Below are 115,343 nucleotides of genomic sequence, written 5' to 3' on the forward strand. Positions count from 1 at the left end.
TTGATGCGTTCTTTACGGAATCGACCCGTCTCGGCACGCTGATGATCGCGGGCAAGGTGCTGATGGACCGCAACGCCCCTGACTACCTGCGCGACACGGCCCAGCAGGGATATGATGAATCCCTGCGCCTGATCGAACGCTGGCACGGACGCAACCGGCAGCATTATGCCGTAACCCCCCGCTTTGCCCCCACCAGCACGCCAGAACAGCTTGATCTGGCGGGCGCCCTTCTTCAGCGCGACGATACCCTGTTCATGCAGACCCACCTTGCCGAAAACAGGGCGGAGGTGGCGTGGGTATCAGAACTGTTCCCTGACAGCCGTTCCTATCTGGATGTGTATGACCGCGCCGGTCTGGTCCGTCCGCGCAGCGTGATGGGCCACGGTATCTATGTGGATGAACACGATTTATGCCGCTGCCATGAAAGAGGCTGCGCGCTGGCGCACTGCCCCACATCCAACCTGTTTCTGGGCAGCGGCCTTTTCCGGCTGCATGATGTAACCGATCCCCGCCGCCCGGTACGCACGGGACTGGGCAGCGATGTAGGAGCTGGCACCAGCCTGTCGCACCTGCAGACCATGAACGAGGCCTACAAGGTCGCACGCCTGGGCGGAAACCGGCTGCACCCGGTACAGGCATTCTGGCTGGCGACGGCAGGCGGTGCGCACGCGCTGCATCTGGATGACCGCATTGGCATGGTAGCGGCGGGCATGGATGCGGATCTGTGCATTCTTGACCCGCGTGCGACACCCATACAGACGCTGCGCGCGGAAATGTGCGAAAGCACGGCGGACCTGCTGTTCACACTTATGATGCTGGGCGATGACCGCAGCATCCGCGCAACCTATGCAGACGGAAGACTGGTTCATGACCGCAACAGCGAAACAGCGATTTAGGGAAACATCACACGCGATGCAGTGGCGGAGAGGGTGGGATTCGAACCCACGGTACGCTTGCACGCACAACGGTTTTCGAGACCGCCCCGTTCGACCGCTCCGGCACCTCTCCAACTGCACGCGGTGATGCAGCGGCTTATAGGGGGCAGATGTAACGGGCGCAAGGGGTCTTTTTTGCCCTGTTCCACGCACCATAAAAAATATTGACCTGCGCCCCGCCACCCAGTAAAAGCCCGCATTCACCCCGCGCGGACGGGGAGCCGCTGCAATTGCGGCCAATATAAAAAAGCGACTGGGCCGTGTCGCCTGCACCCCTGAACCGGTGCCGCACACGCCAAGAGATCGGAAAGATAGATAGAGAATGTTTGCAGTTATCCGTACCGGCGGGAAGCAGTACCGTGTTTCCAAGGATGCCGTCCTGAAGGTTGAAAAGCTGGAAGCCGAAGCCGGCGCCACCATCACGTTCGACCAGGTCCTGGCCGTTGGCGGCGAAGGTGGCACGACCATCGGCGCACCGACCGTGGCAGGCGCCACCGTCACCGCAACCGTGATCGCGCAGGACCGTCTGGCGAAGATCATCATCTTCAAGAAGCGCCGCCGGCAGAACAGCCGCCGCAAGAATGGCCACCGCCAGCCGGTGACCGTGGTGCGCATTTCCGCGATCAACGCCGCCTGATCCCCGCCCGGTCATACAGGCCGGGCAGGTTTGATCAGAGATTTCAGTTTTAAGGAGTTCAGGCAATGGCACAAAAAAAGGCAGGCGGTTCGTCCCGTAACGGACGCGATAGCGCCGGACGTCGTCTTGGCGTCAAGAAGTTTGGTGGCGAAAGCGTCATCGCTGGCAACATCATCGTCCGCCAGCGCGGCACGAAGATGAAGCCGGGCGTGAACGTTGGCGTTGGCCGCGACCACACCCTGTTTTCGCTGGTTGACGGACAGGTGAAGTTCGAGCGCCGTGCAGAAGGCCGCGTGCATGTTTCCGTGCAGGCCCTGCCGCTGGCAGCCGAATAAGGCACGCGCCTTATCACTACGGGTTTTCCCGAATTGAGGGGGGCGGTCATTCTGGCCGCCCCCCTTTTTCGTATGATGCCGGGCAGCATTCTCTGGTATCATGCATGCATACGGGGCGCGCATTCAGGCCCCTACCGGATCGCAGGCAATGAAGTTTCTTGACCAGGCCAAAATCTATGTAAAATCCGGCGATGGCGGTGACGGTGTCGTCGCCTTCCGCCGTGAGAAATATATCGAATTTGGCGGTCCGGACGGGGGCAATGGCGGGCGCGGCGGGGATATCATCTTCGAAGCGGTTGATAACCTGAACACCCTGATCGATTTTCGCTACACCCAGCATTTCCGTGCCCGTAAGGGCGGCAATGGCGCGGGCTCCGACCGGACGGGGGCCGCGGCGGAAACGGTTGTCATCAAGGTGCCGATCGGCACCCAGATTTTCGATGAAGACCGCGAAACCATGCTGGGCGATCTCGACACGGCGGGCATGCGCCTGCTGCTGTGCCGTGGCGGGGATGGCGGACGCGGCAATGCCCATTACAAGACCAGCACCAACCGCGCCCCGCGCCGGGCGGACAAGGGCTGGCCGGGTGAGGAACGCTGGGTCTGGCTGCGCCTGAAACTGATCGCCGATGTCGGGCTGGTTGGCCTGCCCAATGCAGGTAAATCCACCTTCCTGTCCACCGTATCGGCAGCACGGCCAAAGATCGCTGATTACCCCTTCACCACCCTGCATCCGCAGCTTGGTGTGGTGCGGCTGTCGGTTACGGAAGAATTCGTCATTGCGGATATTCCCGGCCTGATCGAAGGCGCGCATGAAGGCAGCGGGCTGGGTGACCGTTTTCTTGGCCATGTCGAACGCTGCGCGGTGCTGCTGCACCTGATCGACGGCACGGCGGAAGACGTCGTCGAATCCTGGTGCACCATCCGCCACGAACTGTCCGAATATGGTGGCGGTCTGGCGGAAAAGCCGGAAATCATTGTCCTGAACAAGATCGACGCCCTCCTGCCTGAGGAAATCGACGAGCGCCGCACGGCCCTTGAACAGGCAAGCGGACAGACGGTGATGTGCATGTCATCCGTCGCGCATATGAATGTGGATACGGTGCTGCGCCAGTTGCAGGATTACGTAACCCGCAACCGCGCTGAAAAGGCCGAACAGGAAAAGGGGGAGATCCCCGCCACATGACGGATACCCCCCTGCCCGCCCTGCGCACCGCACGGCGCGTTGTCGTCAAGATTGGCAGCGCGCTGATTGTCGACCCGGCCGAAGCCGCCCCCCGGCAGGCATGGCTGGACAGCGTTGCCCACGACATCGCCAGCCTGCGCGCACAGGGTACTGAAGTCGTGGTCGTGTCTTCCGGCGCAATCGCACTGGCGCGCCATCAACTGGGGCTGACACGCCCGGTGCTGCGGCTGGAAGAAAAGCAGGCCGCGGCTTCGGTCGGCCAGATCCGGCTGGCGCAGGCATGGACCAATGCCCTGTCGCGCCATGAACTGACGGCGGCGCAGCTTCTGCTTACCCCCGATGATACCGAACACCGCAACCGGTATCTCAATGCCCGGGCCTCGCTCAACACGCTTCTGGCGCTGGGCTGCGTGCCGATCATCAACGAAAATGACGCCATCGCCACGACGGAAATCCGCTTTGGCGACAATGACCGCCTTGGCGCGCGCGTGGCGGAAATGATCAATGCGGACCAGCTTGTCCTGCTATCCGACATTGACGGGCTTTATACCGCCGATCCGCGCAATAATCCCGATGCCCGTCACCTGCCGGTCGTGGCCGCCCTGACCGACAGTATCGAAGCCATGGGGGGCGCACCACCGCCGGGCTATTCATCGGGCGGCATGCGCACAAAGCTCATGGCGGCGCGCATCGCCACACAGGCGGGCTGCGCCATGGCAATCGCCCGCGGTCAGGGCCTGCATCCGCTTGCGCGCCTGCGTGATGGCGCGCGCTGCACATGGTTTCTGCCCGCCCCCGATGCCCGTTCCGCCCGCAAGAACTGGATTGCAGGCAGCCTGACCCCGGCGGGTCATGCCGTGATTGATGATGGCGCCGTGCAGGCCCTGATAATGGGATCGTCACTCCTGCCCGCAGGCGTGACCGAAGTAACGGGCGATTTCGACCGGGGCGACCTGATTGCGGTGCTGGACCGGCAGGGCCAGAAGATTGCCTGTGGCCTTGCGGCTTACGCGGCGGATGAAGCCCGCAGGATCGCGGGACATCAGTCTGAACGGATTGAGGCCCTGCTGGGCTGGCAGGGCACGGATGAACTGATCCACCGGGACGATCTGGTGCTGTTTGCAAAAACCGAAAACACACCCAACTGCTAGGTTCCACCCGGACTAGTCGGCCCGGGGCGGCCAGCGCAGGGTTGGTTCCGTGCGCAGCCTGCGTTCTGGTGGCCAGACGGAAGCACGCACGGGCCGATTCGTAGCTACAGGCCCGGATTCAGCCCGTCCGTTACGGCTCCATTCCGACAGGCTGGGGCCATGATCCCCGCGCCTGTTGTCCTGCCCCCCTGCCGGAAGTTCGGCTTCAGGTGGACGGGGAACGTAGGGCCGCGCGGGACGGGGGGGCTGCGGTGACCAGTCATCCCTTTCCACCTCACCATACTGGCGGGTGCGCACGGGGTCGGGCTGAACCTGACGCTGTGGCGTGGCAGCCGGGGGCTGTGGCTGAACACGGGCCGCGCGGCGTTCATAGGCAGGTATGTCACGCTCTTCTTCCGCACCGTCACGGTCAGGCGTGACGGGAACGGGTCCGCCCCGTGGCGTTTCGGGCTCCCATACGGGCACGGACGGCGTAGGAGATGCCTGCATGGACGGACGTGGATCGAGCATGTCGGGCAACGTCTCGCCCGCGGCAGGCGGCGCGCTGTTCAGTCCCATCGCCATGACACGCAACTGGGCCTGAAGGTCGTCAAGCTGCACGGCCAGATTATCCAGCCGTCCCTTCACGCCAAATACCGCGAAGGGCACCAGCAGCCATACCAGAGCGAACAGCATGCCGCCCACCAGCAGCGCGGCCTGCGCCCATGGCGGCATCCATTGCGGGAAAAGGGACGACAGCATGTATCATGCGCCCTGAACTGAAGTTACCCGGCGGCACAGGCCCGTTGCCCGCGCCGCCAGACCATTACATGCCAAGCGCGCGGCGGTAGATGTCAAGCAGGGTTTCCTGCTCCTCCACTTCCGCGGGTTCCTGCTTGCGCAGGCGGATGATCTGGCGGATCACCTTTACATCAAACCCGGCGGACTTCGCCTCGGTAAAAATATCCTTGATGTCGCCTGCAAGCGCCTTGCGCTCTTCTTCAAGGCGCTCAACGCGTTCGATAATGCTGCGCAGGCGGTCGGCTGCGATACCGCCGACCGCGGCAGGCTTGTCGTCCGCCTCGAAATTGTCAGCATTCATGGCAGGTGTCTCCAGATATCGTGATTGTGCCGTTCCGCGCCCGCCGGCACATATGAAATTAATGTCACTAGGCGACGGGGTGGAACGGCGGGATTATCGCGCCGCTGTCCGATGGTCAATGCCAACTTGACAGCGCGAAGAAGCGGGCCGTAATCGGACGGCAGCAACAGGCCGCTTTCGCGTCATACCCCATTCATGCCGCATGCGTCCGCACGGCATGCACGATACCAGAGATCAGGCAGGAGGCCGACTTCCATGGCACATCTTCCCCCCGTTGATACCTTTGACTACATCGTTTTCGGCGGGACCGGAGATCTGACCATGCGCAAGCTGCTGCCTGCGCTTTACCACCGTTACCGCGATGGGCAGATCCCGGAAGATTCCCGCATTATCGGCACTGCGCGTTCCCCCCTTTCGCGGGCGGAATACCAGCAGCGCGCCCAGGCGGCGCTGGGTGAACACGTCAAGCCCGATGCGCTGGATGATGCAACGGTGCAGCGTTTCCTGAACATGGTGTATTATGTCAGCCTCAACGGGGCGGAAGCCGACAGTGACTGGCCCGCGCTGAAGACGCTGTTCGGTGATGCCTCGACATCCCGTATCCGGGTGTATTATCTGGCGACCTCGCCCGCGCTGTATGGCCAGATATGTGAAAACCTCAGCCGCGAAGACCTGATTACCGCGCAGTCGCGTGTGGTACTGGAAAAACCCATCGGCACCGACCTCGCCAGTGCGGAAGCGATCAATGACAGCGTTGGCCGTCATTTCCCCGAAAATCATATTTTCCGTATCGACCATTATCTGGGCAAGGAAACGGTCCAGAACCTGATTGCGCTGCGCTTCGCCAATCCGGTGTTTGAACGCCTGTGGTCGTGCGATGCAATCGACTATGTGCAGATCACCGCCGCCGAGACCGTGGGCGTGGAAGGGCGTGGCGCGTATTACGACCGCTCCGGCGCGCTGCGCGACATGATCCAGAACCACCTGCTACAGGTGCTGTGCCTTGTGGCGATGGACCCGCCCGTATCGCTGGAAGCCGATGCGGTGCGTAACGAGAAGCTCAAGGTGCTGCGCGCACTCAAGCCCATTTCCGCCGATGACGTGGCCATCTACACCTCACGCGGGCAGTACGCGCGCGGCACCATCGGGGACAAGACCGTTGGCAGTTATCTGGAAGACCTTGGCGAAGGCGTGACCAGCGAGACCGAAACCTTCGTTGCCCTCAAGGCGGAAATCCTGACATGGCGGTGGGGCAACGTGCCGTTCTACCTGCGCTCGGGCAAGCGCATGGCGGAAAAGTGCAGCGAGATCGTGATCCAGTTCAAGTCGGCCCCGTGGTCCATTTTCTCCAACCGGCCCGAACCCAACCGCCTGATCATCCGCATCCAGCCCGATGAAGGCGTGATGCTGTGCGTATCCACCAAGGACCCGACACCGACCGACAGCCTGACCCTGCGTGACGCGGACATCAATGTAGAGTTCGAGAAAGCCTTCAACATCCGCTATCCCGACGCGTATGAACGCCTGCTGCTGGACGTGGTGCGTGGCGACCCGATCCTGTTCATCCGCCGCGATGAAGTGGCCGCCGCATGGCGCTGGATCGATCCCATCCTGCAGGGATGGAAGGAACGCAAGGCCCCGCTCGAACCCTATGCCGCAGGTACATGGGGACCGGAAGGTGCCCGCAACCTGCTGTCGCAGTCAGGGCATCTGTGGCACGAGGACATGAAAAAATAATCCCACATGAATGATACAACACAGGCCACCCCACCGCGCCTGACCCGCAGGCGCGCGCCCCTCAGCCTGAAACAGCGCATCCTGCGCCGGGTCATGATGATCGTGCCCATGGCCGCGCTGGTTTTTCTGGTCGGCCGGATGGGCTGGCTGGATCAGGCTGCGGACAAGCTGACGTTTTCACGCACAAGCTGGTTCGACAATACCGCCGTAGTCGAGCATTTCCGCACCATCGTCACCCATAACGGCATGACATCGGACGCCAAGGACTGCCTGCTGTTCGTCATCAATGGCAACGACCCGCCAGACGCCACACGTCTGGAGGTTCTGGAAAAACATTCAGGCAAGTGCCCCGGAGACCGGAATACCCTGCCGCACCTGTTCACCATCCAGATCGACCGCCTTAACCAGACCGCCCAGACGGACTGGCAGTCGCCGGGAATGTTCCATCCCCTGCCCCGTTAGGCACATCTTTATCACGCAGGGTACGCCGCAGCGCACGAGCCCCATAGCGGATGGCCTCGCGTCCGGCGGGCAGGAATGAATAGAAGTTCAGGAAGCCATGCACCGTTCCCCGCCATGTCCGGGTTTCGGCATGGCTTCCGGCCCGCCGCATTTCCGCTGCGTATCCCGTTCCTTCATCATGCAGCGGATCGCACTGCGCCAGCGCGATGGTCGCAGGCGGCAATCCCGCGAGCGACGGAGCAAAAATCGGCGCCAGTTTCGGATCACGCAGGTCATCGGGCGTGCGGATATACTGCTCCGCGTACCATTCCATAAGCCGCGTCGACAGGACGTAGCCATGCGCATAGGCCTGCCGCGAAGGGACATCACGTTCCCCGAACAGGGACGGATAATACAGCAGTTGCATGGCCAGTTCGGGACCACCCGCATCCCGCGCCATCTGGCTCAGCACCGCCGCCAGCGTGCCCCCGGCGCTGTCGCCCGCCACCGCAATGGGACCGCCCCAGCGATGGGCTTCCCCCGCCAGCCACCGCAGCGCAGCCCAGCAGTCATCCACCGCATGGGGAAAACGGTTTTCCGGCGCCAGGCTGTAGGATAGCGACAGAACCGCGGCACCTGACTGCCGCGCCAGCCTGCAGCAGATCCCATGGTGGGAATTGAGCCCGCAATGCACATACCCCCCACCATGCATGAACAGCACCACGCCATGCACCCGGCCATAAGGCACGTATAAGCGGGCGGGCAGCAGGCGATCACGCCCCGGCGCGTGGCAATCCATCACACGCCGTACCTGTAGCGAGGACAGCGCCATGGGAAAACATGGGCGATCCAGCTTGCGGCGCAGGTCTTCCAGCGTATGGGGCGCTTCCGGCCTGCGGGAAGACAGCCACTTCATTCCCCCCAGCAGCACACGGGTCAGCAGGCCGGGGCGGGATGGGGTGGCCAGATCAGGCATGATGCACGTCGTACGGGACAAAACGGACATAAAGGGCGATAGCGGATGGCATGATTTCATTTATAGCTTGACGCAGCCCCCCTGCACCTCCAGTTTCCGCATGCCAGACGGTCGGACGGTCGCTGTCGCGTGGTTCTGCCATGTGATGGAGGAAAGTCCGGGCTCCACGGAAAAACGGTGCCGGCTAACGGCCGGCGGGGGCGACCCCAGGGACAGTGCCACAGAAAACAGACCGCCCTCACGGCGGTGTCCGTAGCAATACGGGCAGTGTTGGGGGCAAGGGTGAAACGGTGCGGTAAGAGCGCACCGCATCCATGGTAACATGGATGGCAGGGTAAACCCCACCGGGAGCAAGACCGAATAGGAACGGCGGATGGGCCGCAAGGCGCCATCGGGGGTTTTCCGCCCTGTCGTTCGGGTTGGTCGCGCAAGGTGTGTCGCAAGACTCATCGCAGAGGAATGACCGTCCCGCCCCTTCCGGGGCGGACAGAACCCGGCTTACAGACCGTCTGGTATTTACCCAATCCGCACCACAACGCGCGTAACGACAGCGTCGCACGCCGTGTTGTTAACAAGTATTACCCAAAAGAACAAAACATAAACCTGCCACAGCATCGCCATTTTATATGCAGATTGTGCGCTTTACCTGCCCGCACCTGTGTCTGTGCTGAATAACTGCGGTTTTCGGCCATCTTTCGCGCATCTTTAATTGACCGCCCATAAAATCCCATGTTATCCCATTCCTACACCGGGCAAAGGGCAGTCACCAGAATTCAGGCGTGACGGTCTGGGCTGAATACGGTCGGTTTCTGAAATACGTGCCAAGCAAGGGAGGGCATCGCGCAGCGTGAGTGTATTCCTGGGCACACACCAGAACCGGCTGGATGCAAAAGGACGGGTTTCCATCCCTTCCGCATTCCGCACGGCGCTGCGTGCCAGGGCCAAATCGGGCGAACCGCTTGCCATCCTGCGACCGTCCCATCTGCATCCCTGCCTTGAGGCATGGCCCGCCGATGCTTTTGCCGCACTGACCCGCCCGCTGGATGAGATGGATATTTTTTCCCAAGACCACGACGACCTCGCCACAGCGCTATATGCCGATGCGTACCCGTTCGAAGCCGACCGGGAAGGCCGCATCCTGCTGCCTGAAACCCTGCGTAGCCATGCCGGGCTTACCGATCAGGTGGCGTTCATGGGGCTGGGCCGCACCTTCCAGATCTGGGACCCGCAGGCCGCGATGGAACGCCGTCAGGCGGCACGCGACAGTGCCCGCCGTCTTACGGCCGGTCGTGGCACGGGCAGTGGGAGCGCGTCATCATGAACGCAGCTTTTCCCCCGCACGATCCGGGCCATGTGCCCGTAATGCTGGCCGAGGTCATGGAATATCTGGCCCCGCGTGATGGCGGGCGCTACGTGGATGGTACCTTTGGCGGTGGCGGCTATGCCCGCGCCATTCTGGCTTCCGGCAACTGCACCCTGTGGGGCATCGACCGCGATCCCGCGGCCATGGAGCGCGGCGCGGCACTCGCCCCTGCCTATCCTGATGGTAGCGGTGGATCACGGCTGCATATGCTCCATGGTGGCTTCGGGGACATGGCCGAATTACTGGCGGAAAACGCCATTACGGCGGTTGATGGAATCGTGCTCGACCTCGGCGTGTCGTCCTACCAGATTGACGAAGCCGATCGCGGATTCTCCTTCCGCATGGACGGGCCGCTGGACATGCGCATGGCCGATACGGGGCCCACAGCCGCCGATGTGGTCAACAACGCGCCGGAAGAAGAACTGGCCGACATCATTTATCATTATGGCGAAGAGCGCATGTCGCGCCGGGTGGCGCGCGCCATCGTGGCCGCCCGCGCCGAAGCCCCGCTGCTGCGCACGACCCAGCTGGCTGATGTGGTGCGTTCGGTCGTGCGGCCCGACCGTTCCGGCATTGATCCCGCAACCCGCACGTTCCAGGGGCTGCGCATCCACGTCAATGACGAGCTGGGACAGATCAGGCGCGTGCTGGAACAGGCGCCTGCCCTGCTGGCGCCTGGCGGGCGGCTGGTGGTCGTCTCCTTCCACTCGCTGGAAGACAGGCTGGTCAAGCAGGCCATGTCCCTTGCAGCCGGGCGCATGCCCGCCCCGTCGCGCCATGACCCGCGCGCCATGATGCTCCGCCCCGAGCGGACGCGCTTTACGCTCCTGACCGGACGCCCTGTTCGCCCCGGTGAAGATGAAACCCGCCGCAATCCGCGCGCCCGCAGTGCACGGCTGCGCGCGATGGAATGCACGGCTCCCCCAACCCCAGTATCGGAACCTGCCCGATGAGTCGGTTTGTTACGTTATTCTGCGCCGTCATGGCGGCGGTGTCTGGCCTGTTCCTGTATAACAAGAAGCAGCAGACAACCGCGCTGGACCACCAGATCGCCCAGATCGTGGGGCAGACGGAGCGCACGCGTTCACAAACCGCCATGTTGCGGGCCGAATGGGCCATGCTGAACCAGCCCGACCGGCTGGCAAACCTCGCCAGCCGCTATGACCGGAGCCTGCAGACCGTAGCCCCCGGCCAGTTCGTGCAGTTGTCCGCCCTGAGCAGCCACCTGCCCGCCGTCGGCAGTGCGCCGCATCATCCCGCGCCCGCCCCGCGCGCCGTCATGGTTGCGACCCTGGCAGCCGACCATGGCATGACGCCGGCACAGGCCGACGCCCCGGTGACGTCATCCCCCCGTATCGTCCCTGCTGTCAGCACTGCCATGGCAGCGCATGTGGATCATGCGGTTGCCACCGCTACGCCGCGCCATGTGGAAACACCGCGTGACACCCCGGTCAGGGCGATGGCGCAGAATGACGTACGCACGCCGCCGCATGTGGCGGCCCCTGAACATGTCCGCGCGCCGGAACGGGTTGCGGCGGTCGAACCGGCCCCTGTGGCCAGCAGCGTCCAGCATGACACTGTGGTGCCTGCCACCCGCATGCCCGCCTATCGCGTCCGCAGCCAGAACATTGCCGATGTGGCATGGCACCCGACGGCGGTGGCGCATATGGGAAGCACATCCCTTGGCAGCCCGCATGTCAGCGCCCTGCCGCCGCCGGTTCCCGTCAGCAACTGATTTTCCTTTCTACCGGCTTTCACGCCCGGAACGCGCATGAGCAACCCGATCCATGACCGAAATGGCAGAAGCGAGCAGGCTTCCCTCCCCCCGGGGGGAAGCCTGCGCACGCTTATGGCGCAGGACCGGATGCATGCGCGCCTGCTGTTTCTGGCGGGCGGGTTCTTCGTTCTTTTTTCGGCCATCAGTTTCAAGCTGACACTGGCCACGATCATCCGGCCCATGCCGCCACAGCAGCAGCAGATCGCGCCGCAGGTTCCCCCCATTCCCAAAAGCGACCCCAAGGGCATTATCGCGGGCGACACCGTCCTGCCGCAGGTTCACCGGGCATCGGTCATTGACCGCACCGGACAGGTGCTGGCCATGTCGCTGCCGGTGGCACAGGTCTATGCCAACCCGCTGGAGATGATCGACCCGACGGATGCGGCCCATAAGCTCAAGAGCGTGCTGCCAACCCTGAACGAGGCGGAAACGAAGCGCCGCCTGTCGCTGAACAAGCAGTTCGTCTATCTGGCGCGCGACATTACCCCCGCGCAGGAACTCGCCATCAATAATCTGGGCATTCCCGGTGTGTATTTCGAACCCGGAGAGCGTCGTCGCTACCCTATGGGCCGCGTGGCGGCACAGATTCTGGGCGGGGTTGATATCGACGACCACGGCGTGGCCGGGATCGAGCGTTATTTCGACAGGCGGCTGGACACTGACCGCACGCCGCTGCGCCTGTCGATGGATGTGCGCGTGCAGAACGTGGTGCATGATGAACTGCAAGGGGCCATGGACATGTTCCAGGCCATCGGCGCCTGCGCCATCGTGATGGACGTGCATACGGGCGAGATCATCAGCATGGTCAGCCTGCCCGATTATGACGCCAATGATTTTGGCAAGGCCCCCCCGGACTCACGCTTCAACCGGGCGGTGACGGGCATGTATGAACCCGGCTCGACCTTCAAGCTGCAGACCACCGCCATGGCGCTGCAGGAAGGGGTGGCCCATATCTGGGACCGCTTTTCCAGCATTCCCATCAAGATCGGCCGCTTCACCATATCGGACATGAAGTCCGACCATTTCGCGCCGTGGCTGTACCTGCCTGAAGTCATGGCCTATTCCTCCAACCCGGCGGCGGCGCATATCGCGCTGGATGCGGGGGCCGCGCGGCAGCAGGACTGGCTGCGGCATATGGGCTTTTTCTCCCGCGTGCCGGTCGAACTGCCGGAAGCAGGCCATCCGATCATCCCATCCCTCCATAACTGGGGCGTTTCAACCACCATGACCGTGGCGTTCGGCCATGGTGTGGCCGAACCCCCGCTATCCATCGTGCGCGGCACGGCAGCGACCGCCAATGGCGGCTTCCTGCTCAAGCCCACCCTGCTGGCCCATGACAGCGCACCTGCGGTGCCGGGAGCCGAACCGGCTGCATCCGACGCGGACATCCCGCCCGATGCGGAACGTGTGATCTCGGCCGCCAATGCGGATATCCTGCGTAAAATCCTACGCCTCGATGTCGTCAAGGGGACGGGGCAGAAGGCGGAATCGCCGGGTTACTATGTGGGCGGCAAGACCGGCACGGCGGAAAAAATCGGTCCGCATGGCGGCTATCTCAAGCACGTCAACGTATCGGCCTTTACCGGCATTTTCCCGATGAATGCGCCGCGTTACGCCATTTATGTCATGCTCGACAGCCCCAAGCCCACGGCGCAGACCCATGGCTGGACAACGGCGGGCTGGAACGCGGCCCCCACCGCATCGCACATGATCACGCGCATAGCGCCCATGCTTGGCCTGTTCCCCGATACGCAGCACACGGCAGCGATCGAGGCCGAACTGGCGATCCCGATGGAACCGGCTGTGCCGCGCGGCTATCGCGCGCTGGGACCGGATTACGATCCGGGCACCGCGCATCTGCACGAACATGACCATGAACACGATGCCCCGGCCCGTGCCGCACGCCACGCCCGCACGCCCCGTGATGCCACCGATACCGCGCAGATAACGGACCGCGCCCTGCACGCCCGCAACGACGTACGCCGCACACCCGCCCAGCACCCGCGCGACAGGGGATGAATGATGCACCTGCCTGAAGTCCTGCGCCATGCGGGGATGGACCTGTCATGCCTCGCCGGGGCAGAACACCTGAACATTACCGGTATTTCCGCTGACAGCCGCCACATTGGCCCCGGCATGATCTTCGCCGCGCTGCGCGGCACCCATCTGGATGGCCGGGCCTATATCGCGCAGGCCATGGCGGCAGGGGCTGCGGCGCTGCTGCTGGATACGGACCCGGCTTTCACCCCCCCCCCCGGCATAACCGTGCTGCGCGCGGATGACGCACGCCGGGCGCTGGCGCTGATCGCCCGTGCGCTGACACCCTGCCTGCCTTCACATATCGCCGCGGTAACCGGCACCAATGGCAAGACCAGCACGGTTGAATTCCTGCGCCAGATATGGACCCTGCAGGGCTTCAAGGCAGGCACGATCGGCACGCTGGGCGCCATTGCGCCCTGCCCGCTGCCCGATTGCGGCCCCGTGCTGACCACGCCCGACAGCGTGGGGCTTATGCACCTGCTGGATGCGATGGCCGAAGGGGGCGTAACCCATGTGGCGGCAGAGGCGTCCTCCCACGGGCTGGAGCAGCGGCGGCTGGACGGGCTCGCGCCCTATGTGGCCGGTTTCAGCAACCTGACGCGCGACCATCTGGACTATCATGGCAGTAGCGAAGCCTATCGCGGGGCCAAGCTGCGCCTGTTCGACACCGTCCTGCCCGAAGGCGGCATAGCGGCCATCAACGCGGATATGGACCCGACCACCTCCGCCGCCCTGCGCGATGTGGCGCTGCGGCGTAATCTGATCCTGCGCACGACCGGCACGCAGGGTGAGACGGTAAAGCTGCTGGAAGCACGTCCGACCCCCACGGGACAGGTGCTGCATGTCGCCACCCCCGCCGGACGGCGTGAGGTTACGGTGCCTCTGGTCGGGCGTTTTCAGGTCGATAACCTGCTTCTTGCCGCCGCCATGGCGGGGGAGACGGAAGCATCGGTAGACCATGCCATCGACCTGCTGCCGCGCCTGCATGGCGTCCGGGGCCGCATGGAGCGCGTGGCCGTCCTGCCCAGCGGGGCTGCCGCCTATGTCGATTTCGCCCATACGCCCGACGCCATTGAACGCCTGCTGCAATCCCTGCGCCCGCATACGCAGGGCAGGATCATTATTGTGATGGGTGCCGGCGGCGACCGTGACCGGGGCAAGCGTCCGGTCATGGGGGCGACCGCGACCCGCCTTGCCGACCGGGTGATCGTGACGGATGACAATCCCCGTTCGGAAACTCCCGCCGCGATCCGCGCCGACATCATGGCCGCCGCCCCCGGCGCGCTTGAAATCGGCGACCGTCGTCAGGCCATCGCCACCGGGCTGGACATGCTGGAAGCGGGCGACGTGCTTGTGGTCGCGGGCAAGGGGCATGAGCAGGGGCAGATCATAGGCCGGGAAATCCTGCCTTTTGACGACGCCACGGTAATCCGTGGCCTGACGGGGACTATATGACTTTGCTATGGAGCCGCGCGGACCTGCTGGCCGCGACATCGGGACATTTTCCATCCACCGTCCCATCCGATATCGCAGGCACGGGCGTTTCGATCGACACGCGTACCTTGCGGCCCGGTGATGTGTTCATTGCGCTGCAGGGGGAACGCAGCAATGGCCATGCCCATGTCCGCGCGGCGCTGGACGCGGGTGCGGCGGCTGTCATTGTCCATGAACGCTGCGACATTGCCGATCCGCGCATCCTGTCCGTTGCCGATACGCTGGTCGCCCTGCAGGACATGGCACGCTTTGCCCGCGCGCGTTTTGCCGGGCGCATGGTGGCGGTGACCGGCAGCGTGGGAAAGACATCGGTCAAGGACATGCTGCGTCACGCGCTGGAAGCCTGCGGGCCGACGCATTACGCCGTGGCGTCCTACAACAATCACTGGGGCGTGCCGCTTACGCTGGCGCGTCTGCCCGCCGGTGCCGCCTACTGCGTGTGCGAAATCGGGATGAACCATGCAGGCGAGATCCTGCCGCTGGCACGTATGGTGCGCCCGGATGTAGCGGTCGTGAGCACGGTTGCTTCCTCTCATCTGGGGCTTATGGGCAGCGTGGATGCCATCGCGCGTGAAAAGGCGGAGATCATGCGCACCCTGCCCCCCGGTGGCACCGGCATCATTCCCGCTGGCATAACGGGCGAGGACTATTTCGTGCTGAATGCCGCCGGATCAGGTGCCCGCCTGTGGCGTGCTGGATACGACGCCACCTGCACCGTAACGGTCGAAGTGACGCGGCATGACACGCAGGGCAGCGATCTGGACATCCGGTTGCCCGGCTGGCACGGGCAGGCCCGCATCAATGCGCCGGGACGCCACATGGCGGCCAATGCCATGCTGGCCCTTGCCGCGGCCGATGCCTGCGGCGCGGACATGACGCGCGCGGCAGATGGTCTGGCCACCTTCCGTCCCGGCACCGGGCGTGGCGCCATCACCCATGTGATGCACGATAGTGTTGCACTGCTCGACGAAAGCTATAATGCCTCGCCTGCATCCGTCCGCGCGGCACTTGACCTGCTCGGGCTTGTCGCAGCCGGTCGGCGGGTCGTCGTGCTGGGCGACATGCTTGAACTGGGCACGTTCGCGGGGCATGAGCATGCCTCCCTCCTTCCTGCTGTCCGTGAAAACGCGGATACTGTCTTCTGTTGCGGCCCGAATATGAAAATACTCTTCGACACCCTGCCTTCTTCCCTACAGGGGGGGTGGACGCCCGATTCCGAACTGCTGGCCCCCATCGTGCGTGCCAGCCTGCGCGCCGGTGACACCGTAATGGTCAAGGGCAGTCATGGCAGCCGGATGGACCGGATCGTTGCGGCCCTGCGGGCGGATACCGTGCAGGCGGGGCTGGCCTGATGCTTTATGACCTGTTCCAGCAGCATGCCACGTCCCATACTTCCGTGCTCAACCTGTTCCGCTACATCACCTTCCGTTCCGGCGCGGCGTGCATGACCGCACTGCTCATCAGCCTGTGTCTGGGCAATCCGCTGATTGCGCAGTTGCGTCGCATCCAGCGCGAGGGACAGCCCATCCGCAAGCTGGGTCCGGAACGCCACCTGATCGAGAAAGTGGGCACCCCCACCATGGGCGGCGTGCTGATCCTGCTTTCACTGTTCGGATCGACGCTGTTATGGGCTGACCTTACCAACGGATTTGTATGGGCGGTGATGCTGACCACGCTGGCTTTTGGCGCGGTGGGGTTCGCGGATGACTACCTCAAGCTGTCCCGCCGCAATACCGATGGCGTTTCCAAACGCATGCGGCTGGGGTGTGAGTTCTCGGCCTCGCTGATCGGGGGGATCTGGCTGGAAAGCCTCATGCCGCCCGACCTTGCCAATCATCTGGCCTTCCCCTTCGTCAAGGACCTGCTGCTGCCACTTGGCTATGCCTTTCCCCTGTTCGCCATGATCACGATTACGGGTTTTGGCAACGCGGTGAACTTTACCGACGGGCTGGATGGACTGGCCATCGTGCCGGTTATCGTCGCGTCCCTGGTCTTCGCACTGATTTCCTACCTTGTCGGCAACCATATCTTCGCTGACTACCTGCAGCTTCATGCCGTACCCGGCACGGGGGAACTGGGGGTATTCTGTTCGGCATTGGTGGGTGCCGGACTTGGTTTCCTGTGGTTCAACGCACCACCCGCGGCCGTGTTCATGGGGGATACGGGATCGTTGGCGCTTGGTGGGGCGCTGGGTGCCGTCGCCGTCGCCGTCAAGCATGAACTGGTGCTGTGCATTGTGGGCGGCCTGTTCGTGGTGGAAACATTTTCCGTCATCATTCAGGTGTTCTGGTACAAGCGCACCGGACGGCGCGTGTTCCTGATGGCCCCGCTGCACCACCATTTCGAAAAAAAGGGCTGGGCTGAATCCAAGATCGTAATCCGCTTCTGGATCGTATCCATCGTGCTGGGGCTGTGTGGTCTGGCCACGCTGAAACTGCGTTGAACGGCTCTTTTCCTTCTACCCTGTTCGCGGGCTACCATTACGGGGTGGCGGGACTGGGCCGTAATGGCAACGCAGCCGTTGCCGCACTGCTGGCCATGGGGGCCAGCGTGCAGGCGTGGGATGACAATGCCAGCGCGCGCGCCGCGCTACCCACCCATGAACGGCTGAAGATCGCCCCCTTTACCGGCATGCTGGGGCTTGCCGCCCTTATCCTGTCCCCCGGCATCCCGCACCGCCTGCCCGCGCCGCACCCGCTTGCGACCATGGCGATGGAAGCGGGCGTGCCCATCGTGTCGGATGCGGAAATCCTGTTCCGTGCCGTCCGGGCGGCAGGCAGCCGCGCACGTTTTGCAGGCATCACCGGCACCAACGGCAAATCAACTACTACCGTGCTGCTGGCCCATATGCTGGAAAGTGCTGGCGTGCCCGTGGCTGTGGGGGGCAATCTGGGGCCAGCCGCCCTCTCGCTGCCATTATTGCCCGATAACGGTGTCTATGTGCTCGAAATGTCGTCCTACATGCTCGAACGGCTGGAACGGCTGCATTTCGATGCCGCCTGCCTGCTGAACCTGACGCCCGACCATCTGGACCGTCATGGGGACATGACCGGGTATGTCGCGGCGAAACTGCATGTATTCGATCACCAGCATCAGGGCGACCTGGCCGTGCTGGGGGCCACGCTGCCCAATCTTGCCGACCTGCACCGCAGGCTTGCCGCATGCCACGCCCGTATCGCATACATCAGCGGCACCGATGTCGCGCAATGTGACCTGTACTGCACCACCACGGCATTATGTGACCAGCAGGGCGTCATCGCGGATCTACGTCCTGTCCATGACCTGCCCGGCACCCATAACCGTGAAAACGCGGCAGCGGCGAGTGCCATGGCGCTGCATCTGGGCGTGCCACGGACGGCGATAGAACCCGCGCTGGTATCGTTCCGCGCACTGGATCACCGGCAGAAAGTGGTGGGAACCATTGATGGCATCCGGTTCATCAATGACAGCAAGGCCACCAACGCCGATGCGACCGCCCGTGCGCTGGCCTGCCATGACCGGATGATCTGGATTGCGGGCGGCATCGCCAAGGCAGGCGGCATCGAGGATCTTGCCCCCCTGTTCGACCGCATTGCCCTTGCCCTGCTGATCGGGCGCGATGCCCCTGAACTGGCGCGGACGCTGGAACGCCACGATATTCCCTGCCGTATTGTCGATACGCTTGAACGCGCCGTGCCGGATGCGCTGGAGGCGGCACGCACACTGCACGCGGATGCGGTAATGCTTTCACCTGCCTGCGCCAGTTTCGACCAGTTCAGCGGGTTTGAGGAACGTGGAGCGCACTTCGCGGCCCTCGTGCGCGATCTGACAGCGCATGCAGGCGGAAGTCTTCGCCCATGAGTGGCCTGTCGCGCATAAACACCTCGCAGGCGGCGCGATGGTGGCGAAGCATCGACCGGGTCACGCTGATATGCGTCGGCATCCTGATCGGCTTTGGCTACATCCTGATGCTGGCGGCAAGTCCGGCGGTGGCGGTGCGTATCGGTGCGTCGCGCGACATGTTCATTTTCAAGCAGGTCTGCTTCCTGCTGCTGGCGGCGGGCATTGTCATCGCCACGTCGTTACTGTCCCTGCGCGGGGTGCGGATAGCCGCCTGGGTGGGCTTCGTGCTGGCGCTGGGGGCTACGTTCCTGACCCTTGTGCATGGGATCGAGATCAAGGGCGCGCGCCGGTGGATCGCGCTGCCGATGATGTCGGTCCAGCCATCGGAATTCCTCAAGCCCTGTTTTGCCGTTGTCACGGCCTGGCTGCTGACGGTGCGTAAGGAGCGGCGGTATTTCCCCGGCCTGCTGGTGGCGTTCGGGCTGTTCGGGGTCGTGCTGCTGCTGCTCAAGTCGCAGCCTGATATCGGGATGCTCAGCGTCATCACCACCGTTTTCCTGACCCAGCTTTTCATCGACGGGCTCAGCCTGTTTCTGGTCGGTGCAGGGGCCGCCAGCATGGTCGCGGCGTTCATCGGGGCCTATATGGTGTTCCCGCATGTGCGTTCGCGCGTGGAACGTTTCCTGCATCCCGCCGTGGGCGACCATTACCAGATCGATACCGCCCTGCGCGCCTTTGGCAATGGCGGGCTGCTGGGGCGCGGGCCGGGTGAAGGCCGGGTGAAGGACCTGCTGCCCGATGCGCATGCCGACTTCGTATTCGCCGTGGCGGGTGAGGAATTCGGCATGCTGATATGTCTGTTCATCATCGGGGTGTTTGCCGTAATGGTCATCCGCACGCTGCTCAAGCTGCTGCGCGAGAACGATCCGTTCATCGCGGTGGCCACGGCGGGACTGATGACGGGGTTCGGGTTGCAGGCTTTCGTAAACATGGGTTCGACCCTGCACCTGATCCCGACCAAGGGTATGACCCTGCCGTTCATTTCCTATGGCGGATCGTCCGCCATGTCGGTCGCCCTGACCATCGGCATGGTTCTGGCACTGACCCGCAGCCGACTGGGCGAAGGCCGGTTCGGACAGTTCGGGCAGGCCCCCTCTTCAAACCGGAAAGTACCGTCATGACCCGTCACTGCATTGCTGTCGCGGCCGGAGGGACCGGTGGCCATTTCTTCCCTGCCGAAGCCCTGTCCTGCGAACTGGTGCGACGGGGATATGACATCATCCTCATGACCGACCGCCGCGCGGGCGTGCGCGAAAGCGGCATATTCGCAAGCCGCCAGCAGTTTGTCCTGCCCGGCGGCGGCATTGCGGGACGCGGTGCAGTCCGGGCCGCGCGCGCGGCATTCGCGCTGGCACGGGGCACGATGCAGGCGCGGCGCATACTGGCGCGGCTGCGGCCATCCGCCGTCATTGGCTTTGGCGGGTATCCTTCCGTTCCGCCACTGCTGGGGGGCAGCCTGCTGCCACGGGCCATACGGCCGATGCTGTTCGTGCATGAAGGCAACGCTGTTCTGGGCAAGGCCAATGGCTTCCTGGCGTCGCGCATGGATGCGATCGCGACCTCCTTCCGCCTTGTCGCGGGGGTGCCCGCCGCCATTCCCACCACCCTTACGGGCATGCCGGTACGGCCTGACATCGCGGCACTGGCGGGAGAAGGGTACAGCCCGTCCAATGGGGTCATAAACCTGCTGGTCTGGGGCGGATCGCTTGGCGCGCGGGTGTTCAGTGATGTCGTGCCCACGGCCCTTGCTGCCCTGCCCCCTGCCCTGCGCGCGCGGATTCAGGTGACACAGCAGGCACGTGCGGAAGATGTGGCGCGTGTCAGCGCGGCATACGCCACGGCGGGAATTCCCGCCCACGTCGCGCCATTCCTTGATGATGTGCCCGATCGCCTGCGCACCGCCCATCTGGTCATTGGCCGTGCGGGCGGGTCGTCGGTTGCGGAACTGACCGTGGCGGGGCGTCCGTCCCTGCTGGTGCCGCTGCCCATCGCGGCCCGTGATGAACAGGGCGCCAACGCGCAGGCGCTGAGCGACGCGGGGGCTGCATGGATGATCCGCCAGCCTGATTTTACCGCCCCCGCCCTGACCGACCGCCTTACCGCCCTGCTGGGCGACCGTGACCTGCTGGCCCGCACGGCACAGGCCGCGGCCAGCCTTGGCCGTCCCGATGCCGCCACCCGTCTGGCGGACATGATAGAAGCACGCTTGCCTGAGCAGCCCCGCACCGCTTAATTCCCGCTGCGCGATTACGGAGACCCGGTTACATGAGAGCCCTGCCCCTTTCCATTGGCACCATTCATTTCGTCGGCATTGGCGGGATTGGCATGTCCGGCATTGCCGAAGTGCTGCACATGCTCGGCTACGTGGTGCAGGGTTCCGACATTGCGGAAAACGCCAATGTCCAGCGGCTGCGGGCCGCGGGCATTCCCGTGACCATCGGCCATGACGCGGCCAATCTTGGCAATGCGCAGGTGGTGGTCACATCCACCGCCGTGCAGCGCGACAACCCCGAAGTCGTGGCCGCGCGCGCACGGCTGATCCCGGTAGTGCGCCGGGCGGAAATGCTGGCGGAACTCATGCGCCTGCGCTGGTCGGTCGCGGTTGGCGGCACGCATGGCAAGACCACGACAACCAGCCTTGTCGCCGCAGTACTGGAAGCGGCGAAACTTGATCCCACCGTCATCAATGGGGGCATCATCGAAGCCTACGGCACCAATACCCGCATGGGCTCGGGCGACTGGATGGTGGTGGAGGCGGATGAGAGCGATGGCTCCTTCCTGCGCCTGCCCTCCGTCATTACGGTCGTGACCAACATGGACCCCGAGCATCTGGACCACTGGGGCACGGAAGAGGCCATGCAGGCGGCCTATGACCAGTTCGTGTCCAACATCCCCTTCTACGGCTTTGCGGTCCTGTGCATCGACCATCCCGCCGTGCAGCAGATGATCCCGCGCCTGTCGGACCACCGGATCATCACCTATGGTTTTTCCCCGCAGGCGGACGTGCGCGCGGAAAAGGTCATTACCGACAAGCTGGGCGCGACGTTCGAGGTCGTGATCACCAACCGCAACCGCAACCGTTCCCGCCGGGCGGGGCCGTTCCGCCTGCCCATGCTTGGCCACCATAATGTGCAGAACGCGCTGGCGGCGATTGCTGTCGGCACGGAGATGGAAATCGACGACGCGACCATCCGCTCCGCCTTCGCCGCGTTCCGTGGCGTCAAGCGCCGCTTCACCCGCACGGGGGAAACCGGCGGCATTACCGTGATCGACGATTACGGCCATCACCCCGTGGAAATCGCCGCCGTGCTGAAGGCGGCCCGGCAGGCGGGCGCGGGCAACGTGATCGCGGTGGTGCAGCCGCACCGTTATTCCCGGCTGCAGACCCTGTTCAACGAATTCTGCACCTGCATGAACGATGCGGGCACCGTCATCATCGCCGATGTCTATGCGGCGGGCGAACAGCCGATTGATGGCATTGACCGTGACGCGCTGGTGGAAGGACTGCGTGAACGCGGGCACCGTTCGGTCGTGCCCCTGCCCGGCCCGGAACATCTGGCGGAAATGATCAACGCCATCGCCCGCCCCGGTGATTTCGTGGTCTGCCTTGGCGCAGGCAGCATCACCAATTGGGCACAGGCGCTGCCGGGTCAACTGGCGGAACTCCAGTCCGGCACGCATGCAGCCCCCGCCCAGAAGGCGGAAGCCCATCAATGAGCGAGACGCCCCCTGCCATGTCCGCCCTGCCCCCGTGGGCGCGGGTTCTGGATACGGATGAATTCCATCCCCGTGGCCGCCTGACCGCGCAGGCAGCCCTTGGCCCGCGCACATGGTTCCGCGTGGGGGGACCGGCGGAGCTGCTGTTCCAGCCCGCAAGTGCGGAGGATCTGGCGCAGGTCCTGCGTCGCCTGCCGCTGGAGGTGCCGGTGCTGGCGCTGGGCGCGTGTTCCAACGTAATCGTGCGCGACGGCGGTGTGGACGGGCTGGTGATCCGTCTCGCACGCGGCTTTTCCACCATCACGCGCGATGGGGATGGCCTGATCGCGGGGGCCGCCTGCCTTGACATGACCGTTGCCGAACATGCGGCGGAAGCGGGACTGGCCGGGCTGGAATTCCTTGCGGGCATTCCCGGTTCCATCGGCGGTGCGGTGGCGATGAACGCGGGGGCCTATGGTTCGGACATGGCAACCGTCCTGGACTGGGTGGAGGTTGTCACCCGCGACGGAAGGCTGCTGCGCCTGCCTGCCGCATCGCTGGATTTCGGGTACCGCCATGCCACCCTGCCCGCACATGCGGTTGTCGTGCGCGCGCGGCTGAACGGGATTGAAGCTCCGCCTGCCGTCATCCGCCAGCGTATTGAGGAAATCCGCGCGGCGCGTGAAGCGGCCCAGCCCGTACGCGCCCGCACCGGCGGGTCCACCTTCCGCAACCCCGCTCCGGACGAATCCGACCGCAAGGCATGGGAACTGATCGATGCGGCGGGCTGTCGGGGCCTGCGGGAAGGCGGCGCGCAGATCAGCGAGAAGCACTGCAACTTCATGCTCAATACGGGGGATGCCTGCGCGGGCGATCTGGAGCGGCTGGGCGAAACCGTACGCAGGCGCGTGCATGACCATACGGGCGTTACCCTGCGCTGGGAAATCAAACGAATCGGTCGCCCTGTCACCAATGGAGAATGCGCATGACCCATCGGAAGATTTCCGTCCTGATGGGCGGCCTGTCCGCCGAGCGCGAAGTCAGCCTGAACAGTGGTCGCAACGTGGCAGACGCCCTGCGGGGTCTTGGTCATACGGTGCGCTGCATCGATACCGGCACAGACCTGCTGACAATCGTGCGTGACCTGCATGACCACAGGCCCGATGTTGTCTTCAACGCCCTGCATGGCCGCTTTGGCGAGGACGGCTCCATTCAGGGCGTGCTGGACTGGATCGGCATTCCCTATACCCATTCCGGCGTACGGGCATCCGCCACGGCCATGGACAAGGACGCCGCGCGGACGGTTTTCGCCGCCGCCGGCCTGCCGGTGGCGACAGGTCGGGTCATGACGCCCGCCGAACTGGAACCGGCGGACCCGCTGCCCGTCCCGTATGTGATCAAGCCGTTGAATGAGGGCTCGTCCGTCGGGGTCGAGATCATCCATCCCGGCAGCAACCGTCGCGCCATGGTCGCGCAGTCATGGTCATTTGGCACGCATATCCTTGTAGAAGAATTCGTGCCGGGTCGGGAACTGACCGTAGGCGTGCTGGAAGACCGCGCGCTGACGGTTACGGACATAACACCAGCGGGCAATGGAACCGGTTTTTACGATTATCAGGCCAAATACGCCGCAGGCGGATCATGCCATGAACTTCCGGCGCGCATTCATCCCACGGCCTTCGCGCAGGCGCGTGAACTCGCGCTGGCCGCGCACCGCGCACTGGGCTGCCGGGGGGCGAGCCGCACGGATTTCCGCTATGACGACACGACGGACCCGACCGGCCCCGGTCGTCTCGTGATTCTGGAAACCAATACCCAGCCGGGCATGACGCCGACCTCGCTCCTGCCTGAACAGGCGGCGGCATGTGGCATAGATTATGCCGCACTGTGCCAGTGGATGATCGACCACGCGACCTGTCGTACATGAAACGACCGACTGACAGCAGCCATCGCCCTTCCCGGCTTTCGCTTTTCCTGCGCAAGCAGAAACGGCTGCTGCGTCCATTGCTGGTCCTGCTCGTGCTGGCCGGGATCGTAGCAGGCTGCGTCACGGCATTCCGGCATTTCGGGTCGGACACCCGTTTCGCGCCCCTGCGCGCGCGCGTCATCAACATGCTGCCGCTGCGTATTACCGAAATCGACGTGACGGGCTGCGTGCTGACCAGTGAAACCGCCCTGCAGGAAGCGCTGGGCGTGCGGACGGGTGATTTCATCCTTGGATTTTCCGTCACCGCCGCGCGCAAGCGGATCGACGACCTGCCGTTTGTCGATCATTCCGTGGTGGAACGGCATCTGCCCCACACCATCATCATCCATCTGTTTGAACGCCGTCCGTTCGCCGTGTGGCAGAATCACGGCCATTTCTCCCTGATCGACCGCGACGGCAATCCGGTGCGTGACCAAGGCATGACCGGCAAGGATGCTGAAGCCTTCATGCAACTGCCGCTGGTCGTGGGGCCGGACGCGAACACAGCCGCCGCGGCGCTGATCGATGAACTGTCCGCCCAGCCCGAAGTACGCAGCCATGTGGTGGCCGCCGCCCGCGTGGGCCAGCGCCGGTGGAACCTGACCCTGCGCAACGGCACGACCATCCTCCTGCCCGAAGGACAGGAGGTCGCGGCGCTGAAGCGACTTGCACAAATGCAGGAAAACATAAAAATACTGGACCGGCCGGTCATCGCCATAGACATGCGCCTGCCTGACCGCCTGATCATACGTGAAAACCCCGCTGCCCCATCCGGCGACACGGACCGGGACAAAGGCGACACGCAACCGCAGGCGGCCCCTACGGGGGATCAGGCACCTTCCGCGCCATGGCTTTTACCTGATGCCGGTTCAAGACGGAGGCGGGCATGACATATCCAGTGCCGGGGCCGGTGAAGACGGTTCTTCCCACCCCACGCACATCCACACCGGGCGCGCCGGTCCCGGCCCTTCGCGCGGAGGGCAGGCCCGCGCGGACATCACGTTCCCGTCAGGCCACCGCACTGGTGCCGGCGGAAGAACGCGCCCCCGCGCGCAGGCTGCGTACGGGACCGTTCAGCGTGCTGGATATCGGTTCCACCAAGATCGTGTGCCTGATCGGACGCGGCGAGCCTGACAACACCATCCGGATTCTGGGCCACGGCTGGCGCCGGTCGCATGGCGTGCGGTCGGGCGGGATCGTGGACCTGCGCGAAGCAGAAAGCGCCATCCGCGCCGCCGTGGCCCAGGCGGAGGACATGGCGACGGAACGCCGCGACTCGATTTTCGTCAACCTGTCCTGTGGCCATCCCGAAAGCCGGCATATCAATGCGCGCTGGCCCATCGGCGGGCGCGAAATCACAAAGGGCGATGTCAGCCGCATCATCGCTGAAGGCCGGCTGCGGGCAGTATCGGAAGGGCGGTCCGCCATCCATACCCTGCCGCTGGATTACGCGGTTGATGACACGCAGGAAGTGCTCGACCCGCGCGGGCACCTGTGCGACCTGCTTTCCGCACGCCTGCATGTCATTGATGCCAATACGACCGCCCTGCGCAACCTTGAAGCCGTGCTGTCGCGCGTGGAACTGAATATCGAAGGCATGGTCTCATCCCCCCTCGCCTCCGGCCTTGCGGTCATGAACGAGGATGAGCGCAATCTTGGCGCGACGGTTGTGGATATGGGTGGGGGCACCACCTCCATCGGCGTGTTTGGCGAAGGGCGGCTGCTGCATACCTCCACGATTCCCGTGGGCGGGCTGCACATCACCCGCGATATCGCCCATGGACTGTCCACATCCATCGACAATGCCGAGCGGCTGAAAACCATGCACGGGTCGGCCGAACTGCTGGCAGGCGACGATCACGATCCGATCCTTGTGCAGCTTATTGGTGACAACGACCATCATTACGTCAGAATTCCACGTGCAAGAATTGTCTCGATCATCCATCCGCGTGTGGAGGAAACACTGGAAATGGTTCGGGACAGGCTGGAAATGGCGGGCGTCGGCCCCGCATCGGACGGGCGCGTCATCCTGACGGGGGGCGGATCGCTGCTGGAAGGGATCGGGCCGATGGCCGCGCGCATCCTGAACCGTCAGGTCCGCCTGGGCCGTCCGCGCCGGATCGTGGGGCTGCCGGAAAACGCGGCGACCTGGCCCATGTTCTCCACCTCGGCGGGGTTGCTGGCATGGGCGGCGGGTGCCGCTGATGAGATGGGCGAACCCGACATACGCGACGTACGCCCCGCCGGGCTTGTGCGACGTTTTATGGATTTCATACGCGAAAGGGTATGACATTGTGTCAAAACCCTTTATTGTACTTTAGCCGTTAATATGCCAGCCCGCATACCCCAAGCCATCGGGAGCCAAGCATGACCCTCAACCTGACCATCCCGCAGCAGAATCATTCCGATTTTACCCCACGCATCACGGTGATCGGGGTTGGCGGCGGTGGTACCAATGCGGTGGACAACATGATCCATTCGCAGTTGCAGGGGGTGGAATTCGTTGTCGCCAACACTGATGCCCAGCAACTTTCGCACAGCAGCGCCGACCGCCGCATCCAGCTTGGCCCGCATCTGACGCAGGGCCTCGGCGCGGGCGCGAAGCCCGAGATCGGTCGTGCGGCGGCGGAAGAGGCATGCGATGAGCTTTCCCGCCACCTTGATGGCGCGCATATGGTGTTCATCACCGCAGGCATGGGTGGCGGCACCGGCACGGGCGCGGCCCCCGTCATCGCCCGCATGGCGCGCGAGCGTGGCATCCTGACCGTGGGCGTGGTGACCAAGCCCTTCACGTTCGAAGGCGGACGCCGCGCGAAATCGGCGGATGCGGGCATTGCCGAACTGCAGCAGTTTGTCGATACGCTGATCGTCATCCCGAACCAGAACCTGTTCCGGCTGGCCAATGAGCGCACAAGCTGGAAAGACGCCTTCAAGATGGCGGATAACGTGCTGTACATGGGCGTACGCGGCGTGACCGACCTCATGATGGCGCCGGGTCTGGTCAATCTCGACTTTGCCGATATCCGCACCATCATGGCCGAAATGGGCAAGGCGATGATGGGCACCGGCGAAGCCGAAGGGGAAAACCGCGCCATCGCCGCCGCCGAGGACGCCATTTCCAACCCGCTGCTGGAAGATACATCCATGGCGGGCGCGCAGGGCCTTCTCATCAACATCACCGGTGGCGAGGACCTGACCCTGTTTGAAGTGGATCAGGCCGCCAACCGCATCCGTGAGGAAGTGGCCGAAGACGCCAACATCATCTTCGGTTCCGCCATTGATACATCGCTGAACGGGCGCATCCGCGTATCCGTGGTGGCGACCGGTATCGACAACCCGCCTTCCCGCGCCACGACCCAGCCGCCGCAGCAGCCTGAAGCCGCAGCGGCCCCGCAGGCGGCCCCCGCCGCCGGGCAGCAGCAGGCGGGCGCACCGACTGCCGCAGCACCGGCCCAGCCGACCACGCCCGCACCGGCGTCACCCGCTGCCGCCCAGCCGGCCGCCGCCACCGCGCAGCAGCCTGCGGCCCCGCAGGCCCCTTCCCCCAACGCGGTCCCGCCGCAGGTTGCACAGGCACAGCGTAGCGCTTCCCCGCGCTCGCCCCTGTTTACGGAAAGTGCGAAGGCCCCCGCTGCCGAACCGCAGCCCGCACCGCGCAGCCTGTTTGGAATCGTGACCGGCGCGCTCCGCCGCCATTCCTCCCCGCCGCCGCAGCACGAAGCGCCCGTGCGGAACGAACCCACCGCAGCCCCGCAGCAGGCCGCGCCACAGCAGGTACAGCCGCAGCCACAGCAGCCTGAACAGGCCGCCAGCGGCAACCCGACGCCGGATGACGGGGGGCTGGACATTCCCGCCTTCCTGCGCCGCCGTTCTTCATAATTCCTGTTCCACGCGGCCTGTTTCATGACAGGCCGCGTGTCCTTGCCGATAGGTAACAATAGGCAATAATCCTTGACTGTCCGAACGGGCGACAAGGCAGTAGCATTACGTCATGCCATCTACTGCGAGTTTTCCCACCCTGCCCTCAAGGATACAGGCGATGAACGCCGCATTGCCGCAGACAGGCGCTACCCTCATGCCTTCCCCCCAACATGACGGGCAGATGCAGCATACCCTCCGCCAGCCGATCCGTAGTGTTGGCACGGGCCTTCATACCGGCGCATGTATTGAACTGCGCCTTTCCCCTGCACCGGAAAATACCGGCATCGTATTCCGACGCACGGATATGGCCCTGCCGCCCATTACGGCACGCTATGACGCGGTGGTTGATACGCGGCTCAGCACGGTGCTCGGGCACGGCACGAACCCGCCGCAGGCTGAACGCATCGCCACGGTAGAACATCTGATGGCCGCCCTGTCCGGCTGCGGCATCGATAACGTGTTCATTGATGTAAACGGCCCGGAAATCCCGGTTTTTGACGGTTCTGCCGCCGAATTCGTCTTCCTGCTGGAATGCGCGGGCATCACGCAGCAGGCCGCCGCGCGCCGGAACATCTACATCCGCCAGACCGTGCGCGTGGAAGACGGCGACGCCTTTGCTGAACTTTCACCCACCACCCAGCCTGGCCTGTCGATTGACATATCGATAGATTTTCCCGCCGCGGCCATCGGCCAGCAGCGTTATGGGGCGCAGGTAGATGCCGCCCTGTTCCGCAGGCATCTGTGCACGGCGCGCACCTTCGTTCTGCAATCCGAAATCGACCACCTGCATTCCGTGGGACTGGCCCGGGGTGGCTCGCTTGACAACGCCATTGTCGTTAACGGGGATAATGTACTGAATCCGGCTGGCCTGCGCCATGCGGATGAATTTGTCCGGCACAAGGTCCTGGATGCGATCGGTGACCTGTATCTGGCCGGTGGGATGATCCATGGCCATTTCCGGGGTCATAAATCGGGACATACCCTCAATAACCGCCTGCTGCGCAAACTGTTTGCAAATCAGGAAAACTGGCGCACGACACGACCGGGCACCCGCACGCGCCTGCCCCAGATCAAGGCCGCATGATGGGAAGGGGCGAAATCCGCACGCGGAGACTTCACCCGCACCCGGCGCATGATATAAAGCTTCCGTAACTGGAAGAGCCGGCATGTTCGTACGCAGATCACGATATACCCCACAGCTATCGCGTAGTACCCGCCACATGGCGCGCTGGATGGCGTTCCTGCCCGCAGCGTGCATGCTGGCGGCGTGCGGCAACAACGCCAGCAGCATCAACGAACGTGCGCCCCGCGTCGGTTCGGCCGAAACGCTGTACAATAACGGCGTGGATGCCCTGCGTTCGGACCGTTTCCTGCTGTCGGTCAATCAGTTCGATACGTTGCAGCGCAACTATCCTTACTCGCCCTACACGGCCAATGCGCAGCTTATGGAAGGCTACGCCAACTACCTGCTGAACAAATATCCCGAAGCCGTGCAGCAGCTTGACCGCTTTCTGGAGCTCCACCCCACCAGCGCGGATGCTGCCTACGCCTTCTACCTGCGTGCGTTATGCTATTATGAACAGGTCGCCGACGTGCAGCGTGACCAGCAGGGCACGGTCGAAGCCATGGACGCGCTGGAGGAAGTCATCACCCGCTTCCCGCAAAGTCCGTACGCGCGTGATGCGCAGCTGAAAATCGACCTGTGCCGTGATCATCTGGCGGGTAAGGAAATGCTGGTGGGCCGCTATTACCAGCAGCAGAATGACTATCTCGCCGCCGCAGGACGCTATCAGCGCGTGGTGCAGGATTTCCAGACAACCAACCACGTGCCCGAGGCACTGGAACGGCTGGTTGAAGTCTATCTGGACATGGGACTGCTGGAACAGGCGCGCAAGACCGGATCGGTGCTGGCCTATAACTATCCCAGCAGCAAATGGTATCATGATGCGTATGACCATCTGCGCGCGCATAACCTGATCAAGGGCGTGGATGGCAAGGACCACAAGCAGGGGCGCAACGTAATCTCGCGGGCATGGCATTCGGTTTTCTGATTTCCGCCAACGACGTTTGCTGAACAGGAATCCTGCATGCTGACACAGCTCTCGATACGGGATGTGGTCCTGATCGAAAAACTGGATCTGGCGTTCCCGCCCGGACTGACCGTGCTGACGGGGGAAACCGGGGCCGGAAAATCCATCCTGCTGGACAGTCTCGGCCTTGCACTGGGGGAACGCGCCAGCGCATCGCTGGTGCGCGCGGGTTGCGAACAGGCCAGTGTCAGCGCCTGTTTTGAAATTACCCCCACCCACCCGCTGCATACCCTGCTGAATGAACAGGGCATCGTGCTGGATGACGTGCGCGAGCCTGTCCTGCTGCGCCGTGTCGTTACGACTGACGGACGTTCGCGCGCCTATATCAACGACCAGCCTGTCGCCGTAAGCCTGCTGCGTCGCGCCGCGACCCTGCTGGTGGAAATACAGGGACAGCATGAACAGATGGGGCTGGCCGATCAGGCCACGCATCTGGACCTGCTGGATGCCTTTGGCGTGGCCCCCGCCCTGCGCGGCCAGACGGGTGGAGCATATCGCAAATGGATCGAAGCCACGGCGGAACTGGCTGCGGCCCGAGCCGAAATGGAAAATGCCGCGCGGGAGGAAGACTGGCTGCGTCAGGCGGTGGAGGATCTGGGCACACTCGCCCCGCAGGAAGACGAGGAAGCCCATCTGGCTGGCCTGCGTCAGGCGCTGCAACAGGGGGAACGCCGGGCGGAAGCCATATCCGCAGCCCTTGCCGACCTCTCGCCGCGTGACCGCCGCGCCCCCGGCCCCGCATCGGCGCTGCGTAACGCCAGCCGTGCGCTGCAACGACTGCTGCCAGCACCTACCGACCTGAACCCGGACGCCATAGGGGCGGATGAACAGGCAGCCGCACAGGAAGCCCTGAACGCGCTGGAACGGGCGGAAGAAGCGCTGGCCGAAGCCGAAAGCCTGCTGTCCCGCCTTGCATCCGATGCACAGGCCGAACCACGCCTGCTGGAACAGACGGAAGAACGCCTTTTCGCCCTGCGCGCCGAAGCCCGCAAGCATGGCGTATCGGTGCCGGAATTGCCGGGCCTGCTTGCCGCCTTCACCGATCGGCTGGCCGCGCTGGATTCGGGCAATATCCGGATCGAGACTCTGGAAAAAACCGTGGCCGAAACCCGCGCCGCGTTCGAAGCCGTCGCCCTTGAACTGACGGGGGCCCGTGAAAAGGCGGCCCGCAGGCTGGAACAGGCCGTCATGGCCGAACTGAAGCCGCTCAAGCTGGAACGCGCCCGCTTTATCGTCTCCCTTGTGCCGCTGGAAGCTGAGGCATGGAATGCACGGGGCAAGGAACAGGCGTCTTTCCTGATCGCGGCCAATCCGGGCCAGCCGCCGGGACCATTGGCCAAGGTGGCGTCCGGTGGTGAACTCTCGCGCCTCATGCTGGCGCTCAAGGTGGTGCTGGCCGGTCGGTCGGCCATTCCCACGCTGGTATTTGACGAAGTGGATTCCGGTGTGGGCGGGGCCACGGCCTCCGCCATCGGGGAACGGCTTTATACCGTGGGCCGCAGCGTGCAGGTGCTGGTAGTGACACACAGCCCGCAGGTTGCCGCGCGTGGTGACGCCCATCTGCGCATAAGCAAGAGTGTGAGCAAAGGCCGGACGGAAACCCACGCCGCCCCGCTGGACGCGCAGGCCCGGCGCGAGGAAATCGCCCGCATGCTGTCCGGCGACACCATTACCCCCGCCGCGCGGGCCGCGGCGGACAGCCTGCTGAAAGGGGACTGACATGCCCCCCCTCGCCCCCCTGCAATCGCTTACGGAACAGGCCAGAATCCTGCTGGCTGATGCCGCCGCCACCGAACAGGACGCACACCATGCAGCACGCCTGCTGGAACGTCTGGCACAGGTGCTGCCTGCACTGGACGCCGCCTATCACCAGAATGATGCGCCCGCTGTCGATGATGCCACCTACGATGCGCTGCGCAGGCTGAATACCGAACTGGAATCCCGCTTCCCCGGCCTGCACCGCGCCGACAGCCCGACCGCACGGGTCGGCGCACCTGCTAGCGGCCCCTTCCACCGCCACCGGCACATGGTGCCGATGCTCTCGCTCGATAACGTTTTTTCACGCGAGGAATTTGACAGCTTCGTCAGCCGTATCGCCCGCTTTCTTGGCCTGACGGATGAACATGCCCACCAGCTTGCCTTTGTGGCGGAACCCAAGATTGACGGCCTGTCCATCAGCCTGACCTACGAACACGGGCGTTTCGTGCGCGGGACCACGCGGGGTGACGGGACGGAAGGCGAGGATGTAACGGCCAACCTGCGCACGATGGGCGATGTGCCTGAACAGCTACCTGCCCCTTTCCCCGATATCATCGAAATCCGGGGCGAGGTTTTCCTGTCCAAACAGGCATTTCTGGACCTGAACGCGGCACAGGAACGCGCGGGCGACAAACCGTTCGCCAACCCGCGCAATGCCGCCGCAGGGTCGTTACGCCAGCTTGATCCCAATATTACGGCCAGACGCCCGCTATCCCTGTTTGCCTATGCCGCCGGTTTTTGCAGCGCGCCGCTACCCGCGACCCATTATGCCTACCTCCGGCAGCTTGAGGACTGGGGTTTCCGGATCAATCCGCTCAACACGCAGGTCTGCAATGCGGCGGATGCCGAATCCTTCATGGAACGGCTGACACGCGAACGTTCGGCGCTGGACTATGACATTGACGGCATTGTCTACAAGATCGACGACCGGGCGCTACAGGACCGCCTCGGCTTCGCGGGACGTGCGCCGCGCTGGGCGGTAGCGTGGAAATTCCCCGCTGAACAGGCGATAACACGGCTGGAAGCCATCGACATACAGGTCGGACGCACCGGCGCGCTGACACCGGTGGCATTCCTGCAACCCGTCAATGTGGGCGGCGTGATCGTGACCCGCGCCAGCCTGCATAATGAAGATGAAATCACGCGCAAGGACATCCGTATCGGCGATCTGGTGCATATCCAGCGCGCAGGCGACGTGATCCCGCAGGTGACGGGTGTTGTCCTGCCGCGCGATGGCGAGCGGGAGCCCTACGCTTTTCCCCATATCTGTCCCGTCTGCGGTGCCCATGCCGAACGCCCCGAAGGCGAGGTCGTATGGCGCTGTTCCGGCGGGCTGACCTGTCCGGCGCAGGTGGTGGAACGTCTGAGCCATTTCGTATCGCGCGATGCGTTCGATATCGATGGCCTTGGCGACCGCACGATTACGGAATTCCATGAACTCGGCTGGCTGCGCACCCCGGCCGATATTTTCCGCCTTGAAGCCCATGAAACCGAAATCGCCAGTCGTGACGGCTGGGGCAAGGTTTCGGCCCGCAACCTTGTCACCGCCATCGCGGCAAGGCGCACCATTGAACTGTCACGGCTGATCTATGCGCTGGGTATCCGGCGCATAGGCATCAACAATGCCCGGTTGCTGGCGCGGCATTACCATTCGCTGGCGAACTGGCGCGAGCAGATGGAAAAGGCAGCCATAATCGGATCGGATGAACGGCTGGAACTGGGTTCCATCACCGGAATCGGCACGGCCATCGCCGATGAACTGGTCGCCTTCTTTGCCGAGGAACACAACCGTACTACGCTGGATGACCTGACCGCACAGCTTACGCAGGTTGTGGACGAGGAAATGGTGGCCGAAGGCGCACTGTCGGGCAAGACCATCGTCTTTACCGGCACGCTGACGACCATGACCCGCCCCGAAGCCCGCGCCGTGGCCGAGCGTCTGGGCGCCAGGGTCTCGGACAGCGTATCGAAAAAGACGGATCTTGTGGTGCTGGGTGAAAAAGCGGGCTCCAAGGCCCGCAAGGCCGCCGAACTGGGCGTCGCCACCATGGATGAAGCCGACTGGCGCACACTGGCTGGCATGCCGCCCGTGACGGCGCAGGAATGACGCACGCGGGTCGGGGCCGCATGGCTGTGGATGCGGCCTTGCATGTCTGTGTCGCGTAACGTTTACTGTCATATCGAACCAGTCATGAAGTAGCAGGAGCAGCCGCACGGGACCGACACGTCATGATGCCGCGATGGGATGCGGCATGGATTATCAGGGGGATAATATTTTATGACAGTTTCAGGACCGCGGGGGCGGTTACTGACAACGCGCCGGGGCCTGCTGGGCATGGCCGGGGCAGCCGGGTCCGGCCTGCTGCTGCCACGTCACGCCACGGCGGCGGACCAGCCCGCGTGGCGCAGGCCGCTGGCGGAATCGGATGCGGTCATTGCCTTTGGCCATACGGGGCCGATTACCGATGGTGGCTGGTCCATGGTGCATGACCGGGGTGTGCAGGCGGTGCGCAGGGCCTTCCCGCGACTGCGTACGATCTATGTCGAAAGCGTGCCCTATTCCGCCGACGCCACGCGCATTTTCCGCCAGTTCGTGGCCGAAGGCGCGCAGATGGTGTTCGCCACTTCGGAATATGGCGATTTCATCAAGGACGTGTCCGACCGCGCGCCCGATGTCGCCTTCATGGAATGTGACGGCAACAACGTAACCGGCAATCTGGGCTGGTATTACGTGGCGCACTGGTATGCCAGCTACATCATCGGCATTGCGGCGGGGCTTATGACGCGAACCGGCAAGCTGGGCTTTCTGGGGTCGTTTCCCATTCCTTCCGTCTATGCCAGCGCCAATGCGACGCTGCTGGGCGCGCAGTCGGTCAATCCATCCATCACGATGCAGGCCATCACCATCAACGCATGGTTCGACCCGCAGGCGGCCACGCAGGCGGCGACGGCGCTGGCCGATAACGGATGCGACTTCCTGTGCGGGATCATGGATGAACCCGCCTATCTGCGTGTGGCCGTGCAACGCGGCCTGAAGGCCGCGATGTGGAATACCGGCATGCTGAACTACGGGCCGGAAGCCTATGTCAGTTCCGTATCGCTGGATTTCAACGATTTCTATGTATCGCAGGTGCGCGACCTTCTGGCGGGCACATGGCAGCCGCAGGGGCGGTTTCTGACACTGGGCCACGGCGTGGACCGCGATGCCTGGGGGCCAAGCGTGCCCGAATCCGTAGCGCGCCAGGCCGATGACATGCGTACGCGCATTCTGGCGGGGTATGTCCCCTTCACCGGCCCGATACATGACAATCACGGGCGGCTGCGCGTGCCTGCTGGCGTCACGCCAAGCGATCTTGACATCTATCACAGCGATTGGGCTGTGGCGGGAGTATCCGGTCTTGAATAAACCGTCCAACCCGAACGGCAGGGCGCCGGGCACACCGCCTGTCCTGCAACTGCGTGGCATCGGAAAATTCTTTCCCGGCGTAATCGCCAACAAGGACGTGGACCTTGATGTCTGGCCGGGTGAAATCCATGCCCTGCTGGGTGAGAACGGGGCCGGCAAATCGACGCTGATGAACGTCGTGACCGGCATCTACCAGCCCGAGGAAGGTGAAATCATCCTTGACGGGTATGGCCAGACCTTTGCCTCTCCACAGGAAGCGATCAGGGCCGGGATCGGCATGGTCCACCAGCACTTCAAGCTGGTGGAAGCCTTCACCGTTGCGGAAAACATCCATCTTGGCTGGGACGAGGCCCCGCGTATCGCCTCCCCCGCCGTGATGGAAGCGCGCACGCAGGAAATTTCGGAGCGTTTCGGCTTTCCCGTCCGCCCCGATGCCCGCGTATGCGACCTGTCGGCGGGGGAACAGCAGCGCGTTGAAATCCTGCGCGTGCTGGCGCGCAAGGCCCGGCTGCTGATCATGGATGAACCCACAGCCGTCCTGACACCGGAGGAGACGCGCGAGCTGTTCCGCGCGCTGCGCGCGTTCCGGGCGCAGGGCAATGCCGTCATCATCATCAGTCACAAACTGGACGAGGTGATGGAGATTTCGGACCGCGTGAGCATACTGCGCGGTGGCCGCAAGATCGGCACGTTCAACACGGCGGACTGCAACCCGTCCATGCTGGCGGCGACCATGGTGGGGCGCGACATCGTGCGCCGCGACATGCGGACCCGACCCGAAGGGGCGGCCCCCATCGCACCGGAACCGATCATGCAGCTACGCCATGTGAGCGTGCGCGACGACCGCGGGGTGGAAACCCTGCGCGATGTCAGCCTTGACCTTCATGGCGGTGAGATCCTTGGTATCGCGGGGGTTGCGGGTAATGGGCAGCGCGAACTGACCCATGTGCTGACCGGCCTCATGGCCCGCACCTCGGGCGAGATCCTGCTTGATGGCGCGCTGGTGGACCGGGCGGACCCCGCCCTGTTTGCCGCAGCAGGCGTAGGCCACATACCCGAAGACCGGCTGCGCAGCGCGCTGGCCCCATCGCTGTCCATTACGGCCAACATGGCGCTGCGTGAATATGCCCAGCCACCGATTGGGCGGCACGGGCTGTATGACGCCACGGCGGCGGGTGCGCTGGCGCACGATATCGCCGGACTGGCGCAGGTGAACATTCCTGACTTCGCCATGCCGATCCGCAATCTGTCGGGTGGTAACCAGCAGCGTCTGGTCGCGCGGCGCGAAATCCGTATCGCCAGCCGGGTTCTGGTCGCGGCCTATCCCGCGCGCGGGCTGGATATCGGGGCCATCGCCACCATGCTGGGTTATCTTACGGACCTGCGCGATCAGGGGGTGGCGGTCGTTTTCATATCGGAAGATCTGGAAGACCTGCTGAATGTATCGGACCGGATCGGGGTCATGTTTCATGGTCGTCTCATGTCGGTGATCCCTGCCGCGGGCGCGGATATCGCTACAATAGGAATGCTGATGGGTGGCCGCGAACCGGCTGACATACAGGCGGGAGCAGCACAGTAATGGCAACACGTGCATTCCAGCGCCTGCCCACCGCCCCGGCCGGGCGCATCCTTATGCTGCGGCTGGTGGCCATTATCCTGTCGCTGTTCATCATCGCCTGCGTGCTGGCGCTATCGGGGCATAGCCCGCTGATGCTGGCGGAACTGATCATACATTCCACCCTCGGGTCGCGCTTCGGGCTGGAGGATCTGGCCCTGTTCATGTGCCCGCTGCTGCTGACCGGCGCGGCTGTTACCGTGTGCGGCACGATCGGGTTGTGGAATATCGGCGCGGAAGGACAGTTCTACGCCGGCGCCATTGCCGCGACGGGGGTGGCCCTTGGCGTGCATGGCTCCGCCCTTGCGGTTCTGCCACTCATGACCATTGCCGGTATCGTGGGGGGCATGGCGTGGATTACGGTACCCACGCTGGCGCGGGCCTATGCGGGGGTGAATGAAATCATCACCACCCTTCTGCTCAATTTTATCGCCTCCCTCCTGACCTATTATCTTACGACCGGGCCATGGCGGGACCGGATCAGCGGGGCGCAGGTTTCGACACAGCGGATTTCGGTCTCCATCCCCGAAATGTGGGGAATCGTGCATTGGGGCTTTCCGGTGGCGATCGTGATCGTGATCGGACTGGCGCTGGTGCTGTCGCGCACGCGGTGGGGGTATGAAATCCGTATTGGCGGCGCGAACCCGGAAGCCGCGCGCTATGCCGGGATCCCGGTCAGGCTGCGCATCATTTCGGTCATGCTGCTTTCCGGCGGTCTGGCGGGGCTGGCTGGCATGTTTGAAGTTGCAGGTACCGTGCACCGGCTTCAGGGCGGGATGGCCAATAATTTCGGTTATCTGGGCATTGTCGTGGCGGTGCTGGCGCGCGGGTCGTGCCTGAACGTGATCCCTGCCGCGCTGCTCATGGCCCTTATCCTTGATTCGGGCATTGTCATGCAGACCCAGCAGCTTTCGGCTTCGGTCATTCTGGCCATTACCGGGCTGATTCTGTTCATGATCGCCATTGGCGACGAACTGGCCCATTACCGGCCGCTGGCCCGGACAACGCCACGGGGTACTGCGGCAGGGAGTAAAGTATCATGATCACGCTGCTGACAGGGATGCTGGCCACCGCCGTTCTGGCCGGTGGCGTTCTGGCGCTGGCCGCCCTTGGCGAAGTGCTGGCCGAACGGGTGGGCGTGACCAACCTTGGTGTGGAAGGGCTGATGGCCCTTGGCGCCGTCAGCGCGGTCATTACCGTGTTTTCCTTCCACTCCCCATGGGTGGGCCTGCTGGTCGCCATAATGGTGGGGGCCGTGGGGGGCATGGTTTTTGCCTTTGGCGCCGTGGTCATGCGGGCCAATCAGGTACTGTGTGGTCTGGCCACGACCTTCATGGGGCTGGGTCTGTCCACCGCGCTGGGGCACAATTATGCCGGACAGCCGGTTGATGCGACATTCGGCCATGTGACCATTCCGCTGCTATCCGCCATACCGGTGATCGGGCCTGCGTTTTTTGCGCAGAATATCCTGATCGTGCCCATCTATGTGCTGCTGCCTGCCCTTGTGCATTTTGTGATGTTCCGCACGCGCCACGGCCTGAACATGCGCGCGGTGGGTGAAAACCCGGCTGCGGCGGATGCGGCGGGCATACCGGTCATGGCCATGCGGTTCTGGTACGTAACACTGGGTGGTGCGATGGCAGGCATGGCAGGCGGTTACCTGACCCTGACCTATGTGCCGGTCTGGTCGGAAGGCATGGTGGCGGGACGGGGATGGATCGCGCTGGCACTGGTGATCTTTGCAGGGTACCGCCCGATCATTGTTACGCTGTCGGCCCTTCTGTTCGGGCTGGTCACGGCCCTGTCCTTTGTCGGGCAGGCCCATAACTGGCCCATTGATCCGGCCTTCCTGAACATGCTGCCCTATCTGGGGACGATGGCGTTCATCATCGTGCCTGTCGTGGTGTGGCACCGCATGCGCCGGGTCATGGCGGCCCCGGCCGCGCTGGCCCAGCCCTATTACCGCGACGTGCGCTGAGGGGCTGTTTCAGTTCCCATGCAGCACACGCGGAGAAGGATTTCCTGATCCGCGACAGGGCATGGCGGGGCGAAAAGCCCCGTCAGACCCCACTGGTCGCACATGGAGACAGCATGATCGGTTATAAAGCCTGCATCACGGGCCAGTACCCTGACCGTGGTGCAGGACATCGGCTGAAATCCGGCGCGCGTAACCTGCCGAATCAAGGCTGTCTGGAAAAATGGCCAGTAGCTTGAGTTCATCTATGTAACGCGCAAGCTGGGTTTTAAGGTCGTTGCCGACAGGGCTGATCCCCAGCACTTCGTGACGCATCATCTGCAAGATTTCGTCCTGGCGCATGCCTTCCACCCTGCCATCCAGCAGGGTCGCGGCCTCGGCCATATGGGTGGGCAGCCAGTGCGCGGCATTATACAACGCCAGCACGAGGGCTACGGCAGCAGATGGGGTCTGTTGCAGCAGATCCGTCGCGACACCCAGCGCAAGATTGGTGCGCCGCGCATACAGGCCGCTGACGCTATTGACCAGTTCGACCAGATCCAGCGCCCGATTGCCCAGCAACTGCCATGCCAGCGGATCATGCACCGCCACGGCATCAACACTGCCCGCCATCAATGCATCATCAATCTGGTCGGGCGGCATGATGATCCAGTTCGGCGCAGTATCGGGATTAAGCCCCTTGCGCCGCAGGATGACGGAAAAGAACAGCCGGTCCGCCATGTCGGCGTTCAGGACCGCAATCCTGCGCCCGGCAAGATCCTCGATCTTGGCAAGCCTGAGCCGCCGCCGTGTCAGCAGGCGGAACGTGCCTGCCTGCAATCCCATGACCAGCCGGGCCGGCAGGTCCGCATTGGCCTGATAGGCCTGCAGCCATGTCAGCACCGGGGCGACGGCGGCCATGCAGCGCCCCGCCTGCAGATCGGCTATGGCGTCACGCCCCGTCTGCGCGCCGGTGCGCAGGATGACATTCAGCCGATACTGCGAAAAGAAGTCCTGCCTCAGCCCGACATTATAAAGCGTTGAAGCCGCGGCATTGGGCCATGACAGGGTCAGGTCATGCGGTTCGCCATCCAGCAGGGCGTCATCGCGCCGGACAAGACGGGCCTGCTGGCGGCTTTGCACCCATTGCGCCCCGACAACGGCGCAGCCTGCCCCGACCAGCAACGGCATGACCGCGCGGCGTAGCAGGCGTGGCGGCTTCGCGTCCGTGTTCCCATCTACCATTGGCTGCGGTTTCTCCTGATCTGCGAAGGTCTTACCGTTCTTTTTCCCGGCATGGTCTCCCTTATTTCCCTTTTTGAAAAAAAGTTCAAAAGGGGGGTTTACGCCCCCCCATCACTGTGGCTATAAGCTGCTCAACGCTGATCCCGAATAGCTCAGTTGGTAGAGCAAGCGACTGTTAATCGCTGGGTCGTAGGTTCGAGTCCTACTTCGGGAGCCACCTTTCCTCAAAATCAGTTTACGCATGTCGGTTAGGGATTTCCCCTATCTGGCCGGTGCGTTTTGTCGTGTACGCATGCTGACAACGGACCGGCAAGGACATCGCCAGCCGCGAAGCCCATGCACCGACTGCATGCTATCGCAATGCGTGGCGATACTGTTGGACTGTTGCAGTTTGTTCAGGACGCGCCACAACGCCGTGCGACGGACATGATGACTTATCGATAATAACCGAGGGCGCTTGTCGGCCTGCTCCAGAGCAAGGGTCCCTGTGCCTGACTTCAAGCGAACTGACGCACCGACATGGCATAATCGGAATGCAGATTCATTGCAGGGCACCAGCGCGGCTGACCACGCCGGTCGCCAGCCTGTCCTAGCGGAAATCAGCCCTGAATTTTGTTACCGCAGCCTGTGCGCAGGCTTCATCCTTGTCACCACCCGGCGCACCCGAAACCCCGATCCCACCGAGCACGGCATTATCCGACACCCGGCGCAGCGTGACCCCACCGGGCACAAACAGGACTTCCGGAATTGTATTGAGCGCCCCATTGGGCGGCCCACCTGCCTTGGCGGCGATCAGTTCGCTGGTGGTGTTCAGGTTGAAGGCCAGACCATAGGAATAAGCCGTATAGGCCTTGCGATAGGAAACGGATAGCGACTGCAACGGCACGCTATCCCCCTTGATGACGGCCTGCTGATGGCCTGTTGTGTCCACCACCGTCGCGGTGACGGAATACCCCTGCCCTGCGCAACTCCGCACAGCTTCCGCCGCCAGTTTTTCAGCCGTGCTCCAGTCAAGCTTGGGCGTAATGACGATATGGCCCTGTGCATGGGCGGATGCCGACATGCCCAGCCCCATGAAAGTCGCCGCACACCATAGCTGCCAACCGGATTGCACCATGCGCCCATTCCCTGCCCTGAAGGGAGCATGATGCAGAACCGTAAGAAAAAACCGCAACAGCAAAAGCGCCCGTACACATAATAGTGCCCACCCCGGCACGATGGAGCCGGGGCGGGTTCAGACCCTTACAGACCCAGCGTGCGCCGTAATCCCGCACAGTAGGCATCCATGAACCGGCGTGACAGTTCAGCCTCCGGCACGAACATGTCGAACACATGGTAGGCTCCGGGCACGACCATTACCTCCGTCGGGACGCCGGACGCCATGAGACGGCGGGCATATTCCAGATCCTCGCACAGGAACAGGTCCATCGACCCTACCCCGATAAAGGTGGGCGGCAGACCGGACAGATCCTTTGCCCGCGCGGCGGCGGCATAGGCGGACGTATCGTCACCCCCCGCCGCACTCCCCAGATAGGCTTCCCATGCGTATTTATTGGCCGAACGGGTCCAGACAAATTCCCCAAAATCCGGCGCAGGATCGACTTTCGTGGCCGTGCGGTCATCCAGCATGGGATAGATCAGCAACTGATAGGCCAGCCTGTATTCCTTGCGGTCACGCGCCATGAGGGCGAGTGCGGCACTCAGGCCGCCGCCTGCACTTTCACCCGCAACGGCTACCTTGTCTGGGTTGATGCCAAGCTGGGCGGCATTATCGTTCATCCATTTCAGGGCTGCATAGCAATCCTCGATCGCACCGGGATATTTGACCTCCGGCGCCAGACGATAATCGACGGACACGATCACAAAACCCATACGGCTGGCCAGAACCTGGCATTTGGGGTCATCGACCTCCGGATGGCCGGAAACCAGACCACCACCATGGATATAGACCATGGCGGGTGCATTCGGCTGACGCTTGCGCGGGCGATAGACAAGCACACGCACATCCGGCGCGCCCTTCAGGCCGGGCACGTATTCTTCCTGCACTTCCACATCCGGCAGGGGCTTGCCTTCGATCAGCCGCACGGATGTCATGAAGATTTCGCGCACTTCCGGCAGCGATCGCCCCGACAGGCCATCGAAAGAAGGCATCTTTTCCAGAATTGGCAGAAATTCGGGATTTACGACATTTTTGGGCATAATCAACAGAGTCCTCTTTTATCACAGGCAGCCACACGGGACGCCCTGATGCACAGGACCCTCACGCACGGAGCCGTGAACAACCATGATCGACATCAAATAATATTAGATACATTTGAATATAAAATATAAACATATAAGATTATCCCATCAAATATATTTAAAAACAAAATCATATTAAATATTTATAGGATACATTTGCGCCATTTATATAATAATATGCGAATCAATTTATGAATGAATACAAGGCATGTTATCGAATTATCAGAATTATCCATTCATTTATGATGATGAATTTTTCACATACGCACTGATCTGTTTTGTTTTTACCAGCACAACAAGAAGTAAAAAATAAATATCACAAGAATATCCGGCAGCTATCCATCACGCGGAATATGTAACGCACGATCTGAACCAGTGCTGCTGCGTGGCGTTCTATCCCAACGCAAGAACTCCGCAGGCCATTTGTCGCCGGAAGCAGAAACAAAAAGGCACAAAGAGCAGGAATATTCTTACATAACATATACTTCATGCAACTAAACAAAAATAAACCTTCCATACGGATTTTTTATATATAATATGCGCAGACTATAAATACGGAAGGATCACCATTGTCAGACATTACGGCGCTTATTCCTGATGTCGTCCTCTTTGTTATTTTTCCATGGGGGCTGTGGCGGCTGCTGAACCGGACAATACCGATTGTTGTCCTGCCCATCCTTCTGGGTATCGGGCTGGCCGTAATGCATGCGCCGGTGCAGGAACTGGGCATCCCCTCGACCTGCGGCAACAATATCGGCTGGCTGGCCGTGCTGGTTCTTGCCTTCACCGCCGGGCTAGAAATGTGGCAGTCACCCGATGCGCATGTTTCGGCCCATACCATTCCCGCCCCCGCCCTTGGGCGACTGCTTGGCGGCGCGTTGATGGCGCTTGGCGGACCGTTCCTGATCGGGTCATTCTTCGTATATTATTTCTTCCTGCCCCTGCATGGATGGCAGCCGCCCCATGTCGGACCGGTTATCGGCGCCATGGCCATCGGGCTGTGTATTGCCGTCAGTGCGCTGCCCGTGCTGATCGGAATCGTGCGTGAACTGCCGCCGGTCCAGCGTTCCATAGGGCAGCTTGCGCTCAAGCTGGCTGTGGTGGATGACGCGGCCCTGTGGATCGGGCTGGTCATGTTGCAGTTCGCCGCACGCGGTCCCGCCGCCCTGCATGGCTGGACGGGACTGGAACTGGTGGCGGTGGCCCTGCTGATTGCGCTGGCGATTGCCAGCAACTGGGCGACCCATAACATGCGCAATCCGCCTGCATGGGTCATATGGATGTCGGTGCCGGTATATCTGGCCGCCGGATCATGGGCGAGCATGCAACTCGGCCTGCATGAACTGATCGGGGCCTATTTCGCCGGGGCACTGATGCCGCCGCGTTGGGTAGCACGACTGCCGGTGGAAAAGGTGGGGACGTTCTCGCTCATCTGGCTTGCCCCCCTGTTCTTTGGCCATAGCGGCCTGCACATCAATGGCGATGCGCTGACATGGCCGTCAATCGTGGCGTCGTTCATGCTGGTGGTCATTTCCGTTCTGGCCAAGATGGGATCGGTCTACATCTTTCCACCCGCACCGGGCCTGACGCGGCGGCAGGCCCTTGGCCTTGGTTCGCTGCTGCAATGCAAGGGGCTTATGGAAATCGTCGCGGCCACGATCCTGCATGCACAGGGCATGCTGTCGGACTTTGCCTTCGCCTCCCTTATGGTGCTGGCCGTTATTTCCACGGCGTTGACCGGGCCGCTTTTCCGCCTGTTCGCACCCCGCACGGGCGCAAGCGACACAGTACGGTAAAGAGCGGGTTCACAACCCTAATCAGCCGTGAGGTCATCCAGCCGGTCCAGATGCCACAGGGCCGGAAACATCCGTATCCACGCGGCGGTGACGAGCAGCGTGCCAACACCGCCCAGCGCGACGGAACCCACGGGTCCGATCAGGCTGGCCAGCATCCCGCTTTCGAACTCGCCCAACTGGTTGGACGAACCAAGGAACAGCATGTTCACGGCCGAGACGCGCCCACGCATGCTGTCGGGCGTGCGCAACTGCACCAGCGCGCCACGAATGACGACACTGACCACGTCCGCCGCCCCCAGCACCGCCAGCGCGAGAATGGAAACCGCCATGGAACGCGACACGGCAAATATGATGGTCGCCACGCCAAATATGGCCACGGCCATGAACATGCGCGGCCCGGAGCGGCGGTTAAGAGGTCGCCATACCAGTATGATGGAACAGATCACCGCCCCGATGGCCGGTGCCGCCCGCAGCAGGCCAAGCCCCATTGGCCCGGCACGCAGGATATCGCTGGCATAAACCGGCAGCATGGCCGTCGCCCCGCCCAGCAGCACGGCAAACAGATCAAGCGAGATCGCCCCCAGCATGTCGGGACGCCCGCGCATGAACTGCGCAACCTCGATAATTGCGGCGCGGGAAAGAGGCACGCGCGGACGGGGCGTAAAGACCAGCGGAATGCACAATGTGCTTATGCACGCCGCCGCGAACCCGACCGCGCAGACCAGATAGCACACCCCTGCCCCGGCACCGTACAGCAGACCCCCGACGGATGGCCCGGTCACCGCCGCCGCCTGGAACAGTGATGAGGATACCGCTGCCGCCCGGGGAAACATATGCGCGGGCACGAGGGCGGGCAGGAAGGTCTGCTGGCTGGGCATCTCGAACGCGCGGGCGGCACCGAATATGATGACCATGGCATAGATCATCCATGGCGTCGTCCACCCACCCAACGCGCCAATGGCCATGAGCAGGGCGGAAACGGCCTCGACACACTGGCATATCACCACGATCAGCCGACGGTTGAAATGATCTGCCGCATGACCCGCAGGCAGAAGCAGTCCCACCATGGGCAGGAACTGCGCAAGCCCCACCAGCGCCAGCGCCGTGGTGCTGTGGGTCAGGGCGTAAATCTGCCAGCCCACCGCCACCGCCTGCACGCAGGCGGAAAAGGAGGACGCCGTGCGCGCCCACAGGAAGGCAAGCAGGCCCGGATGACGCCATAGCGACACCGGCTGCGGCGTAAGTTGCGTATTTTCCGTAGTGGGGGATGGGGGTGCGGAAGGCATGGTCGGCCATCCTAACAGCAGTCACGAAAAATATCCTATGGTGGCCCCTGAAATTTGCGTTCACCTGTTTGCAAATCCGTACCAACACGGGCAAAAGCTGTTCCATGACAGACCCTGCAAAGCATGCCGTCGTGCCCAGCACCCAAGGGGACACGCGTGACTGGCTTGATATCCGCGCCGGTACGGTCGTGGACGCCCACCCCGTGCATGAAGCACGGCAGCACGCCATGCGGCTGACCATCGATTTCGGCCCCCATATCGGGATGCGGTCGTCGGTGGTGCAGGTCAATCACCGCTATATCCCTGCCCGGCTGGTTGGCCGCCAGATCTGCGCGGTGATCAATATGCCCCCCCGACAGGTCGGATCCTTCCGCAGTGAAGTACTGACGCTGGGGATGCCCGACAGTAATGGAGAGGTCGTCCTGATACGCCCGGACGGCCGCGTTCCCGATGGAGGAAAACTTTTCTGATGGCTACAAGCTACGCAACCGTAACCTGGGACCAGCTTCACCGCGATGCCCGCCAACTGGCCAGCACGCTGATGACCCGGGGCCCGTTCAAGGGAATTGTGGCCATCACGCGCGGCGGCATGATCCCCGCCGCGATCATCGCCCGTGAACTGGACTGCCGTCTGATCGAGACGGTTTCCGTCGTGACGTATGACGAACAGAAGATGGGCCAGTCCAGCGTGGTCAAGAAGCCCGAGGCTGCGGGCGACGGCGAAGGCTTCCTGATCATTGATGATCTGGTTGATTCGGGCGTTACCGCCCAGATCGTGCGCAAGATGCTGCCCAAGGCCCTGTTCGCCTGCCTGTACGCAAAACCCGCAGGCCGCCCGATTACCGATATCTTCGTGGTGGAAGTCCCGCAGGATACATGGGTGCTGTTCCCGTGGGACACGGCGCCGCTGTTCATTCCGCCGCTGGCCAGCAAGTCCGCTGAAGAGGTCTGATCCACCAGCCGCTTCCCATTACACGACGTGTTGTTCGCCGCGCCCGCCAGACCTGCTTGCCGCAGGACCGGTGGGCGCGGTATTTTTTTTGCAAGAATGTGCTTGCCAGAACAGCAGTTGCCACATAGTTTCCCGCTCGTGGTCGCGGGGCGTGGCGCAGCCTGGTAGCGCGCGTGTTTTGGGTACACGAGGCCCCCGGTTCGAGTCCGGGCGCCCCGACCATATCCAGGGAGACGGATAGTAATGCGAGCCCGGATTTACAGGCAGTCAAAACCCGCCGGCCAGTCAGGTCAGGCCACTACCCATACATGGATACTGGATTACGGGCAGAACCGCCCCCGCCATGTCGATACCCTTATGGGCTGGACCGGCAGCGCGGATACCCCATCGCAGATACGCCTGCAATTCCCCGATCAGGACAGCGTCGTGGCCTACGCCACGGAACAGGGCATCGCCTTCGATATCGAAATTCCGGCGCCGCGCATGCGTCGCCCAAAGGCATATGCCGATAATTTCCGTCATGACCGTATCCAGAACTGGACGCACTAGGTTCGATCTGGCACAACGACATGCCCCGCGCCCTTAGCTCAGTTGGATAGAGCAACAGCCTTCTAAGCTGTGGGTCGCTGGTTCGAATCCAGCAGGGCGCGCCATTTTTCAATGGGTTAGCAGATTCAAAGTTTGCATGGTTTGCAGATGGTTTGCAGTGCACCATGGGTCACCGCAGAAGTGAATCAGCCCAGACGGCCGCGCGTGGCAGCGATCGAGACGACCTTGCTGGTCTCTCGATCCTGATGTTTTTCCCACAATTGCACACCAGCCACGGCGACTTCCGTGCGGCGGGCCAGATAGGTGTCGATGATCCGTTGATAATAATCGATACCGTGCCCGCTGATAGATGCGATTTGCGGCGTTGTGGCACCGGCCTCGGCCAACCTTACGATACCCGTCCGACGAAGGTCGCGGCGCTATCGATGACTCTCGACAAATCGCTCCCGGACTTCTTCTTTCGAGAAACCTTCCCGAAAAAGCTGCCTAGGTTCTATTGACAAAAAGTTTTCTCAGACTGGCCTGGACGTGATTCAACGTTGGTCTTTGCGGAGACCTGTGAATGCGTGGCGACCTGACGGACGAGGAATGGGCGATCATTGGCGGCCTGCTGCCGCCTGAACGTGGCCGTTGGTCACGACCGGCACAGGATAACCGTCTGTTTCTCAATGGAATGCTTTATGTGCTGCGTGTTGGTTGCCCATGGCGGGACATGCATGAGCGCTACGGAAAATGGAACTCGGTCTATGTGTGGTTCCGTCGATGGGCAGAACAGGGCGTCTGGGACGCTCTGCTGGAAACGCTGGTTGAACTCGGTCTGACCGATGACTGGCAGCACATGATCGACAGCACGGTCGTTCGGGCTCACAGCCAGGCGGCTGGCGCAAAAGGGGGACGCATAAGGAAGGCTTTGGTCGAAGCCGCGGCGGCTTTACGAGCAAGAACCACGCCCGTGCTGACGGTCAGGGACGCCCTCTTGGCTTCGACCTGACGGGGGGTGAAGTTTCTGATTATTCCGGCGCTGATGCCCTGATGGACCTGCCGGTCGTGACACCACGCCGACTTCTGGCCGACAAGGGGTATGATAGTGACAGGATACGAGAGAACCTGCTTTTTCGAGGCATTCTTCCCGTAATCCCACCGCGTTCAAATCGCACAGAGGATATTCCCTGCGACTTTCGTCGTTATCGGGATCGAAACCGTATCGAGCGGATGTTCAACAAACTGAAGCAGTTCCGACGTATCGCCACACGATATGACAAGACAAGAAAATCGTTCCTCGCCTTTCTTAACCTCGCAGCCGTGAAATTGTGGCTACTGTCTTTTGTCAACAGAACCTAGACCCAAGCACCAACAGAGGCAGCGTGCGCTAACATGGCTATAGTCAGGGGCTTAGGACCTAGCCGAGGACGCTTTCTATTCACAAAGCCGAACAACAGTGCACCTATGATTCCTTCACCTTCTTCTGGGAAATATTTTTCGAAATCAAAATTTTGAGCACTGACATCAAAGTACTCAAAGTAACGGTGCATTAGGTTCTTAGCGTCGTCGTTGTACATACGAAGATCGCCTCGCAGTGTCGTATTTTCTGTCAATTCGCGTGGTTTCGGGCCCGGAACTTGTTCAGAAATAAATGACAAGATTTCAGATAACGCGTCTTCGTAAGATTTTACCATGCCATTTTGTCCTCCGGCTTGACTAAAGCGTTATAGCGTCGAACTGATTTCAAGATGATTTCAGTAACGTCCTTCGTCATGACGACATAACCAACAAATGGGATGGTTCGCCCTACCCATGCTCCTAAATGTCTTGTCATAGCAATACGAAGAGTGAATAACGATTTTCCGGTAAACATCGGAAGACGAAAAGGTAGCTGAACGTCAATAGCTTGCCGAGAAGCCAAATATGCGACTGACGTCCCTTTGGTAGCGCCCGAGGACTTCCCCCGTGTCGAGATTACTGGCTGCTCACTTATAATCGCGATAGCCTCCACAATATAATCAATACATAATTGTTATTTGTAAGCATCGATTAAAATACAAACAAACAAAATCTCTGCATTTATACCGCAAAGACGGTTGCATTAATACGTTTTCATAGCGACCTGCTTGAGTGAATATTTTGAACGAGGCATGGAGATATTCTCTCTAGGTAAGCAATTATGCCGCTTCAATGAACAAAAAAATGTGTATTTTTGTAAAAATGTACAAAAATAACAAGTTGTCTGGAAGCGGCGCAAAAATACGACCACCTTACCTTCCGAGGCCTTATGCCTTTGAAGGTATAAAACCATATCGTTCTTTATTTGTTCCGAATTCTGCGCGCAGTGTCAACGATGCATCCTGTGTGCGGGATTGTCTGAACCAATGTCTGCTTTACGAAAAGTAACAGATAAGAGCGAATGACCGACATGAGGCGGCAGTCGCCTGTCTCCTCCTGGAACGCTGAACCGATTCGCAATCTTGGCGAGATTTTTACCCACCGGCCCTTCCCAGAGATAAGGTATAAACTGCTATCATAACGGACCTCCTCATGGAGTTAATATGCCGCCGCCGATCACAGTAAGACTTGTACCTCACGATCCAAGGTGGGCAGAAAGCGCCTCACGCGAAGCGCGGCGCCTTCAGGAGAACGTCTCAGCAACCCACGCTGTCCACCACATCGGATCGACATCAATCCCAGGGATTGTCGCAAAGCCCATACTCGACCTGATGCCAGTGGTTTCATCATTGGATGCTCTGGACTTACAACGTGCAGCGATTGAAGCACTTGGTTATCAGTGGCATGGTGCGTACGGCATAGAGGGGCGGCGTTACTGCACCTTGGATGATCCAGAAACCGGCCAACGATTAATTCAACTGCATTGCTTCGCTAATGGTGACCAAAATCTCCGCCGCCACCTCGCCTTCCGAGACTATCTGCGCAGTTCACCTGAAATGGCGCAACATTACGAGCGCGAGAAACTCCGATGCGCTGGCCGCCATCCCACAGACAGCCATACCTATTCCGACTGCAAGAGCGCACTGATCAAACGCATCGAAGCTGAGGCTTTGAAGTGTTATCCTTAAAATTAGTTTAATAAGGCCAACACTCAATGTAGCTGCGAGCACCAGATATCTATTGTCTGCTTTGCAGCATAAGGTCTTGCTGACCGGATGACTGAGATGAGGCGAAACCAGTCATCTGTGTCCGTGGTCGAGTGACCCGAGGTTTGCGGTTCATGCGATGCTGCGGCAGATTGGGGCATGGTCCGTATTTTCATCGATTCTGATGCCTGCCCCGTGAAAGACGAAGTGTATCGTGTGGCCGGGCGCTATGGCTTGCATGTTTTCGTTGTCTCCAACCGGATGATTGCGGTGCCGGAATCGCCGTTAATCGAGCGCGTAGTGGTAAATTCAGGACCTGACGTCGCAGATGACTGGATTGCCGAGCGCACCTTGGACAGGGACATCGTCATTACGGCGGATATTCCACTGGCGGCGCGCTGCATTGAAAAAGGCTCGTACGTTCTCGAACCGAAGGGGCGCCGTCTGGACCGTGATGCGATTGGCATGGCGTTGGCGATGCGCAATCTGATGACAGATCTGCGCTCGGTGGGCGTTATGACCTCGACCGGGACTGCGTTTGGGAAAGCTGATCGATCTCGCTTCCTCTCGGAACTCGATACGTTGGTTGTAAGGGCACGCAAGCCGTGACGTGGCCGGAATAGCGGCTGATGCGTTGCAGTTCGTTTGAAATTTGAAACGGGAATATCCGGTTTCGGGTTGGCAGGATAATCCGTTGAGTGCCTAAAATGAGGCGACTACCGCCTGTCTGCTGGATGTTCACTGAACAGACAGGCAACGGGCGTGTCGTCAGTTAATTCCAATGATGGCGAAGACGAATTGCACGGCTATGAGGAAAGTTGACTTCAGCTTGTCGTAGCGTGTCGCTATGCCTCTGAACTGCTTCAGTCTGGCGAAGAACCGTTCAATGATGTTTCGTTTTTTATAAATTGAAAAACGGGTTTTTCGTAGAAAGATACGGTTTTTCCTTGAGGGGATAACCGGTGTGATCCCCCGCTCTTCGCGTTTTTCGATGAGGGGACCGGCGTCATAAGCCGTGTCGGCGATGAAGACCTCGGGATCGACTTCATCCAGGAGAGGCTCTGCTTCAGTGATGTCCGTCCTTTGCCCGGGTGTCAGGGAAAGAGCCACAGCCTTTCCCGCGGCATCGACAATGGCATGGATTTTGGTAGTCAGTCCGCCACGGGATCGGCCGGCGGCCTGATCCACCCCCTTTTTTATAGACGCCCGCACTATGCTGGTGAGCGCGGACAATCGTGCTGTCGATCATCATGTATTCGTTGTCATGGTCAGCAGCCAGATGCCGGAAAATCCGTTCGATCACACCGCTTTCACACCAGCGACGCAGCCGCCGGTGCACGTTCTTCCAGTCCCCAAAGCGGACAGGCAGGTCACGCCAGGGAATGCCTGCGCGATAACGATACAGCACGGCTTCGATAAGCAGACGGTTATCCGCAGCCGTCCCGCCGACATGACCTTTGCGACCCGGGAGAAGGTCCTTTATCTGCTCCCACTGACCGTCGCTCAGACCATACCGTCGCATTCACACTCTCCCCGAAAAACAGGGAGAAAACATCACAGATCAGGCAGGAGTACAAGCGGCATAATCCTCCCGCTTAACTGACGACACGCCCTAACCCGTTCTTTCCTTCGCACCCGACGGAACCGTGGCCACGACCGGGGATATATCTTCAACCGGCCTGCGACCGGGGGCGACGCGGCGGAACCACATCACAACAGGGCGCAGGCAGATGCACAGCATGATCAATGCCGCGACATCGGCGGCCGCAGCAGCCCCCTCCAGATGCCACAGCGTTGTCATGCCATAGACCAGCGGTAGGTAGGTCAGCGTTACGATGATGCGCCCCTTCAGCACCTGCGAGACCTGCCCGATAACGGTCAGCAGCGGCTCAAGCGGCACGACGCCAAGACCCAGTATCGCGCTGCCCAGCATCAGCATGATCAGGTGCCGCCCCCCCTGCCAGTGAACATGCAGCATCCATGTCAGCAGGATATTGCCAATCGCCATCGCCACGCCCATGAGCAGGATGGAAAATCCGCCGATCATAAGGAACAGCTTGGTCGTGACACGTTTGATGCCGTACCAGTCCTGCTTTTCGCGCAGGCGGATGAATTCGGGGTAGAGTGCCGGCATCATAAGCTGCGCGGGCTTGGCGATCCCTTCACCAATCTGGCGGGACACGCGATAGACGGCGGCATCGGCCGGCCCCAGCAGCCCCCCCACCAGCAGCGTGCCGAACTGGTTGAAAACCGATCCCAGCACATGATTGCAACTGGTGGAAAGCGTGAAGCGCCAGATACCCGGCGCATCGCCGGACTTGAGGCGACTAAACAGGCTGAAACCTGCCAGCCCCCCTGCCCGCCTTATCTGCAGCCAGCCCAGCGTGGTGCTGCTCATGAACATGACAAGCTGCGTCCCGCTCCACACCAGCAGGTAGTAATCCAGACCCATATGCCACATGAAGCCAAGACCTGACCCCACCGTGCGAACCAGCACGCCCGACAGATCGGTCAGCGTTGTCAGCCAGAAGGAATTGCACAGCCGGAACACACCCGCCGACCAGCTTGTATTGGTATAGGAAATCGTCACCATATAGATCAGCGCCGCCGTCTGATCGGCGGCAGGCCAGCCCATATAAGTGCCGAAAAGCACCACCCCCAGCGAGCCGACAAGCCAGCCCACACTCCCGCTGATATAATCGGCCCGCATACAGAACGCCAGCACGCGGGCGAACTGCGCCCGCCTGCCACGGGTAAAGGGATCAGTCCCGAAATGCAGCAATGGCTGCCATGACTGCAGATGCGTTGCGGCGGATACGGCGGCGCCGAATGTCGTCACCAGCATCAGCACACCGAACTGCTGCAATCCGAGTGCGCGCACGGCCCACGCGACGTAGACAAAGCTGCACACCGCATTCGTCGCCCGCCCGGCGATCAGGAAACCGGTATTGCCAAAAATACGCCTGAGCGCATCCCGTTCCTCACTGGACATGGGCGCTCACACGTACCAAAGCCCGCGCACGGCAAAAACCCGGACACGTTCCCTCTAGACCACCGGCGAAAACGATAGCGCAAGCCCCCCTGGCTGAACTCAGGCGCGGGTTATGGCCAACAGGCTGTCGTCCGCGATATCTGGCATCAATGCCCATGGCTTCATACTTTAATGCGCCGGGCCGGTTGCCGCTAGCCCCCTGCCCCCACGCGTTGCAAACGATTCGTAACCGGCGATGCCGCCAGCGCCCAGCCAACCGCCATGAACAGCCACCCCGCCGTGGGCTGGGTCAGGAACGAGCTGGATGACTGAACAGGCCAGAAAACCAGAAAACAGGTAATGGCCATCATCATCCGGCCCGGATCGCGTGCGGGAGACAGGTCCGTGCAGGCCACCCGCAACCAGCATAGCACCAACACCACATACAGACCGATGGCAGGCAGCCCGCCCATGGTCCCGATCAGCAGATAGTAGTTATGGGGGTGCAGATTACAGCCCGCCGCCCCGCCATGGGCACCTTCCGCCACGCCAAGCCATGGCAAGCCGTGGAAATAGGCCGGATCGGGACAGGCATGGCGAAATCCGTCAAATCCCAGCCCCAGCCATGGATGATGCCAGACCATGACACCCGCGCGGATAAACAGCATTCCGTAAGGACTGTCGGCAAAACCGTGCAGATGTGCGATGAAATTCACGACCAGCTTCTGATACGCCTGCGGCGCCAGCAGGGGTGACAGCACAACGCCCACCGCCCCCAATCCGGCAGCCACCAGCATCCCGCCCCGCAGACGCGGGATCAGAACGCCCACTATCCCCATCGCCATCAAAAAGTGCAGCAGCGGCATGCGCTGGGCCACCAGCACCATGGTCAGCATCAGGCCCATCAATATGGCTGCCGCCATGGTGCGCCCCCGCCTGCCTTCTCGCATGGATAACGTCATGGCCAGCGGGAACAGGGTGGGAAGTGCTGTCATGACCAGCGCATGCCCCGCGCGTGGTGCCCATAATGGACCAAGCAGCGCGCCATCAGCCCACCGCCCATACCCCATGAAGTTACGCCCACACAGATACTGCTGCCAGCACCCGGCCACCAGCCACACGGCCACCGCAGCATAAGCCTGCCCCAACATCCGCCGCGTGCGGGCATCGGGCAATATCCATACCTGCAGGGCCGCAACGAACAGGAAATAGCGCACGAAACACAGGGCCTGCACACCCGCATGAATGCCTCCCATTACGCCGGATGCAACAACAATGTCACCGCACAGCAGTGCCGCCACCACCACCCATGCCTGCCGTAACCAGCCCCAGTCCCGGCATAGCAGGCAATGCACGACAAACAGCACGGCCACCACCGTCATGACGGCTTCCGCCGGAGCCAGCGCGTACAGAAGCAACAGCGGCATGGGAATGACAAGGCCGGTTACACCCCGCCGCATCCAGTGCTCCACCCGCTGCATCAATCCTGTGTCCCACATGCCATCATGCACCGCATATGATACGCAGCCCGTCCCCATGAAAAGTGTAATGTCCAGGAAGAGGCCCGATAGCTGTCACTGCCCCTACGCGGCCTCGTGTATGTTTGTCGTCCCGTTCATTCATCAGCGGGGCCCTCCCATAACTCAGGCCGTCATGAGGCCTTGTGGGCGGAACGAACCGGGATGGAATGTGTAAAAAGTCTGGATGAACGGGAGCCATATAATCGCGGCAACAGGGTGATTGCCCGTACTTTTCTTCCTGCGTCACACCCTTGCCGTCGATAGCACATACATCTTACGGGCGTTTCCTGTCTCCCGTCATCTCAACGCTGAACCACCCCATTATCCGTCCCTGAAGGGCTTCGGATACCCTGAAACATATGAAAAGACCCGCGTGATACCGTCGCCCGTTGCGGGACGTTATGGCGGGCCTGTATCGAAAAAGGGCAGCAGGACAGAAACCGGGAGCAGCACCCGTAAACCGTTACGCATGATCCACGTTGAGCCTTCACCCGCAGGAGGCCTGCCATGCGCCATACCTTACAGTTCCTCACCATCCTTGCCCTAAGCCTTTGTGCCACAGGCTGCCACCACCCATCGCATAACCGCCCTGTCTACTGGCATGAAAATCAGGACCCGTACAGAAACCCCGACCAGCACTGGAGCCGGGGGCCGCATACGGATCACTGACGCCGCGCAGATTCAGGCTGGAGAAAACGCAGGGGTCAGGCAGTCAGGGGCGATTGCACCGCGCGATCATCGAGATTACGACGCACATCCTGCACGAAACGCGAATATCTGACTGCCGTGAAGAAGATATCCATCAGGACACGGGCAGGCCATCTGCATGGACGCCTGACCTGAATCAGCAGGACATAGCGGGTATCGTCCGTATTGTTCCAGACTTCATGGTTATAGGTATCGTCAAACAGGATAGACTTGCCCGCGCTCCATGGATGGACGTGCATCTGTCCGTGATCTTCAATCTGTATCCAGCATTTTTCCCGGTCACGCGGAACATGCAGGGCCAGATGGTAGGTTAGCATGGCCTTCGTCATGCCCCTGTGCCGGGGGATATGACAGCCCGGTTCCAGCACGGAAAACGTCGCCGTGCACAGATTGGGAATCCGGTCGATCAGGGCGCTGGTGACAGGAACGCGCGCGCGGTTTTCCTGTCGCTGGTAGCCATACCCCTCCAGAAAGAAGGACCGCCAGCGTCGGTCGGCTGCGATGCGGCCATGGTCGGGTGATATGTCCCCAAGGGAGGGGATGTCCTCCCCCCCAAGCCGGATGGCCTCATCGCGTATCCTTTCCCAGTTCTGTTCCAGTTCCTTGACCCAGAACATGACATGCGGGTCAAAGACCGCCAGATCGGGAAGCAGGGAAAACCGCATGATGAAAGCATCAAGCCGGTCCCGGATGCCTTTGGTTAAATGATAGATCGATTTCCTTGTCGACATTTTTACTTTCTCAGAACACAGGCAGGATCAGGCCATATTATTTCGTGAGATAGCGCATGAACATGCCTGCATTTCGGCATGTACACCTGCGCTGACAGCATATCACACCAGCAACAGAGGAAAATAATCAGGATTTCTGGTATTTATTGATACTTATTGTCCTTATTTTCTGGATCAACTTTCGGAAAAACGGAAATTTTTCTCCCAACATCACCTGATAGCATCCACCGTCTTTCCATTACGCTGCGATGGTCCACCGTGTTCTGTGGAATACCAGATGCTGAATAGAGCATTACCAATGGGACAGTTCATGACCTTCCCATCCCGTCCGTTGCCCTTGTGGCACCGGCCATGCTAGATTTCTGTCCAGTAGCGCCCGTTCGATACCTTTTACGATGACGATCCGGACCTCGCACCTCCGGTACAGGGCTTCATCGCGACGGGACAGTTTCTGTCCCGCAACCGGTATATCGAAGGGCCCGACATGACTGTCGATCTCCTGATAACTGACGCCTATATCTATGTTGACCATGGCCATGAAATTGCAGGCGGCTGGATCGCCATAAAGGACGGACGCATCCATTCCCATGGACAGGATGCGCAAGCCGCGCCACAGGCACACAGGACCATATCGGCCCATGGCCAGCTTGTGACACCCGGCCTGATAAACGCCCATCACCACATGTACCAGAACCTGACCCGGTCCTATGCGCCCGTTACGAACGGAACCCTGTTTGAATGGTTGCAGGGTCTCTATCCCCTGTGGGCAGGACTGGATGAAGAATCCGTCTATCTTTCCACTTTCATTGCCATGGTCGAACTGCTGATGGGTGGCTGCACGACCTCGATGGACCATATGTATGTCCACCCCAAGCCATTCCTGATCGACGCGCAGTTCCGGGCGGCGCGCGAGATCGGCTTCCGTTTCCATGCAACGCGGGGTTCCATGACCCGCTCTGTCGACGATGGCGGCCTTCCCCCCGCATCGGTAGTGCAGGACGAAGATACCATTCTGGCGGATAGCGAACGTCTTGTGGCCAAATTCCATGATGCGTCGCCGGGTGCCATGGATCGCGTCGCTCTGGCGCCATGTTCGCTGTTCAGCGTTTCCGAACGGATCATGCGGGAGTCCGCCATGCTTGCGGACAAGCACGACCTGCGCCTGCATACCCATCTTGCCGAAGACCCCGACGAAGATGCGTATTGCGCGGAAATATATGGCTGCACCCCCACGGAATATTTCGAGCGCGTCGGCTGGGCCTCTCCCCGGTCATGGGTCGCGCATTACATCTATCCCTCCAGCGCGGAAATAGACCGGCTGGCCCATGCGGGTGTCTGTACGGCCCAGTGTCCGTGTTCAAACATGATGATCGGCGGCGGCTCCGCCGATGCGATGGACCTGCGCCGACGCGGCATGCGGGTGGGCCTTGGCTGTGACGGCTCGGCATCGACCGACCATGCGTCCATGTGGCTTGAAACCCGCATGGCGCTTCTGCTTGGGCGTTTTCGTCATGGTCCGCACTCCATGTCCGCGCGCGATGCGCTCGACATGGCGACACGGGGCGGGGCTGCCTGCCTTGGTCGGGAAGACGAACTCGGCCACCTCCACCCCGGTGCCTGCGCTGATCTGGTGATCTGGAAAATGTCGGACATCGCCCTTGCCGGTGCCCTGACGGACCCTGTCGAAGCATGGTTGCGCTGTGCGCCCGCCGTGGCTGGCACCACCATTGTCAACGGTCGGATACTGGTTGAGGACGGCGTGCCACTCATGTCCAATCTCAACGACATCCTGCGCGCCCATACACGCGAAGCCCGCCGCATCCAGCGCCTGTCTGACCAAATCTGACCGACATTCGCACCATCCAGATCATGGCAGGTCGCGTAACACCAACAGTGCCTGCCTGATACGATTACATAGCCTTCAGGCGACGGGATCGTGCGGGATGAGAACTTACGCGGAGTGTCAAGGGATGACGGCCCGTGCCTGTCCCGTGAATGAGGGGATATAATCATTACTGTCATAGTTTTATCGACCATGACGGCACTTCCCCACCCTCGAGCACTGAAGAAGGCCACCGACCAGCCAGGCCGTGACAGCCCGGAGGGATGCATTTCGCATCCTTCCGGGCGCAGGCCAGAAAAGATCATTATCCATGCGCATGAACGCGACAGTTTTGTCAGGGTAGTATCTGGACGAGCGCGACAGACGTAGCTAAACAGTTCCTATGGAGAGGTGGCCGAGCGGTTGAAGGCAGCGGTCTTGAAAACCGCCGTGCGTGTGAGCGTACCGTGGGTTCGAATCCCACCCTCTCCGCCATCTCATTTCAACTTACCCGTTAGGCGTTGGTCCGTTATGGTCCAACTGCATCTTACGGCGTGCAGTTTGATTTTCTTCAAGACTATTTGAAACAGTCTGTCCGGCAAACATCCAGAAATCATAAAGAAGTTTTTGACGTAGCTTTTTTTCAAAACGCTTCGGAAGACGTTGCCTTTTCGCAAAAAGGCGACACTTAAAAAGCGCACCTGTTTTTATAACACATTACTTTTGAACAATATCTTATATAAATAATATTTTTTAATTTATACTTTTTGAAAGTAATCACTCCTTAAACGACAGCTACAATCATTCAGAAACACAAGAAATGAGGCATAAGGTAATATGCCCGTTCATAAATAAAAAAAGCACCCGACCGGCATGGTCGGGTGCTTTCCTTATGAAAGGCTTTGCGCGCTTACGCCCGCCGAGACGGGCCGAAAGCGGCAGGGTCAGACCGCGCGGCGGCCTGCACCACCTGAACGCTGACCGCCACCGGGGCGGCCCCCACGGCCACCTGCGGGAGGACGGCCACCGCCACCAGCAGGACGTCCGCCGCCACGGCCACGACCGCCGCCGCCACCCAGAACGGGCGGACGCATGGTCGAGTTCTCGGCCGCTTCCGAATGGTAGGGATGTTCGGACACAACCGGGATGGCCTTGCCGATATTCTTTTCAATATCCCGCAGCCATGCACGCTGTTCCGCATCGCACAGTGACACGGCCCAGCCTTCACGCCCGGCGCGCGCCGTACGACCGATGCGGTGCACGTAGCTTTCCGGCACATTCGGCAGGTCATAGTTGAACACGTGGGTCACGTCATCCACGTCGATGCCACGGGCCGCTATGTCGGTCGCCACCAGCACCTTGACGTTACCGGAACGGAAGCCCGACATGGCGCGTTCACGCGCACCCTGCGACTTGTTGCCATGGATGGCTTCGGCGGTGATGCCATGATCACTCAGGAAGGCTGCGACCTTGTTGGCTTCATGCTTCATGAGCGTGAACACCACGGCGCGCTCGACCTTGGGCGAGTCCACCAGCAACTTCAGCGCCTCGCGCTTATTGCCCGTATCGACGAACATCACGGCCTGACGGATACGGTCAACCGTGCTGGACGGCGGCGTCACCTGCACGGTGGCCGGGTCGCGCAGCAGACCATGGGCCAGGTCGGAAATGCTCTTGGGCATCGTGGCCGAGAACAGCAGCGTCTGGCGGTCGGTCGGCAGGGCCGCGACGATCTTGCGGATGTCGCGGACGAAACCCATGTCGAGCATGCGGTCGGCTTCATCCAGCACCAGCACTTCAAGGCCGGACAGGTCCACATGCCCCTGACCCATCAGGTCCAGCAGGCGACCGGGGGCTGCAACCAGCACGTCCACGCCACGGCGCAGGGCTTCGATCTGACGCCCCTGCCCCACGCCACCGAACACGACAGCGTAGCTGAAGCGCATGTGGCGGGCATAGGATGCAAAGCTTTCCCCGATCTGGGAAGCCAGTTCACGCGTGGGCGCCAGCACCAGCGCACGGGCGCCCTTGGGGTGTGCACGGCCCTTTTCACGGAACAGGCGGTCAAGGATGGGCAGCGCGAAAGCCGCGGTCTTGCCCGTGCCGGTCTGCGCCAGACCAAGCAGGTCGCGCCCTTCCAGCAGGTAGGGGATGGCGCCGGCCTGAATGGGGGTCGGGGTGGCGTAGCCTTCCTCGTCCAGTGCCCGCAACAGCGGCTCTGCAAGATGAAGATCGGCAAACGTTGTCATGAATGGCGCCTCCTGGCGCAAAAAATCGGGGCCGCAGGCCGTAAGGCTGGCGGCGGACCCGGATGGCGAACCGACAGATATGCCCGTCCCTGTCCCTTGGTGGCACAGGGGCGCGTATTCTGGCGTCGCAGGGATATCATGTGAGGAATAAAGGCCGGTCCAGTCTGCGTTTCTGCGTGTCCCCCGCGTCAAGGACACGCGCAATCAAACCAGCACGAGGAACAGGCGCGGTCCGTTCCCAAGCGCGATGCTGTATCGCGTTGTGGATGCGGGCGCAAGCTTTTTCACGCCCGCATGCCCTGCCATATGTTTACAGGATATTCAGGCGGAAGGGAAACGGTCGGTCAGGATGACTTCGCTATCGGGCAGTTTACCAACCCGCGGCAGGGCCGGGGCCAGGCCCTTGCCAATCACCACGAACATCGCCACCACATGGTTGGGCGGCAGGTTGATCAGCCTGCCCACCGCTTCGTAATCAAAACCATCCATGGGACAGGACTGATAACCCATGTCGGCCGCCGCCAGCATCAGGGTCTGCGCGGCCAGACCGCTGCTGCGCATGGTCTCGTCCTGCTGGACCCATTCGCGGCCTTCGTAATAGGCCTGGATTTTCTCCGCCATCATCTGCTGCACGTCTTGCGGCGCGCCATTGAAGTAGCGAGCCGGATTTTTCTTCCATGCATCACGGTCGGCACACACGACAATCAGCACCGATGCGTCGGTTACATGCGCCTGATCCCACGCGACCGCGCGCAGTTCACGGCGCAGGGCGGGGTCCCGGACCACCACGAAGCGGCAATGCTGGATGTTGAAGGCCGAAGGCGCCATCCGTGCCGCCGAAAGCATGGTCCGCAGTTCGGCATCGCTGATCGTGTGATCGGGATCGTAGGTCCGTATGGCCCGGCGGGTGCGGATTGCCTCAAGTGTATCCATTATCGCGTCTTCCCCTTGTGCCGCTTTTATGTGCGTGGGGTGTCCTTGCGCCGCAGCAGAAACAGCGCCTGTTCACCAAACAGGTTGGCCAGCCGGATCGAACGCCGCCATGGGGCGCGTTCGCCATCCTCATCAACCGCCATCCATTGCTGGACAACATAACCTTCATCTTCGCACAGCGTCAAAAAGTCGAGGATCGTGCATGGGTGGATATTGGGGGTATCATACCATGGCGTGCTCCACACGCTGGTCATGGGCATGCGCCCACGGGTCAGCATCTGCACGCGCAGCCGCCAGTGCCCGAAATTGGGAAAGGATACGATGGCGTGGCGACCGATACGCAGCATCTGCCGCAACACTTCACGCGGGCGTTCCACGGCCTGCAATGTGCGTTGCAGCACAACGTAATCGAAGGCGTTGTCGGGATAATGCGCAAGATCATGGTCAGCGTCGCCATGCATGACCGGCAGTCCGTGCGCGACCGAACGGGTCACTTCCTTCATGTCGATCTCGATGCCACGCGCATCGCACCCGCTATTGCGGAACAGATGGTCCAGCAGCGCGCCATCGCCACTACCCACATCAAGCACCCGTGTTCCGGGCCGGATCATTCCGGCGATCAGCCGCTGGTCAAGGCGCATGGTCAGGCAATCCCGGCATGTTCGGCGGTACCGGCCAGAAAGCCGCGTATGGTCCGGTCAAAATCCGGTTCATCCAGCAGGAAGGCATCATGACCCTTGTCACTATCGATTTCGACAAAGGATACGTTGGCGGCAACCCGGTTGAGCGCCCGCGCCAGCAGTCGCGCCTGCGATGTGGGGAACAGCCAGTCCGAGGAAAAGGAAATGATGCAGAAGCGCGTACGCGTGCCCGCGAACGGGTGCGACATATCGCCATCATGCTCGGCGCCCAGATCGAAATAGTCCATGGCCCGCGTAATGGTCAGATAGGAATTGGCATCAAAGCGCCGCACGAAGGATGACCCCTGATGGCGCAGATAGCTTTCCACCTCGAACATCTCCCCGAACAGGGAACCGGGCACCCCGCCCCGTCCCGGTTCATGGCGCACGCGGCGACCGAATTTGCGGGTCAGCGCGGCTTCCGACAGGTAGGTGATGTGCGCCATCATCCGCGCAACCGCCAGCCCCCGCGCCGGGATCTCGTTACATTCCCAGTACCGTCCGCCATGCCATTGCGGATCAGCGAAAATGGCCTGTCGGCTGACTTCGTTAAACGCGATGTTCTGCGCGGAATGAAACGGCGATGTCGCAATCGGCATCGCGGCGAACACATGGTCGGGGTAGGTTGCGGCCCATTCCAGCACCTGCATCCCGCCCATGGACCCCCCCACTACGGCCAGCAGGCGGCTTATGCCCATATGGTCGATCAGCAGTTTCTGCGCGCGCACCATGTCGCGGATGGTAATGGCAGGAAATTCGGTGCCCCACGGCTCCTGCCTGCCATCTTCGCCCCTACGCAGGCTACGCGGGCCGGTCGTGCCCATGCAGCCGCCCAGCACATTGATGCAGATGACAAAAAAACGGTCCGTATCAATCGGCAGGCCGGGTCCGACCATGCGGCTCCACCAGCCGGGCTTGCCGGTCAGCGGGTGCGGATCGGCTACATACTGGTCACCCGTCAGCGCGTGGCAGACAAGGATGGCGTTGTCACGCGCGGGCGACAGCGTGCCATAGGTGCGATAGGCCACGTCCACCGGTGCAAGGTGGAAACCGCAATCCAGACGTAATCCGTCCGGAAAGGTGACATGCTGGTGCGATAGGCTGGGGGCTGGGACGGTCTGGTCCATTCTGTATCCGGCATTGCGTCGACAGGGACGATAAAAGGCGGCAGGCACGCGCTCGCCCGCGCATGCGGGGGATACATGCTTCACAGCGTATGACATTACAACCCGGCGGTTGCAAGGTTCATGACCATATCACGGGTTTTACGGGTTCAGAACTGCTCCACCCTGCCAACCCCTTCTATCGCCTTGATCATCTGCGCCACACGCGGCGTTACGCGATACCGCTCGGCCAGGGTCAGTTCAACGTCTCGCGTTTCCGCAACCGATGGCAGCAGGATCACCCGCCCCCGGCCACCGCCATTGCCATGCAGCACGTCGCGGATCGGTTCCAGCGCATCGGCGCGGTCAAACCATATGCGCAGTTCAGCCGCGGCCTCCGCCGCAGCCTGTTCCAGTTCCATCACGTCCGACGCGGTAATGCGCAGTGCCTCGCCTTCCAGCTTCAGGTCGGCGGTTACGACCACGGCATTACCTGCCGTCAGGATCTCACGCGACCGCGACAGCACTTCGGAGAAGAAGGTCACTTCGCACCCGCCGCTGGCGTCTGACATGCGCACCCATGCCATCTTGTTACCGGTGCGCGTGGGGCGTTCCTTACGGTCCACCACGCAGCCCGCGATCTTGACCCGGCCAATGCCCGCCTGTGCCGCCGCTTCCAGCCCGGTGGCCCTGATGGCACCCAGCCTGCGCATGAGGGGACCGTAGGAATCAAGCGGGTGCCCGGTCAGGTGGAAGCCAATGGCGTCGGCTTCCATGTTCAGGCGTTCGAATTCAGGCCAGTCGGTACAACGCGGCAGGCGCAGCGGTTCACGCTGGGCGGGACCGCTGCCACCCCCACCAAACAGGCCAATCTGCCCACTGGCCGCTTCATGCGCGTTGGCCTGCGCACGGCGCATCACGGTTTCCGCCGCACCACAGGCCTGCGCACGGTTGGGCAGGATGGTGTCGAACGCCCCGGCCCGGGCCAGGTTTTCAAGCTGCATCTTATTGACCTGCCTGGGGTCCAGACGCGCGGCCAGATCCTCAAGATCTTTGAAAGGTCTGTCGCCACGTACCGCCACCAGCGACTGCATGGCGCTCAGTCCGACTTTCTTCACCGCCGCCAGCGCATAGCGGATGCCGTAGGTCTGGCCGTCGGGCATTTTTTCCACCGTGAAATCCGCGCCGGACGCATTGATGTCGGGCGGTAGCAGCGGAATGCCCAGCCGGTCGGCTTCCTGCCGCAGTCCCGCCAGCTTGTCGGTTTTTTCACGCGCAAGGGACATACACGCAGCGATGAAGGCGACGGGGTGGTTCGCTTTCATCCATGCGGTCTGGTACGAAACCAGCGCATAGGCTGCGGCATGGGATTTGTTGAACCCGTAATCAGCGAATTTGGCCATGAGGTCGAACACCTCCGCCGCCTTTTCGCGTTCGATGCCGCGCTTCATCGCCCCTTCGGTAAAGATTTCACGCTGACGGTCCATTTCAGCGCGGATCTTCTTGCCCATCGCACGCCGCAACAGGTCAGCGCCACCCAAACTGTAGCCCGCCATCTTCTGCGCGATCTGCATGACCTGTTCCTGATAGACCATGATGCCGTAGGTCTCTTCCAGGATGTCGCGTATTTCCTCGTGCGGGGGTTCCCATGCCTCCCCGTGCTTGCGGCGACAGTAATCGGGAATATTCGCCATCGGGCCGGGACGGTACAGCGCCACGGCGGCGATCAGGTCTTCCAGACGGGTCGGGCGCATCTGCTTGAGCACGTCACGCATGCCCGCGCCTTCGAACTGGAACACGCCGCCGGTGTCACCGCGCGCCAGCATGTCATATGTCAGCCCGTCATCCAGCGGCAGGGCCGACAGGTCGACCTCAACCCCCATGCCATGCAGGAATTTCACCGCGCGTTGCAGGATCGTCAGCGTGGTGAGACCAAGGAAGTCGAATTTGACCAGCCCCGCCTGCTCGACAAACTTCATGTTGTACTGCGTGACCAGCATATCGCTCTTGGGGTCGCGGTACAGCGGCACCAGTTCCACCAGTTCGCGGTCCCCGATCACCACACCGGCGGCGTGGGTACTGGCATGGCGGAACAGCCCCTCAAGCTGCTGGCCGATTTCCAGCAGGCGGCGGATGGCTTCATCCTCGTCGCGCATTTCCTGCAGGCGCGGCTCGCCTTCTATCGCCTGTTTCAGGGTGACTGGCTGGGCAGGATTGTTGGGAATCAGTTCCGCCACCCGGTTGACCATGCCAAACGGCAGGCCCAGCACACGCCCCACGTCACGCACGGCGGCGCGGGCCTGCAGCTTACCGAAGGTGATGATCTGGGCTACGCGATCCGGCCCGTATTCATGCCGGACGTAGCGGATGACTTCATCACGCCGGTCCTGACAGAAATCGATATCGAAATCCGGCATCGACACGCGTTCGGGATTGAGGAAACGTTCGAACAGCAGGTTGAACGGGATGGGATCGATATCGGTAATGGTCAGCGCCCACGCCGCCAGCGAACCCGCCCCCGACCCACGCCCTGGCCCCACGGGGATGTCATGCGCCTTTGCCCACTGGATGAAGTCGGCAACGATCATGAAATAGCCGGGGAAACCCATCTGGGCGATGATGTCGAGTTCAAACGCCAGCCGTTCTTCATATTTCTGGCGCGTCTCGTCATCGATTTTCATGCGCGACAGACGGTTCGCAAGGCCGCTAATGGCCATGTGGCGCAGGGTCTGTTCCTCGGTCTGGCCTTCTTCCACCTTGGGGCAGACCGGCAGCAGGGGCTTGCGCGTTTCCACCTGAATGGCACAGCAACGCGCGATTTCCAGCGTATTGTCACAGGCTTCGGGCAGGTCGGCGAACAATTCGCGCATTACCTCCGGCGGCTTGAACCAGTGTTCGGGCGTGACCCGCCAGCGGTCACGCTCCGCCATCGTGCGCCCCTGCGCGATACACAGCAGCGCGTCATGGGCTTCATACATATCAGGGCGGGGGAAGAAACATTCATTGGTGGCGACCAGCGGTATGCCCATGCGGTCGGCCATGGCGATCATGCCCGGCTCCACCGCGCGTTCCGCCGCCTGTCCATGCCGGTGCAGTTCCACGGCCATGTTGGCGCCATAGGCTTCATGCAGGCGGGCCATGAAGGTTGCGGCTTCGCGTTCCTGCCCTTCCGCCAGCATGTGAAACAGCGGGCCACGGCTACCGCCAGTCATAAGGAACAGCCCCCCTGCCCGTTCACACAGCAGGTCGAGGGTTACGGTCGCCTCATCCGTTTCATTCTGGAGGAACCCCGCCGAGGACAGGAACTGGAGATTGGCCAGCCCCTCCGCATTGCGCGCCAGCAGCGCCAGCGGTTCGGCCGGCATGCCGGGCTTGTCGCTACGTGAGGGCAGGGCAAGCTGGCAGCCGATGATGGGCTGCACGCCCTTCTTGCCGCAGTACTGCGAAAACTCCAGCGCGCCGAACATGTTGCCCGTATCGGTAATGGCGACGGCGGGCATGTTCATGTCATGCGCCAGCGCCACCAGTTCGGGCACACGGATGGCCCCCTGACTGAGGGAATAGGCGGAATGGACACGCAGGTGGATGAAATCGGCATGGGACATGGCGACACTCTACCCTACTGGCCACCCGATTTGCACTACCTCCGAGACCTGTCCGACCTGCCCGCACGGGTGCTGTAGGGGCAACGGCAGACAGGACGCGGCCCCGCGCACATGCCCGGCCAGAGTACGGCATCGGTTGTGAGCGGGGGCCTGAAAAAAGAAATGCCGGAACCCGAAGGTCCCGGCATGGGATAATGCAGACTGGTCGGATCAGACGGGGCGGCGTTCACGCAGGAACGGAAATTACGCCATCCCCGAAAAATCTAGGCGTCCGTCTCGCCCGACGTGTCCTCCAGCGGGATGATCTTCCCGTCACGCAGGGTAACAACGCGGTCCATGCGCCGTGCAAGATCCATGTTATGGGTGGCGATCAGGGCGGCCACGCCATGCGCCCGCACGGTTTCAAGCAGCGCGTCGAATACCGCATCAGATGTATGGACATCCAGATTGCCGGTCGGTTCATCCGCCAGCAGCACCTGCGGGCGGTTGGCAAGGGCACGGGCGATGGCCACGCGCTGCTTCTCCCCGCCCGAAAGCTTGCCGGGCAGGTGTTCCAGGCGATGCCCCAGCCCGAAGGCCGCCAGCAGTTCTTCGGCCCGTTCGCGTGCCTGCCTGCGCGGAACGCCTGCGATCATCTGCGGCAGCATGACGTTTTCCCGCGCGCTGAATTCCGCCAGAAGGTGATGGAACTGATACACGAAACCGATCCGGTCCCGCCGCAGTTCCGTACGGTCCCGGTCCGGCAGCGCACCCGCATCCTGTCCCGCCAGCAGGATACAGCCCGCATCGGGTTTTTCCAGCAGGCCCGCAAGGTGCAGCAGGGTCGATTTGCCCGTGCCCGACGGGGCCACAAGGGCCACGATCTCACCGGGATAGAGGGTCAGGTCCGCGCCACGCAGCACGTCCAGCACTTCTTCCCCACTGATATAACGGCGGGCAACCGCGTCCATGCGCAGCGCGGGTGTGGACGGATTGGGGTTCTCATTCATGGCGCAGGGCCTCCACCGGATCGGTCCGCGCCGCCCGCCATGAGGGATACAGCGTCGCCAGAAGCGACAGGACCAGCGCCATGACGATAACCTCGATCACCTGCGACCAGATCAGTCTGGCGGGCAGATGTTCGAGATAATAGACCTCCGCATTGAACAGGTCGGTGCCGGTGATACGCTGCAGAAGCTGGCGGATATGTTCGATGTTGAGACAGAACACGATACCCAGCACCGTGCCCGCTATCGTGCCGGTCACCCCGACCGACGCCCCGCACATGAGGAAGATGCGCATGATCGCACCCCGTGTCGCCCCCAGCGTACGCAGCACGGCGATATCGGCGCTCTTGTCCTTGACCATCATGATCAGCGATGAAATCACGTTGAACGCGGCGACAAGGATGATCAGCGTCAGGATCAGGAACATGACATTCTGCTCCACCTGCACGGCACCGAAAAAGGCGTTGTTGCTCTGCGTCCAGTCCATGACGCGCACGGTGCCATCCATGGCCTTTTCAATGCCCTGACGCACCGGGGCCACGTTTTCCGCATCGCGTGTCATGACCTGCACCTGCGTCACCTGACCGGGTAGCTGGAAATAGACCTGTGCGGCATGCAGGGGCAGAAATACGTAGCTGGCGTTGTAATCATTCACCCCTGCATCGAAAATCGCCACCACGCGATAGGCCCGCACGCGTGGCATGGTGCCAAACGCCGTTGCCGCACCCTGTGGTGAAACAAGGGTAAGCCTGCCGCCTACGGTCAGCCCGGCGCGTTCAGCCAGCGTGGTGCCGACGATGATGGTGTCATCATCTCCAAAGTCATCCAGCGTTCCGGCGACCAGATTGTCACTGACTTCGTGCAGGGCGATCAGGTCATTGCGGGTCATGCCACGCACCAGACCGCCCGCATTGTAGTTGCCCGAATTGAGCAGTACCTGCGATTCCACCAGCGGCGCTGCCGAAACCACACCCGGCACCTGACGCACGCGACCTGCGACATCATCATAATCGCTGATCGTGCGCGTAACGCCGTATACGCTCAGATCCCCGTTCAGGCCGAGGATGCGGCCCAGCAGGTCGGCCTTGAACCCGTTCATGACCGACATGACGATGATGAGCGTCGCAACGCCAAGGGCGATCCCCACAAGCGAGAAGATCGCAATGACGGAAACGAACCGTTCCCCGCGCCGGGCATGCAGGTAGCGCCCGGCGACCATCCGCTCGAAGGGACCGAACATCAGCCGTGGTTTTTCAGGACAAGGGCCAGCGCACCTTCAACCGTATCCTCGGTGCGTTCACCCGTGCGGCGGTTCTTGATCTCGACCTTGCCCTCCTTCGCCCCACGCGGGCCGACGATAAGCTGCCACGGATGCCCCATCAGGTCAGCATCGGCAAACTTCGCGCCCGCGCGTTCGCTGCGGTCATCATACAGCAGCAGGTCCGGCGCGGCCGCGTACAGTTTTTCGCAGATGCCGTCACACACGGCGTCACCCGACTTGAGGTTGATGATCGCGGCCTTGAAGGGGGCCACGGATTCCGGCCAGATGATGCCGTTTTCATCGTGGCTGGCTTCAATAATCGCGGCAACCAGACGCGAGACGCCAATGCCATACGATCCCATTTCCGGATACAGCGGCGCGCCATCCGGCCCGCTGATCGCGATATCCATGGATTCGGTGTATTTGCGCCCGAAGTGGAAGATGTGCCCGACCTCGATGCCACGACCCTCGCGGCGGCGCCCGGCAGGTACCTGCGCCCATGCGGCTTCGTCATGCTTCTCGTCGGTCGCGGCGTAGAAGGAGGTCATGCGCGTGAAGAATTTCTCCAGCGACTGACGATCGGTGATATCGACATCTTCCGCCAGCCAGTCCTGCTCCTCCAGTGCGCTGTCGAAGAACACGCCGCTTTCGCCGGTGGGAGCAAGGATCAGGAATTCATGGCTCAGTTCGCCCCCGATCGGCCCCGTATCGGCCAGCATCGGGATCGCCCGTACGCCCAGACGCTGGAACGTGCGCAGGTAAGCCAGCATCATGCGGCGATAGGTATCGACAGCCGAAGCGTAGTCCATATCGAAGCTGTAGGCGTCCTTCATGTAGAACTCACGCCCGCGCATCACGCCAAAGCGGGGACGCACCTCGTCACGGAACTTCCACTGGATGTGGTAAAGCACCTGCGGCAGTTCCTTGTAGGACTTGACCACCTGACCGAACAGGTCGGTGATCATTTCCTCATTGGTCGGCCCAAACAGCATGTCACGTTCATGGCGGTCACGGATGCGCAGCATTTCCGGCCCATAGGCGTCATACCGGCCCGAACGCTTCCACAGGTCGGCGGACTGGATGGTGGGCATCAGCATTTCCTGCGCGCCGATGGCATCCTGTTCATGACGCACGATGTTCGCGATATTGCGCAGTACCCGCAATCCGGCTGGCAGCCAGGCGTAGATGCCTGCCGCCGTCTGGCGAATCAGGCCCGCACGCAGCATGAGCCGGTGCGAGGTGATCTGGGCCTCGGTCGGATTTTCCTTGAGGGTCGGCAGAAAACTGCGGGACAGACGCATATCCGTATGAACCTTGAAGTATGGGAGCCAATAACGCGACGGACCCTAAACCAATAGCAACGCCCGTGGAATGGGGCATGTGCAGCCGCCCGCCCGATACCACACCGAAGCGTGATGCCCCGCCATCCCCCGGACGTAAACATCCGCGTGAGGGGGTGTAGCCGCTGCCCCCGTGCGGGGCTAAGGTGCGCGGGCAAATCTGGTTGCAGAAACGACGCCGGGTTTAGGGAAAACGTACCAAAAAAAAATGGCAGGAAACGGATCAACCGCTTCCTGCCATAATCATTTCCGGCCTTGGCCGCTCCGGTCAGACGCGCAGCAGATGCACATCCACCAGCGGGCGCTTCTGCAGCTTGCGGCCCAGTGCGCGGCGCAGGGCGGTTTTCGCCGCCTCGCGGAAGGTGGCGTCGCTTGCACGCAGTTCATCGGGAATCTCATCCAGCGCATTGCTGAACTCTTCCGTGATCCGCTGGGTTTCCGGGTCTTCCGCATCCAGCAGGCCCGGCGCGCTCACCTTCGGGTCACCGATCAGGTAGCCTTCATCATCCACCGCGAAGCTACCCAGAACCATGCCATTGAACAGCATGCGACGGCGTGCCGACAGGACGCCACCGTTCATGGGCAGAATCCGCCCGCCATCAAGCACCAGACGCCCGGTAGGCGCCGTATCCCCGACTTCAACGCCATCAGCGCGAATATCGAGGATATCACCATCTTCCAGCAGGACCGGCTCGATATCGAGTTCCTGCGCAATGGCCGCGTTGGCGGTCAGGTGCCGCCATTCGCCATGTACGGGAATAAGGAAGCGCGGCCGCACGAGATCATACAGCATGCGTACGTCGCCACCCGTTGCATGGCCCGATACGTGAACAAGGTGATCCTTGTCCGTAATCACATGCACGCCACGGCGGGTCAGGCTGTCCTGCACCTGAATCACCGCCTGCTCGTTACCGGGGATCATGCGGCTGCTGTAGATGACGGTGTCATTCTCGCCCAGCGCGATATTGGGGTGCGTATCACCTGCAATACGCGACAGGGCCGAACGCGGCTCGCCCTGGCTGCCCGTTACGATAAGCAGGATTTCGCCATCGGGAACCGAGTTGGCGTCCTGTTCCGAAAGGAAGGCCGGCACGTCGGACAGATAGCCACATTCACGCGCCGCGACCTCAAGGTTACGCAGGCTGCGGCCCACCACCGCCACACGGCGGCCCGCCGCCTGCGCGGCCTTGGCCAGCGTTTCCACGCGCGCCACATTACTGGCGAAGCAGGTAACGGCAATCCGCCCTTCAAGCGAGGCGATCAGCCGCGTCATCTCGCGCCGCACATCCGCTTCGGAGGCGGAGGGACCTTCGGTGCGGACATTGGTGCTGTCACACACCATCGCCAGCACGCCTTCACGCCCCAGGGCGGCAAAGGTCTCAAGGTCGGTCGGGGGGCCGACCTGCGGGTCGGGATCAATCTTCCAGTCGCCGGTATGGACGATGATGCCCTGCGGCGTACGCAGCACGAGCGACTGCGATTCCGGCACCGAATGGGTGACCGAGACGAAACGCAGGTCAAACGGCCCGACCGTAAACGCGCTGCCCGGCGCCACGACATGGATCGGCACCTGCTGGAGCAGTCCGGCCTCACCCAGCTTGCGGCGCAGCACGGCGGCGGCAAACGGGGTGACATAGACCGGACAGCCAAGCTGCGGCCACAGATGGGCGATCGCACCCAGATGGTCTTCATGCGCGTGGGTGACCACAAGGCCGGTCAGCGCCTTCTTGCGTTCGGCGATGAAAACCGGATCGGGCAGCAGGATCTCGGCTTCCGGCGTATCGTTGCCGCTGAAGCCGATACCACAATCGACTGCAAGCCATGCCTCGCCCTGACGGTACAGGTTGAGGTTCATGCCAATTTCACCTGTCCCGCCCAAGGGCAGGAATGAAACGCCTGTTACTTCATTCATCAAGAAATCCTGTTTCTGTTAATACGGTTTGCGATGGGTTCGAGAAAACGGGCCTGGAACGTCTGTTCCGTGCCGGATTGGTTGTCCTGTTGTCAGCCCGTTCAGGGCCAAGAATGCCGTCAGTCACCAGCCTCAGGCCGGTATGCGCGCCGCGCTGCGTGGTGGAACCTGTCCATTTTCCCATTCCTCGCCCCAAGGGAACCGGATGGCTGAAAATGGTGCTCGACACCGACGCAGGTTTGCGGACCTACGCTAACAAATCCTGTATGGGATTATCATGTAATGCCGCTGACTCAAATCTCTTTCGGTGGTCGGGCTGGATTATTATCATCCGCGGGGCGCCAGAAGCACCTCGCCCGTTACGACCCGGACCGGGCCGGACGCCGTGTGCAAAAGCAGGATTCCATCATCGGCCAGACCTGCAAAAGTGCCGCTGAACTGCCGGTTTCCCGCCTTTACATCAACCTTTGTGCCTACCGGATGCCCGCGTTCAAGCCATGCCGTACGGATTGCTCCAAACCCCTGCGCCGCATGACAGGCAAGCCAGCCATCCAGCCTGCGCAGCAGAACCTGCGCCATGTCGGGGGCAGTCGGCACATCCCCCCCGCATTCAGCCAGACAGGCCACATCCCGACCGGCGATAACAGGCGCACAGCGCAGGTTCGCCCCCATTCCGATAACCTGCCAGGCGATACCTCCGGCGCTGCCGGTCTCGATCAGGATACCCGCCATCTTGCGGCCATCCAGCAGCAGATCATTGGGCCATTTCAGTTCCAGCCGGTGCCCGGCAGGCAGAAAATCCGCAACCGCGTCATACAGCGCAAGCCCCGCGATGAATGGCCACAACCCCACAGGCACATCATCCGCCCCCTGCCCCATCAGCATGACGGACAGGGCCAGATTGCCACCGGGATCGGACCATTCCCGCCCCCGGCTGCCACGCCCCGCAGTCTGCTTCAGGGCCAGGATCGCGACACCGTTGGCGCCCTGCCCCGCATCCAGCCGCTCCCGGCACAGATCCGATGTCGATCCCAGCCGGTCATGCACCTCCAGCAGCCACGCCCCACCACCCATGCGGGGAATGGAACGGATGGAAGGACGGGCCGGGATATGGGTCATGCTTTACCTGAACAATGCGGAAGCCGCCGCCTGTGCCGCCGTGGCGACGGGACCAAGCCCCACCACGAAGAACACCGTCACCAGCCCCATTCCCACTGACACGAACGAGACGGAAACAGGAGACCGGTCCAGCGCCGGGACGGCGGTATCAAAGAACATGACCTTGACGATGCGGATGTAGTAGTACGCCCCGATCACGCTGCTTACGATACCGATTGCAGCCAGCGCGTAAAGATGCGCGTTGATCGCGGCATAGAACACCATGAGCTTGCCAAAGAACCCGGCCAGCGGCGGCGCCCCGGCCATGGAGAACATGAATATCGCCATCGCCAGCGCCATGCCGGGGTCCGTACGGCCCAGACCGGCCAGATCGCTGATACGGGTTACGGCGCGGCCATTGCGGCGCATGGCGACAATGCCCGCAAATGCGCCGACATTCATGAACAGGTATGTCACCAGATAGACCAGCGTGCCACGCGTGCCTTCCGCCGTACCGGCGGCCATGCCGATCATGGCGTAACCCATATGCCCGATGGAGGAATAGGCCATCAGCCGCTTGATGTTCCCCTGCGGGATCGCCGCCAGCGAACCGAATACCATGGAAAGGGCGGATACCACTTCGATCAGCAACTGCCATTGTGGCGTCATGCTGCCGAAGGGACCGGCCATGACACGCAGCAGCACGGCGAAGGCCGCGATCTTGGGCGCGCCGGCCATATAGGCGGTCACCGATGTGGGGGCACCCTGATATACATCCGGCGTCCACATATGGAACGGCACCATCGACAGCTTGAAGCACAGCCCCACCAGCACGAACACGATGCCCACCATAAGGCCCGCAGGCAGCACGGCGCTGCCACGCACGGCCTGTTGCAGACCCGCATATTCCAGCGTCCCGGCAAAGCCGTAAGCCAGTGAAATGCCATAGAGCAGGATGCCCGACGCGAGCGAGCCAAGCACAAAATACTTCAGCCCCGCTTCAGCCGCCCCCACCCGGTCACGCGCGAAGGCGCACAGGATGTAGATGGACAGGGACGAAAGCTCCAACCCCACAAACAGCGTCATGAGATTGCCAGAGGACGCCATGATCATGGCCCCCAGCGTGGAAAACAGGATCAGCACCGGGAATTCGAACTTGTCGATTTCCATTTCGCGCGCATAACCCACGCTCAGCACCAGTGACAGTGCCGCGCCCGTCAGGCTCAGCACCTTCATGAAGCGGGCAAAGCCGTCATTGATAAAAACATGGCTGTAGCCCGTGCCATCGGGCGAAATTACGACAAGCACCCCCGTCACGACAAAGGCCAGCAACGTCATCATCGCGCAGGAAAAGAAAGCCTGCCCACGCTTCTGCATCACCCCGGCCAGGAGGATGGCCAGCCCCGACAGGGCCAGCACGATTTCAGGCAGAGCAAGTGTCCAGTTCATCGGTATTGGCCCTGACATCCTTGGGGTTAGCGGTAAAACAGCATGGTGGACAGCAGCACCACCAAGCCGATCAGCATGGAAAAGGCGTAAACCGCGATGGAGCCGGTCTGGACCCGCACCGCCTGTCCCGCACTGCCGGATGTCAGGCGGGCCAGTCCTTCGGGAATGGCCTCGATCACACCTTCATCCGCGCCCTTCCACAACAGGCGTGCAAGGGCGCGGTACGGGCGGATGATCGCCACATCATACAGTTCGTCGAAATACCATTTGTTCAGCAGGAACAGGTAAAGCGGCCGCAGGCTGCGGGCGAGTGCCGCCGGAATACCGGGGCTTGCCACGTAGCAGACATAGGCGACCGCAATACCCAGCACGGCTGCGAATGTCGGCACCAGCGCGATGAAGCCCGGCGTCTGCTCCAGACGGTCGATCACGGACTGACCGGGCACACCGGCAATCGCCCCATTCCAGAATGCCACATGACGCGCGCCGATATACAGCGGTTCCAGCGCCAGACCGGCCACCACGGCACCGAAGGACAGCAGCACGACCGGCAGCATCATGGATGGCGGGCTTTCATGCGCGCCTTCATACAGATGCCCGTCACGCGGCCGGCCATGAAACACCAGAAAGATCAGGCGCCAGCTATACAGCGCGGTCAGGAACGCGGTGATGCAGCCCATAAGCCAGCCATAATGGCCCATGCCATTACCCGACATCCATGCGGCCTCAAGGATCGCATCCTTGGACCAGTACCCGGCAAAGGGGAAGATACCCGCCAGCGCAAGGCTGCCGATCCACATGGCGATGTAGGTCAGCGGGATCTTGCGCCACAGCCCGCCCATGCGGAACATGTCCTGTTCATCGTGAACGGCATGGATCACGCAGCCCGCGCCAAGGAACAGCAGCGCCTTGAAGAACGCATGTGTGGTCAGGTGGAACATGGAGGCCTGATAGGCCCCTACACCCACCGCCACGAACATGTAGCCAAGCTGCGAACAGGTGGAATAGGCGATCGTGCGCTTGATGTCAGGCTGCACCAGCCCCACCGTGGCGGCAAAGAAGCTGGTTGTTCCACCGATCAGCACGATCAGATCGCGCGTGACGGGGGCAAGTTCCACCAGCGGCGACATCCGCACCATGAGGAAGATGCCCGCCGTCACCATGGTCGCTGCATGGATCAGGGCGGAAACCGGGGTCGGTCCCTCCATCGCGTCAGGCAGCCATGTGTGCAGGAACAACTGCGCCGACTTGCCCATCGCGCCGATGAACAGCAGCGTCGCGATGACTTCCAGCAGCGGATGCGTGCCGAAAAGCTGGAACGTGTCGTTCACATGCGCAGGCAGCGCGGCAAAGATGTCATCATAGGACACGCTGCCCAGACGGATGAAGATGAGCGAGATGCCGACAAGAAAGAACAGGTCCGCCACGCGGTTGACCACGAATGCCTTGATGGCGGCGGCACAGGCGGACGGCCGGTCGTACCAGTAGCCAATCAGCAGGTAACTCGCCAGCCCCACCCCTTCCCAGCCGAAGAAGAGCTGGAGCAGATTGTCGGACGTAACCAGCATGAGCATGGCAAACGTAAACAGCGACAGATAGGAGAAGAAGCGAAAAACCGGCCTGCTCTCATGCGCCATGTAACCCACGCTGTACACATGCACCAGCAGGGAGACCACCGTGACCATGGCCACCACGCTGACCGACAGCGCATCCATGCGCAGTTGCCAGTCCGCCCGGAAACCCGCTGCATGGACCCAGTCGGCCACGGGTACGATAACCGTGTTCATGCCGCCGCCCATCTCGAACCCCAGCACGCCGATCGCGGCAAGTGCCGCACACGTCATGAAGGCGATGGTCGTGAAACGCGCGGCCCCGTCCCCCATAAGGTGACCGAAGCACCCGGCGACAAGAAACCCGATCAGGGGCGCGAACACCGCCACTTCAAAAAGGAAGGATGCTGTCTGCATTTTCCTTACCCCTTCATCATCGTGATATCGTCGACTTCGATCGAGCCGCGATTACGGAAATACACCGTGACAATGGCCAGACCGATGGCGGATTCCGACGCGGCGATGGTCAGCACGAACAGGGTCATCACCTGCCCCGACAGATCGCCGGTAGCCGCTGAAAACGCCACGAAATTGATATTGGCCGAAAGCAGGATCAGCTCGATCGACATCAGGATGATGATGACGTTCTTGCGGTTCAGGAAAATGCCGAACACGCCCAGAACCAGCAGGATCGCGCCAACACTCAGGTAGGGCGCAAGGCCGATCCCCTCAATCGCGCTATTCATCGTCCTGTCCTTTCGCGCCTTGCGCCGGGGTAATGACCACCAGCGCGGTTTGTGTCTGTTCCGCGGCCTCGCGCGCACGCCATGCTTCCGTCCCGTAGGTGCCGGGCACGGCGGCGACATCGTAGCTGTCATGCGGGCGCAGGAAGCCGCCCTGTGCCGCGACCCCGGCCCCCAGCGGCACCTGAAGCATTTCAAGCGATTCCTGGGGCACGCGGTCGTGCTGGCGGTCGATGTTCTGCCTGCGGCCCGTCGGGCGGTCGCGCAGGGTCAGCACGATCGCGCCGATCATGGCCACCAGCAGCACCAGCGCGCAGGTCTGGAACAGGAAAATATAGTGGGTGTAGAGCACATCCCCCAGCGCCGCCGTGTTGGTCCGGGTGGGCGAGGACGGAACCAGATGCGTGATCTGCCCGATATTGCCCGCCACGCGCCAGTGGGTGAACGCCATGATGAGTTCCACCAGCAGCACGCCACCAACCGCAGCCCCGATCGGGGCGTAACGCTGCACGCCTTCACGCATCTGCGCAAAGCGGACATCAAGCATCATGACCACGAACAGGAACAGCACCGCGACCGCGCCGACATAGACAATAACCAGCGTCATCGCCAAGAATTCGGCCCCCGCGATCAGGAACAGCCCCGCTGCGTTGAAGAACGCCAGAATCAGGAACAGCACCGAATGCACGGGGTTACGGGCGCACACCACCATGGTGGCGGACAGGACCAGAACCGCCGCGAAAACGTAAAAGACGATTTGGGTCATCATGGGTGAGCTTCCTGCCGCATGGATGTTTCCTCCTGCTGGCATGGCGGCCACGGCCTGCGCGCGGTCCGCCGTGCGGTATCAGCGGTACGGGGCATCAAGCTCGAGCCTGCGGGCGAGAACGCTTTCCCAGCGGTCGCCATTGGCCAGAAGCTTGTCCTTGTTGTACATAAGTTCTTCGCGGGTTTCGGTCGCGAACTCATAATTCGGCCCTTCGACAATCGCATCGACCGGGCAGGCTTCCTCGCACAGGCCGCAATAGATGCACTTGGTCATATCAATGTCGTAGCGCGTGGTGCGGCGGGAGCCGTCATCGCGCGGTTCGGCCTCGATGGTGATGGCTTCCGCGGGGCATGTCGCCTCGCACAGCTTGCACGCAATGCAGCGTTCTTCCCCGTTGGGGTAGCGGCGCAATGCGTGTTCGCCACGAAAGCGTGGCGAAAGCACGCCCTTTTCATAAGGGTAGTTGATCGTGGCCTTCGGCTTGAAAAACGCCTTCAGCGTCACGCTCATGCCCGCCACCAGTTCGGACAGCAGCATGGAGCGGGCGGCCTTGCTTAATGTACCCATTAGCCTGCTCCTCCGGGCAGAAGGCCCGTTACCATCAGGAATCCCGCGCTCAGCACCATCCACGCCAGCGAGAATGGCAGGAACACCTTCCACCCCAGCCGCATGAGCTGGTCGTAGCGATAGCGGGGGAATGTCGCGCGCACCCAGATGAACACGAACAGGCAGAACAGGATCTTGGCGATCAGCCACAGCGGCCCCGGTATCCATGTAAAGGGCGCGATGCCCAGCGGCGGCAGCCAGCCACCAAGGAACAGGATGCTGACCATGCCGGACATGAGGAACATGTTCGCGTATTCGCCCAGAAAGAACAGGCCGAATGCCAGGGCTGAATATTCGACGAAGAAGCCCGCCACCAGTTCGCTCTCGCCTTCCGGCAGGTCAAAGGGCGCACGGTTGGTCTCGGCCAGCGCCGAGATGAAAAACACGATGAACATCGGGAACATCGGCAGGCAGAACCAGACATGGCGCTGCGCCAGCACGATGTCATTGAGGTTGAGGCTGCCCACCGCCAGCAGGACCGATACGATCACCAGCCCGATGGACACTTCATACGACACCATCTGCGCCGCCGAACGCAGCCCGCCAAGAAACGCGTATTTGGAATTGGACGCCCAGCCCGCGATCAGGATGCCGTAAACACCCAGCGAGGAAATCGCCAGCAGGTACAGGACACCCACATTGATGTTGGCGATGGCCAGCCCGTTCCCCGTGGGGATCACCGCCCACGCCACCATGGCCAGCGAGAAGGTCAGGAACGGCGCGAACAGGAACAGCATCCTGTTTGCACCAGACGGGATGACCGTCTCCTTCGTCAGCATCTTGATCGCATCGGCGAAAGCCTGCAGCACGCCGAACGGGCCGTTTACATTCGGCCCCTTGCGCAACTGCATCGCGGCCATGACCTTACGTTCGGCCAGGGTCAGATACGCCACGCCCAGCAGCAGCGGCACCAGCACCGCCAGGGATTCCAGCACGATCAGCAGGATCTGGCCGATGACGGTATGAAAGAAGAAATCAGCCATGTCCCTACTCCGCAGCCTCGATGGCGGGGTGCACGTAAATCCCCGAACAGGTTTCCATGGTCGGGCTGGCGCGGCACACGGCGTGGGTCAGGTAATAATCGGATATGACCGGCCGAAGCGGCGCATCCGACACCGGAACCGTCCCCGCATCGGGTGCCGTGGTGTCCGATGTGCCATGGCGGCTCCATGCCGCATGTCCGAATACCGGGCTGGCCTGCACCATGCGCTCGCGCAGGGCTTCCAGCGTATCGTAGGGCAGTTTGCGGCCCGCCACTTCGGAAAAGGCCCGCAGGATGCGCCAGTCTTCACGCGCATCACCCGGCGGCATGACCGCGCGGAATGCTTCCTGCACGCGCCCTTCGGTATTGGTGTAGGTGCCCGGCTTTTCCGCATAAAGCGTGCCCGGCAGGATCACATCCGCCCGCGCGGCACCCGCATCGCCATGATGCCCCTGATAGACGACGAAGGTTTCCGGCCCGATACGATCGGTCGGGAACTCGTCCGCGCCCAGCAGCCACAGCACGTCAACGCCGCCATCCAGCATGCCCGCCACATCGCGCCCCTGCGGGCCGGGCAGGAACCCAAGATCCAGCCCCGCCACCCGGCTTGCCGCCGTATGCAGGACATTGAACCCGTGCCAGTCCGGGCTGATCGCCCCGACCTTCGCCGCCAGATCCCAGCATGCACGCGCAATCGCCTGCCCGTCCGGGCGGGTCAGCGCACCATGGCCGACAATGATCATCGGTTTTTGTGCGCCCGCCAGCACATCGGCAAACGGATGCGTGCCGTCGGCAAGGGCCGCCAGCGCGTCCGGCCCCTGCCCCAGCACATCCACTGCGTATGTCGGGTCGGCATTGGGCGCGCCGATCATGCCGATGGGAAAACCACCCCGGCCTGCCGCAAGGTAGCGTTTACGGATACGCGCATTCAGCACGGGCGCTTCCTGCCGGGGAATGGAGCCTACGATCAGCAGGGCATCCGCATCCTCGATCCCGACGATACCTGTGTTGAAAGTATAGAAGTCCCGGCGTGAAGTATCGTATTTCGCCCCGTCCTGACGGCAGTCAATATTGGGCGAACCCAATGTTTCCATCAGATCCTTCAGCGCCATCATGCTTTCCGCATCGCACATGTCGCCCGCGATCGCGCCGATACGCTGGCCCGGCACATCCTTCAGCCGTGTGGCGATGGTGGCGAACGCATCCTGCCAGCTTGCGGGCTGGAGCCTGCCATCTACCCGCACCCAAGGCCGGTCCAGACGGCGGCGGCGGAACCCGTCCACAACAAAGCGCCCCTTGTCCGCCAGCCATTCCTCGTTCACTTCGTCATTGATGCGCGGCACGATGCGTAGCACGGCGGCCCCACGGGCCTGCATGACGATATTGGTGCCTACCGCGTCGCACACATCGATTGAATCCGTGCGCTTGAGTTCCCACGACCGCGCGGTAAATGCGTAAGGCTGCGAAGTCAGCGCACCGACGGGGCAGATATCGATCAGGTTGCCCGACAGTTCGGATGTCAGGGCCTTTTCAACATAATTGGTGATTTCCAGATTTTCCCCGCGCGAAATACCGCCCAGTTCCGGAACGCCCGCGATTTCGGTGGAAAAACGGATGCAGCGCGTACACTGGATGCACCGTGTCATGACCGTCTTGACCAGCGGGCCAAGATACTTGTCGGTCACCGCGCGCTTGTTTTCATGGTAACGGGTATGGTCCGCGCCATAACCGAATGCCTGATCCTGCAGGTCGCATTCGCCACCCTGATCGCAGATCGGACAGTCAAGCGGGTGATTGATCAGCAGGAACTCCATCACCGCGCGGCGGGCGCGACGCACCACCTCCGTATCGGTGAAGATCTGCATGCCTTCGTTTATGGGAAACCCGCATGAGGCGACCGGCTTGCGCCCGCCCGAGACCTCGACCATGCACATACGGCAGTTGCCCGCCACCGACAGGCGTTCGTGATAACAGAAACGCGGGATTTCCTTGCCCGCCGCCTCACACGCCTGAAGGGCGCTGGAACCTGCCGCGACCTCGACGGGGATACCGTCAACGGTTACTTTCACCATTGTTCCTACTCCGCCGCTTCATTCATGCCAGCCGGAACCTGTACGGTCCGGCTACCGCCATGCGCCGCCTTGTAGGCGTGGATACGTTCTTCCATCACCGGGCGGAAACGGCGGATCAGCCCCTGGATCGGCCATGCCGCCGCATCGCCCAGCGCGCAGATGGTGTGTCCTTCCACCTGCCGGGTGACCTGCTCCAGCATGTCGATTTCCTCGATTTCCGCGCGACCCTGCACCATGCGGTCCATGATGCGCATCATCCAGCCCGTGCCCTCGCGGCACGGCGTGCACTGGCCACAGCTTTCATGCTTGAAGAATTTGGAGAACCGCGCGATGGCCGCGATGATATCGGTGGATTTGTCCATCACGATCATGCAGCCGGTACCAAGGCCGGACCCCTCGGCGCGCAGGCTGTCGTAATCCATAAGCACGTTTTCACACACGTCACGCGGCAGCATGGGCACCGAACAGCCGCCGGGTATGACCGCCAGCAGGTTATCCCACCCGCCGCGCACGCCACCACCATGCTTTTCGATGATGTCCTTCATCGGGACACCCAGCTCCTCCTCAAACACGCAGGGCGTGTTGACGTGACCCGATATGGCCATGAGCTTGGTACCCGCGTTGTTGGGCCGCCCCAGCCCGGCGAACCATGCCGCGCCACGGCGCAGGATGGTGGCTGAAACCGCGATGCTTTCGACATTGTTGACCGTAGTGGGGCAACCATACAGCCCCATCGCCGCCGGGAAAGGCGGCTTCATGCGCGGCTGGCCTTTCTTGCCCTCAAGACTTTCCAGCAGGGCGGTTTCTTCCCCGCAGATATAGGCACCCGCGCCGCGATGGATATAAAAGTCGAAATCCCAGCCGGACCCGCAGGCGTTCTTCCCGATCAGTCCGGCTTCATATGCCTCGTCAATGGCGTGCTGGAGATGACGGGCCTCGTTATAGAATTCGCCACGGATATAGATGTAAGCCGTATGCGCACCCATGGCGAAAGAGGCGATCAGCGCGCTTTCCACCAGCTTGTGCGGATCATGGCGCAGGATTTCGCGGTCCTTGCAGGTGCCGGGTTCCGACTCATCGCCATTGATGACCAGATAATGCGGTCGCCCGTCATTCTTTTTGGGCATGAACGACCATTTGACGCCGGTGGGGAAACCCGCCCCGCCCCGGCCGCGCAGGCCGGACGCCTTCATCTCGTTAATGATGGCATCGCGCCCGCGCGCCAGTATCGCGCCCGTATTGTCCCAGTCGCCGCGGGCACGGGCACCTGCCAGCTTCCAGTCATTCTGGCCATACAGGTTGGTAAAGATGCGGTCCTTGTCCTGAAGCATGACCTTACTCCTGCCCCTGCGGCTTCTGCACCGCATCTTCGCGCAGGACCTTGCGTCCACCCGCCGGGGCGCAGGCCATGCGCGCGATGGTCGGGCCGGGCGTGGGCCGTTCGCCCCGGCGCAGGGCCTCGATCAGTTCAAGCGTGCGCGGGCCGTCCAGATCCTCGTAATAATCATCGTCAACCTGCAGGATCGGGGCATTGGAGCATGCCCCCAGACATTCGACCTCGGTCAGGGTGAACAGGCCGTCCTTGCTGGTTTCGCCAAAACTGGTGATGCCGGTAGCCGCCTTGCACGCCGCCGTTACATCATCCGAACCACGCAGCCAGCATGACGTGGTGGTGCAGACCTGCAGGTGATACCGACCGATCGGGGTGGTGTTGAACATGAGGTAAAAGGTCGCGACCTCGTAAACCCGGATCGGCGCCATTTCCAGCCGTTCGGCCACCACATCCATGGCCACGCGGGGTATCCACGCGCTGCCGGTCGCGCGGCCCATCTGTTTCTGCACGATATACAGTAGCGGCAGCACCCCGCTTGCCTTGCGCTCGGGCGGATATTTGGCAAGGACCGTGGCGATCTGGCGCTCACTGTCCTCATCAAATGCGAAATGGGTCGGTTCCGCGCCCTGTGGCGCGTCGGATTGGACGGACATGTCGGTCACCTGTCAATCTCGCCAAAAACCAGATCCAGCGATCCGATAATGGCCACGGCATCAGCCAGCATGTGCCGGCGCGACATCTCGTCGATTGCCTGGAGATGGGAAAAACCCGTGGGCCGGATCTTGCAGCGATACGGCCGGTTGCTGCCATCGGCCACCAGATACACGCCGAATTCCCCCTTTGGGGTTTCGGTTACGGTGTAAGTAGCGCCCGGCGGCACGTGATAGCCTTCGGTAAACAGCTTGAAATGATGGATCAGCGCTTCCATGGACCGCTTCATCTCGCGCCGTGGCGGGGGCGTGATCTTGTGGTCCTGCACCTTGACCGGGCCGGGGCGGATCTGTTCCAGACACTGCCTGATGATGCTGACGCTTTCGCGCATTTCCGCCACGCGGATCAGGTAGCGGTCGTAGCAGTCACCCTGCCTGCCCACCGGCACGTTGAATTCCACCTTGGCGTAATTGTCATAGGGCTGGCTGCGCCGCAGATCCCACGGCACGCCCGAAGCCCGCAGGCATGGGCCACTGAACCCCCAGGCCAACGCCTGTTCGGTCGTGAACACGCCAATGCCAACCGTGCGCTGTTTCCAGATGCGGTTGTTGGTCAGAAGCGATTCCAGATCGTCGATCCAGCGCGGGAAGGTCGTGGCCCAGTCCGCGATACGCTCTTCCAGCCCGGCGGGCAGGTCACGCGAGACACCGCCGGGACGGACATAGTTGGCGTGGAAACGCGCGCCGGACGCTGCTTCATAGAACTCCAGAAGTTTTTCACGTTCCTCATACCCCCACAGCGCAGGCGTCAGTGCGCCACAGTCCAGCCCGAAGGAGGTCAGGTTGAGGATATGGTTCAGGATGCGCGTGATCTCGGCAAACATGACGCGTATCCAGCGCGCGCGGTCCGGGGCCTCGATCCCCAGCAGCTTTTCAACCGCCAGCGCGAAGGCCTGCTCCTCACACATGGGGGAGACGTAGTCGAGCCGGTCGAAATACGGCAGCGCCTTGGGATAGGTCTTGTATTCGATCAGCTTTTCCGTGCCGCGATGCAGCAGGCCGACATGCGGAATGGCACGGGCGACAACCTCGCCCTCCATTTCCAGCACAAGCCGCAGCACGCCATGCGCGGATGGATGCTGGGGACCGAAATTAAGCGCGTGGGAATCAATTTCCACCACATGCCGCCGCACTTCGCCGGTATCGTCCTCCGGCAGGAGTGAGTCAGGAACAGCGGCATCGCTACGAAGGGTTACGTCGCTCATCTGTCGCCTACCCCTGTCGTTTCATGTTCTGGCGGCTGGCATGCGCCTTTTCATCGCCCGGCAGGGTCAGGATTCCCTCCCATGGCGATTCAAAATCGAAATTGCGGAAGTCCTGCACCAGATCGACGGGTTCATAGACGACCTGACGCCGTTCGCTGTCGTACCGCATCTCCACATACCCGGTCAGCGGGAAGTCCTTGCGCAACGGATGCCCTTCGAAGCCGTAATCGGTCAGGATACGCCGCAGGTCGGGCTGATCGGTAAACAGGATACCGAACAGGTCGTAGGCCTCGCGCTCCCACCATGTCGCGGCGGGCCATATCTGGTGCACTGACGGGACGGGAGCCGTCTCGTCAGTGGTCACGATCACGCGGATACGGTGGTTATGGGTAACGGACAGCAGGTTGTAGACTACATCGAACCGTTCGGGCCGGTCGGGAAAGTCCACGCCGCAAATGTCCATCACCTGCTGGCAGGCAAATTGCGGATCGTCACGCAGCATGAGCATGAGCGCCAGCAGCCGGTCGCGTGTGGTGCGTACCACCAGTTCGCCTTTTTCCAGACCGGCGGAAATAATGCCCGGAACCCGTGTGGACAGGTGGAAGGTGATGCCCCCCAGCCCACCCGACACTGCGTACGGCACCACCGCCGATGGGGACGTGTTTGCTGGTTCAGCCACGGCGTATTGTCCCTGTCCTACGAATTTTCTTCTGAAGCTGCATGATGCCGTAGATCAGCGCTTCCGCCGTGGGCGGGCAGCCGGGCACATACACATCAACCGGCACGATCCGGTCACAGCCCCGCACGACGGAGTAGGAATAGTGGTAATACCCGCCCCCGTTGGCGCATGACCCCATGGAGATGACCCAGCGCGGTTCGGCCATCTGGTCGTAAACCCGGCGCAGCGCGGGGGCCATCTTGTTGGTCAGAGTACCCGCTACGATCATCACGTCCGACTGGCGGGGCGAACCGCGCGGGATGATGCCCATGCGATCCAGATCGTAGCGCGGCATGTAGGCGTGGATCATTTCCACCGCGCAGCAGGCCAGCCCGAAGGACATCGGCCACAGGCTGCCCGTCCGGCCCCAGTTCACCAGTTTGTCGAGATTCGCGACCACGAAGCCCTTTTCGGTAATCTCGCCCGTGATGCCCTTGATTACGGCGTCTTGCTCCGCCCCCGGCGGCAGCATTTCACGGTTCCAGGCGATGCTGTCCGCAGGCCGACCAGGCCCGGATGTATCGTTGCCCATTGGTGCGCCTCCGCTTGTCATGCTCAATCCCAGTCCAGCGCGCCCTTGCTCCATTCATAGATGAAGCCAACCACCAGAACGCCCAGAAAACCCATCATGGACAGGAAACCAAACCACCCGATCCGCGATAGACTCATTGCCCATGGGAAGAGGAATGCGACCTCAAGGTCGAAAATGATGAACAGGATCGCGACCAGATAGAACCGCACATCGAAGCGGTGGCGCGCATCATCAAAAGCCTCGAAACCGCATTCGTAAGCCGACGTTTTTTCGGCATAGGGTTTCTGGTGGCCAAACAGCAGCGAACTGCCCAGCATCGCGCCAGCGATGACCACCGCAATGCACCCGAATATCAGCACGGGCAAATAATCAGTGATAACGGGATGCATGTTCCGTGTTCCCAACCTGTTAAGAAGCCATCTGCGTGTCTTTATCGACTTATGTGTGGCTTCGGGGATGCTAGACCCAACGTGGTGCAGGGAACAGTTACTTAACCGTGTTCTTTCAGGAACATTACTGTGAGGATAGATACAGGACCGGATACGTCAATATTGCGTGAATATTTGTTTACGCACGGTTTATTGTTCTCATTTTCCCGTGTACCGCCTGATTGAAGGCACAAAAAAAACGCCAGCGCTGAAGCGTCTGGCGTGTCTGCCGGAAAAACCGGATAACCATGTGGCGCGAGTGACGGGGCTCGAACCCGCGACCTCCGGCGTGACAGGCCGGCGCTCTAACCAACTGAGCTACACCCGCATGGTGTGTGCCCCTGCCCCGCAATGCGGAACGAGGGAATATGGTGGGCGATGACGGGATCGAACCGCCGACCCTCTCGGTGTAAACGAGATGCTCTACCGCTAAGCTAATCGCCCGCGACCCTACTAAGCGATTGCAAAAAAAGGGGCAACCCAAAAAATGGATTGCCCCTTCTTTTTTTCCTGAAAAATCAGTCAGCCTTACTTGCTGACAGCTTCCTTCAGGTTCTTGCCCGGCTTGAAACGGACGGAAGTGGAAGCCGGAATGTCCAGCGGCTCACCCGTGCGGGGGTTACGCCCCTTGGCTGCCTTGCGGGTAGCCGTCACGAACGTGCCGAAACCGACCAGACGGACTTCCTGCTTGTTTGCCAGCGCCTTTTCGATCGCACCGAAAACCGCATCAACCACTTCGCTGGCTTTTGCCTTCGCCAGATCGGCTTCCTCGGCTACCGCAGCAACGAGTTCCTGCTTGTTAAGTGGCTTCTCCATTTTACGCCTTTCTTTGTACTGTGCGCCTACGCAATCATTCAAAAGTCGCGCCGCATTTCTGCACGCACTATGCCGCTGTTTTGTCTCACGTCAACCAACAGAATTGGAGGAATGACAGAGAAATCCGTCATTCTCCTTCTGCACGACAATTCTGCGCCGTAGCCTCTGCCCGATATTGACTAATGCGTCAACGCGGGCGCTGCCGTGCTTGCGGTATCAGCCGGTGTTACCGGTTCCGTCCACTCGATCGGCTCGGGCTTGTGCACCAGCGCCTGACCAATCACCTCATCCACATGGGAAACCGGCAGGATGGTCAGCGCGGTCTTCACGACGTCGGGAATGTCGATCAGGTCCTTTTCGTTATCCTTGGGGATGAAGATGGTCGTCAGCCCCGCACGATGGGCCGCCAGCAGCTTTTCCTTAAGCCCGCCAATGGCCAGCACGCGGCCACGCAGGGTGATTTCACCCGTCATGCCCACTTCCCGGCGCACGGGAATGCCCGTCATCACGCTGACCAGCGATGTCGCCATGGCGATACCCGCCGACGGGCCATCCTTCGGCGTAGCCCCTTCGGGCACGTGCACATGCAGGTCACGCTTTTCAAACAGGTCCGGGCTGATCCCGAACGTAACAGCGCGGCTGCGGACGTAGGAAAGGGCTGCGGCTACGCTTTCCTTCATCACATCGCCCAGCTTGCCGGTCAGCTTGATGTTGCCCTTGCCCGGCACCATCACACTTTCGATGGTCAGGATTTCTCCCCCCACCTCGGTCCAGGCCAGTCCGGTCACGACTCCGACCATGTCTTCCGACTCGGTCTCCCCGTGCAGGAACCGCTTTACCCCTGCGTATTTCTCAAGGTTTTCAGCCGTGATCGCCACGGTCTTCGCCTTGCCGGTCACGATTTCGGTCACTGCCTTGCGGGCCAGTGTCGCAATTTCGCGCTCAAGGTTACGCACGCCCGCTTCACGCGTGTAGCTGCGGATCAGTTCCCGCAGCGCATCATCGGAAACAGACCATTCGCCCGGCTTGAGATTGTTCGCCGCCGTCTGCTTGGACAGCAGGTGACGCTTCGCGATCTCGACCTTTTCGTCTTCCGTGTAACCGGACAGGCGGATGATCTCCATGCGGTCCAGCAGGGGCTGGGGCATGTTCAGGCTGTTGGCCGTTGTAATGAACATCACATCCGACAGGTCGTAATCGACCTCCAGATAGTGATCGCCAAAAGTGGCGTTCTGTTCGGGGTCCAGCACTTCGAGCAATGCGGAGGACGGATCACCGCGCCAGTCGGCACCCAGCTTGTCGATCTCGTCCAGCAGGAACAGCGGGTTTGAGGTCTTGGCCTTCTTCATGCCCTGAATGATCTTGCCGGGCATGGAGCCGATATAGGTACGACGGTGCCCCCGGATTTCGGCTTCGTCACGCATGCCGCCCAGCGACATGCGGACATACTGCCGTCCCGTCGCCTTGGCGATGGACTTTGCCAGCGAGGTCTTGCCAACACCCGGCGGCCCCACGAGGCACAGGATCGGCCCCTTGAGCTTCTGCGCGCGACTCTGCACGGCCAGATACTCGATGATGCGTTCCTTGACCTTTTCCAGACCATAGTGATCCGTATCAAGGACCTGCTGGGCTTCCGACAGGTCATGACGGACCTTGGAACGCTTCTTCCACGGGATGCCCAGAATCCAGTCGAGATAGTTGCGCACCACCGTCGATTCGGCGGACATCGGGCTCATGCTCCGCAGCTTCTTCAGCTCGGCCACCGCCTTTTCGCGCGCTTCCTTGCTCAGCTTGGTCTTGGCGATCTTTTCCTCAAGCTCGGCGGTCTCGTCCTTGCCGTCCTCACCTTCCCCCAGTTCCTTCTGGATCGCCTTGAGCTGCTCGTTCAGGTAGTACTCGCGCTGCGTCTTTTCCATCTGCCGCTTCACGCGGTTACGGATGCGCTTTTCCACCTGCAGCACGCCGATTTCGGCTTCGATATGCGCAAAAACCCGTTCCAGACGTGCGTTCACGTCCTGAATTTCAAGGATTTCCTGCTTTTCGGGAATCTTCAGGTTCAGATGGCTGGCAATGGTATCCGCCAGCTTGGACAGATCATCAATCTGGTTAAGGGAGACCAGCACCTCGGGCGCGATCTTCTTGTTCAGCTTGATATACTGCTCGAACTGACCAATCAGCGTGCGGCCGATCGCCTCGGCTTCCTTGCCGTCGCTTTCCTGCTCCGGCACGTCCTCGATCTCGGCCTCGAAATGACCATCGATTTCATGCAGCGCCGTAATGTGGGCGCGGCGGCCACCTTCGACCAGCACCTTCACCGTGCCGTCAGGCAGCTTGAGCAACTGCAGGATGGTGGAGACCGTACCATAACGATAGATGTCATCAGGCGTAGGGTCATCCTGCGCGGCGTTCTTCTGCGCGACCAGCAGGATCTGCTTGTCGCTGCGCGTTACGGCTTCCAGCGCGCGGACGGATTTCTCACGCCCGACGAACAGCGGCACGATCATGTGCGGGAAAACGACAATATCACGCAGCGGCAGCACGGCCATCGTGTCGTGCCCGTTTTCGACTTCCTCGGGCTCGCGCGTTGCGGGTACCTGTGCTGCTGCCTTGTTTTCGATGGGGTCCGTCCCTTCGGGGACGGGATTCAGTCTGTCAGTTTCAGACATATTATGTTCGACCTCCTGATGGACGATCCCGGATGGACACCCGCCCTGGCGGCCTGCCCATCCGTTGCGCCGCATATGCGACAACCTTAAAGCTTCATGTTGTCACGACGCCGCACCACCACAACCCCGGTGGTGCCATTTCAGCGGAGAGACCAGGCCGCGTCGGGGGCCTCAGGCCGACTGTTCGGTCGGCTGGTTCTTGCCATACACGTAGACCGGCTGCGCCTTGCCTTCCGCCACTTCCCTGTTGACGACAACTTCCTCGACATTCTTAAGGCCGGGCAGATCGAACATGGTCGACAGCAGGATGCTTTCCAGAATGGCGCGCAGGCCACGGGCGCCGGTGCGCCGGGCAATGGCGCGCTGGGCCACCTGACGCAGCGCGTCCTCGGTGAAGGTAAGCTGCACGTCTTCCATCTGGAACAGGCGGGCATACTGCTTGACCAGCGCGTTCTTGGGCTTGGTCAGGATCTCGATCAGGGCGGCTTCGTCCAGATCCTCCAGCGTCGCCACGACCGGCAGACGACCGATGAATTCGGGAATCAGACCGAATTTCAGCAGATCCTCCGGCTCGACATCGCGCAGCACGGCACCCATCCGGCGTTCATCGGGGGACTGCACATCCGCCCCGAACCCGATGCCCGATCCCTTGCCGCGCGCGCTGATGATCTTGTCCAGACCAGCAAACGCGCCACCGCAGATGAACAGCATGTTGGTGGTATCGACCTGCAGGAATTCCTGCTGCGGATGCTTGCGCCCGCCCTGCGGCGGCACGGAGGCGACGGTGCCTTCCATGATCTTGAGGAGCGCCTGCTGCACACCTTCACCGCTCACGTCACGCGTGATGGAGGGATTGTCCGACTTGCGGGAAATCTTGTCGATCTCGTCAATGTAGACGATGCCGCGCTGGGCTTTCTCCACATTGTAATCCGCGGCCTGCAGCAGCTTGAGGATGATGTTCTCCACATCCTCACCAACGTAACCGGCTTCGGTCAGGGTGGTGGCGTCAGCCATGGTGAACGGCACGTCAAGGATACGCGCAAGGGTCTGGGCCAGAAGCGTCTTGCCCGAACCGGTCGGCCCGATCAGCATGATGTTGGATTTTGCAATCTCGACATCATTGTTCTTCTGGGCATGGGCCAGCCGCTTGTAGTGGTTATGCACCGCGACCGAGAGAACCTTTTTCGCATGACCCTGCCCGATGACGTAATCATCGAGGATCTTGCAGATTTCCCGCGGAGTGGGCACGCCATCGCGCGATTTGACCAGATGCGTCTTGTGCTCCTCACGGATGATGTCCATGCACAGCTCGACGCATTCATCGCAAATGAACACGGTGGGACCGGCGATCAGTTTGCGGACCTCGTGCTGCGACTTGCCGCAGAACGAGCAGTAAAGCGTATTTTTGGAATCGCCGGATTTGTTATTCATAACCGCTCCTATTCCCACAGAGGGGAACTTCTCCATACCTTGCAGCCGGACTGCAACATCCCGGCACGCCGCAGGTGACCCGAACCCTTGCGGGCGGGAAGCGCGCCTGCGTGCACGCTTCCCATGATTGCCGGTTATTCCGCCGTTTTTGGGGCCGTGTTACGGCGGACGACTTCATCCACGATACCGAATGTCTGCGCTTCTTCCGCCGACATGTAGCTGTCGCGTTCCAGCTTCTGCTCGATTTCCTCAAGCGTACGGCCGGTATGCTCGTTGTAAATCTCGTTCAGGCGCTTGCGGATGGTCAGGATTTCCTGGGCCTGGATCTCGATGTCGCTGGCCTGTCCCTGCGCCCCGCCCGAAGGCTGGTGCACCATGACGCGGGCGTTGGGCAGGGCGAATCGCCGCCCCTTCTCACCACCTGCCAGCAGCAGCGACCCCATGGACGCAGCCTGTCCGATACACACCGTGCTGACGGGGCAGCGGATGTACTGCATGGTGTCGTAAATCGCGAGCCCGGCCGACACAACGCCGCCGGGGCTGTTGATATAGAACGAGATTTCCTTGCCGGGGTTCACGCTTTCCAGATAAAGCAGCTGGGCGGACACCAGCGCCGACACCTGATCGTAGACCGGTCCGGTCAGAAAGATGATCCGTTCCTGCAGAAGGCGGGAATAGATGTCGAATGCCCGTTCCCCGCGGGAGGTCTGCTCCACCACCATCGGCACCAGAGCATTATTGAAGATATCTACGGGATCCCGATCCCTCATAGCCATATTCCCGATCCTGAAAAGCAAGGAGTCGATCCGCGTTTCCTGCCCGCCGCATGGGCGCACGGACATTATGGATGCAGTCGGCTCCTTCCCGGTTGCTTATGACAAAATAGAGACAAACACGCCAGATACCACCCCATTCCTGTCTTTTTGCCGGAAACGGGTTCCACAATCTGCGCGCGATCACCTGCCTGCAAACACATACGGCGCACGGAAGTGACCTTCCGTGCGCCGTATGGGCCATCTATGACGCGGAAGCGGATCAGACGTCAGCTTCCGGCATTTCGGCCAGTTCTTCCGGCGTCACGACCTTGTCTTCGACCTTGGCCAGCTCGACGATGTAGTCGATGACCTTGTTCTCGAAGATCGGGCCGCGCAGCCCATCAGCCGCCTGCGGGTTCTTGCTGAAGAACTCGAACACGGCCTGCTCCTGACCGGGGTAGCGCGAAGCTTCCGCACGGACGGCCTGCATCATCTCGTCCGGCGTGACGGTGATGTTGTTCACACGCCCGATTTCAGCCAGCAGCAGGCCCAGCTTCACGCGACGTTCGGCAATCTTGCGATAGTCGGCGCGCAGCGTGTCCTCGTCCTTGTCCTTGTCTTCCTCATCGAGGCGGCCCGCCTTGCGGTCTTCCTCGATACGGGACCAGATCTGGTCGAACTCGGCATCGACCATGGCGGGGGGTGCCTGAAAATCGGTCTTTTCAGCCAGCTTGTCCAGCAGCTCGCGCTTCAGGCGCAGGCGGGAAAGCTGTTCGTATTCCTGACCGACCTGCTTGCTGATCAGGTCACGGACCTGTTCCAGACCTTCGAAGCCGAGCTTCTTGGCCAGATCATCGTCGATCTTCGCTTCGATCGGGCGCTTGAGTTCACGCACCTTGATGTCGAAGGTCGCTTCCTTGCCTGCAAGGTGCTCCGCGCCGTAATCGGCGGGGAACGTCACGGTGATCACCTTTTCGTCACCGGCCTTCATGCCTTCGATCTGCTCGGCGAAACCGGGGATAAAACCCGCGCCGCCGATCTCGACATTCACGTCGTCGGCGGAACCGCCATCGAACGCCACGCCGTCGATCTTGCCGACGAAGTCAACCGACACCACATCACCGCTGGCGGCGGGACGGTCTTCCTCGACCTTCTCGAACTCGCGCTGGCGACCGGCGATTTCCTTCAGGGCCTTGTCCACGGTCTCGGCATTCACCTCGGACTTGAGGCGTTCCAGCGACAGGGTGGACAGGTCGGGAATGGTGATTTCGGGCAGAACCTCGAATTCGACCGTGAACTTCAGGTCGTCCGTGCTGCCGGGCGCATCGCCGGACACCACGTCAACCTTCGGCTGCATGGCGGGACGCAGGCCGCGCTCGTCCAGCAGGGTGCGGGTCGCTTCGCTTACGACCTGCTCCAGAACCTCGCCCTGAACAGATTCGCCAAAACGCTGCTGAAGGATGCTCATCGGCACCTTTCCGGGGCGGAAGCCCGGCAGCTTCATGGACTGTCCAACTTCTTTCAGGCGCGCGGTGCGCTTGCTCTCGATTCCCGCTGCCGGCACCGTAACGGTGAACCCGCGCTTCAGGCCTTCGGAAAGCGTTTCAGTAACCTGCATCTGCCAGGCCATCCTCTCGGTCAGAACGTGTCAAAGAACGCAAGAGGCCGCTCGGGCCACCACGTCTGTTCGCATAACGCGACTTGCCGGGATCTTGGTACGGGCGGAGGGACTTGAACCCCCACGACTTGCGTCACCAGAACCTAAATCTGGCGTGTCTGCCAATTCCACCACGCCCGCACTGTGCCCAGGCTGTAAGCGCGCGGCTTTAGCGCACCATCGGACATCGGGCAAGATCCCAAGGAAAAAGGAATGGTGTTTTCAGCCGAAAAGTTTTTCCGCCTGCGCCTCCGCCCGCGCCCGCGCAGCCCCTACATGGGCATCGAACGCCTCGGCCACGGGCCATTCACCCGCATGCAGGGCGGCGTCGCCATGTATCCATACGCCCGCGCATGCCGCTTCCCATCGTGGCATGCCCGCCGCAAGCAGGGCCGCGATGATTCCCGTCAGCGTATCGCCCGACCCGGCCGTGCCCAGCATGGGGGTGGCATGAGCGTTGATCGCAACGCGACCATCGGGTGCCGCGATAATGGTGTCAGGCCCCTTGAGCACCGTAACCGCCCCGGTCAGGTCCGCCGCCTGCCGGGCGGCCGCGATACGGTCTGCCCCCGGCCTGCCGAACACGCGGGTGAACTCACCGATATGCGGGGTTATGATCGCGGCACCGCGCAGGCGATCAGGCTGCCCCGCCGCCATGGCGAAGGCTCCGGCATCGGCGATCACTTCCCGCCCGGCATCCGTCAGCACGGAAAAGGTCGTAGCCACCTCATCCACGGACAGGCCGGGACCACATACCCATACATGACGGCGCGAATCCTCCAGCAACTCCGCCAGCGGGCCGGAATCGACAATCAGCCCCGGCGGCGCGGTCATGCGGTAGACGGGGGCGCTGTCCCCCACGGCCAGCCGCACCAGCCCCGCGCCGGCTGCCCGCGCACCAGCCGCCGACAGGCGGGCAGCCCCCGGCATGTCGCGCCCGCCGCAGATGCTCACAACGCCACGGCTGTATTTATAGCTGTCCACCGTACAGACGGGCGTGCGCCACAGGCCGGGTTCGTTGCGCCATGTCCGAATCGGCACGGAGTCCAGCGCCGTCTCCGGGATGGCGATATCGGCCAGCACGGTGCGACCGCACAGCGTGCGCCCCGGCAGCAGCAGATGCCCCGGCTTGAGGCGACAGAACGTAACCGTCATTTCCGCCTGTGGCGCATAGCCACGAACGGCCCCGGTGGCCCCATCCACCCCGGTCGGGGTGTCAATGGCGACGATACGCGGTGCCGCAGCCAGCACACGGGCCACATCCGGCTCCACATCGCGGCTCAGCCCGGCACCGAATATGGCATCAACCACCAGATCAAAGCGCGCGGCGTTTTCGGGCGTGAAGGCCACGACCGGCCCGCCCCATTGCGCGGCGGCGTGGGCGGCGTCCCCGCCTGCATGCGGCGGGACAAGGCATGCTACGGCCACCGGCCAGCCCTGTTCCGCCAGCCTGCGCGCGGCAACGTATCCATCCCCGCCATTATTGCCCGGTCCACACAGCACCAGTACCCGGCATGGCCGCACATGCTGGCGAATGGCGCGTGCGACGGCGCGGCCCGCATTTTCCATCAGCACCGCCACAGGCACGCTGCGCGCGGCGGCGGCATCGACATGGCCCATTTCCGTCGGATCAGGCAGGAGCAGGCGGGCGCGAACCGCGGCCTGCTTACGTTCGTCTGTGGGCATTGCATCCCCCTTCCCAACAACTTTGACTGCGAAACCGCCCTTGCACATGTTACAGGAATGGGGAAACAAGCGCTGCGCATCGTGCCCGCGCATGATGCGCCGTTTTCGTTATTCCCCGACCCCGGCAAGGAGGCCCCGTGTCCCACTCCATAGTCTGGAGCCTTGTGCTCGCACTCCACATCACCGGCATGGCGGCATGGATCGGTGGCATGATCTATGCGGCCTTTGTGCTCAAACCCAGCCTTGGCCTGCTTGACGCAACCCAGCGCGCCTCCATCCATCTGCAGACGCTGAACCGCTTCTTCCGCATCGTCTGGCATACCATGCCTACGGTACTGATTACGGGGTGGCTCCTGATTTTTCATGATGGCGGGTTTGCAGTCGTCCCATGGCAGATCAACCTCATGCAGCTTCTGGGCCTGATCATGGCGGGCGTGTTCGCGCGCATCTATTTCGGCCCCTTCCAGAAGGCCCGTCGCGCCATTCGCCCGCAGCAGGGCATGTTCGATTCGATCCGCTCCCTTGTCATCCTCAATACCGGACTGGGCGTGCTGACCATCGTAGCCGCCTGCCTTGCCCATCCTTTCTGAAATTACGGGGGCACCACCATCACGCCCCCTTGATTTCCGTTGCAAAGGTAGATAGGCACGGGGAATGTGGCGCGTGAGGGGCCTGTCCCCTCCGTGTTACACTCCCCTTCCCTGCATTGCTGCAGGTACATCAGGGACGGCAGCCTGATACAGCGCGACACGGTGGCAATCGGACGGGGCCATATTCATCTGCTGATACGTTCGAGAGTAATTTGAGCGCCAAAAAAACTTCCCCCGCCCCGACACGTTCCGCAAAGACGGCGGCAGCCCCGGCCCCCGCCGCCAGCACCGACGGGGCTGACCCCATTGATACGCCAGCAGAAACAGCCGCCGCGGAGCAGGCCCAGTCCCTGTTTTCCGAACTCGGCCTGTCCGAACCCATCCAGCGCGCCATTGATGAGATGGGATACCGTCATCCCACCCCCATTCAGGCACAGGCCATCCCCTATGTACTGATGGGGCGTGACGTGCTGGGCGTAGCCCAGACCGGCACGGGCAAGACCGCATCGTTCACGCTGCCGATGCTTGAAATCCTGTCCGGCTCCCGTGCCCGGGCACGGATGCCGCGTTCGCTGATTCTGGAACCGACGCGTGAACTCGCCCTTCAGGTCGCGGAGAATTTTGTCAATTACGGCAAGCACCTCAAGCTGACCCACGCGCTGCTGATCGGTGGCGAAAGCATGGCCGAGCAGAAAGAAGTGCTCAACCGTGGCGTGGATGTGCTGATCGCGACGCCCGGTCGCCTGATCGACCTGTTCGAACGCGGCGGGCTGCTGCTGACCCAGACGAAGCTGCTGGTGATCGACGAAGCGGACCGCATGCTGGACATGGGGTTCATTCCCGATATCGAGAAGATCGTAAGCATGCTCTCGCCCATGCGGCAGACGCTGTTCTTCTCCGCCACGATGGCGCCGGAAATCCGCCGTCTGGCTGACATGTTCCTGAGCAACCCGAAGGAAATCACAGTCAGCCGTCCCTCTTCCGTCGCCACCACCATCGAAACCGGCCTTGCCATTGTCGATACCCAGGACAAGCGCCGCGCCCTGCGCAAGCTGCTGCGGGAAGCGGACATGCAGAACGCCATCGTGTTCTGCAACCGCAAGCGCGACGTGGATATCCTGTGCAAATCGCTGATCAAGCACGGCTTTTCGGCAGGCGCCCTGCATGGCGACCTGCCGCAGTCGGTCCGCTTTTCCACCCTTGAATCCTTCAAGAACGGCGAGCTGAAGATACTGGTCTGTTCGGATATCGCGGCGCGCGGAATCGACATTGGCGGTCTGTCGCACGTATTCAATTTCGACGTGCCCTTCCATGCCGAAGATTATGTGCACCGGATCGGCCGCACCGGACGTGCGGGCCGCACCGGACACGCCTACAGTCTGGCCACCCCGGATGAAGAAGGTCTGGTACAGGCCATCGAGAAGCTGACGGGTAAGCCCATCCCCCGAATCGAGGTCAAAGGCGTGGATAATCTCGAATGGTCTGACGAACCGCGTCCCGCCAATGGACGGCGCAAGCCCCGTAACGAGGGCACGGGCCGTCGCAAGGCTGCAGCACCTGCCGCCCAGCAGCAGGCCCCGGCAGCCGCACCGGTTGCACCACCGGCAACCGAAGCGCCGGTTGCGCCGCGTGGCAGGGGCCGCAAGCCTGATGCCGCAGCCAATGCGGCTTCGTCCGCGCCCAACCGGCGCGATTCCGGCCTGCTGCCTGCCGCACCGGACATGGCGGTTACCGGATTCGGTGATGACATCCCGGCCTTCATGCAGCTTCCGCGCCGTGAGAAGCCCGTGATTCCGGCTGACGAATAATCAGCCAGCGCGTTCAGGCAACAAGAGTAATGGAAAATTCAGGAGCCGAGGCCATCCGGGTGGTGGCGCTTGGCAATGATGGGGATGGCATAGCCCAGACCCCACAGGGGCGGGTATTCGTGCCCGGCACCATGCCGGGCGACGAAATCGTGCTGGCCAGCCAGACCGGTACGCAGGGTGTGCTGGAACAGGTCGTGACGCCGGGGCCCGACCGCGTAACGCCGGTATGTTCACTATTCGGGACCTGTGGTGGCTGCCGCCTTCAGCACATGGCGCTACCTGCCATGATGGCATGGAAAGCGGCACGTGTAACCGAAGCACTGAAACGTGCCGGTTTCACCACCCTTCCCGCCCCCGCCACCCGACAGGTCAGCCCCCATGGCAGGCGGCGCGTCGATCTGGCGTTCCGCCGGGTGGACAGACGGATCGTGCTGGGCCTGCACCGCCGCCGGGGCGATGTGGTGGACATGACGGAATGCGCCCTGCTGGACCCGGCGATTTTCGCGCTGCTCGACCCGCTGCGTCAGATGCTCCATTCCCTGCCTGCGGTGCATGCGGGTGGGGATATCCAGATCAACCTGCTGGATAGCGGCCCTGACCTGCTGATTGCCATGGATGGCACGCCGGACGCCAATGACCGCCGTATTCTGGCGCAGTTCAGCAAGGCACATGGCATGCCGCGTATTTCCCTGCGCACCCAGCCGCCGGAAACGCTCGCCCTTACCGGCCCGGTCTTTCATCATTTTGATACGGCGCGTGTCCTGCCGCCGCCGGGTGCGTTCCTGCAACCCTCCCGCGAGGGAGAGGACGCCATCAAGGCTGCCGTTCTAGCCGGGCTGCCCCGCAAGGGCCTGAAAGCCGGGATTATCGAGCTTTACGCTGGCTGCGGCACGCTGTCCTTTGCCCTGGCGCAGCATGCCAAGGTTCTGGCCTATGAAGGCGATCGGGCGGCATTTGCCTGCCTGAAACAGGCCAGTGGCGGCACGCGGGTGCTGCCTGCCCTGCGTGATCTCAACCGTCAGCCTGTCATGGCCACCGAACTGGGCCGTGCGGGAGCTGTGGTACTGGACCCCCCGCATGCGGGGGCCGGTGCACAGATGGCGCAGATCGTGGCAGGGAAACCGCGCCACATCATCTATGTCAGTTGCAATCCCGCTGCCCTGCAACGCGACCTGACGCCGTTGCAGCAGATGGGCTACCGGCTGGAAAGCCTGACGGTCATCGACCAGTTCCTGTGGTCAGCGGAAGTCGAATCCGTATGCGTAATGACCCTGCCTGGCACGACGAGACCGAACCGTCGTTAGATCAGGCTGGGCAAGGCCGGGGAAATGTTTCTCCCCGACCGATCCCCACAATGTTTCTGAACCGGCATTCAGTCCATCATCCACATGCGCGTGCGGATTGCCTGTGGCTGCCCCTATAAGAGCGCGCCTCAGACGTGGAAGCTCTCGCCGCAGCCACAGCGGCCCTTTTCGTTGGGGTTGCTGAAGGTGAAACCGGATTCGAGCTGCCTGACTTCATAATCCATCACCGAGCCGATCAGGAACAGCGTCGCCTTGCGGTCGACCAGCAGGGTAACGCCCTTGTCCACAACCACCTCATCACCGGGACCGGCCTGCTCCACAAAGGTCATGTCGTAGGCATGGCCGGAACAGCCCTTGGTGGAAACCGCGATGCGCAGCAGATGTCCGGCATGGTTGGTCTGGTACAGTTTTTCCAGCCGCTGTGCCGCCCGCTCGGTCAGGGACATAAGCGGCGGTAGCGCACGGCGGCGGGGGGCAGTGGTCGTGGTGGTGCTTTGTTCAGTCATGGCACGTTCCCCTTGCTGGGTTCAGAACATGTTCAGGGCAAGGCGGGCATCTTCGCTCATACGCGACATGTCCCACGGCGGTTCCCATACGATTTCAACTGTTGCGCTGGTGACCGTATCGATCTTCTCCACGGCTTCCTTCACCTGCAGGGGCAGTTCCTGCGCGCTGGGGCAGTTCGGGGCCGTAAGGGTCATTTCAACCTTGACCGAACCATCATCATGAAGGTCGATGGCGTAGATCAGGCCCAGTTCATATATGTTGACCGGGATTTCCGGGTCATACACCGTAGCAATCGCCGCAATGACGCTATCTTCATCGGGCGAACCGCCAGTAGCGGGGGTGACCGGCTGTTCCCCATCGGGCGTCCAGGCCGAGACGGGGTCGGTCTTTTCCAGCGATGCGTCATCATTGGCCTCAAGGGAGAAATGCCCGGCTCCCTCAGCCATGCCGATGGCGGCGGGCTCTACCTGATTTTTCTCGTCCATGAGACCTTCACCTGTCTTTATCGTCATTGAGCATATCAATCAGGGCCGACCACGGCAGCATCGCACAACGGATGCGCGAACGATGCCGGTGCAGCGGTGCAAAAACCGAAAGCTCACCCAGTCCATCCGGGGCCTCGCCCGTTTCGACCGCCGTGGCCAGCGCGGCGTGAATCCGTTTCACCTGTGCCGTGTCCTGCCCCATGACCCGTTCGGCCATAAGGTCAGCAGATGCGGCACAGATGGCGCATCCCCGTGTTTCATGCCGCACCTGCCCGATACGGCCATGGGTATCGACCTGCGCATGCAGGTTCACGCGATCCCCACAAAGCGGGTTCACCCCCTGCGCATGCAGGCTGGCGATATCCAGTTTACCGGCATGGCGGGGCGTTTTGGCCCGTTCCAGCACAACGGTGCGATACAGATCGTCCTGCGCCATCACACGTCAGACAAAAAAGCCGCGTATCTGTTCCAGCGTCGCGGCCAGCATGTCGATTTCCTCGGGCGTGGTGTAAATGCCAAAACTGGCCCGCGCCGTAGCCGACAGGCCCAGCCTGCGCATGAGCGGTTCGGCACAGTGATGACCCGCCCGCACGGCGATCCCGTTCCGGTCCAGCAGGGTGGCGATATCATGTGGATGAACGTCCGCCATGGTAAATGAAATCACACCCCCGCGCTGCGGCGCGGTCCCGACCACCTTCAGGCCGCTGACCTGCCCCAGCACCTTCAGCGCATGGGCCGTCAGCGCATCTTCATGCGCACCGATCCGGTCGAACCCGATGGATTCGATATAGGAAAGGGCGGCGCCCAGTCCAATGGTCTCGATAATGGCGGGTGTCCCGGCCTCGAACTTGTGCGGCACGTGTGCCCATGTCGAACGCTCGAACGAGACGCTGGCAATCATGTCGCCACCACCAAGGAAGGGGGGCATTTCCTCCAGTATCTCGCGCCGTGCCCACAGCACGCCAATCCCTGTCGGACCATACAGCTTGTGCCCGGTCACGACATAGAAATCGGCATCCAGTTCGCGCACGTTCACCCGGCGATGGACCGCAAGCTGGCTGCCATCGAACAGCACCTTCGCGCCTGCGGCATGCGCCATGTCCGAAATGGCGCGGGCATCGGTAATCGTGCCCAGCACGTTGGACATATGGGTGATCGCAACCAGCGCCACCCGCCCATCGGACAGGTTGCGGCCAAGCGCATCCATATCCAGCGCACCATCATCCGTTACCGGGGTAACGCGCAGTTCGATACCCATGCGCTCACGCAGCATCTGCCATGGCACGAGGTTGGCGTGATGCTCCATCTCGGACACCAGCACCACCTGCCCCGGCCGGAGCAGCGAACCATAGGAATGGGCCACCAGATTGATGGCCTCGGTGCTGTTGCGGGTGAAAACGATTTCTTCCCGCGCGCCAGCACCCAGAAACGCCGCAACCTGATCGCGCACGGCTTCATACGCTTCGGTGGTCCGTTCGCTCATCCAGTACAGGCCACGATGGATATTGGCATACTGGGTGCGCATGGTGTCGGCCATGCTGTCGATGACCTGCCGGGGTTTCTGCGCGGACGCGGCGCTGTCCAGAAATACAAGGTCCTTGCCATGCACTTTCTGTGACAGGATGGGAAAATCCGCCCGGACATGCCGCAGGCTGTTACCCGCATCGGTCTTACCGGTCACCATCTGGTCCATCATGCTGCTTCCCGCTTCCACCAAGCTTCTACAGCAAGGTTGAGACTGTCTTTCAGCCGCTGGTCATCAATCTGGTCCACCACATCGTGCAGGAAGGCGCGGATCAGGATGGACCGCGCAGCCTCGCCTGAAATGCCACGGCTGCGCAGGTAGAAAAGCTGGTCATCATCCAGCGCCCCCACGGTAGCGCCATGACTGCATTTTACATCGTCGGCATAGATTTCAAGCTCGGGCTTGGCGTCGATTTCAGCACCGTCCGACAGAAGAAGCGCCTGATTCATCTGGTAGCCATCGGTTTTCTGGGCGATCCGGTCCACCAGGATCTTGCCCTGAAACACACCGCGCGCCTGATCCGACAGGACATTCTTGACCGTCTGCCGGGATATGCACTCAGGGGCCGCATGGGTAATCACACTGCTCAGGTCGCCATGCTGGTGGCCCATCAGCAACTGTGCGCCATTGACATGCACGCTTCCCCCGGCCTGCGTCAGCGCCGCATGCACTTCATGCCGCGACAGGCTGCCCCCCAGCGTGAGGGTAAAACTGTCATATACGCCCGCCGCCGCAATGCGCGCATGACTGACGGCCAGATGCAGCGCCTGCCGGTCTTCAGCCTGAATCCGCGCATGGGACAGATAGGCGTCATCCGCAACCACGATGTCATAAAGCGGATTGTGCAGGTAATATCCCTGCCCCACCGCCGCATCCAGCACCGCCAGCCTGCCGCCCTTTTCCACACGGATATGATGGCGCGGGTGGAAGGATACCGGCGCATCTTCCGCCGTCAGCCCGATACTGGCCAGAAGCAGGCAGCCTGCATCAACCCCATCGGGCACGACCAGCACCAGACCGTCGCGCGCCATGACGGTATTCAGCGCCGTCGTAACATCGCCTGCCGGGTCGATATCGTCCTGAACCGCGCCCGACTGAGCAAGCGTTGATACCTTCACACCCTTGGGCAGACGTGAGCGGGCGGCATCGAAATAGCCGTTTACGAACACAACCCGGTCAGCACCGGCACCGAGGCCGGAGATCGTCTCCACCTCCGCCAGCAGGGTATCAACCGTGGCGCCATCCACATCCCGCTGAGCGGTTGCGAAAGGCACATCCGCCAGCGCGCGCAGGCTGGTGTATTTCCATGCCTCCACACCCGCGCGGGGTAGCCCCGCATGGCGCAGGAAATCCGCCGCCGTGCGCTGCTTTACCCCGGCATCCACCGCACCCCGGTCAAGGAAGGCTGAGGCATTGACCCCGACCGGTGTGATGGCGTTCACGCTGCCTCCGCCAGGAAGCGCGCGTAGCCCTGCGCCTCAAGCTGCTTGGCCAGTTCCGGGCCACCGCTATGAATGATGCGGCCCCTGGCCATCACATGGATGCGGTCCGGGACGATATAGTCCAGCAGGCGCTGGTGATGGGTGATGACAAGGGCGGAAAAATCCGGTGCGCGCAGGGAATTCACGCCTTCGGCCACGATCCGCAGCGCGTCGATGTCCAGTCCGCTATCCGTTTCGTCCAGAATGGCGAAGGAAGGCTGGAGCATGCGCATCTGCAGCACTTCGTTGCGCTTCTTCTCACCGCCCGAAAAGCCGACATTCACATTGCGCTTGAGCATCTCGTCCGACATGGACAGATGCTTGGTTTCCTTGCGCACGGCCTTGAGGAAAGCCACCGCATCCAGCTCTTCCTGCCCGCGCGCGCGGCGGACCGCATTGACGGCAGTACGCAGGAAATTGGCGTTGTTCACACCCGGCAGTTCCACAGGGGACTGAAAGGCGAGGAACAGGCCAAGGGCTGCGCGCTCCTCTGGCTCAAGGGCCAGCAGGTCCTGCCCCTTGAACGTGGCGCCGCCGCCCGTGACTTCGTAGTCCTCACGGCCCGCCAGTACATAGGACAGGGTCGACTTGCCCGACCCGTTGGGGCCCATGATGGCATGGACCTCACCCGCCGGAATCTGCAGGTCGACACCGCGCAGGATTTCCTTATGGATCCCACCGTCCGAAATGCGGGCGCACAGGCCATCAATGCTTACGAATTGCTTGCTCACGTCTTTCAATCCCTGTTAGCCCACGCTGCCTTCAAGGCTGATCTGCAGAAGCTTCTGGGCTTCCACCGCGAATTCCATGGGCAGTTCCTTCAGAACGTCCTTGCAGAACCCGTTCACGATCAACCCGACCGCGTCTTCTTCCGACAGGCCGCGCTGGCGGCAATAGAACAACTGGTCTTCCGATATCTTGGAAGTGGTCGCCTCATGCTCCACGCGCGCGGACATGTTGCGGCTTTCGATATAGGGCACGGTATGCGCCCCGCAGCGATCACCGATCAGCAGGCTGTCGCACTGGGTGAAGTTGCGGCTGCCCGATGCCTTGGGCATCATCCGCACCAGCCCGCGATAGGTACTGTCGGACTGGCCCGCGCTGATGGTCTTGGCGATGATGGTCGAACGCGTGTTGCGCCCGATATGGATCATCTTGGTCCCGGTATCGGCCTGCTGGTGGTTGTTGGTCACGGCGACGGAATAGAACTCGCCCACCGATCCCTCGCCCTGCAGGATGCAAGACGGATATTTCCACGTGATGGCCGAGCCGGTTTCCACCTGCGTCCATGAAATCTTGGACCGTGCGCCACGGCATGCGCCGCGCTTGGTCACGAAATTGTAGATGCCGCCCTTCCCGTTTTCATCACCGGGATACCAGTTCTGCACGGTGGAATACTTGATGGAGGCATCATCCATCGCCACCAGTTCGACCACGGCGGCATGAAGCTGGTTTTCATCGCGCATCGGCGCGGTGCATCCTTCAAGGTAGGAGACGGACGCGCCGTCCTCCACCACGATCAGGGTGCGTTCGAACTGCCCGGTATTACGCGCATTGATACGGAAATAGGTGGACAGTTCCATCGGGCAGCGCACGCCCTTGGGCACGTAGACGAATGAACCGTCCGTAAATACTGCCGCATTCAATGCCGCGTAGAAATTGTCCGTCACCGGCACCACGCTTCCCAGATACTGGCGCACCAGTTCGGGATGCTCGCGCACCGCTTCTGAAATCGGGCAGAAGATCACGCCGGCTTCCTGCAGCGTCTTGCGGAAGGTGGTGGCGACCGAAACACTGTCAAACACAGCATCGACCGCCACGGGCGCGCGGGCTTCCTGACCTTCGGGCACTTCCACACCAGCCAGCATCGCCTGTTCATGCAGCGGGATGCCAAGCTTTTCATATGTGCGCAGCAGTTCCGGATCGACCTCCTCCAGCGATTTGGGACCGGGTTTCTTGCGCGGTGCGGCGTAGTAATGCACGTCCTGATAGTCGATGGGGGGATGATGGACCTTCGCCCATGTCGGCTCGCGCATTTCCAGCCATGACCGGTACGCCTTCAGCCGCCATTCCAGCAGCCACTGCGGTTCCTGCTTGCGGCTGGAAATCAGGCGAATCGTATCTTCGTTCAGGCCCTTGGGCGCGATATCCATTTCGATATCGGTTTCGAACCCCCATTTATAGGTGCTCTGTCCCAGGGTTTCGACCGCCTTGCGGGTTTCGGCTACTGCCGGCATGTCTCTTTCCTCTCCCCCTTGTTTCAGGCCGTGGCCTCGGGTCCGACAAGCATGGATGGCGCGGGATTGCCCAGTCCGCCCAGCCTGTCGAGGACTGTATGGTTCTTCATATCGGCCAGCGTGATGGCTGATAGCGCGTTGCGGATGGCGGCGTTGACCATGTCCCACTGCCCGCCCAGCCCGCAGGTGGAGCGCGCATCACATTCCCCCCCGTCCACGCAGGTAGTCAGGGAAATGGGGCCGTCAATGGCCTGGATCACCGCCGCGATGGAGATTTCCTCCAGCGGATAGGCCAGCCTGTAGCCGCCGCGTGCGCCGCGCTGCGAGATCACGATGCCCTGCGTTGCCAGAATCTTGAGTACCTTGGCCACCGTCGGTTCGGGAATGCCCGTCGAACGCGACAGGACAGGCGAAGTCGTGACTTCGTCCTTCTGCCCCAGCCGGACCAGCGCCACCACGGCATAATCGGTCAGTTTCGACAGTTTCAGCATTCCATTCTCCCGTACGTCTGGCCCGGGTTTCTATTTGGACCGAAACAGTACTGTTTCATGAAGTCTCAGATGGGCCACCAGCCGTGCGTCGTCAAGTCCTATCGTACACTACGGCCATGCCTTACCCGATCCCGGTTCCGAATATCAGTTCCAATAGCACGGACAGGCCACACCCGGCCAGAAAACCCACCAGCGTGCCATTCAGCCGGATATACTGGAGATCCTTGCCTACCCTGAGCTCCAGCCGCTCGCTCAGGCTGTCGGCATCCCAGCCGTTAACCACCGAGTAAATAAAACGCGACATCCTGTCCCGCAGGAAGGGCAGGCTGCCCATGATCATGCCCCGCGCGCCATCATTGATGCGCTTGCGCATGCCGGGGTCATGATACATCTGCTCCGACAGCCGGTGCAGTGCATCGCGCACGAGGGAGGCAACCCAGCTTGTTTCCCCCTTGCGCATATCCTCCTCGATCATGCGGCGCAGGCGGCGCCAGACATCGCCGCTCCAGCCGCGCACGCTGTCATGCGTCAGCACGCCCAGCACGGCGTCCGTGATTTCGCGCCGCCGTTCCGCATCCTGCTCGATCCGGTCGATTTCCGTGCGGACCCATGTGGTGAATCCCTCACGCAGTTCCGAATTCTGCGGGTCGACGCGGTCCAGTTCCTGACTGGCGGCCAGCAGGACCTTGGTGGCGATCGAACCGCCAATCGCCCAGCCCAGCACCCTGCCCCCCTGCTCACGCACACGATCCTCGATCATGGCGCGCAGGGCGGGTTCCTTGGCCTTTAGCCCTTCCTTCAGCCGCAAAAGCAGGAAGGACAGCACTTCCTGATGGCAGTCGCCTTCCACCATGGCGCGCAGGCTGCGGGTAATGATGGGGGCGATTTCCTCCCCCCCCAGCAGCACCGGCAGCATCCGGGCGATGGCAAGGCTTGCGCGCCCGTCTTCCAGCCGGTCCAGCATATGCGGCACGGAACCCAGCACGGCGCGGTTGACCATCTCCGCCGTTTCCGGCTCCTGCAGGATGGTCCCGATCAGGGATGGCAGGTCGATCCGCGCGAAGGCGGCGGCAACTTCCTTTTCCGTAAAGACATTGGTGGATACGAACCGCCCCAGCGCCTGCGCCAGCCGTTCCTTCTGCGCGGGCAGGATGGCGGTATGCGGAATCGGCAGCCCCATGGGCCTGCGGAACAGGGCCGTCACGGCAAACCAGTCGGCCAGACCACCCACCACCCCCGCCTTCGTGCCGGAGCGCAGGATTTCAAGCCATGGCCGTTCAGCCAGCCAGCCCATCTGCGGCAGGGCGTAACCCGCCACCGTCAACGCGGCCATGCCAGCCAGCAGGCCGGTGGCGGACCGTTTGTAGCGCTGCAGTATCCGCCGCGCATCCTGGTCCGACTGTGGAATACCGTTCATGAAGTTACTGATACCATTGTCTTCCCTCCAGCCCAAGCAACACTCGTCACAACACGCCAAATAGACGTGAATATGATACGCCAGACATTGCAGCGCGCATCCGAACATGGGATTTGGTGAAAACCATGACGAACTTCCATGACAGGACAACACCATGACCGAAGCCGCTGCCCGGAATGTGTCCGATCTGCTCGCGCAGGCCGATCGACTGATCGCCAGCCATGACGAAACCGCATCGGGCAGCCCGGTCATGGCGCTTGCGCGCCAGATCAGCCGGCAGATGGCCAGTGGCGACCTGCCGGTAGGACAGGTGGAAGAAATCGTGCGCCTGCTGCGTGACCGCGCCTTTGCCGGGCGCGCGCACCATATCGCCACCTATCTGGACAGCCCGGACGACCAGACGGTCAACACCCGCATGCACACGGTCGCGCAGCACATCGTGCAGCCCGACCCCGATGACAGCCCGGTGCCCATCGCCCGCTTCCGCGCCGCGATCGAACGCAGCCGCTTCGCCGCCGTCTTTACCGCCCACCCTACCTTCGCGCTGGCCAATCCGGTCTATGAGGCACTGGCCGAACTCGCCTCCGCCAATCCTGACGCGCCGCCCGCGCATGTCCCGGCCTTCCTGACCCATCGCCGCGCCGGGCCACCCACGCTGGATGAGGAATTCAGCCTTGCCACGCAGGCCATCCTGCGTGGACGCAACGCACTGGACCGGCTGAACACGATCCTGCTGTCCGAAGCGCGCAGCCATTGGCCGCAACTTTGGTTCACCCTGGCCCCTCGTCCCATCATCATGACAAGCTGGGTTGGTTACGACACCGATGGCCGGACCGATATCGGCTGGTGGGACACGCTGCGCCTGCGCCTGCGCATGAAGCAGCTTCAGCTTTCGCGCCTGCATGACCAGATCGAACCCGTTACATCCTGCGCCAATGACCTGCAGCAGCGCGTGCGCACGGCACTCGACGCCGTTGCCGACCAGATCGCCGCCTGCCCCACCGATGCGGATCCAGAAGCCGTATCGCGCTTTGCCGATGTGCTGATCAACCGCAGCGCGGAAGCACTTACCAGCAGCAACGACCTGAGCGCCGCCTTTGGTGAAGCCATCGACGCCGCAACACCTGAAGACAAGATGACCCTTGCCGTCGCGCGCGCGGGCTTCATGGCGCATGGGCTGGCTGCGGCGCACACCCATACCCGCCTGAACGCGACACAACTGCACAATATCGCCCGACAGCGGCTGAACATTACCGACAACCCTGATATTCCCGCCCAGCGGCGCGCCCTGATAAGCCGCATGAACGAAGCGCTGGATGGCGTCACCCCCATCGAGATCGATTTCGGCTCCCTGCTCATGGAACAGGCCAGCGCCGGGCGGCTCATGATGACGGTGCGCCAGATCCTGCGCCATATCGACCGCACCAGCCCCATCCGTTTCCTGATCGCCGAAACCGAAACCGGCTACACGCTGCTGACCGCGCTGTGGCTTGCCCGCCTGTATGGCGTGGACGACATGATCGAGATTTCGCCCCTGTTTGAAACGCAGGAAGCATTGGAAAATGGCGAACAGATCATTGAGGAAGCCCTGCGCTCCCCCCACTGGCGCGCCTACCTGCACCGTACGCGCAAGCTCAGCCTTCAGTTCGGCTTTTCCGATTCGGGGCGTTATGTCGGCCAGCTCGCGGCCACCTATCTGATCGAACGGCTGCGCATCAAGGTGTGCGACCTGCTGCGCAAATGGGATCTCGCCTTTGTAGAGGTGATCCTGTTCGACACGCATGGCGAAAGCATCGGTCGCGGCGCGCATCCCTACCGGCTGGCGGACCGTTTCGACTATCTTTCCCCGCCGCACGCCCGCGCCCGCTATATCCGCGCAGGCATCCAGATGCGCGAGGAAACAGCCTTTCAGGGGGGGGACGGCTACCTGCTGTTCGGCACGCAGGCGCTTGCGGATGCGACGGTCAGCATCATTGCCGAACACGCCTTTGCCACCACGTCGCTCGACCGCGACCCGGTTTATGACGAACCTGACTTCTCGGCCGATTTCTTCTCCACCATCGCCAATGGCATGACCGCGCTGGTGGAAGACCCCGGCTATGCCGCGCTGCTGGGGGCGTTCGGGCCATCGCTGATCGACAAGACCGGTTCGCGTCCTTCCGCGCGGCAGAGCGATGCCGCCTCCACCATCACCCGCATCAAGCATCCCAGCCAGTTGCGGGCCATCCCCAATAACGCCATCCTGCAACAGCTTGCGTGGTGCGCGAACACGCTGCAGGGGCTGGGCACGGCGGCGGCCCGTCATCCTGAAACATTTGAAAAATACCTGGCCGAAAGCCCGCGCTTCCGCCGCGCCATGGATTTTGCCGCCCATGCGCTGGCCCATTCCGACCATGGCGTGCTGCGCGGTGTCATCCGCCTGCTGGACCCCGATCTGTGGCTGGAACGCGCCACCGCGCAAAAAGACCCGGCACGTCAGGAATCATGCCTGTCGCTTATGCACGGTCTGGAAAACCTTGATTTCTGGGCCAGCACGCAGGCCATGTTCCGCCGCATCCAGTCCGACCATCTGGCGCTGCGCCGTGCATGGCCCGAAGCACCGCGCATGCAGCCCAATGAACTGCTGCTGCATGCCATCCGTATCGCCATCATCGAACAGATCTGGCTGCTTTCAACACGGATACCCTATTTCTCGCCCCGGCATGCCTTTACCCGTGATGTGCTGACCATGAAGGTACTTTGCCTTGAAGTGCCGAACGTGCTGACCGAACTGGAACAGATATTCCCCTACCGGTCCGATGGCAGTTTTGATCTCGATTTCCACGAACCGCACGGCCCCCGGCAGGAAGGTACCTATAGTCGTGAATACACCGAGGTTTTTGAACCCATGCAGCGACTGTTCCAGATGACACGGGAAATCAGCACCGGCGTCATGCACCATGTCGGCGCCTTTGGCTGAGGACCGCGTCGCATCACGCAACGGGTGGCGGATCAGTGAACCGCCGCCCCCTTATGGCGTGGCGCTGCCGCAGTCAGCCACCATAAGGCGGGTTGTCGCGCATAACCCCGGCCCGATGACGGGAAATGGCACCAATAGCTGGCTGGTGGATCATGACGCAGGCTGCGCGATCATTGATCCGGGCAGCAGTGCCCCCGCCCATCTGGATGCTCTGGTCCGGGCTGCAGGCGATCGCCGCGTAACCCACATTATCCTGACCCACACCCATCACGACCACCTTGATGGCGCCCGCCCGCTAGGCGCACGGTTGGGCGTGCCCGTATGTGGTTTTCATATGAGCGCCGAACCGGAATTCACACCCGACATCGGCCTGCATGATGGCGACCGGATCGCCGGCCTGCGCGTGCTGCACACACCGGGGCACGCCACCGACCATATCTGTCTGGAAACGGTGGACGGCATCATCTTCACCGGCGATCACGTCATGGGGTGGTCCACCACCATGGTGCCCCCTGCCCCCTATGGCTCGGTCCGGCAGTTTCTGGACAGCATGGCCTATCTGCTGCGGCGCGAGAGCCACCTGCTTCTGCCTGCCCATGGCCCCGCCATACCGCATGTAAAAACATGCATTGAAGGGCTGGTTGCCCACAGGATCGCGCGCGAGGAAAGCATTCTGGCCCTTCTGCCGGACAGTCCGCGCACACTCGATGAAATCGTGGACAGCATGTACCATAACCTGCGGCCCGGCCTGCGCCGCGCGGCCCGGCTTAACCTGCATGCCCATCTGGAAAAGCTGCTGGAAGACGGGAAGATCACGTTACTGGAAAACCAGTGGGCCAGAATTACACCTCGATCAGAATGAGTCCGCCGTCAGGGGACGTTCCAGAAATTCTTTAATGACAGGATGCCATACCCGTCATCCCTGCCATCCGGTGGTAGGATGATGCAGGTACAAAGCTTCACAGAGAAAAGACCCACTATCCGAGCGTGCCAGCGGCAGTGACGGGCCAATACATCAGGTATCGTTGATGCGTATTCATCCAGCACCCGCTGCCTGATGCCACAAAAAAAACCGGCCCCCTTTCGGGAGCCGGTTTCCATTTGATGCTTCCTTTCGGAAAGATCAGGCGGACTGCGCCATGATCTCTTCCGCAACGTTGCGGGGCACCGGATCGTAGTGGTGGAACTGCATCGTGAAGGATGCACGGCCCTTGGTCATCGAACGCAGGTGCGAGATGTAGCCGAACATTTCCTTCAGCGGCACCGCTGCACGGACCATGACGGTGGAACCGGCAGTTTCCTGGCTCTGGATCATGCCACGGCGGCGGTTGAGGTCACCCACCACGTCACCAACGTGATCGTTCGGGGTGGTCACTTCCACGTCCATGATCGGCTCGAGAATGACCGGGCCGGCCTTCTTCATGCCTTCACGGAAGCAGGCCTTCGCCGCGATTTCGAACGCCAGCGCCGAGGAGTCGACATCATGGTACTTGCCGTCCAGCAGCGTGAACTTGAAGTCCACGGTGGGGAAGCCAGCCAGCACGCCGGTCGTAGCCTGCGCCTGAATACCCTTGTCCACGGCCGGGATGTATTCCTTCGGCACGGTGCCGCCGACGACCTTGTTCTCGAAGGAGATGCCTTCGTTACGCTCGACCGGCGCGAACTCGATCTTCACTTCAGCGAACTGGCCCGAACCACCCGACTGCTTCTTGTGGGTGTAGGTCTCGACATGCGTCTGTGTGATCGTTTCACGATACGCAACCTGCGGCGCGCCGATGTTCGCATCCACGCCATATTCACGACGCAGACGGTCGATGATGATGTCGAGGTGCAGTTCACCCATGCCCGACAGGATGGTCTGGCCGGTTTCCTGATCGGTCTTCAGACGCAGGGAGGGATCTTCACCCGACAGCTTCTGCAGCGCCAGCGTCATCTTCTCGACGCCGTCCTTCGTCTTCGGCTCGACCGAGATATCGATGACGGGGATCGGGAAGGTCATGCGTTCCAGAACCACCGGATCGGCGGGATCGGCCAGCGTGTCACCCGTCTGGCTGTCCTTCAGGCCGACGAATGCCGCGATGTCACCTGCATGGACTTCGGACAGTTCCTCGCGCTTGTCGGCGTGCATCTGATAGATGCGGCCGATACGCTCCTTGTGGCCCTTGGTCGTGTTCAGCACGGTGTCACCGGTCTTCAGCACGCCACGGTAGACGCGCACGAAGGTCAGCGTGCCATACTTGTCGTTGATGATCTTGAAGGCCAGGCCAGCAAACTTGCCGTTCGGATCGACCGGGATGATCGGCAGCTTGTTCTCATCCACTTCCTCGTCTTCCGGCGGGGCGATGCGGATGCCTTCCACGTCGTTCGGCGCGGGCAGGAAGTCGATCACGGCGTCGAGCAGCGGCTGGACACCCTTGTTCTTGAACGCCGTGCCACACAGGACGGGGCGGAAGTCACCGGCAATGGTGCCCTTCTTGATGCAGCGCTTCAGCGTCGCAACGTCCACGTCACCCTTGTCGAAGTATTCTTCCATCGCCGCATCATCAACCGACAGGGCGGTGTCGAGCAGGTTCTGGCGGGCTTCGGCGGCCTTTTCCTTCAGATCGGCGGGAATTTCCTCGTAATGGAACTTCGCACCCAGCTCACCGCCTTCCCAGACGATGGCGCGCATCTCGATCAGGTCCACCACGCCAACGAAGTTTTCTTCGGCGCCGATGGGGAGCTGCAGCGGAATCGCGATGATGTCCAGCTTCTCCTTCAGCGTGTCGAACGCGTTGTAGAAGTTGGCGCCGGTGCGATCCAGCTTGTTGATGAAGATGATGCGGGGCACGTTGTAACGGTCAGCCAGACGCCAGTTGGTCTCGGACTGTGGCTGCACACCAGCAACGCCTTCAATGATGAAGATCGCGCCATCGAGCACGCGCAGCGAGCGGTTGACTTCGATGTTGAAGTCAATGTGGCCCGGGGTGTCGATGATGTTGATGCGGCGGCCTTCCCACTCACACGTCACGGCGGCGGAGGTGATGGTGATGCCGCGCTCACGCTCCTGCGCCATGTAATCGGTGGTGGTGTTGCCTTCATGCACTTCACCGATCTTATGGGATACGCCGGTGTAGTACAGGATGCGCTCGGTCGTGGTGGTCTTGCCGGCATCGATGTGCGCGGTAATACCGATATTGCGAATCAGGGAAAGGTCGGACTGGGCGGACACGGGATTACCTCCACAAGACAACACGGGCGCGAACGGGAATTGTCCCTTTCGCGCCTGCCGGAACCGTTAGCTGCTTCCGCCCCCAGTCTTTTTCAACCTGGACGATGCAGACCGGCACAGCGGAACAATGCGCCAGACTTTAGTCAGGCTTACAGGGCACCGGGCCACCTGCCGCCCCCGTGGGGTGCGGCATGGCGGCCTGCAGTGCTTCAGGCCACAGCGGCCTTCTTTTCCTGAACGCGCAGGATGCGGCGCTTCACCGTCAGGGCTTCCGGCGGCAGCTTGCGGTTCGGGGTGGACAGCAGGAACGCGTCCAGACCGCCATTGTGCTCGACCGTGCGGATGCCGTTCGTGGTCATGCGCAGGGGAACCGCCGTGCCCAGGATATCGGACAGCAGCGATGTTTCCTGCAGGTTGGGCAGGAAGCGGCGGCGGGACTTGTTGTTGGCGTGGCTGACGTTGTTTCCGGTCAGCACACCCTTGCCTGTGATCTGGCAGCGGCGAGACATTTTTTCATCCTCGGATATAACTTGGGCCGAGGCATAAATGCCCGGCAAGGATCATCTTGATTAGGCGCGGCTTATCGCCAAACCGTCGCCAACAGTCAAGGTGCATAAGCATGATTCGGCATTTTTTGTCCCGGAAAGGGGGCGGGACGATCCGTTTCACCCCTTTCCGGGCCGATCCGTCAGCCCGCCTTGCGGTCGTGATCGGGGTGCAGTTCGCCCGCCTGCACGCTGTGCAGCGCGTTTTCCAGCATGGCCTGCATCGTCTCGCGCCCCATGGTGCGCGACAGCAGACCAAGCGAGCCGCCCAGCAGCGCGGAGGCGATGGCGACCGGCGGCAGGTTCTCGCCCAGCATGTATTCGATGGCCTTGTCCACCACCGCGCCGCAATGGCTCAGTTCGGGGGGGATGGCGTCCCCTTCGGGGGGCTGGTTGTTCGTGTCCGTCATGTCGCGGCTCCTTCTAGCGTTCGGTCTGATATGGACTGCCTTGCCGCGCCTGACCAGTACGGGACCGGCATGGGTGCGGTAACAAGCGCGCGGGAACGGCTCATGGCTCGGCAGCATCCTCTTCCGCCTGTGCGGCCCACATCTGGGCATACTGGCCACCGCGTTCAAGCAGCGCGCGATGCGTGCCGCGCTCCAGTATCCGCCCCTGCCCCATCACGAGGATTTCATCAACATCGATGATCGTGGACAGCCGGTGGGCAATGATGATGGTGGTCCGGTTGGCCGCCACCGTGTGCAGGGCGGTCTGGATTTCCTGTTCCGTGCGGGTATCAAGCGCGCTTGTGGCCTCGTCCAGCAGCAGCACACGGGGATTTTTCAGGATGGTGCGCGCGATCGCCACACGCTGCTTCTCCCCACCCGACAGTTTCAGCCCGCGCTCACCCACGCGGGTGGCGTAGCCTTCGGGCAGCGTGACGATGAAATCATGGATACAGGCCAGCTTCGCCGCCTGTTCGATTTCCGCCTGCGTGGCGCCCAGCCGGCCATAGGCGATGTTGTAGCCGATGGTGTCGTTGAACAGGACGGTATCCTGCGGCACCACGCCCACGGCACCGCGCAGGGCCGCCTGGCTGCACTGGCGTATGTCATGCCCGTCAATCAGGATGCGGCCTGCCGTCACGTCATAAAACCGGAACAGCAGGCGACTTATGGTGGATTTGCCAGCCCCCGTGGGACCGACAATGGCGACAC

Annotated in this window: 99 protein-coding genes, 8 tRNA genes, 1 other RNA gene and 1 pseudogene (2 of these 109 running past the window's edge); 49 read left to right on the plus strand and 60 right to left on the minus strand. The window is 61.8% G+C overall.

The window, feature by feature from the left end:
* A protein-coding gene (gene guaD / locus KSAC_RS04930; protein ID WP_132304539.1) for a guanine deaminase crosses the window boundary here: on the plus strand, nucleotides 1-896 show its 3' portion. Its footprint begins 439 nt before the window's first position; only the last 896 of its 1,335 coding nucleotides appear in the window; its start codon lies beyond the left edge, outside the window; the stop codon is at nucleotides 894-896.
* A gap of 22 nt (nucleotides 897-918) precedes the next feature.
* On the opposite strand, the gene KSAC_RS04935 is transcribed toward guaD, so the two are convergent.
* Nucleotides 919-1,008, minus strand: a tRNA-Ser gene (locus tag KSAC_RS04935).
* Between the two features lie 249 nt (nucleotides 1,009-1,257).
* On the opposite strand from KSAC_RS04935, the gene rplU reads away from it, so the two are divergent.
* The 4 genes from rplU (at nucleotide 1,258) to proB (ending at nucleotide 4,244) form a co-directional block, all read left to right on the plus strand.
* Nucleotides 1,258-1,572 carry a 50S ribosomal protein L21 gene (gene rplU, locus KSAC_RS04940; protein ID WP_102323383.1) on the plus strand — a complete coding sequence of 105 codons (315 nt, stop codon included), beginning with the start codon at nucleotides 1,258-1,260 and terminating at the stop codon, nucleotides 1,570-1,572.
* Nucleotides 1,573-1,637: 65 nt separating this feature from the next.
* On the plus strand, nucleotides 1,638-1,907 hold the full coding sequence (gene rpmA / locus KSAC_RS04945) for a 50S ribosomal protein L27 (protein WP_102323382.1): 270 nt from the start codon (nucleotides 1,638-1,640) through the stop codon (nucleotides 1,905-1,907).
* Nucleotides 1,908-2,055: 148 nt separating this feature from the next.
* Nucleotides 2,056-3,093 carry a GTPase ObgE gene (gene obgE, locus KSAC_RS04950; RefSeq protein ID WP_132304541.1) on the plus strand — a complete coding sequence of 346 codons (1,038 nt, stop codon included), beginning with the start codon at nucleotides 2,056-2,058 and terminating at the stop codon, nucleotides 3,091-3,093.
* Nucleotides 3,090-4,244 carry a glutamate 5-kinase gene (gene proB, locus KSAC_RS04955; protein ID WP_132304543.1) on the plus strand — a complete coding sequence of 385 codons (1,155 nt, stop codon included), beginning with the start codon at nucleotides 3,090-3,092 and terminating at the stop codon, nucleotides 4,242-4,244. The genes obgE and proB overlap by 4 nt, the downstream gene beginning before the upstream one ends.
* 12 nt (nucleotides 4,245-4,256) lie before the next feature.
* Here proB and KSAC_RS04960 read toward each other — a convergent pair whose 3' ends face one another.
* Together KSAC_RS04960 and KSAC_RS04965 are read right to left on the minus strand one after the other, a co-directional pair.
* Entirely contained in the window at nucleotides 4,257-4,985 is a 729-nt protein-coding gene (locus KSAC_RS04960; protein ID WP_118963075.1) for a hypothetical protein, read from the minus strand.
* 64 nt (nucleotides 4,986-5,049) lie between these two features.
* Nucleotides 5,050-5,325, minus strand: coding sequence for a DUF2312 domain-containing protein (locus KSAC_RS04965; RefSeq protein WP_102323378.1), 276 nt, complete (start codon nucleotides 5,323-5,325; stop codon nucleotides 5,050-5,052).
* Nucleotides 5,326-5,580: 255 nt separating this feature from the next.
* Between KSAC_RS04965 and zwf the strand changes: the two genes are divergently transcribed.
* Together zwf and KSAC_RS04975 are read left to right on the plus strand one after the other, a co-directional pair.
* The gene (zwf, locus tag KSAC_RS04970) at nucleotides 5,581-7,062 is read left to right on the plus strand and encodes a glucose-6-phosphate dehydrogenase (RefSeq protein WP_110547875.1); all 1,482 of its coding nucleotides are present in this window, start codon (nucleotides 5,581-5,583) and stop codon (nucleotides 7,060-7,062) included.
* 6 nt (nucleotides 7,063-7,068) lie between these two features.
* Nucleotides 7,069-7,524 (plus strand): hypothetical protein, encoded by a 456-nt coding sequence (locus tag KSAC_RS04975; protein WP_110547876.1) that lies wholly within the window; start codon nucleotides 7,069-7,071, stop codon nucleotides 7,522-7,524.
* Here KSAC_RS04975 and KSAC_RS04980 read toward each other — a convergent pair.
* Entirely contained in the window at nucleotides 7,463-8,479 is a 1,017-nt protein-coding gene (locus tag KSAC_RS04980) for an alpha/beta hydrolase (RefSeq protein WP_132304545.1), read from the minus strand. The two genes, KSAC_RS04975 and KSAC_RS04980, sit on opposite strands and share 62 nt — an antisense overlap.
* Nucleotides 8,480-8,582: 103 nt before the next feature.
* Here KSAC_RS04980 and rnpB point away from each other — a divergent pair.
* The 25 genes from rnpB to KSAC_RS05105 all read left to right on the plus strand — a co-directional run bounded on the left by rnpB (nucleotide 8,583) and on the right by KSAC_RS05105 (nucleotide 39,465).
* Nucleotides 8,583-8,996: RNase P RNA component class A (gene rnpB, locus KSAC_RS04985), an RNA gene on the plus strand.
* A gap of 330 nt (nucleotides 8,997-9,326) precedes the next feature.
* A complete protein-coding gene (gene mraZ / locus KSAC_RS04990) occupies nucleotides 9,327-9,800 on the plus strand; it encodes a division/cell wall cluster transcriptional repressor MraZ (RefSeq protein WP_102323375.1) in 474 nt (157 codons plus the stop codon).
* On the plus strand, nucleotides 9,797-10,795 hold the full coding sequence (rsmH, locus tag KSAC_RS04995) for a 16S rRNA (cytosine(1402)-N(4))-methyltransferase RsmH (protein ID WP_110547877.1): 999 nt from the start codon (nucleotides 9,797-9,799) through the stop codon (nucleotides 10,793-10,795). Before mraZ ends, rsmH begins: the two co-directional genes overlap by 4 nt.
* Nucleotides 10,792-11,577: a cell division protein FtsL gene (ftsL, locus tag KSAC_RS05000; RefSeq protein WP_132304547.1), complete on the plus strand. Its 786-nt coding sequence runs from the start codon at nucleotides 10,792-10,794 to the stop codon at nucleotides 11,575-11,577. Before rsmH ends, ftsL begins: the two co-directional genes overlap by 4 nt.
* A gap of 36 nt (nucleotides 11,578-11,613) precedes the next feature.
* Nucleotides 11,614-13,638, plus strand: coding sequence for a peptidoglycan D,D-transpeptidase FtsI family protein (locus KSAC_RS05005; RefSeq protein WP_110547879.1), 2,025 nt, complete (start codon nucleotides 11,614-11,616; stop codon nucleotides 13,636-13,638).
* Between the two features lie 3 nt (nucleotides 13,639-13,641).
* Nucleotides 13,642-15,114 carry a UDP-N-acetylmuramoyl-L-alanyl-D-glutamate--2,6-diaminopimelate ligase gene (locus KSAC_RS05010; protein ID WP_132306126.1) on the plus strand — a complete coding sequence of 491 codons (1,473 nt, stop codon included), beginning with the start codon at nucleotides 13,642-13,644 and terminating at the stop codon, nucleotides 15,112-15,114.
* Nucleotides 15,111-16,505 carry a UDP-N-acetylmuramoyl-tripeptide--D-alanyl-D-alanine ligase gene (locus KSAC_RS05015; protein ID WP_132304549.1) on the plus strand — a complete coding sequence of 465 codons (1,395 nt, stop codon included), beginning with the start codon at nucleotides 15,111-15,113 and terminating at the stop codon, nucleotides 16,503-16,505. Before KSAC_RS05010 ends, KSAC_RS05015 begins: the two co-directional genes overlap by 4 nt.
* Complete coding sequence (gene mraY / locus KSAC_RS05020; protein ID WP_110547881.1) at nucleotides 16,505-17,596, plus strand: phospho-N-acetylmuramoyl-pentapeptide-transferase; 1,092 nt, start codon at nucleotides 16,505-16,507, stop codon at nucleotides 17,594-17,596. Before KSAC_RS05015 ends, mraY begins: the two co-directional genes overlap by 1 nt.
* Complete coding sequence (gene murD, locus KSAC_RS05025) at nucleotides 17,593-18,993, plus strand: UDP-N-acetylmuramoyl-L-alanine--D-glutamate ligase (protein ID WP_132304551.1); 1,401 nt, start codon at nucleotides 17,593-17,595, stop codon at nucleotides 18,991-18,993. Before mraY ends, murD begins: the two co-directional genes overlap by 4 nt.
* Complete coding sequence (locus KSAC_RS05030; protein WP_102323368.1) at nucleotides 18,990-20,156, plus strand: FtsW/RodA/SpoVE family cell cycle protein; 1,167 nt, start codon at nucleotides 18,990-18,992, stop codon at nucleotides 20,154-20,156. The genes murD and KSAC_RS05030 overlap by 4 nt, the downstream gene beginning before the upstream one ends.
* Complete coding sequence (gene murG, locus KSAC_RS05035; protein WP_132304553.1) at nucleotides 20,153-21,268, plus strand: undecaprenyldiphospho-muramoylpentapeptide beta-N-acetylglucosaminyltransferase; 1,116 nt, start codon at nucleotides 20,153-20,155, stop codon at nucleotides 21,266-21,268. Before KSAC_RS05030 ends, murG begins: the two co-directional genes overlap by 4 nt.
* A 32-nt stretch (nucleotides 21,269-21,300) precedes the next feature.
* Nucleotides 21,301-22,752, plus strand: a complete 1,452-nt coding sequence (gene murC / locus KSAC_RS05040) for a UDP-N-acetylmuramate--L-alanine ligase (RefSeq protein WP_102323366.1) — start codon at nucleotides 21,301-21,303, stop codon at nucleotides 22,750-22,752.
* A 17-nt stretch (nucleotides 22,753-22,769) separates the two neighbouring features.
* The gene (gene murB, locus KSAC_RS05045; RefSeq protein ID WP_243705350.1) at nucleotides 22,770-23,720 is read left to right on the plus strand and encodes a UDP-N-acetylmuramate dehydrogenase; all 951 of its coding nucleotides are present in this window, start codon (nucleotides 22,770-22,772) and stop codon (nucleotides 23,718-23,720) included.
* Nucleotides 23,717-24,658, plus strand: coding sequence for a D-alanine--D-alanine ligase (locus KSAC_RS05050; protein WP_132304557.1), 942 nt, complete (start codon nucleotides 23,717-23,719; stop codon nucleotides 24,656-24,658). The genes murB and KSAC_RS05050 overlap by 4 nt, the downstream gene beginning before the upstream one ends.
* Nucleotides 24,655-25,587 (plus strand): cell division protein FtsQ/DivIB, encoded by a 933-nt coding sequence (locus KSAC_RS05055; RefSeq protein WP_132304559.1) that lies wholly within the window; start codon nucleotides 24,655-24,657, stop codon nucleotides 25,585-25,587. Before KSAC_RS05050 ends, KSAC_RS05055 begins: the two co-directional genes overlap by 4 nt.
* A complete protein-coding gene (gene ftsA, locus KSAC_RS05060) occupies nucleotides 25,584-26,987 on the plus strand; it encodes a cell division protein FtsA (RefSeq protein WP_102323363.1) in 1,404 nt (467 codons plus the stop codon). Before KSAC_RS05055 ends, ftsA begins: the two co-directional genes overlap by 4 nt.
* Nucleotides 26,988-27,064: 77 nt before the next feature.
* Nucleotides 27,065-28,576, plus strand: coding sequence for a cell division protein FtsZ (ftsZ, locus tag KSAC_RS05065; protein WP_132304561.1), 1,512 nt, complete (start codon nucleotides 27,065-27,067; stop codon nucleotides 28,574-28,576).
* Nucleotides 28,577-28,736: 160 nt separating this feature from the next.
* Complete coding sequence (lpxC, locus tag KSAC_RS05070) at nucleotides 28,737-29,702, plus strand: UDP-3-O-acyl-N-acetylglucosamine deacetylase (RefSeq protein ID WP_243705351.1); 966 nt, start codon at nucleotides 28,737-28,739, stop codon at nucleotides 29,700-29,702.
* Between the two features lie 82 nt (nucleotides 29,703-29,784).
* Nucleotides 29,785-30,669, plus strand: coding sequence for an outer membrane protein assembly factor BamD (locus tag KSAC_RS05075; protein WP_102323360.1), 885 nt, complete (start codon nucleotides 29,785-29,787; stop codon nucleotides 30,667-30,669).
* A gap of 36 nt (nucleotides 30,670-30,705) precedes the next feature.
* Nucleotides 30,706-32,427: a DNA repair protein RecN gene (recN, locus tag KSAC_RS05080; protein WP_132304565.1), complete on the plus strand. Its 1,722-nt coding sequence runs from the start codon at nucleotides 30,706-30,708 to the stop codon at nucleotides 32,425-32,427.
* A 1-nt stretch (nucleotide 32,428) separates the two neighbouring features.
* On the plus strand, nucleotides 32,429-34,573 hold the full coding sequence (ligA, locus tag KSAC_RS05085; RefSeq protein ID WP_132304567.1) for an NAD-dependent DNA ligase LigA: 2,145 nt from the start codon (nucleotides 32,429-32,431) through the stop codon (nucleotides 34,571-34,573).
* A gap of 171 nt (nucleotides 34,574-34,744) precedes the next feature.
* Complete coding sequence (locus tag KSAC_RS05090) at nucleotides 34,745-35,872, plus strand: BMP family ABC transporter substrate-binding protein (protein ID WP_132304569.1); 1,128 nt, start codon at nucleotides 34,745-34,747, stop codon at nucleotides 35,870-35,872.
* On the plus strand, nucleotides 35,865-37,451 hold the full coding sequence (locus KSAC_RS05095) for an ABC transporter ATP-binding protein (protein WP_102323356.1): 1,587 nt from the start codon (nucleotides 35,865-35,867) through the stop codon (nucleotides 37,449-37,451). The genes KSAC_RS05090 and KSAC_RS05095 overlap by 8 nt, the downstream gene beginning before the upstream one ends.
* Nucleotides 37,451-38,530, plus strand: a complete 1,080-nt coding sequence (locus KSAC_RS05100) for an ABC transporter permease (protein ID WP_132304571.1) — start codon at nucleotides 37,451-37,453, stop codon at nucleotides 38,528-38,530. The genes KSAC_RS05095 and KSAC_RS05100 overlap by 1 nt, the downstream gene beginning before the upstream one ends.
* The gene (locus KSAC_RS05105; RefSeq protein ID WP_102323354.1) at nucleotides 38,527-39,465 is read left to right on the plus strand and encodes an ABC transporter permease; all 939 of its coding nucleotides are present in this window, start codon (nucleotides 38,527-38,529) and stop codon (nucleotides 39,463-39,465) included. Before KSAC_RS05100 ends, KSAC_RS05105 begins: the two co-directional genes overlap by 4 nt.
* Nucleotides 39,466-39,600: 135 nt before the next feature.
* On the opposite strand, the gene KSAC_RS05110 is transcribed toward KSAC_RS05105, so the two are convergent.
* Nucleotides 39,601-40,686, minus strand: coding sequence for an ABC transporter substrate-binding protein (locus tag KSAC_RS05110; RefSeq protein WP_102323353.1), 1,086 nt, complete (start codon nucleotides 40,684-40,686; stop codon nucleotides 39,601-39,603).
* Between the two features lie 141 nt (nucleotides 40,687-40,827).
* Between KSAC_RS05110 and KSAC_RS05115 the strand changes: the two genes are divergently transcribed.
* Nucleotides 40,828-40,903 (plus strand) — tRNA-Asn (locus tag KSAC_RS05115).
* 372 nt (nucleotides 40,904-41,275) lie between these two features.
* Here the strand turns inward: KSAC_RS05115 and KSAC_RS05120 are convergent.
* Both KSAC_RS05120 and KSAC_RS05125 read right to left on the minus strand, forming a co-directional pair.
* Entirely contained in the window at nucleotides 41,276-41,761 is a 486-nt protein-coding gene (locus tag KSAC_RS05120; protein ID WP_243705352.1) for a GlcG/HbpS family heme-binding protein, read from the minus strand.
* Nucleotides 41,762-41,928: 167 nt separating this feature from the next.
* Entirely contained in the window at nucleotides 41,929-42,885 is a 957-nt protein-coding gene (locus KSAC_RS05125; RefSeq protein ID WP_132304575.1) for an alpha/beta hydrolase, read from the minus strand.
* Between the two features lie 611 nt (nucleotides 42,886-43,496).
* On the opposite strand from KSAC_RS05125, the gene KSAC_RS05130 reads away from it, so the two are divergent.
* Nucleotides 43,497-44,723 (plus strand): cation:proton antiporter, encoded by a 1,227-nt coding sequence (locus tag KSAC_RS05130; protein ID WP_132304577.1) that lies wholly within the window; start codon nucleotides 43,497-43,499, stop codon nucleotides 44,721-44,723.
* Nucleotides 44,724-44,740: 17 nt separating this feature from the next.
* Here the strand turns inward: KSAC_RS05130 and KSAC_RS05135 are convergent, their stop codons facing one another.
* Nucleotides 44,741-46,009, minus strand: a complete 1,269-nt coding sequence (locus KSAC_RS05135) for an MFS transporter (protein ID WP_132304579.1) — start codon at nucleotides 46,007-46,009, stop codon at nucleotides 44,741-44,743.
* A gap of 104 nt (nucleotides 46,010-46,113) precedes the next feature.
* Between KSAC_RS05135 and KSAC_RS05140 the strand changes: the two genes are divergently transcribed.
* The 5 genes from KSAC_RS05140 (at nucleotide 46,114) to KSAC_RS05160 (ending at nucleotide 47,614) form a co-directional block, all read left to right on the plus strand.
* Nucleotides 46,114-46,479, plus strand: coding sequence for a tRNA-binding protein (locus KSAC_RS05140; protein WP_102324163.1), 366 nt, complete (start codon nucleotides 46,114-46,116; stop codon nucleotides 46,477-46,479).
* Nucleotides 46,479-46,961, plus strand: coding sequence for a xanthine phosphoribosyltransferase (gene gpt, locus KSAC_RS05145; protein WP_102323348.1), 483 nt, complete (start codon nucleotides 46,479-46,481; stop codon nucleotides 46,959-46,961). Before KSAC_RS05140 ends, gpt begins: the two co-directional genes overlap by 1 nt.
* 145 nt (nucleotides 46,962-47,106) lie before the next feature.
* A tRNA-Pro gene (locus KSAC_RS05150) sits at nucleotides 47,107-47,183 on the plus strand.
* Nucleotides 47,184-47,204: 21 nt separating this feature from the next.
* Nucleotides 47,205-47,510 carry an ETC complex I subunit gene (locus KSAC_RS05155; RefSeq protein ID WP_132304581.1) on the plus strand — a complete coding sequence of 102 codons (306 nt, stop codon included), beginning with the start codon at nucleotides 47,205-47,207 and terminating at the stop codon, nucleotides 47,508-47,510.
* 27 nt (nucleotides 47,511-47,537) lie between these two features.
* Nucleotides 47,538-47,614, plus strand: a tRNA-Arg gene (locus tag KSAC_RS05160).
* A gap of 81 nt (nucleotides 47,615-47,695) precedes the next feature.
* Here the strand turns inward: KSAC_RS05160 and KSAC_RS05165 are convergent.
* Nucleotides 47,696-47,896: a hypothetical protein gene (locus KSAC_RS05165; protein WP_132304583.1), complete on the minus strand. Its 201-nt coding sequence runs from the start codon at nucleotides 47,894-47,896 to the stop codon at nucleotides 47,696-47,698.
* A 200-nt stretch (nucleotides 47,897-48,096) separates the two neighbouring features.
* Here KSAC_RS05165 and KSAC_RS17805 point away from each other — a divergent pair.
* Nucleotides 48,097-48,848: pseudogene (locus tag KSAC_RS17805) on the plus strand (IS5 family transposase); the annotation flags it as partial.
* Here KSAC_RS17805 and KSAC_RS05175 read toward each other — a convergent pair.
* Both KSAC_RS05175 and KSAC_RS17810 read right to left on the minus strand, forming a co-directional pair.
* The gene (locus tag KSAC_RS05175; protein ID WP_132304585.1) at nucleotides 48,848-49,186 is read right to left on the minus strand and encodes a DUF1493 family protein; all 339 of its coding nucleotides are present in this window, start codon (nucleotides 49,184-49,186) and stop codon (nucleotides 48,848-48,850) included. The pseudogene KSAC_RS17805 and the gene KSAC_RS05175 sit on opposite strands and share 1 nt — an antisense overlap.
* Entirely contained in the window at nucleotides 49,180-49,515 is a 336-nt protein-coding gene (locus KSAC_RS17810) for an STM2901 family protein (RefSeq protein WP_408884754.1), read from the minus strand. Before KSAC_RS17810 ends, KSAC_RS05175 begins: the two co-directional genes overlap by 7 nt.
* A gap of 538 nt (nucleotides 49,516-50,053) precedes the next feature.
* Between KSAC_RS17810 and KSAC_RS05185 the strand changes: the two genes are divergently transcribed.
* Nucleotides 50,054-50,578: a GrpB family protein gene (locus KSAC_RS05185; RefSeq protein ID WP_132304589.1), complete on the plus strand. Its 525-nt coding sequence runs from the start codon at nucleotides 50,054-50,056 to the stop codon at nucleotides 50,576-50,578.
* A 177-nt stretch (nucleotides 50,579-50,755) separates the two neighbouring features.
* The gene (locus KSAC_RS05190; RefSeq protein WP_132304591.1) at nucleotides 50,756-51,205 is read left to right on the plus strand and encodes a YaiI/YqxD family protein; all 450 of its coding nucleotides are present in this window, start codon (nucleotides 50,756-50,758) and stop codon (nucleotides 51,203-51,205) included.
* Nucleotides 51,206-51,364: 159 nt separating this feature from the next.
* Here the strand turns inward: KSAC_RS05190 and KSAC_RS05195 are convergent.
* The 4 genes from KSAC_RS05195 to KSAC_RS05210 all read right to left on the minus strand — a co-directional run bounded on the left by KSAC_RS05195 (nucleotide 51,365) and on the right by KSAC_RS05210 (nucleotide 56,526).
* A protein-coding gene (locus KSAC_RS05195; RefSeq protein ID WP_132304593.1) for an IS5 family transposase occupies nucleotides 51,365-52,118 on the minus strand; the annotation gives its coding sequence in 2 pieces (ribosomal slippage) (nucleotides 51,365-51,779 and nucleotides 51,778-52,118; 756 coding nt in all).
* Nucleotides 52,119-52,208: 90 nt separating this feature from the next.
* A complete protein-coding gene (locus tag KSAC_RS05200; RefSeq protein ID WP_102323340.1) occupies nucleotides 52,209-53,588 on the minus strand; it encodes a lipopolysaccharide biosynthesis protein in 1,380 nt (459 codons plus the stop codon).
* 191 nt (nucleotides 53,589-53,779) lie between these two features.
* Nucleotides 53,780-55,048: an O-antigen ligase family protein gene (locus KSAC_RS05205; RefSeq protein ID WP_207918772.1), complete on the minus strand. Its 1,269-nt coding sequence runs from the start codon at nucleotides 55,046-55,048 to the stop codon at nucleotides 53,780-53,782.
* Between the two features lie 743 nt (nucleotides 55,049-55,791).
* Nucleotides 55,792-56,526, minus strand: a complete 735-nt coding sequence (locus KSAC_RS05210) for an aspartyl/asparaginyl beta-hydroxylase domain-containing protein (RefSeq protein ID WP_118963058.1) — start codon at nucleotides 56,524-56,526, stop codon at nucleotides 55,792-55,794.
* A 484-nt stretch (nucleotides 56,527-57,010) separates the two neighbouring features.
* On the opposite strand from KSAC_RS05210, the gene KSAC_RS05215 reads away from it, so the two are divergent.
* Together KSAC_RS05215 and KSAC_RS05220 are read left to right on the plus strand one after the other, a co-directional pair.
* Nucleotides 57,011-58,372 carry an 8-oxoguanine deaminase gene (locus tag KSAC_RS05215; RefSeq protein WP_132304595.1) on the plus strand — a complete coding sequence of 454 codons (1,362 nt, stop codon included), beginning with the start codon at nucleotides 57,011-57,013 and terminating at the stop codon, nucleotides 58,370-58,372.
* 381 nt (nucleotides 58,373-58,753) lie between these two features.
* A tRNA-Ser gene (locus tag KSAC_RS05220) sits at nucleotides 58,754-58,843 on the plus strand.
* A gap of 449 nt (nucleotides 58,844-59,292) precedes the next feature.
* On the opposite strand, the gene KSAC_RS05225 is transcribed toward KSAC_RS05220, so the two are convergent.
* The 32 genes from KSAC_RS05225 to KSAC_RS05380 form a co-directional block, all read right to left on the minus strand.
* A complete protein-coding gene (locus tag KSAC_RS05225; RefSeq protein ID WP_132304597.1) occupies nucleotides 59,293-60,597 on the minus strand; it encodes a DEAD/DEAH box helicase in 1,305 nt (434 codons plus the stop codon).
* A gap of 321 nt (nucleotides 60,598-60,918) precedes the next feature.
* A complete protein-coding gene (locus KSAC_RS05230) occupies nucleotides 60,919-61,530 on the minus strand; it encodes a nitroreductase family protein (protein WP_118963016.1) in 612 nt (203 codons plus the stop codon).
* Between the two features lie 26 nt (nucleotides 61,531-61,556).
* Nucleotides 61,557-62,171 (minus strand): methionine biosynthesis protein MetW, encoded by a 615-nt coding sequence (metW, locus tag KSAC_RS05235; RefSeq protein ID WP_102323334.1) that lies wholly within the window; start codon nucleotides 62,169-62,171, stop codon nucleotides 61,557-61,559.
* 2 nt (nucleotides 62,172-62,173) lie between these two features.
* Entirely contained in the window at nucleotides 62,174-63,337 is a 1,164-nt protein-coding gene (gene metX, locus KSAC_RS05240; protein ID WP_102323333.1) for a homoserine O-acetyltransferase MetX, read from the minus strand.
* A gap of 146 nt (nucleotides 63,338-63,483) precedes the next feature.
* Nucleotides 63,484-66,918 carry a DNA polymerase III subunit alpha gene (gene dnaE, locus KSAC_RS05245; RefSeq protein WP_102323332.1) on the minus strand — a complete coding sequence of 1,145 codons (3,435 nt, stop codon included), beginning with the start codon at nucleotides 66,916-66,918 and terminating at the stop codon, nucleotides 63,484-63,486.
* 263 nt (nucleotides 66,919-67,181) lie between these two features.
* Nucleotides 67,182-67,907 (minus strand): ABC transporter ATP-binding protein, encoded by a 726-nt coding sequence (locus KSAC_RS05250; protein WP_118963015.1) that lies wholly within the window; start codon nucleotides 67,905-67,907, stop codon nucleotides 67,182-67,184.
* Nucleotides 67,900-69,144 (minus strand): lipoprotein-releasing ABC transporter permease subunit, encoded by a 1,245-nt coding sequence (locus KSAC_RS05255; RefSeq protein ID WP_102323330.1) that lies wholly within the window; start codon nucleotides 69,142-69,144, stop codon nucleotides 67,900-67,902. The genes KSAC_RS05250 and KSAC_RS05255 overlap by 8 nt, the downstream gene beginning before the upstream one ends.
* Complete coding sequence (gene proS, locus KSAC_RS05260) at nucleotides 69,144-70,466, minus strand: proline--tRNA ligase (protein ID WP_102323329.1); 1,323 nt, start codon at nucleotides 70,464-70,466, stop codon at nucleotides 69,144-69,146. Before proS ends, KSAC_RS05255 begins: the two co-directional genes overlap by 1 nt.
* Before the next feature lie 307 nt (nucleotides 70,467-70,773).
* Nucleotides 70,774-72,417, minus strand: a complete 1,644-nt coding sequence (locus KSAC_RS05265; protein WP_110546349.1) for a ribonuclease J — start codon at nucleotides 72,415-72,417, stop codon at nucleotides 70,774-70,776.
* A 327-nt stretch (nucleotides 72,418-72,744) separates the two neighbouring features.
* Nucleotides 72,745-73,536 (minus strand): biotin--[acetyl-CoA-carboxylase] ligase, encoded by a 792-nt coding sequence (locus KSAC_RS05270; RefSeq protein WP_132304599.1) that lies wholly within the window; start codon nucleotides 73,534-73,536, stop codon nucleotides 72,745-72,747.
* 3 nt (nucleotides 73,537-73,539) lie between these two features.
* Nucleotides 73,540-74,964, minus strand: a complete 1,425-nt coding sequence (gene nuoN / locus KSAC_RS05275) for an NADH-quinone oxidoreductase subunit NuoN (RefSeq protein WP_110546353.1) — start codon at nucleotides 74,962-74,964, stop codon at nucleotides 73,540-73,542.
* 26 nt (nucleotides 74,965-74,990) lie between these two features.
* Nucleotides 74,991-76,931, minus strand: coding sequence for an NADH-quinone oxidoreductase subunit L (gene nuoL / locus KSAC_RS05280; RefSeq protein WP_132304601.1), 1,941 nt, complete (start codon nucleotides 76,929-76,931; stop codon nucleotides 74,991-74,993).
* A gap of 5 nt (nucleotides 76,932-76,936) precedes the next feature.
* A complete protein-coding gene (gene nuoK, locus KSAC_RS05285; protein WP_132304603.1) occupies nucleotides 76,937-77,260 on the minus strand; it encodes an NADH-quinone oxidoreductase subunit NuoK in 324 nt (107 codons plus the stop codon).
* Nucleotides 77,253-78,026 carry an NADH-quinone oxidoreductase subunit J gene (locus tag KSAC_RS05290; RefSeq protein WP_102323323.1) on the minus strand — a complete coding sequence of 258 codons (774 nt, stop codon included), beginning with the start codon at nucleotides 78,024-78,026 and terminating at the stop codon, nucleotides 77,253-77,255. Before KSAC_RS05290 ends, nuoK begins: the two co-directional genes overlap by 8 nt.
* Nucleotides 78,027-78,104: 78 nt before the next feature.
* The gene (gene nuoI, locus KSAC_RS05295) at nucleotides 78,105-78,593 is read right to left on the minus strand and encodes an NADH-quinone oxidoreductase subunit NuoI (protein ID WP_102323322.1); all 489 of its coding nucleotides are present in this window, start codon (nucleotides 78,591-78,593) and stop codon (nucleotides 78,105-78,107) included.
* Nucleotides 78,593-79,615: an NADH-quinone oxidoreductase subunit NuoH gene (gene nuoH / locus KSAC_RS05300; RefSeq protein WP_102323321.1), complete on the minus strand. Its 1,023-nt coding sequence runs from the start codon at nucleotides 79,613-79,615 to the stop codon at nucleotides 78,593-78,595. Before nuoH ends, nuoI begins: the two co-directional genes overlap by 1 nt.
* Nucleotides 79,616-79,619: 4 nt before the next feature.
* Nucleotides 79,620-81,686, minus strand: coding sequence for an NADH-quinone oxidoreductase subunit NuoG (gene nuoG / locus KSAC_RS05305; protein WP_132304605.1), 2,067 nt, complete (start codon nucleotides 81,684-81,686; stop codon nucleotides 79,620-79,622).
* A 5-nt stretch (nucleotides 81,687-81,691) separates the two neighbouring features.
* Nucleotides 81,692-83,017, minus strand: coding sequence for an NADH-quinone oxidoreductase subunit NuoF (nuoF, locus tag KSAC_RS05310; RefSeq protein ID WP_102323319.1), 1,326 nt, complete (start codon nucleotides 83,015-83,017; stop codon nucleotides 81,692-81,694).
* 4 nt (nucleotides 83,018-83,021) lie between these two features.
* Complete coding sequence (locus tag KSAC_RS05315) at nucleotides 83,022-83,672, minus strand: complex I 24 kDa subunit family protein (RefSeq protein ID WP_102324161.1); 651 nt, start codon at nucleotides 83,670-83,672, stop codon at nucleotides 83,022-83,024.
* 5 nt (nucleotides 83,673-83,677) lie between these two features.
* The gene (locus KSAC_RS05320; RefSeq protein WP_102323318.1) at nucleotides 83,678-84,934 is read right to left on the minus strand and encodes an NADH-quinone oxidoreductase subunit D; all 1,257 of its coding nucleotides are present in this window, start codon (nucleotides 84,932-84,934) and stop codon (nucleotides 83,678-83,680) included.
* Nucleotides 84,935-84,941: 7 nt separating this feature from the next.
* Nucleotides 84,942-85,553: an NADH-quinone oxidoreductase subunit C gene (locus tag KSAC_RS05325; protein WP_408884755.1), complete on the minus strand. Its 612-nt coding sequence runs from the start codon at nucleotides 85,551-85,553 to the stop codon at nucleotides 84,942-84,944.
* A 52-nt stretch (nucleotides 85,554-85,605) separates the two neighbouring features.
* On the minus strand, nucleotides 85,606-86,184 hold the full coding sequence (locus tag KSAC_RS05330) for a NuoB/complex I 20 kDa subunit family protein (RefSeq protein WP_102323316.1): 579 nt from the start codon (nucleotides 86,182-86,184) through the stop codon (nucleotides 85,606-85,608).
* A 23-nt stretch (nucleotides 86,185-86,207) separates the two neighbouring features.
* Nucleotides 86,208-86,573, minus strand: coding sequence for an NADH-quinone oxidoreductase subunit A (locus tag KSAC_RS05335; protein ID WP_102323315.1), 366 nt, complete (start codon nucleotides 86,571-86,573; stop codon nucleotides 86,208-86,210).
* A gap of 290 nt (nucleotides 86,574-86,863) precedes the next feature.
* Nucleotides 86,864-86,940: transfer RNA gene (locus tag KSAC_RS05340), tRNA-Asp, on the minus strand.
* 41 nt (nucleotides 86,941-86,981) lie between these two features.
* Nucleotides 86,982-87,056, minus strand: a tRNA-Val gene (locus KSAC_RS05345).
* A gap of 84 nt (nucleotides 87,057-87,140) precedes the next feature.
* Complete coding sequence (locus tag KSAC_RS05350; protein ID WP_102323314.1) at nucleotides 87,141-87,428, minus strand: HU family DNA-binding protein; 288 nt, start codon at nucleotides 87,426-87,428, stop codon at nucleotides 87,141-87,143.
* Between the two features lie 179 nt (nucleotides 87,429-87,607).
* Nucleotides 87,608-90,094, minus strand: coding sequence for an endopeptidase La (lon, locus tag KSAC_RS05355; RefSeq protein WP_102324160.1), 2,487 nt, complete (start codon nucleotides 90,092-90,094; stop codon nucleotides 87,608-87,610).
* A 171-nt stretch (nucleotides 90,095-90,265) separates the two neighbouring features.
* Complete coding sequence (gene clpX / locus KSAC_RS05360; RefSeq protein ID WP_132304609.1) at nucleotides 90,266-91,525, minus strand: ATP-dependent Clp protease ATP-binding subunit ClpX; 1,260 nt, start codon at nucleotides 91,523-91,525, stop codon at nucleotides 90,266-90,268.
* 134 nt (nucleotides 91,526-91,659) lie between these two features.
* Nucleotides 91,660-92,295 (minus strand): ATP-dependent Clp protease proteolytic subunit, encoded by a 636-nt coding sequence (locus KSAC_RS05365; RefSeq protein ID WP_132306130.1) that lies wholly within the window; start codon nucleotides 92,293-92,295, stop codon nucleotides 91,660-91,662.
* A gap of 265 nt (nucleotides 92,296-92,560) precedes the next feature.
* Entirely contained in the window at nucleotides 92,561-93,898 is a 1,338-nt protein-coding gene (gene tig, locus KSAC_RS05370; RefSeq protein ID WP_102324158.1) for a trigger factor, read from the minus strand.
* Nucleotides 93,899-93,993: 95 nt separating this feature from the next.
* A tRNA-Leu gene (locus KSAC_RS05375) sits at nucleotides 93,994-94,078 on the minus strand.
* Nucleotides 94,079-94,159: 81 nt separating this feature from the next.
* The gene (locus tag KSAC_RS05380) at nucleotides 94,160-95,623 is read right to left on the minus strand and encodes an NAD(P)H-hydrate dehydratase (RefSeq protein ID WP_132304611.1); all 1,464 of its coding nucleotides are present in this window, start codon (nucleotides 95,621-95,623) and stop codon (nucleotides 94,160-94,162) included.
* Between the two features lie 137 nt (nucleotides 95,624-95,760).
* Here KSAC_RS05380 and KSAC_RS05385 point away from each other — a divergent pair, with 137 nt between their 5' ends.
* The 3 genes from KSAC_RS05385 (at nucleotide 95,761) to KSAC_RS05395 (ending at nucleotide 99,325) form a co-directional block, all read left to right on the plus strand.
* The gene (locus KSAC_RS05385; RefSeq protein ID WP_102323312.1) at nucleotides 95,761-96,213 is read left to right on the plus strand and encodes a CopD family protein; all 453 of its coding nucleotides are present in this window, start codon (nucleotides 95,761-95,763) and stop codon (nucleotides 96,211-96,213) included.
* 212 nt (nucleotides 96,214-96,425) lie between these two features.
* On the plus strand, nucleotides 96,426-98,021 hold the full coding sequence (locus KSAC_RS05390) for a DEAD/DEAH box helicase (RefSeq protein ID WP_132304613.1): 1,596 nt from the start codon (nucleotides 96,426-96,428) through the stop codon (nucleotides 98,019-98,021).
* A 29-nt stretch (nucleotides 98,022-98,050) separates the two neighbouring features.
* Nucleotides 98,051-99,325: a class I SAM-dependent RNA methyltransferase gene (locus KSAC_RS05395; RefSeq protein ID WP_132304615.1), complete on the plus strand. Its 1,275-nt coding sequence runs from the start codon at nucleotides 98,051-98,053 to the stop codon at nucleotides 99,323-99,325.
* Between the two features lie 128 nt (nucleotides 99,326-99,453).
* Here KSAC_RS05395 and KSAC_RS05400 read toward each other — a convergent pair whose 3' ends face one another.
* The 9 genes from KSAC_RS05400 to KSAC_RS05440 form a co-directional block, all read right to left on the minus strand.
* Nucleotides 99,454-99,831: a HesB/IscA family protein gene (locus KSAC_RS05400; protein WP_102323309.1), complete on the minus strand. Its 378-nt coding sequence runs from the start codon at nucleotides 99,829-99,831 to the stop codon at nucleotides 99,454-99,456.
* Between the two features lie 21 nt (nucleotides 99,832-99,852).
* Nucleotides 99,853-100,317, minus strand: a complete 465-nt coding sequence (locus KSAC_RS05405; RefSeq protein WP_110546367.1) for an SUF system Fe-S cluster assembly protein — start codon at nucleotides 100,315-100,317, stop codon at nucleotides 99,853-99,855.
* A 7-nt stretch (nucleotides 100,318-100,324) separates the two neighbouring features.
* Nucleotides 100,325-100,753: a Fe-S cluster assembly sulfur transfer protein SufU gene (gene sufU, locus KSAC_RS05410; protein WP_102323307.1), complete on the minus strand. Its 429-nt coding sequence runs from the start codon at nucleotides 100,751-100,753 to the stop codon at nucleotides 100,325-100,327.
* A gap of 6 nt (nucleotides 100,754-100,759) precedes the next feature.
* Nucleotides 100,760-102,010, minus strand: coding sequence for an aminotransferase class V-fold PLP-dependent enzyme (locus tag KSAC_RS05415; protein WP_102324156.1), 1,251 nt, complete (start codon nucleotides 102,008-102,010; stop codon nucleotides 100,760-100,762).
* Nucleotides 102,010-103,284: a Fe-S cluster assembly protein SufD gene (sufD, locus tag KSAC_RS05420; RefSeq protein ID WP_132304617.1), complete on the minus strand. Its 1,275-nt coding sequence runs from the start codon at nucleotides 103,282-103,284 to the stop codon at nucleotides 102,010-102,012. The genes KSAC_RS05415 and sufD overlap by 1 nt, the downstream gene beginning before the upstream one ends.
* Nucleotides 103,281-104,054 carry a Fe-S cluster assembly ATPase SufC gene (gene sufC / locus KSAC_RS05425; RefSeq protein WP_132304619.1) on the minus strand — a complete coding sequence of 258 codons (774 nt, stop codon included), beginning with the start codon at nucleotides 104,052-104,054 and terminating at the stop codon, nucleotides 103,281-103,283. The genes sufD and sufC overlap by 4 nt, the downstream gene beginning before the upstream one ends.
* 15 nt (nucleotides 104,055-104,069) lie before the next feature.
* Nucleotides 104,070-105,560, minus strand: a complete 1,491-nt coding sequence (gene sufB, locus KSAC_RS05430) for a Fe-S cluster assembly protein SufB (protein WP_102323304.1) — start codon at nucleotides 105,558-105,560, stop codon at nucleotides 104,070-104,072.
* 23 nt (nucleotides 105,561-105,583) lie between these two features.
* Nucleotides 105,584-106,051 carry an SUF system Fe-S cluster assembly regulator gene (locus tag KSAC_RS05435; protein WP_102323303.1) on the minus strand — a complete coding sequence of 156 codons (468 nt, stop codon included), beginning with the start codon at nucleotides 106,049-106,051 and terminating at the stop codon, nucleotides 105,584-105,586.
* Nucleotides 106,052-106,172: 121 nt separating this feature from the next.
* A complete protein-coding gene (locus KSAC_RS05440; protein ID WP_102323302.1) occupies nucleotides 106,173-107,468 on the minus strand; it encodes a DUF445 domain-containing protein in 1,296 nt (431 codons plus the stop codon).
* A 154-nt stretch (nucleotides 107,469-107,622) separates the two neighbouring features.
* Between KSAC_RS05440 and KSAC_RS05445 the strand changes: the two genes are divergently transcribed.
* Nucleotides 107,623-110,427, plus strand: coding sequence for a phosphoenolpyruvate carboxylase (locus tag KSAC_RS05445; RefSeq protein WP_132304621.1), 2,805 nt, complete (start codon nucleotides 107,623-107,625; stop codon nucleotides 110,425-110,427).
* The gene (locus KSAC_RS05450) at nucleotides 110,408-111,289 is read left to right on the plus strand and encodes an MBL fold metallo-hydrolase (protein ID WP_132304623.1); all 882 of its coding nucleotides are present in this window, start codon (nucleotides 110,408-110,410) and stop codon (nucleotides 111,287-111,289) included. The genes KSAC_RS05445 and KSAC_RS05450 overlap by 20 nt, the downstream gene beginning before the upstream one ends.
* A 261-nt stretch (nucleotides 111,290-111,550) precedes the next feature.
* On the opposite strand, the gene fusA is transcribed toward KSAC_RS05450, so the two are convergent.
* The 4 genes from fusA to KSAC_RS05470 form a co-directional block, all read right to left on the minus strand.
* Nucleotides 111,551-113,638, minus strand: coding sequence for an elongation factor G (gene fusA / locus KSAC_RS05455; protein WP_102323299.1), 2,088 nt, complete (start codon nucleotides 113,636-113,638; stop codon nucleotides 111,551-111,553).
* A 209-nt stretch (nucleotides 113,639-113,847) separates the two neighbouring features.
* The gene (gene rpmB / locus KSAC_RS05460) at nucleotides 113,848-114,147 is read right to left on the minus strand and encodes a 50S ribosomal protein L28 (RefSeq protein ID WP_025812517.1); all 300 of its coding nucleotides are present in this window, start codon (nucleotides 114,145-114,147) and stop codon (nucleotides 113,848-113,850) included.
* A 179-nt stretch (nucleotides 114,148-114,326) separates the two neighbouring features.
* Nucleotides 114,327-114,593, minus strand: coding sequence for a hypothetical protein (locus KSAC_RS05465; RefSeq protein WP_102323298.1), 267 nt, complete (start codon nucleotides 114,591-114,593; stop codon nucleotides 114,327-114,329).
* Nucleotides 114,594-114,693: 100 nt separating this feature from the next.
* Nucleotides 114,694-115,343: the final stretch of an ABCB family ABC transporter ATP-binding protein/permease gene (locus KSAC_RS05470; protein ID WP_132304625.1), read on the minus strand. Its footprint extends 1,192 nt past the window's final position; the window shows 650 of its 1,842 coding nt (coding positions 1,193-1,842); its start codon lies off the right edge, out of view; its stop codon occupies nucleotides 114,694-114,696.

The sequence above is a fragment of the Komagataeibacter saccharivorans genome (genome assembly GCF_004348195.1).
Classification (GTDB): Bacteria; Pseudomonadota; Alphaproteobacteria; order Acetobacterales; family Acetobacteraceae; genus Komagataeibacter; species Komagataeibacter saccharivorans.

Excerpts from the sequence above, each read along its gene's own strand:
- rplU (WP_102323383.1), top strand. The coding sequence starts at position 1,258 with ATGTTTGCAGTTATCCGTACCGGCGGGAAGCAGTACCGTGTTTCCAAG.
- rpmA (WP_102323382.1), top strand. The coding sequence starts at position 1,638 with ATGGCACAAAAAAAGGCAGGCGGTTCGTCCCGTAACGGACGCGATAGC.
- obgE (WP_132304541.1), top strand. The coding sequence starts at position 2,056 with ATGAAGTTTCTTGACCAGGCCAAAATCTATGTAAAATCCGGCGATGGC.
- proB (WP_132304543.1), top strand. The coding sequence starts at position 3,090 with ATGACGGATACCCCCCTGCCCGCCCTGCGCACCGCACGGCGCGTTGTC.
- KSAC_RS04960 (WP_118963075.1), bottom strand. The coding sequence starts at position 4,985 with ATGCTGTCGTCCCTTTTCCCGCAATGGATGCCGCCATGGGCGCAGGCC.
- KSAC_RS04965 (WP_102323378.1), bottom strand. The coding sequence starts at position 5,325 with ATGAATGCTGACAATTTCGAGGCGGACGACAAGCCTGCCGCGGTCGGC.
- zwf (WP_110547875.1), top strand. The coding sequence starts at position 5,581 with ATGGCACATCTTCCCCCCGTTGATACCTTTGACTACATCGTTTTCGGC.
- KSAC_RS04975 (WP_110547876.1), top strand. The coding sequence starts at position 7,069 with ATGAATGATACAACACAGGCCACCCCACCGCGCCTGACCCGCAGGCGC.
- KSAC_RS04980 (WP_132304545.1), bottom strand. The coding sequence starts at position 8,479 with ATGCCTGATCTGGCCACCCCATCCCGCCCCGGCCTGCTGACCCGTGTG.
- rsmH (WP_110547877.1), top strand. The coding sequence starts at position 9,797 with ATGAACGCAGCTTTTCCCCCGCACGATCCGGGCCATGTGCCCGTAATG.
- ftsL (WP_132304547.1), top strand. The coding sequence starts at position 10,792 with ATGAGTCGGTTTGTTACGTTATTCTGCGCCGTCATGGCGGCGGTGTCT.
- KSAC_RS05005 (WP_110547879.1), top strand. The coding sequence starts at position 11,614 with ATGAGCAACCCGATCCATGACCGAAATGGCAGAAGCGAGCAGGCTTCC.
- KSAC_RS05010 (WP_132306126.1), top strand. The coding sequence starts at position 13,642 with ATGCACCTGCCTGAAGTCCTGCGCCATGCGGGGATGGACCTGTCATGC.
- KSAC_RS05015 (WP_132304549.1), top strand. The coding sequence starts at position 15,111 with ATGACTTTGCTATGGAGCCGCGCGGACCTGCTGGCCGCGACATCGGGA.
- mraY (WP_110547881.1), top strand. The coding sequence starts at position 16,505 with ATGCTTTATGACCTGTTCCAGCAGCATGCCACGTCCCATACTTCCGTG.
- KSAC_RS05030 (WP_102323368.1), top strand. The coding sequence starts at position 18,990 with ATGAGTGGCCTGTCGCGCATAAACACCTCGCAGGCGGCGCGATGGTGG.
- murG (WP_132304553.1), top strand. The coding sequence starts at position 20,153 with ATGACCCGTCACTGCATTGCTGTCGCGGCCGGAGGGACCGGTGGCCAT.
- murC (WP_102323366.1), top strand. The coding sequence starts at position 21,301 with ATGAGAGCCCTGCCCCTTTCCATTGGCACCATTCATTTCGTCGGCATT.
- murB (WP_243705350.1), top strand. The coding sequence starts at position 22,770 with ATGTCCGCCCTGCCCCCGTGGGCGCGGGTTCTGGATACGGATGAATTC.
- KSAC_RS05050 (WP_132304557.1), top strand. The coding sequence starts at position 23,717 with ATGACCCATCGGAAGATTTCCGTCCTGATGGGCGGCCTGTCCGCCGAG.
- KSAC_RS05055 (WP_132304559.1), top strand. The coding sequence starts at position 24,655 with ATGAAACGACCGACTGACAGCAGCCATCGCCCTTCCCGGCTTTCGCTT.
- ftsA (WP_102323363.1), top strand. The coding sequence starts at position 25,584 with ATGACATATCCAGTGCCGGGGCCGGTGAAGACGGTTCTTCCCACCCCA.
- ftsZ (WP_132304561.1), top strand. The coding sequence starts at position 27,065 with ATGACCCTCAACCTGACCATCCCGCAGCAGAATCATTCCGATTTTACC.
- lpxC (WP_243705351.1), top strand. The coding sequence starts at position 28,737 with ATGAACGCCGCATTGCCGCAGACAGGCGCTACCCTCATGCCTTCCCCC.
- KSAC_RS05075 (WP_102323360.1), top strand. The coding sequence starts at position 29,785 with ATGTTCGTACGCAGATCACGATATACCCCACAGCTATCGCGTAGTACC.
- recN (WP_132304565.1), top strand. The coding sequence starts at position 30,706 with ATGCTGACACAGCTCTCGATACGGGATGTGGTCCTGATCGAAAAACTG.
- ligA (WP_132304567.1), top strand. The coding sequence starts at position 32,429 with ATGCCCCCCCTCGCCCCCCTGCAATCGCTTACGGAACAGGCCAGAATC.
- KSAC_RS05090 (WP_132304569.1), top strand. The coding sequence starts at position 34,745 with ATGACAGTTTCAGGACCGCGGGGGCGGTTACTGACAACGCGCCGGGGC.
- KSAC_RS05100 (WP_132304571.1), top strand. The coding sequence starts at position 37,451 with ATGGCAACACGTGCATTCCAGCGCCTGCCCACCGCCCCGGCCGGGCGC.
- KSAC_RS05105 (WP_102323354.1), top strand. The coding sequence starts at position 38,527 with ATGATCACGCTGCTGACAGGGATGCTGGCCACCGCCGTTCTGGCCGGT.
- KSAC_RS05110 (WP_102323353.1), bottom strand. The coding sequence starts at position 40,686 with ATGGTAGATGGGAACACGGACGCGAAGCCGCCACGCCTGCTACGCCGC.
- KSAC_RS05120 (WP_243705352.1), bottom strand. The coding sequence starts at position 41,761 with ATGGGGCTGGGCATGTCGGCATCCGCCCATGCACAGGGCCATATCGTC.
- KSAC_RS05125 (WP_132304575.1), bottom strand. The coding sequence starts at position 42,885 with ATGCCCAAAAATGTCGTAAATCCCGAATTTCTGCCAATTCTGGAAAAG.
- KSAC_RS05135 (WP_132304579.1), bottom strand. The coding sequence starts at position 46,009 with ATGCCTTCCGCACCCCCATCCCCCACTACGGAAAATACGCAACTTACG.
- KSAC_RS05140 (WP_102324163.1), top strand. The coding sequence starts at position 46,114 with ATGACAGACCCTGCAAAGCATGCCGTCGTGCCCAGCACCCAAGGGGAC.
- gpt (WP_102323348.1), top strand. The coding sequence starts at position 46,479 with ATGGCTACAAGCTACGCAACCGTAACCTGGGACCAGCTTCACCGCGAT.
- KSAC_RS05155 (WP_132304581.1), top strand. The coding sequence starts at position 47,205 with ATGCGAGCCCGGATTTACAGGCAGTCAAAACCCGCCGGCCAGTCAGGT.
- KSAC_RS05175 (WP_132304585.1), bottom strand. The coding sequence starts at position 49,186 with ATGGTAAAATCTTACGAAGACGCGTTATCTGAAATCTTGTCATTTATT.
- KSAC_RS05185 (WP_132304589.1), top strand. The coding sequence starts at position 50,054 with ATGCCGCCGCCGATCACAGTAAGACTTGTACCTCACGATCCAAGGTGG.
- KSAC_RS05190 (WP_132304591.1), top strand. The coding sequence starts at position 50,756 with ATGGTCCGTATTTTCATCGATTCTGATGCCTGCCCCGTGAAAGACGAA.
- KSAC_RS05200 (WP_102323340.1), bottom strand. The coding sequence starts at position 53,588 with ATGTCCAGTGAGGAACGGGATGCGCTCAGGCGTATTTTTGGCAATACC.
- KSAC_RS05205 (WP_207918772.1), bottom strand. The coding sequence starts at position 55,048 with ATGCAGCGGGTGGAGCACTGGATGCGGCGGGGTGTAACCGGCCTTGTC.
- KSAC_RS05210 (WP_118963058.1), bottom strand. The coding sequence starts at position 56,526 with ATGTCGACAAGGAAATCGATCTATCATTTAACCAAAGGCATCCGGGAC.
- KSAC_RS05215 (WP_132304595.1), top strand. The coding sequence starts at position 57,011 with ATGACTGTCGATCTCCTGATAACTGACGCCTATATCTATGTTGACCAT.
- KSAC_RS05225 (WP_132304597.1), bottom strand. The coding sequence starts at position 60,597 with ATGACAACGTTTGCCGATCTTCATCTTGCAGAGCCGCTGTTGCGGGCA.
- KSAC_RS05230 (WP_118963016.1), bottom strand. The coding sequence starts at position 61,530 with ATGGATACACTTGAGGCAATCCGCACCCGCCGGGCCATACGGACCTAC.
- metW (WP_102323334.1), bottom strand. The coding sequence starts at position 62,171 with ATGCGCCTTGACCAGCGGCTGATCGCCGGAATGATCCGGCCCGGAACA.
- metX (WP_102323333.1), bottom strand. The coding sequence starts at position 63,337 with ATGGACCAGACCGTCCCAGCCCCCAGCCTATCGCACCAGCATGTCACC.
- dnaE (WP_102323332.1), bottom strand. The coding sequence starts at position 66,918 with ATGTCCCATGCCGATTTCATCCACCTGCGTGTCCATTCCGCCTATTCC.
- KSAC_RS05250 (WP_118963015.1), bottom strand. The coding sequence starts at position 67,907 with ATGAATGAGAACCCCAATCCGTCCACACCCGCGCTGCGCATGGACGCG.
- KSAC_RS05255 (WP_102323330.1), bottom strand. The coding sequence starts at position 69,144 with ATGTTCGGTCCCTTCGAGCGGATGGTCGCCGGGCGCTACCTGCATGCC.
- proS (WP_102323329.1), bottom strand. The coding sequence starts at position 70,466 with ATGCGTCTGTCCCGCAGTTTTCTGCCGACCCTCAAGGAAAATCCGACC.
- KSAC_RS05265 (WP_110546349.1), bottom strand. The coding sequence starts at position 72,417 with ATGAATGAAGTAACAGGCGTTTCATTCCTGCCCTTGGGCGGGACAGGT.
- KSAC_RS05270 (WP_132304599.1), bottom strand. The coding sequence starts at position 73,536 with ATGACCCATATCCCGGCCCGTCCTTCCATCCGTTCCATTCCCCGCATG.
- nuoN (WP_110546353.1), bottom strand. The coding sequence starts at position 74,964 with ATGAACTGGACACTTGCTCTGCCTGAAATCGTGCTGGCCCTGTCGGGG.
- nuoL (WP_132304601.1), bottom strand. The coding sequence starts at position 76,931 with ATGCAGACAGCATCCTTCCTTTTTGAAGTGGCGGTGTTCGCGCCCCTG.
- nuoK (WP_132304603.1), bottom strand. The coding sequence starts at position 77,260 with ATGAATAGCGCGATTGAGGGGATCGGCCTTGCGCCCTACCTGAGTGTT.
- KSAC_RS05290 (WP_102323323.1), bottom strand. The coding sequence starts at position 78,026 with ATGATGACCCAAATCGTCTTTTACGTTTTCGCGGCGGTTCTGGTCCTG.
- nuoI (WP_102323322.1), bottom strand. The coding sequence starts at position 78,593 with ATGGGTACATTAAGCAAGGCCGCCCGCTCCATGCTGCTGTCCGAACTG.
- nuoH (WP_102323321.1), bottom strand. The coding sequence starts at position 79,615 with ATGGCTGATTTCTTCTTTCATACCGTCATCGGCCAGATCCTGCTGATC.
- nuoG (WP_132304605.1), bottom strand. The coding sequence starts at position 81,686 with ATGGTGAAAGTAACCGTTGACGGTATCCCCGTCGAGGTCGCGGCAGGT.
- nuoF (WP_102323319.1), bottom strand. The coding sequence starts at position 83,017 with ATGCTTCAGGACAAGGACCGCATCTTTACCAACCTGTATGGCCAGAAT.
- KSAC_RS05315 (WP_102324161.1), bottom strand. The coding sequence starts at position 83,672 with ATGTCCGTCCAATCCGACGCGCCACAGGGCGCGGAACCGACCCATTTC.
- KSAC_RS05320 (WP_102323318.1), bottom strand. The coding sequence starts at position 84,934 with ATGAGCGACGTAACCCTTCGTAGCGATGCCGCTGTTCCTGACTCACTC.
- KSAC_RS05330 (WP_102323316.1), bottom strand. The coding sequence starts at position 86,184 with ATGGGCAACGATACATCCGGGCCTGGTCGGCCTGCGGACAGCATCGCC.
- KSAC_RS05335 (WP_102323315.1), bottom strand. The coding sequence starts at position 86,573 with ATGCATCCCGTTATCACTGATTATTTGCCCGTGCTGATATTCGGGTGC.
- KSAC_RS05350 (WP_102323314.1), bottom strand. The coding sequence starts at position 87,428 with ATGGAGAAGCCACTTAACAAGCAGGAACTCGTTGCTGCGGTAGCCGAG.
- lon (WP_102324160.1), bottom strand. The coding sequence starts at position 90,094 with ATGTCTGAAACTGACAGACTGAATCCCGTCCCCGAAGGGACGGACCCC.
- clpX (WP_132304609.1), bottom strand. The coding sequence starts at position 91,525 with ATGAATAACAAATCCGGCGATTCCAAAAATACGCTTTACTGCTCGTTC.
- KSAC_RS05365 (WP_132306130.1), bottom strand. The coding sequence starts at position 92,295 with ATGAGGGATCGGGATCCCGTAGATATCTTCAATAATGCTCTGGTGCCG.
- tig (WP_102324158.1), bottom strand. The coding sequence starts at position 93,898 with ATGCAGGTTACTGAAACGCTTTCCGAAGGCCTGAAGCGCGGGTTCACC.
- KSAC_RS05380 (WP_132304611.1), bottom strand. The coding sequence starts at position 95,623 with ATGCCCACAGACGAACGTAAGCAGGCCGCGGTTCGCGCCCGCCTGCTC.
- KSAC_RS05395 (WP_132304615.1), top strand. The coding sequence starts at position 98,051 with ATGGAAAATTCAGGAGCCGAGGCCATCCGGGTGGTGGCGCTTGGCAAT.
- KSAC_RS05400 (WP_102323309.1), bottom strand. The coding sequence starts at position 99,831 with ATGACTGAACAAAGCACCACCACGACCACTGCCCCCCGCCGCCGTGCG.
- KSAC_RS05405 (WP_110546367.1), bottom strand. The coding sequence starts at position 100,317 with ATGGACGAGAAAAATCAGGTAGAGCCCGCCGCCATCGGCATGGCTGAG.
- sufU (WP_102323307.1), bottom strand. The coding sequence starts at position 100,753 with ATGGCGCAGGACGATCTGTATCGCACCGTTGTGCTGGAACGGGCCAAA.
- KSAC_RS05415 (WP_102324156.1), bottom strand. The coding sequence starts at position 102,010 with ATGGACCAGATGGTGACCGGTAAGACCGATGCGGGTAACAGCCTGCGG.
- sufB (WP_102323304.1), bottom strand. The coding sequence starts at position 105,560 with ATGCCGGCAGTAGCCGAAACCCGCAAGGCGGTCGAAACCCTGGGACAG.
- KSAC_RS05435 (WP_102323303.1), bottom strand. The coding sequence starts at position 106,051 with ATGCTGAAACTGTCGAAACTGACCGATTATGCCGTGGTGGCGCTGGTC.
- KSAC_RS05440 (WP_102323302.1), bottom strand. The coding sequence starts at position 107,468 with ATGAACGGTATTCCACAGTCGGACCAGGATGCGCGGCGGATACTGCAG.
- KSAC_RS05445 (WP_132304621.1), top strand. The coding sequence starts at position 107,623 with ATGACCGAAGCCGCTGCCCGGAATGTGTCCGATCTGCTCGCGCAGGCC.
- KSAC_RS05450 (WP_132304623.1), top strand. The coding sequence starts at position 110,408 with ATGTCGGCGCCTTTGGCTGAGGACCGCGTCGCATCACGCAACGGGTGG.
- rpmB (WP_025812517.1), bottom strand. The coding sequence starts at position 114,147 with ATGTCTCGCCGCTGCCAGATCACAGGCAAGGGTGTGCTGACCGGAAAC.
- KSAC_RS05465 (WP_102323298.1), bottom strand. The coding sequence starts at position 114,593 with ATGACGGACACGAACAACCAGCCCCCCGAAGGGGACGCCATCCCCCCC.